The 115343-nt window shown below is 33.3% G+C and carries 123 protein-coding genes and 1 tRNA gene (2 of these 124 running past the window's edge); 60 read left to right on the forward strand and 64 right to left on the reverse strand.

Annotated features, from left to right (window positions below; translation table 11 throughout):
• A protein-coding gene (locus H6622_12190; protein ID MCB9062271.1) for a glycosyltransferase family 4 protein crosses the window boundary here: on the forward strand, nucleotides 1-787 show its 3' portion. Its footprint begins 359 nt before the window's first position; the window shows 787 of its 1146 coding nt (coding positions 360-1146); its start codon lies beyond the left edge, outside the window; the stop codon is at nucleotides 785-787.
• Here H6622_12190 and H6622_12195 read toward each other — a convergent pair.
• The 3 genes from H6622_12195 to H6622_12205 all read right to left on the reverse strand — a co-directional run bounded on the left by H6622_12195 (nucleotide 784) and on the right by H6622_12205 (nucleotide 2887).
• Entirely contained in the window at nucleotides 784-1182 is a 399-nt protein-coding gene (locus tag H6622_12195; GenBank protein MCB9062272.1) for a biopolymer transporter ExbD, read from the reverse strand. The genes H6622_12190 and H6622_12195 overlap by 4 nt on opposite strands.
• An 8-nt stretch (nucleotides 1183-1190) precedes the next feature.
• Nucleotides 1191-1715 carry a MotA/TolQ/ExbB proton channel family protein gene (locus tag H6622_12200; protein MCB9062273.1) on the reverse strand — a complete coding sequence of 175 codons (525 nt, stop codon included), beginning with the start codon at nucleotides 1713-1715 and terminating at the stop codon, nucleotides 1191-1193.
• A 122-nt stretch (nucleotides 1716-1837) separates the two neighbouring features.
• On the reverse strand, nucleotides 1838-2887 hold the full coding sequence (locus H6622_12205; protein ID MCB9062274.1) for a hypothetical protein: 1050 nt from the start codon (nucleotides 2885-2887) through the stop codon (nucleotides 1838-1840).
• Between the two features lie 287 nt (nucleotides 2888-3174).
• Between H6622_12205 and H6622_12210 the strand changes: the two genes are divergently transcribed.
• Complete coding sequence (locus H6622_12210) at nucleotides 3175-6666, forward strand: hypothetical protein (protein ID MCB9062275.1); 3492 nt, start codon at nucleotides 3175-3177, stop codon at nucleotides 6664-6666.
• Nucleotides 6667-6749: 83 nt separating this feature from the next.
• Here the strand turns inward: H6622_12210 and lipB are convergent, their stop codons facing one another.
• On the reverse strand, nucleotides 6750-7433 hold the full coding sequence (gene lipB, locus H6622_12215; GenBank protein ID MCB9062276.1) for a lipoyl(octanoyl) transferase LipB: 684 nt from the start codon (nucleotides 7431-7433) through the stop codon (nucleotides 6750-6752).
• Nucleotides 7405-8403, reverse strand: a complete 999-nt coding sequence (lipA, locus tag H6622_12220; protein MCB9062277.1) for a lipoyl synthase — start codon at nucleotides 8401-8403, stop codon at nucleotides 7405-7407. Before lipA ends, lipB begins: the two co-directional genes overlap by 29 nt.
• On the opposite strand from lipA, the gene H6622_12225 reads away from it, so the two are divergent.
• The 3 genes from H6622_12225 (at nucleotide 8342) to H6622_12235 (ending at nucleotide 12267) form a co-directional block, all read left to right on the forward strand.
• Entirely contained in the window at nucleotides 8342-8728 is a 387-nt protein-coding gene (locus H6622_12225) for a hypothetical protein (protein ID MCB9062278.1), read from the forward strand. The two genes, lipA and H6622_12225, sit on opposite strands and share 62 nt — an antisense overlap.
• Complete coding sequence (ggt, locus tag H6622_12230; GenBank protein MCB9062279.1) at nucleotides 8728-10413, forward strand: gamma-glutamyltransferase; 1686 nt, start codon at nucleotides 8728-8730, stop codon at nucleotides 10411-10413. The genes H6622_12225 and ggt overlap by 1 nt, the downstream gene beginning before the upstream one ends.
• A gap of 159 nt (nucleotides 10414-10572) precedes the next feature.
• Complete coding sequence (locus H6622_12235; GenBank protein MCB9062280.1) at nucleotides 10573-12267, forward strand: hypothetical protein; 1695 nt, start codon at nucleotides 10573-10575, stop codon at nucleotides 12265-12267.
• A gap of 25 nt (nucleotides 12268-12292) precedes the next feature.
• On the opposite strand, the gene H6622_12240 is transcribed toward H6622_12235, so the two are convergent.
• The 3 genes from H6622_12240 to H6622_12250 form a co-directional block, all read right to left on the reverse strand.
• Nucleotides 12293-13099 (reverse strand): hypothetical protein, encoded by an 807-nt coding sequence (locus H6622_12240; protein MCB9062281.1) that lies wholly within the window; start codon nucleotides 13097-13099, stop codon nucleotides 12293-12295.
• 42 nt (nucleotides 13100-13141) lie between these two features.
• Nucleotides 13142-13360 (reverse strand): hypothetical protein, encoded by a 219-nt coding sequence (locus tag H6622_12245; protein MCB9062282.1) that lies wholly within the window; start codon nucleotides 13358-13360, stop codon nucleotides 13142-13144.
• Nucleotides 13361-13470: 110 nt separating this feature from the next.
• Nucleotides 13471-14484 carry a hypothetical protein gene (locus tag H6622_12250; GenBank protein ID MCB9062283.1) on the reverse strand — a complete coding sequence of 338 codons (1014 nt, stop codon included), beginning with the start codon at nucleotides 14482-14484 and terminating at the stop codon, nucleotides 13471-13473.
• A gap of 471 nt (nucleotides 14485-14955) precedes the next feature.
• On the opposite strand from H6622_12250, the gene H6622_12255 reads away from it, so the two are divergent.
• Nucleotides 14956-15861 (forward strand): hypothetical protein, encoded by a 906-nt coding sequence (locus H6622_12255; GenBank protein MCB9062284.1) that lies wholly within the window; start codon nucleotides 14956-14958, stop codon nucleotides 15859-15861.
• Here H6622_12255 and H6622_12260 read toward each other — a convergent pair.
• From H6622_12260 to sfsA, 11 genes are all read right to left on the reverse strand, one after another.
• Complete coding sequence (locus H6622_12260) at nucleotides 15826-16773, reverse strand: ATP-binding cassette domain-containing protein (GenBank protein MCB9062285.1); 948 nt, start codon at nucleotides 16771-16773, stop codon at nucleotides 15826-15828. The two genes, H6622_12255 and H6622_12260, sit on opposite strands and share 36 nt — an antisense overlap.
• Entirely contained in the window at nucleotides 16770-17735 is a 966-nt protein-coding gene (locus tag H6622_12265) for an ABC transporter ATP-binding protein (protein MCB9062286.1), read from the reverse strand. The genes H6622_12260 and H6622_12265 overlap by 4 nt, the downstream gene beginning before the upstream one ends.
• On the reverse strand, nucleotides 17735-18619 hold the full coding sequence (locus H6622_12270; protein ID MCB9062287.1) for an ABC transporter permease subunit: 885 nt from the start codon (nucleotides 18617-18619) through the stop codon (nucleotides 17735-17737). The genes H6622_12265 and H6622_12270 overlap by 1 nt, the downstream gene beginning before the upstream one ends.
• Entirely contained in the window at nucleotides 18619-19638 is a 1020-nt protein-coding gene (locus tag H6622_12275; GenBank protein ID MCB9062288.1) for an ABC transporter permease subunit, read from the reverse strand. The genes H6622_12270 and H6622_12275 overlap by 1 nt, the downstream gene beginning before the upstream one ends.
• A complete protein-coding gene (locus H6622_12280; protein MCB9062289.1) occupies nucleotides 19638-21215 on the reverse strand; it encodes an ABC transporter substrate-binding protein in 1578 nt (525 codons plus the stop codon). The genes H6622_12275 and H6622_12280 overlap by 1 nt, the downstream gene beginning before the upstream one ends.
• Before the next feature lie 125 nt (nucleotides 21216-21340).
• Nucleotides 21341-22132, reverse strand: coding sequence for a putative DNA-binding domain-containing protein (locus H6622_12285; protein MCB9062290.1), 792 nt, complete (start codon nucleotides 22130-22132; stop codon nucleotides 21341-21343).
• A complete protein-coding gene (locus tag H6622_12290) occupies nucleotides 22129-22953 on the reverse strand; it encodes a DUF692 domain-containing protein (protein MCB9062291.1) in 825 nt (274 codons plus the stop codon). The genes H6622_12285 and H6622_12290 overlap by 4 nt, the downstream gene beginning before the upstream one ends.
• The gene (locus H6622_12295; protein ID MCB9062292.1) at nucleotides 22931-23185 is read right to left on the reverse strand and encodes a hypothetical protein; all 255 of its coding nucleotides are present in this window, start codon (nucleotides 23183-23185) and stop codon (nucleotides 22931-22933) included. The genes H6622_12290 and H6622_12295 overlap by 23 nt, the downstream gene beginning before the upstream one ends.
• Before the next feature lie 37 nt (nucleotides 23186-23222).
• Nucleotides 23223-23483, reverse strand: coding sequence for a hypothetical protein (locus H6622_12300; GenBank protein ID MCB9062293.1), 261 nt, complete (start codon nucleotides 23481-23483; stop codon nucleotides 23223-23225).
• 33 nt (nucleotides 23484-23516) lie between these two features.
• Entirely contained in the window at nucleotides 23517-24101 is a 585-nt protein-coding gene (locus tag H6622_12305; protein MCB9062294.1) for a polyisoprenoid-binding protein, read from the reverse strand.
• 120 nt (nucleotides 24102-24221) lie between these two features.
• Nucleotides 24222-24932 carry a DNA/RNA nuclease SfsA gene (gene sfsA, locus H6622_12310; GenBank protein MCB9062295.1) on the reverse strand — a complete coding sequence of 237 codons (711 nt, stop codon included), beginning with the start codon at nucleotides 24930-24932 and terminating at the stop codon, nucleotides 24222-24224.
• Nucleotides 24933-24995: 63 nt separating this feature from the next.
• On the opposite strand from sfsA, the gene pyrE reads away from it, so the two are divergent.
• From pyrE to H6622_12325, 3 genes are all read left to right on the forward strand, one after another.
• Nucleotides 24996-25631 carry an orotate phosphoribosyltransferase gene (gene pyrE / locus H6622_12315; protein ID MCB9062296.1) on the forward strand — a complete coding sequence of 212 codons (636 nt, stop codon included), beginning with the start codon at nucleotides 24996-24998 and terminating at the stop codon, nucleotides 25629-25631.
• Nucleotides 25632-25648: 17 nt separating this feature from the next.
• A complete protein-coding gene (locus H6622_12320; protein MCB9062297.1) occupies nucleotides 25649-26932 on the forward strand; it encodes a citrate synthase in 1284 nt (427 codons plus the stop codon).
• Between the two features lie 63 nt (nucleotides 26933-26995).
• Complete coding sequence (locus tag H6622_12325) at nucleotides 26996-28009, forward strand: hypothetical protein (GenBank protein MCB9062298.1); 1014 nt, start codon at nucleotides 26996-26998, stop codon at nucleotides 28007-28009.
• A gap of 82 nt (nucleotides 28010-28091) precedes the next feature.
• Here the strand turns inward: H6622_12325 and rpmE are convergent, their stop codons facing one another.
• Nucleotides 28092-28316: a 50S ribosomal protein L31 gene (rpmE, locus tag H6622_12330; protein MCB9062299.1), complete on the reverse strand. Its 225-nt coding sequence runs from the start codon at nucleotides 28314-28316 to the stop codon at nucleotides 28092-28094.
• Between the two features lie 94 nt (nucleotides 28317-28410).
• A complete protein-coding gene (locus H6622_12335; protein ID MCB9062300.1) occupies nucleotides 28411-28683 on the reverse strand; it encodes a hypothetical protein in 273 nt (90 codons plus the stop codon).
• A 105-nt stretch (nucleotides 28684-28788) separates the two neighbouring features.
• On the opposite strand from H6622_12335, the gene rpmG reads away from it, so the two are divergent.
• Complete coding sequence (gene rpmG / locus H6622_12340) at nucleotides 28789-28968, forward strand: 50S ribosomal protein L33 (GenBank protein ID MCB9062301.1); 180 nt, start codon at nucleotides 28789-28791, stop codon at nucleotides 28966-28968.
• 337 nt (nucleotides 28969-29305) lie between these two features.
• Nucleotides 29306-30754 (forward strand): HD domain-containing protein, encoded by a 1449-nt coding sequence (locus H6622_12345; protein MCB9062302.1) that lies wholly within the window; start codon nucleotides 29306-29308, stop codon nucleotides 30752-30754.
• On the opposite strand, the gene H6622_12350 is transcribed toward H6622_12345, so the two are convergent.
• Entirely contained in the window at nucleotides 30735-31769 is a 1035-nt protein-coding gene (locus H6622_12350) for a DUF4340 domain-containing protein (GenBank protein ID MCB9062303.1), read from the reverse strand. The genes H6622_12345 and H6622_12350 overlap by 20 nt on opposite strands.
• Before the next feature lie 25 nt (nucleotides 31770-31794).
• Nucleotides 31795-32502 carry a hypothetical protein gene (locus H6622_12355; protein MCB9062304.1) on the reverse strand — a complete coding sequence of 236 codons (708 nt, stop codon included), beginning with the start codon at nucleotides 32500-32502 and terminating at the stop codon, nucleotides 31795-31797.
• 213 nt (nucleotides 32503-32715) lie between these two features.
• Here H6622_12355 and H6622_12360 point away from each other — a divergent pair, with 213 nt between their 5' ends.
• Nucleotides 32716-34446 carry a S8 family serine peptidase gene (locus H6622_12360; GenBank protein ID MCB9062305.1) on the forward strand — a complete coding sequence of 577 codons (1731 nt, stop codon included), beginning with the start codon at nucleotides 32716-32718 and terminating at the stop codon, nucleotides 34444-34446.
• Between the two features lie 55 nt (nucleotides 34447-34501).
• Here H6622_12360 and rpmB read toward each other — a convergent pair whose 3' ends face one another.
• From rpmB to H6622_12375, 3 genes are all read right to left on the reverse strand, one after another.
• A complete protein-coding gene (rpmB, locus tag H6622_12365) occupies nucleotides 34502-34738 on the reverse strand; it encodes a 50S ribosomal protein L28 (GenBank protein ID MCB9062306.1) in 237 nt (78 codons plus the stop codon).
• A 112-nt stretch (nucleotides 34739-34850) separates the two neighbouring features.
• Nucleotides 34851-35852, reverse strand: coding sequence for a radical SAM protein (locus H6622_12370; protein ID MCB9062307.1), 1002 nt, complete (start codon nucleotides 35850-35852; stop codon nucleotides 34851-34853).
• Nucleotides 35853-35854: 2 nt separating this feature from the next.
• Complete coding sequence (locus H6622_12375; protein MCB9062308.1) at nucleotides 35855-36886, reverse strand: hypothetical protein; 1032 nt, start codon at nucleotides 36884-36886, stop codon at nucleotides 35855-35857.
• Nucleotides 36887-36960: 74 nt separating this feature from the next.
• On the opposite strand from H6622_12375, the gene H6622_12380 reads away from it, so the two are divergent.
• The 4 genes from H6622_12380 to H6622_12395 all read left to right on the forward strand — a co-directional run bounded on the left by H6622_12380 (nucleotide 36961) and on the right by H6622_12395 (nucleotide 40822).
• A complete protein-coding gene (locus tag H6622_12380; protein MCB9062309.1) occupies nucleotides 36961-37890 on the forward strand; it encodes an aldo/keto reductase in 930 nt (309 codons plus the stop codon).
• A complete protein-coding gene (locus H6622_12385) occupies nucleotides 37883-38710 on the forward strand; it encodes a glycosyltransferase (protein MCB9062310.1) in 828 nt (275 codons plus the stop codon). Before H6622_12380 ends, H6622_12385 begins: the two co-directional genes overlap by 8 nt.
• A 98-nt stretch (nucleotides 38711-38808) precedes the next feature.
• Entirely contained in the window at nucleotides 38809-39705 is an 897-nt protein-coding gene (locus H6622_12390) for a hypothetical protein (GenBank protein ID MCB9062311.1), read from the forward strand.
• A 214-nt stretch (nucleotides 39706-39919) separates the two neighbouring features.
• Nucleotides 39920-40822: a hypothetical protein gene (locus H6622_12395; protein ID MCB9062312.1), complete on the forward strand. Its 903-nt coding sequence runs from the start codon at nucleotides 39920-39922 to the stop codon at nucleotides 40820-40822.
• A 19-nt stretch (nucleotides 40823-40841) separates the two neighbouring features.
• Here the strand turns inward: H6622_12395 and H6622_12400 are convergent, their stop codons facing one another.
• The gene (locus H6622_12400; protein ID MCB9062313.1) at nucleotides 40842-41105 is read right to left on the reverse strand and encodes a hypothetical protein; all 264 of its coding nucleotides are present in this window, start codon (nucleotides 41103-41105) and stop codon (nucleotides 40842-40844) included.
• A gap of 42 nt (nucleotides 41106-41147) precedes the next feature.
• Between H6622_12400 and H6622_12405 the strand changes: the two genes are divergently transcribed.
• The 3 genes from H6622_12405 to H6622_12415 all read left to right on the forward strand — a co-directional run bounded on the left by H6622_12405 (nucleotide 41148) and on the right by H6622_12415 (nucleotide 43683).
• Complete coding sequence (locus H6622_12405; protein MCB9062314.1) at nucleotides 41148-42416, forward strand: ISL3 family transposase; 1269 nt, start codon at nucleotides 41148-41150, stop codon at nucleotides 42414-42416.
• A 150-nt stretch (nucleotides 42417-42566) separates the two neighbouring features.
• Entirely contained in the window at nucleotides 42567-42968 is a 402-nt protein-coding gene (locus tag H6622_12410) for a hypothetical protein (GenBank protein MCB9062315.1), read from the forward strand.
• Between the two features lie 76 nt (nucleotides 42969-43044).
• The gene (locus H6622_12415; protein MCB9062316.1) at nucleotides 43045-43683 is read left to right on the forward strand and encodes a GNAT family N-acetyltransferase; all 639 of its coding nucleotides are present in this window, start codon (nucleotides 43045-43047) and stop codon (nucleotides 43681-43683) included.
• An 11-nt stretch (nucleotides 43684-43694) separates the two neighbouring features.
• On the opposite strand, the gene H6622_12420 is transcribed toward H6622_12415, so the two are convergent.
• Complete coding sequence (locus H6622_12420; GenBank protein ID MCB9062317.1) at nucleotides 43695-45065, reverse strand: HAD-IG family 5'-nucleotidase; 1371 nt, start codon at nucleotides 45063-45065, stop codon at nucleotides 43695-43697.
• A gap of 70 nt (nucleotides 45066-45135) precedes the next feature.
• Between H6622_12420 and H6622_12425 the strand changes: the two genes are divergently transcribed.
• The 6 genes from H6622_12425 (at nucleotide 45136) to H6622_12450 (ending at nucleotide 47903) form a co-directional block, all read left to right on the forward strand.
• Nucleotides 45136-45648: a DUF2227 family putative metal-binding protein gene (locus tag H6622_12425; protein ID MCB9062318.1), complete on the forward strand. Its 513-nt coding sequence runs from the start codon at nucleotides 45136-45138 to the stop codon at nucleotides 45646-45648.
• A 77-nt stretch (nucleotides 45649-45725) separates the two neighbouring features.
• Nucleotides 45726-45801 (forward strand) — tRNA-Ala (locus H6622_12430).
• Between the two features lie 335 nt (nucleotides 45802-46136).
• Nucleotides 46137-46778 (forward strand): helix-turn-helix transcriptional regulator, encoded by a 642-nt coding sequence (locus H6622_12435; GenBank protein MCB9062319.1) that lies wholly within the window; start codon nucleotides 46137-46139, stop codon nucleotides 46776-46778.
• A gap of 24 nt (nucleotides 46779-46802) precedes the next feature.
• Entirely contained in the window at nucleotides 46803-47162 is a 360-nt protein-coding gene (locus tag H6622_12440) for a hypothetical protein (GenBank protein MCB9062320.1), read from the forward strand.
• Nucleotides 47163-47278: 116 nt separating this feature from the next.
• On the forward strand, nucleotides 47279-47605 hold the full coding sequence (locus H6622_12445; GenBank protein ID MCB9062321.1) for a type II toxin-antitoxin system RelE/ParE family toxin: 327 nt from the start codon (nucleotides 47279-47281) through the stop codon (nucleotides 47603-47605).
• The gene (locus tag H6622_12450; protein MCB9062322.1) at nucleotides 47589-47903 is read left to right on the forward strand and encodes a hypothetical protein; all 315 of its coding nucleotides are present in this window, start codon (nucleotides 47589-47591) and stop codon (nucleotides 47901-47903) included. Before H6622_12445 ends, H6622_12450 begins: the two co-directional genes overlap by 17 nt.
• Before the next feature lie 188 nt (nucleotides 47904-48091).
• Here H6622_12450 and H6622_12455 read toward each other — a convergent pair whose 3' ends face one another.
• The gene (locus H6622_12455; protein ID MCB9062323.1) at nucleotides 48092-48847 is read right to left on the reverse strand and encodes an ATP-binding protein; all 756 of its coding nucleotides are present in this window, start codon (nucleotides 48845-48847) and stop codon (nucleotides 48092-48094) included.
• Nucleotides 48844-50106 carry an IS21 family transposase gene (locus H6622_12460; protein ID MCB9062324.1) on the reverse strand — a complete coding sequence of 421 codons (1263 nt, stop codon included), beginning with the start codon at nucleotides 50104-50106 and terminating at the stop codon, nucleotides 48844-48846. Before H6622_12460 ends, H6622_12455 begins: the two co-directional genes overlap by 4 nt.
• Before the next feature lie 23 nt (nucleotides 50107-50129).
• Between H6622_12460 and H6622_12465 the strand changes: the two genes are divergently transcribed.
• The 4 genes from H6622_12465 to H6622_12480 are packed head-to-tail and all read left to right on the forward strand — an operon-like array spanning nucleotide 50130 to nucleotide 56222.
• Entirely contained in the window at nucleotides 50130-51950 is a 1821-nt protein-coding gene (locus H6622_12465) for a DUF2779 domain-containing protein (GenBank protein MCB9062325.1), read from the forward strand.
• Nucleotides 51951-51965: 15 nt separating this feature from the next.
• A complete protein-coding gene (locus H6622_12470) occupies nucleotides 51966-53198 on the forward strand; it encodes a hypothetical protein (GenBank protein ID MCB9062326.1) in 1233 nt (410 codons plus the stop codon).
• Nucleotides 53185-53892: a hypothetical protein gene (locus H6622_12475; protein MCB9062327.1), complete on the forward strand. Its 708-nt coding sequence runs from the start codon at nucleotides 53185-53187 to the stop codon at nucleotides 53890-53892. The genes H6622_12470 and H6622_12475 overlap by 14 nt, the downstream gene beginning before the upstream one ends.
• Nucleotides 53889-56222: an AAA family ATPase gene (locus H6622_12480; protein ID MCB9062328.1), complete on the forward strand. Its 2334-nt coding sequence runs from the start codon at nucleotides 53889-53891 to the stop codon at nucleotides 56220-56222. The genes H6622_12475 and H6622_12480 overlap by 4 nt, the downstream gene beginning before the upstream one ends.
• A 12-nt stretch (nucleotides 56223-56234) precedes the next feature.
• Here H6622_12480 and H6622_12485 read toward each other — a convergent pair whose 3' ends face one another.
• The gene (locus H6622_12485; GenBank protein ID MCB9062329.1) at nucleotides 56235-56570 is read right to left on the reverse strand and encodes a CGNR zinc finger domain-containing protein; all 336 of its coding nucleotides are present in this window, start codon (nucleotides 56568-56570) and stop codon (nucleotides 56235-56237) included.
• Nucleotides 56571-56819: 249 nt separating this feature from the next.
• Here H6622_12485 and H6622_12490 point away from each other — a divergent pair, with 249 nt between their 5' ends.
• Nucleotides 56820-57593: a hypothetical protein gene (locus tag H6622_12490; protein ID MCB9062330.1), complete on the forward strand. Its 774-nt coding sequence runs from the start codon at nucleotides 56820-56822 to the stop codon at nucleotides 57591-57593.
• 24 nt (nucleotides 57594-57617) lie between these two features.
• Here H6622_12490 and H6622_12495 read toward each other — a convergent pair whose 3' ends face one another.
• Nucleotides 57618-57884 carry a 2Fe-2S iron-sulfur cluster binding domain-containing protein gene (locus H6622_12495; GenBank protein ID MCB9062331.1) on the reverse strand — a complete coding sequence of 89 codons (267 nt, stop codon included), beginning with the start codon at nucleotides 57882-57884 and terminating at the stop codon, nucleotides 57618-57620.
• Nucleotides 57881-58270 (reverse strand): Rrf2 family transcriptional regulator, encoded by a 390-nt coding sequence (locus tag H6622_12500; GenBank protein MCB9062332.1) that lies wholly within the window; start codon nucleotides 58268-58270, stop codon nucleotides 57881-57883. The genes H6622_12495 and H6622_12500 overlap by 4 nt, the downstream gene beginning before the upstream one ends.
• Before the next feature lie 90 nt (nucleotides 58271-58360).
• Here H6622_12500 and H6622_12505 point away from each other — a divergent pair, with 90 nt between their 5' ends.
• Genes H6622_12505 through H6622_12515 form a run of 3 tightly spaced genes read left to right on the forward strand, consistent with a single transcriptional unit; the run spans nucleotide 58361 to nucleotide 62531 of the window.
• Entirely contained in the window at nucleotides 58361-60634 is a 2274-nt protein-coding gene (locus H6622_12505; GenBank protein ID MCB9062333.1) for a nitric-oxide reductase large subunit, read from the forward strand.
• 19 nt (nucleotides 60635-60653) lie between these two features.
• The gene (ytfE, locus tag H6622_12510; protein MCB9062334.1) at nucleotides 60654-61343 is read left to right on the forward strand and encodes an iron-sulfur cluster repair protein YtfE; all 690 of its coding nucleotides are present in this window, start codon (nucleotides 60654-60656) and stop codon (nucleotides 61341-61343) included.
• 24 nt (nucleotides 61344-61367) lie between these two features.
• Nucleotides 61368-62531 carry an NnrS family protein gene (locus tag H6622_12515; protein MCB9062335.1) on the forward strand — a complete coding sequence of 388 codons (1164 nt, stop codon included), beginning with the start codon at nucleotides 61368-61370 and terminating at the stop codon, nucleotides 62529-62531.
• 2 nt (nucleotides 62532-62533) lie between these two features.
• Here the strand turns inward: H6622_12515 and H6622_12520 are convergent, their stop codons facing one another.
• The 3 genes from H6622_12520 to H6622_12530 form a co-directional block, all read right to left on the reverse strand.
• On the reverse strand, nucleotides 62534-62845 hold the full coding sequence (locus H6622_12520; protein MCB9062336.1) for a hypothetical protein: 312 nt from the start codon (nucleotides 62843-62845) through the stop codon (nucleotides 62534-62536).
• Nucleotides 62846-62855: 10 nt separating this feature from the next.
• Nucleotides 62856-63257: a nucleoside diphosphate kinase regulator gene (gene rnk / locus H6622_12525; protein ID MCB9062337.1), complete on the reverse strand. Its 402-nt coding sequence runs from the start codon at nucleotides 63255-63257 to the stop codon at nucleotides 62856-62858.
• A 214-nt stretch (nucleotides 63258-63471) separates the two neighbouring features.
• Complete coding sequence (locus H6622_12530; GenBank protein ID MCB9062338.1) at nucleotides 63472-63885, reverse strand: cytochrome c; 414 nt, start codon at nucleotides 63883-63885, stop codon at nucleotides 63472-63474.
• A gap of 85 nt (nucleotides 63886-63970) precedes the next feature.
• Here H6622_12530 and H6622_12535 point away from each other — a divergent pair, with 85 nt between their 5' ends.
• The 4 genes from H6622_12535 to H6622_12550 are packed head-to-tail and all read left to right on the forward strand — an operon-like array spanning nucleotide 63971 to nucleotide 69815.
• Nucleotides 63971-64603, forward strand: coding sequence for a TetR/AcrR family transcriptional regulator (locus H6622_12535; GenBank protein ID MCB9062339.1), 633 nt, complete (start codon nucleotides 63971-63973; stop codon nucleotides 64601-64603).
• Complete coding sequence (locus H6622_12540; protein ID MCB9062340.1) at nucleotides 64600-69126, forward strand: efflux RND transporter permease subunit; 4527 nt, start codon at nucleotides 64600-64602, stop codon at nucleotides 69124-69126. The genes H6622_12535 and H6622_12540 overlap by 4 nt, the downstream gene beginning before the upstream one ends.
• Before the next feature lie 3 nt (nucleotides 69127-69129).
• On the forward strand, nucleotides 69130-69405 hold the full coding sequence (locus H6622_12545) for a DUF1971 domain-containing protein (GenBank protein ID MCB9062341.1): 276 nt from the start codon (nucleotides 69130-69132) through the stop codon (nucleotides 69403-69405).
• The gene (locus H6622_12550; GenBank protein ID MCB9062342.1) at nucleotides 69402-69815 is read left to right on the forward strand and encodes a hypothetical protein; all 414 of its coding nucleotides are present in this window, start codon (nucleotides 69402-69404) and stop codon (nucleotides 69813-69815) included. Before H6622_12545 ends, H6622_12550 begins: the two co-directional genes overlap by 4 nt.
• A gap of 40 nt (nucleotides 69816-69855) precedes the next feature.
• Here H6622_12550 and H6622_12555 read toward each other — a convergent pair whose 3' ends face one another.
• Nucleotides 69856-70125, reverse strand: a complete 270-nt coding sequence (locus tag H6622_12555; protein ID MCB9062343.1) for a PepSY domain-containing protein — start codon at nucleotides 70123-70125, stop codon at nucleotides 69856-69858.
• A gap of 172 nt (nucleotides 70126-70297) precedes the next feature.
• Here H6622_12555 and H6622_12560 point away from each other — a divergent pair, with 172 nt between their 5' ends.
• Both H6622_12560 and H6622_12565 read left to right on the forward strand, forming a co-directional pair.
• Complete coding sequence (locus H6622_12560) at nucleotides 70298-71065, forward strand: cytochrome b/b6 domain-containing protein (protein MCB9062344.1); 768 nt, start codon at nucleotides 70298-70300, stop codon at nucleotides 71063-71065.
• A gap of 9 nt (nucleotides 71066-71074) precedes the next feature.
• The gene (locus H6622_12565) at nucleotides 71075-71590 is read left to right on the forward strand and encodes a response regulator transcription factor (GenBank protein ID MCB9062345.1); all 516 of its coding nucleotides are present in this window, start codon (nucleotides 71075-71077) and stop codon (nucleotides 71588-71590) included.
• Between the two features lie 6 nt (nucleotides 71591-71596).
• Here H6622_12565 and H6622_12570 read toward each other — a convergent pair whose 3' ends face one another.
• From H6622_12570 to H6622_12605, 8 genes are all read right to left on the reverse strand, one after another.
• Nucleotides 71597-71761: a hypothetical protein gene (locus tag H6622_12570; GenBank protein MCB9062346.1), complete on the reverse strand. Its 165-nt coding sequence runs from the start codon at nucleotides 71759-71761 to the stop codon at nucleotides 71597-71599.
• A gap of 1 nt (nucleotide 71762) precedes the next feature.
• A complete protein-coding gene (locus H6622_12575) occupies nucleotides 71763-71999 on the reverse strand; it encodes a recombinase family protein (GenBank protein ID MCB9062347.1) in 237 nt (78 codons plus the stop codon).
• Nucleotides 72000-72117: 118 nt separating this feature from the next.
• Nucleotides 72118-72873, reverse strand: a complete 756-nt coding sequence (locus H6622_12580) for an ATP-binding protein (GenBank protein MCB9062348.1) — start codon at nucleotides 72871-72873, stop codon at nucleotides 72118-72120.
• Nucleotides 72870-73505 carry a transposase gene (locus tag H6622_12585; protein MCB9062349.1) on the reverse strand — a complete coding sequence of 212 codons (636 nt, stop codon included), beginning with the start codon at nucleotides 73503-73505 and terminating at the stop codon, nucleotides 72870-72872. The genes H6622_12580 and H6622_12585 overlap by 4 nt, the downstream gene beginning before the upstream one ends.
• 11 nt (nucleotides 73506-73516) lie before the next feature.
• Nucleotides 73517-75067, reverse strand: coding sequence for an IS66 family transposase (locus H6622_12590; protein MCB9062350.1), 1551 nt, complete (start codon nucleotides 75065-75067; stop codon nucleotides 73517-73519).
• A gap of 23 nt (nucleotides 75068-75090) precedes the next feature.
• Nucleotides 75091-75381, reverse strand: coding sequence for an IS66 family insertion sequence element accessory protein TnpB (gene tnpB / locus H6622_12595; GenBank protein MCB9062351.1), 291 nt, complete (start codon nucleotides 75379-75381; stop codon nucleotides 75091-75093).
• 55 nt (nucleotides 75382-75436) lie between these two features.
• The gene (locus H6622_12600; GenBank protein ID MCB9062352.1) at nucleotides 75437-75820 is read right to left on the reverse strand and encodes a hypothetical protein; all 384 of its coding nucleotides are present in this window, start codon (nucleotides 75818-75820) and stop codon (nucleotides 75437-75439) included.
• An 81-nt stretch (nucleotides 75821-75901) separates the two neighbouring features.
• The gene (locus H6622_12605; GenBank protein ID MCB9062353.1) at nucleotides 75902-76552 is read right to left on the reverse strand and encodes an IS21 family transposase; all 651 of its coding nucleotides are present in this window, start codon (nucleotides 76550-76552) and stop codon (nucleotides 75902-75904) included.
• Between the two features lie 301 nt (nucleotides 76553-76853).
• Between H6622_12605 and H6622_12610 the strand changes: the two genes are divergently transcribed.
• Together H6622_12610 and H6622_12615 are read left to right on the forward strand one after the other, a co-directional pair.
• Nucleotides 76854-77264, forward strand: coding sequence for a nucleotidyltransferase substrate binding protein (locus H6622_12610; protein MCB9062354.1), 411 nt, complete (start codon nucleotides 76854-76856; stop codon nucleotides 77262-77264).
• The gene (locus H6622_12615; GenBank protein MCB9062355.1) at nucleotides 77264-77575 is read left to right on the forward strand and encodes a nucleotidyltransferase domain-containing protein; all 312 of its coding nucleotides are present in this window, start codon (nucleotides 77264-77266) and stop codon (nucleotides 77573-77575) included. The genes H6622_12610 and H6622_12615 overlap by 1 nt, the downstream gene beginning before the upstream one ends.
• A gap of 134 nt (nucleotides 77576-77709) precedes the next feature.
• On the opposite strand, the gene H6622_12620 is transcribed toward H6622_12615, so the two are convergent.
• The 5 genes from H6622_12620 to H6622_12640 all read right to left on the reverse strand — a co-directional run bounded on the left by H6622_12620 (nucleotide 77710) and on the right by H6622_12640 (nucleotide 80202).
• Nucleotides 77710-78399 (reverse strand): NAD(P)-dependent oxidoreductase, encoded by a 690-nt coding sequence (locus H6622_12620; protein MCB9062356.1) that lies wholly within the window; start codon nucleotides 78397-78399, stop codon nucleotides 77710-77712.
• An 80-nt stretch (nucleotides 78400-78479) separates the two neighbouring features.
• Nucleotides 78480-78677, reverse strand: a complete 198-nt coding sequence (locus H6622_12625) for a transposase (protein ID MCB9062357.1) — start codon at nucleotides 78675-78677, stop codon at nucleotides 78480-78482.
• A 42-nt stretch (nucleotides 78678-78719) separates the two neighbouring features.
• The gene (locus H6622_12630) at nucleotides 78720-79193 is read right to left on the reverse strand and encodes a transposase (GenBank protein ID MCB9062358.1); all 474 of its coding nucleotides are present in this window, start codon (nucleotides 79191-79193) and stop codon (nucleotides 78720-78722) included.
• Nucleotides 79194-79205: 12 nt separating this feature from the next.
• Complete coding sequence (locus tag H6622_12635; GenBank protein ID MCB9062359.1) at nucleotides 79206-79670, reverse strand: hypothetical protein; 465 nt, start codon at nucleotides 79668-79670, stop codon at nucleotides 79206-79208.
• Between the two features lie 133 nt (nucleotides 79671-79803).
• Nucleotides 79804-80202, reverse strand: coding sequence for a hypothetical protein (locus H6622_12640; protein ID MCB9062360.1), 399 nt, complete (start codon nucleotides 80200-80202; stop codon nucleotides 79804-79806).
• Nucleotides 80203-80624: 422 nt separating this feature from the next.
• On the opposite strand from H6622_12640, the gene H6622_12645 reads away from it, so the two are divergent.
• On the forward strand, nucleotides 80625-81533 hold the full coding sequence (locus H6622_12645) for a phosphatase PAP2 family protein (GenBank protein MCB9062361.1): 909 nt from the start codon (nucleotides 80625-80627) through the stop codon (nucleotides 81531-81533).
• A gap of 41 nt (nucleotides 81534-81574) precedes the next feature.
• On the opposite strand, the gene H6622_12650 is transcribed toward H6622_12645, so the two are convergent.
• From H6622_12650 to H6622_12670, 5 genes are all read right to left on the reverse strand, one after another.
• A complete protein-coding gene (locus H6622_12650; GenBank protein MCB9062362.1) occupies nucleotides 81575-82003 on the reverse strand; it encodes a nuclear transport factor 2 family protein in 429 nt (142 codons plus the stop codon).
• Nucleotides 82004-82129: 126 nt separating this feature from the next.
• Nucleotides 82130-82861: an alpha/beta fold hydrolase gene (locus tag H6622_12655; GenBank protein ID MCB9062363.1), complete on the reverse strand. Its 732-nt coding sequence runs from the start codon at nucleotides 82859-82861 to the stop codon at nucleotides 82130-82132.
• Nucleotides 82862-82988: 127 nt separating this feature from the next.
• Nucleotides 82989-83723 carry an amino acid ABC transporter ATP-binding protein gene (locus H6622_12660; GenBank protein ID MCB9062364.1) on the reverse strand — a complete coding sequence of 245 codons (735 nt, stop codon included), beginning with the start codon at nucleotides 83721-83723 and terminating at the stop codon, nucleotides 82989-82991.
• Complete coding sequence (locus H6622_12665; GenBank protein MCB9062365.1) at nucleotides 83720-84679, reverse strand: ABC transporter permease subunit; 960 nt, start codon at nucleotides 84677-84679, stop codon at nucleotides 83720-83722. The genes H6622_12660 and H6622_12665 overlap by 4 nt, the downstream gene beginning before the upstream one ends.
• The gene (locus H6622_12670) at nucleotides 84679-85467 is read right to left on the reverse strand and encodes a transporter substrate-binding domain-containing protein (protein ID MCB9062366.1); all 789 of its coding nucleotides are present in this window, start codon (nucleotides 85465-85467) and stop codon (nucleotides 84679-84681) included. The genes H6622_12665 and H6622_12670 overlap by 1 nt, the downstream gene beginning before the upstream one ends.
• Before the next feature lie 204 nt (nucleotides 85468-85671).
• On the opposite strand from H6622_12670, the gene H6622_12675 reads away from it, so the two are divergent.
• The gene (locus tag H6622_12675) at nucleotides 85672-86535 is read left to right on the forward strand and encodes a transporter substrate-binding domain-containing protein (GenBank protein ID MCB9062367.1); all 864 of its coding nucleotides are present in this window, start codon (nucleotides 85672-85674) and stop codon (nucleotides 86533-86535) included.
• Here H6622_12675 and H6622_12680 read toward each other — a convergent pair.
• On the reverse strand, nucleotides 86532-86948 hold the full coding sequence (locus H6622_12680) for a response regulator (protein MCB9062368.1): 417 nt from the start codon (nucleotides 86946-86948) through the stop codon (nucleotides 86532-86534). The genes H6622_12675 and H6622_12680 overlap by 4 nt on opposite strands.
• 78 nt (nucleotides 86949-87026) lie before the next feature.
• Here H6622_12680 and H6622_12685 point away from each other — a divergent pair, with 78 nt between their 5' ends.
• The 9 genes from H6622_12685 (at nucleotide 87027) to H6622_12725 (ending at nucleotide 98541) form a co-directional block, all read left to right on the forward strand.
• Nucleotides 87027-89435, forward strand: coding sequence for a hypothetical protein (locus tag H6622_12685; protein MCB9062369.1), 2409 nt, complete (start codon nucleotides 87027-87029; stop codon nucleotides 89433-89435).
• A 113-nt stretch (nucleotides 89436-89548) separates the two neighbouring features.
• A complete protein-coding gene (locus H6622_12690; GenBank protein ID MCB9062370.1) occupies nucleotides 89549-90343 on the forward strand; it encodes a glycosyltransferase family 2 protein in 795 nt (264 codons plus the stop codon).
• On the forward strand, nucleotides 90340-90870 hold the full coding sequence (locus H6622_12695) for a dTDP-4-dehydrorhamnose 3,5-epimerase family protein (protein ID MCB9062371.1): 531 nt from the start codon (nucleotides 90340-90342) through the stop codon (nucleotides 90868-90870). Before H6622_12690 ends, H6622_12695 begins: the two co-directional genes overlap by 4 nt.
• Nucleotides 90871-90882: 12 nt before the next feature.
• Entirely contained in the window at nucleotides 90883-91770 is an 888-nt protein-coding gene (locus H6622_12700; protein MCB9062372.1) for an NAD(P)-dependent oxidoreductase, read from the forward strand.
• A complete protein-coding gene (gene rfbF, locus H6622_12705) occupies nucleotides 91767-92543 on the forward strand; it encodes a glucose-1-phosphate cytidylyltransferase (GenBank protein MCB9062373.1) in 777 nt (258 codons plus the stop codon). The genes H6622_12700 and rfbF overlap by 4 nt, the downstream gene beginning before the upstream one ends.
• On the forward strand, nucleotides 92525-93610 hold the full coding sequence (rfbG, locus tag H6622_12710; protein ID MCB9062374.1) for a CDP-glucose 4,6-dehydratase: 1086 nt from the start codon (nucleotides 92525-92527) through the stop codon (nucleotides 93608-93610). Before rfbF ends, rfbG begins: the two co-directional genes overlap by 19 nt.
• Complete coding sequence (gene rfbH / locus H6622_12715) at nucleotides 93603-94907, forward strand: lipopolysaccharide biosynthesis protein RfbH (GenBank protein ID MCB9062375.1); 1305 nt, start codon at nucleotides 93603-93605, stop codon at nucleotides 94905-94907. Before rfbG ends, rfbH begins: the two co-directional genes overlap by 8 nt.
• A 110-nt stretch (nucleotides 94908-95017) precedes the next feature.
• Nucleotides 95018-96655: a hypothetical protein gene (locus H6622_12720; GenBank protein ID MCB9062376.1), complete on the forward strand. Its 1638-nt coding sequence runs from the start codon at nucleotides 95018-95020 to the stop codon at nucleotides 96653-96655.
• An 11-nt stretch (nucleotides 96656-96666) separates the two neighbouring features.
• Nucleotides 96667-98541, forward strand: coding sequence for a hypothetical protein (locus H6622_12725; GenBank protein MCB9062377.1), 1875 nt, complete (start codon nucleotides 96667-96669; stop codon nucleotides 98539-98541).
• 21 nt (nucleotides 98542-98562) lie between these two features.
• Here the strand turns inward: H6622_12725 and H6622_12730 are convergent, their stop codons facing one another.
• The 4 genes from H6622_12730 to H6622_12745 are packed head-to-tail and all read right to left on the reverse strand — an operon-like array spanning nucleotide 98563 to nucleotide 103001.
• Nucleotides 98563-99516: a methylenetetrahydrofolate reductase gene (locus H6622_12730; GenBank protein ID MCB9062378.1), complete on the reverse strand. Its 954-nt coding sequence runs from the start codon at nucleotides 99514-99516 to the stop codon at nucleotides 98563-98565.
• A gap of 49 nt (nucleotides 99517-99565) precedes the next feature.
• Nucleotides 99566-100633 carry a glycosyltransferase family 9 protein gene (locus H6622_12735; GenBank protein ID MCB9062379.1) on the reverse strand — a complete coding sequence of 356 codons (1068 nt, stop codon included), beginning with the start codon at nucleotides 100631-100633 and terminating at the stop codon, nucleotides 99566-99568.
• Nucleotides 100617-101609 carry a UDP-glucose 4-epimerase GalE gene (gene galE / locus H6622_12740; GenBank protein MCB9062380.1) on the reverse strand — a complete coding sequence of 331 codons (993 nt, stop codon included), beginning with the start codon at nucleotides 101607-101609 and terminating at the stop codon, nucleotides 100617-100619. Before galE ends, H6622_12735 begins: the two co-directional genes overlap by 17 nt.
• Nucleotides 101610-101624: 15 nt before the next feature.
• Nucleotides 101625-103001 (reverse strand): undecaprenyl-phosphate glucose phosphotransferase, encoded by a 1377-nt coding sequence (locus H6622_12745; GenBank protein ID MCB9062381.1) that lies wholly within the window; start codon nucleotides 102999-103001, stop codon nucleotides 101625-101627.
• A 124-nt stretch (nucleotides 103002-103125) separates the two neighbouring features.
• Here H6622_12745 and gmd point away from each other — a divergent pair, with 124 nt between their 5' ends.
• Nucleotides 103126-104238, forward strand: a complete 1113-nt coding sequence (gene gmd, locus H6622_12750; protein ID MCB9062382.1) for a GDP-mannose 4,6-dehydratase — start codon at nucleotides 103126-103128, stop codon at nucleotides 104236-104238.
• Nucleotides 104231-105163: a GDP-L-fucose synthase gene (locus H6622_12755; protein ID MCB9062383.1), complete on the forward strand. Its 933-nt coding sequence runs from the start codon at nucleotides 104231-104233 to the stop codon at nucleotides 105161-105163. The genes gmd and H6622_12755 overlap by 8 nt, the downstream gene beginning before the upstream one ends.
• On the opposite strand, the gene H6622_12760 is transcribed toward H6622_12755, so the two are convergent.
• Nucleotides 105154-106218 (reverse strand): glycosyltransferase family 4 protein, encoded by a 1065-nt coding sequence (locus H6622_12760; protein MCB9062384.1) that lies wholly within the window; start codon nucleotides 106216-106218, stop codon nucleotides 105154-105156. The two genes, H6622_12755 and H6622_12760, sit on opposite strands and share 10 nt — an antisense overlap.
• A gap of 80 nt (nucleotides 106219-106298) precedes the next feature.
• On the opposite strand from H6622_12760, the gene H6622_12765 reads away from it, so the two are divergent.
• Genes H6622_12765 through H6622_12775 form a run of 3 tightly spaced genes read left to right on the forward strand, consistent with a single transcriptional unit; the run spans nucleotide 106299 to nucleotide 109257 of the window.
• The gene (locus H6622_12765) at nucleotides 106299-107459 is read left to right on the forward strand and encodes a glycosyltransferase (protein ID MCB9062385.1); all 1161 of its coding nucleotides are present in this window, start codon (nucleotides 106299-106301) and stop codon (nucleotides 107457-107459) included.
• The gene (locus H6622_12770) at nucleotides 107456-108259 is read left to right on the forward strand and encodes a glycosyltransferase (protein ID MCB9062386.1); all 804 of its coding nucleotides are present in this window, start codon (nucleotides 107456-107458) and stop codon (nucleotides 108257-108259) included. The genes H6622_12765 and H6622_12770 overlap by 4 nt, the downstream gene beginning before the upstream one ends.
• Entirely contained in the window at nucleotides 108247-109257 is a 1011-nt protein-coding gene (locus tag H6622_12775; protein MCB9062387.1) for a glycosyltransferase family 2 protein, read from the forward strand. Before H6622_12770 ends, H6622_12775 begins: the two co-directional genes overlap by 13 nt.
• On the opposite strand, the gene H6622_12780 is transcribed toward H6622_12775, so the two are convergent.
• From H6622_12780 to pseB, 3 genes are read right to left on the reverse strand one after another with little or no spacing between them, the layout of a single operon-like run.
• Nucleotides 109249-110532 carry a hypothetical protein gene (locus H6622_12780; GenBank protein MCB9062388.1) on the reverse strand — a complete coding sequence of 428 codons (1284 nt, stop codon included), beginning with the start codon at nucleotides 110530-110532 and terminating at the stop codon, nucleotides 109249-109251. The genes H6622_12775 and H6622_12780 overlap by 9 nt on opposite strands.
• Before the next feature lie 4 nt (nucleotides 110533-110536).
• Complete coding sequence (gene pseC, locus H6622_12785; protein ID MCB9062389.1) at nucleotides 110537-111679, reverse strand: UDP-4-amino-4,6-dideoxy-N-acetyl-beta-L-altrosamine transaminase; 1143 nt, start codon at nucleotides 111677-111679, stop codon at nucleotides 110537-110539.
• Nucleotides 111680-111681: 2 nt separating this feature from the next.
• Nucleotides 111682-112692 (reverse strand): UDP-N-acetylglucosamine 4,6-dehydratase (inverting), encoded by a 1011-nt coding sequence (pseB, locus tag H6622_12790; GenBank protein ID MCB9062390.1) that lies wholly within the window; start codon nucleotides 112690-112692, stop codon nucleotides 111682-111684.
• A 190-nt stretch (nucleotides 112693-112882) separates the two neighbouring features.
• On the opposite strand from pseB, the gene H6622_12795 reads away from it, so the two are divergent.
• The 3 genes in view from H6622_12795 to H6622_12805 are tightly spaced (each overlapping or abutting the next) and all read left to right on the forward strand, a layout consistent with a single transcriptional unit that may run on beyond the window.
• Nucleotides 112883-114046 carry a glycosyltransferase family 4 protein gene (locus H6622_12795; GenBank protein ID MCB9062391.1) on the forward strand — a complete coding sequence of 388 codons (1164 nt, stop codon included), beginning with the start codon at nucleotides 112883-112885 and terminating at the stop codon, nucleotides 114044-114046.
• Nucleotides 114043-114930, forward strand: coding sequence for an alpha-1,2-fucosyltransferase (locus H6622_12800; GenBank protein ID MCB9062392.1), 888 nt, complete (start codon nucleotides 114043-114045; stop codon nucleotides 114928-114930). The genes H6622_12795 and H6622_12800 overlap by 4 nt, the downstream gene beginning before the upstream one ends.
• Nucleotides 114924-115343 carry the 5' end (the start) of a glycosyltransferase gene (locus H6622_12805; GenBank protein ID MCB9062393.1) on the forward strand. It continues 621 nt past the right edge of the window, so 420 of the gene's 1041 nt are visible here — the first part of the coding sequence; it begins with the start codon at nucleotides 114924-114926; its stop codon lies off the right edge, out of view. The genes H6622_12800 and H6622_12805 overlap by 7 nt, the downstream gene beginning before the upstream one ends.

Raw genomic sequence — 115343 nt, forward strand, 5'->3', positions numbered from 1 at the left:
TTTCATGCGATTTCCTCATTTTTTTAAGACCATTGATCGAACAACCTATCTTAAAAAAATAAAATATGCTTGCAAATGTGCAGATGTTATTGTGGCAATCTGTGAGCAAACGAAAAGGGATCTCATCAATTTTCTCAATGTACCAGAAAAAAAAATTCAAGTTGTTTATCAAACGTGCTCGCCAATGTTTTATGAGAAATTGGAAAGATATATTATTCAAAATGTACTTAACAAGCACCATATCTATAAAAAATATTTTTTCTATGTGGGAAGTTTAAATGAAAGAAAAAATGTTTTAACTTTGATTGATGCCTTTCACAGAAGTGGTCTGTATGGACATTACCAACTTGTTATAGCTGGTGCGGGGAAAGAATACCAAACGAAGTGTCGAACTCGAGTAGATAAACTTCGCATGTTTGACGACGTTCTTTTTTTGGGAAATATCGAAAATAATGACCTTCCAGCACTTTATCAAGGTGCTTTAGCTTTTGTTTATCCTTCATTATTTGAAGGATTTGGAATTCCAATTATTGAAGCTCTTTTCAGTGGCACTCCTGTTATTACGAGTAAAGGTTCATGCTTTCCGGAAGCTGCTGGCCCAGACTCAATTTATATTGACACACACTCTCAAGAATCCATAGATGAGCTGGCCATGAGACTGATTGAAATTGAAAAGGACATAAGTCTAAGAGATAGAATGAGCTCTAAGGGATTAGAGTATGTTCAAAAATTTGAAATCAAAAATACAACTCAAAATATGATTGATCTTTATAAAAAGATTATTTAACGATTGTTTTCTAAGTCAGTGACAAGCTCTAAATTGGTAAGTTTATTTCTCTTTAATAAATCCAAAATTTTGACAAGTCTAAGATACTCAACTTTCTGATCAACTCGCAACTGTATGGCCTGTTTTTTATCTGTGAATGATCGAATTTCATTTTCAATTGTATCGAGGGTTAGTTTTTTACCGTTTAGTGCAACTTCATTTTGAGATAATTCAATAATGGTTGATTTTTGGGTTGATTTTCCTTCTCCTTGTTCCGTTTTGGGAAGATTGAGCAGTAGAGCAAGTTCATCTTTTTTAAAAACTGTAGAAGTCATGAAAAAGATAAGAAGTAGAAAAACTACATCGATTAAAGGTGTTATTTCAGGGGCGGCCGTTTGGCGAGAGCGTTTTTTCACTTGTCACCTCAAGACAGAATGTTGGACATCAGTTCTTTTTCAAGCTTAACTTCAAATCGATCTAGCATTCCAACAAGATAGCTGTGTCCAATAAAATTAGGAATCGCTACAATCATCCCTCCCACAGTTGTAATAAGGGCCATAGAAATTCCTTCAGCAAAATTTGAGGGATCTGAGAGTCCCGTTTGAGACATAACCTGAAAGGCCATAAGTACTCCAATGACAGTTCCAAGTAGTCCTAATAGTGGAGAGACCGCAGCAATAACTTTTAAGGTATTCAGACCTTTTTCAAGTTCAGAGATATAATAAGAGATTTCTTGTTTTGCCAACTCTATTGTTGAGTCTGAATTTGTTCCTTTTGTTGGCGTGGACTCCATATTTCCTTTAAGGCCCTTAGCTGTTTGGGCAAAGTTTTTATTTTCTCTATTAAAAGTAAGCACTTTAGCAAAAATAAGGGCCAGTCCAATAATATTCAATATCAGCAACAAGTACATGATAGGTCCTCCTTGGTTGATATAGTGAATTAATGGCATAAAACTCCTCCCTTAGATTTTAGAACTGCTATTAGTCTAAAGGATATTCTTAAACAAGGAAAGAGTACGATCAAAAAAAAGGCCTACATAACGCAGGCCACATAGGTGATGTATACCGAGTACTAATTAAGTGGAGAGTTAGGAATATATCCAGTTTGTCCACTCTCACATGAATCACATTTATCAACTATATAAAGGGACTGTTTTTCAAATTCTTTGATTACCACACCATTGCATATTCTTCTTTCTAATGTCCAAATATACTCTTGGTCAGCTTTAAGTCCTATAATTTCAAAATTAATTTTTTCTTTTGATTGATCTATTTTTTTAATTTCATCTAATTCTTCAGGTACAACTCTTCTTGATGAAATATAGTGATAGCATTTTTTTGCTTCTTTATCATCATCACTAACTGCTAGTTTTTCGATTCTAACATTTGGATCATTTTGATTAATTTCAGGATCTAACCAAAAACTGCATCTATTTTGGTCTTGTTCATAAAAATAATAAGACTCATTGAAAAATGGCATCTGATATTCTTGAAAAAAAGTAAGTAAAGAAGGTTGAAACAGTGGAGATAATTTTTTTCGTCCACCATTCCCAAGTCGACTAGTAGATATTTCATCATAGTCTTTGTTAATAGCATTCAGAGTAATTTTAGATAAAAAATTAACAGTGTCTTCTCCAAAAGAATAATCCATTTCATAATTAATATCTGAACGTTGTTTTACGTTCTTTACAGATTTTGAAGAGCGTTTAATGTTTGCTAAACATCCAAGTATATCACTATTGAAAGTAGACATATTTGTGGCAAATTGATTTAAACTGTCCATTCTTCCATTAATGTCATAAAAATTCGGATAAATTGTTGTTTGTGAAATTTTTTCTTTCATAAGATTATATTTTTTTTCATAATCGATATTTGCTTCATCATCTTTTTGGGTTTGATCTTTTAATCTGTCTAATGTTGTATTGCCTGGACGAATCTTGTTTCGATCAATCCATGAGTCTGACTCTTCATCTACAGGATTTGAAAGATAGCTATCTGGTGAGTCTGTTTTTAGATCAATGCATTCAGAAGGTGATTCATACTGTAAACAAGTTATATAGGCCGTATTATCAGCTTTTAACGAAAAGCTTAAAAGAATTAGAAAAAAATAAATAAGTTTCATGAGTTCCCCCGTTAATAAATATAGAATCTTTGTGCAAATAGTGTGCCCATAATTAGAACGACTTAAGCTATTGAATTAAATAAAAGAGGTATTTTGGATTTGTCTAAAACTTTGACAGTATATAAATCATCTAGCTGTTATCAATTAAAAAAGATCTCAAAAAAGTGGCAATTAACTCACAAATTACTGCCTTTTAAATACTAAAGAAAATTCGTCAACTACCGAAAAATAAAGAGGATTGTTATTAATATTACTAAGATATTGGTTTGAATTTTAGAATAAGAAATATGAATAATAAAAGATTGATCAAAATTCTTTTTCAAATTTTGCAAAAAATATTTTTGATTGTTCCTTTATTATTTTCAAGTTGTTTTTCAACAGGAGAACAAGAAGTTAAGAGTACACGCTCAGTGACGGAGACAAATGATACTGGACTTTCAGATTCAGAACTTCCCAGGATTGAGTTCTCAGACTCAAGTGTTGTGGAAGGAGGGAATGCAACAATTACCATAACTGCTTATGAGAATGTTCCTCCTGCAAATGTCACTATAAACTATACACTGGAAAATATCACTGCTACTGCCGGAACTGATTTTAATTCTTATAGTTCAAGTATTGTCCTTCCCGCAGGGAGTCTTTCGAAGAACTTTACCGTTTCTACTTTGAGTGATGGCCAAAAATGTTCAGAAGATAAAACATTTAGAGTTAAAATCACTTCAATTAATAATGGTAAAGTTGGTTCAAACTCAAACGCAATTGTTACTGTTACTGATGATCCTAATTCATTATTTCAACCTATTTTAAAAGTTGATTCAACTAATATAACGGAAGGCTCAAGTATAAATGCCTATATTGAAATTCCTTATGCTTGTTCTGGGTCAAGTCTATCGGTCGGGCTTAGAAGTTTTGAACTGGACAATGCAAGACTTAGAGATATTGACTTTACTTCAGGGACATTAACTATACCGGCCGGAAGCACTATTTCAAATCTCATTCCAATTACTGCAATAGCTGATTCTGTCCAAGAAAAAAATGAAAGATTTATTCTTTCTCTCATTAATGACGAGGTTGGAACTACAATTTTTACACAAGAAAATGGCATAAAAATTATGACAATTATTGATAATAATTCACCTGCAGAAAAAAGTATCATTCACACAGATGTCGTTTGGAATTCAAGTTGTGCATTGGACTCTCAGGGAAGTTTTAAATGTTTTGGAGCAGTCAGTGAGGATCTATTTGTTGATTCTTCAAATATTATTGGTGATGAACCAAGTGAAGTTCCAGCAAATCTAGATCCAATCCAATTACCTCCGGGTTATAACGTTATTGATGTTTCTTTAAGTTCAAATAGAACTTGTGCAGTATTTGATAACTGGAAAACAAAATGTTGGGGATTAAACTCAGGTGGTATTTTTGGCCTAGAGGTCGCACCTACGTCTGTTGATGACACATATATTATTGGAGATCAAGCAAATGAAATATCAAGCACTTCCTATGATGCACTTGTAGGTGCTGATTATGAACCCAAATCGATAAAATTAGGAAATAGTCATATTTGTGGCCTCTTTGTAAATAGTGTTCAATCTTGGCCAGGAACAATAATGTGTTGGGGTGATGGCCGATTTATTGGAAAAGGACTTAATACGGGTGATTTTTTAGGCACTCAGGCCGGTGAGATTTCAGGAAATGTTCCCATTAATATTCCAGTTGAATTCGTGAAATACGCAGTTGGACGCGACCATAATTGTGGGGTCGATATAGACAATGATCTCTATTGTTGGGGATCAAATTTATTTGGTCAAATGGGACACGAAATCAAAACAGAAGACGGATTTCAAAACTATTATATTGGAGATAACGGACAAACTGATAGTTTTATCACGACAGATATAAATATTGGAGCAAGAACTATTTTAGATATTGCCGCTTCTAGTTATTCTACTTGTGTCGTTCTCTCAGATAATAAAGTAAAATGTTGGGGGAGTAATGTAAGTGGTGAACTTGGACTTGAGTTAGATTCTTCAAATGGTTCTTCTAGCTATAAATTAGGTGATGATATTGGTGAAATGGGAACTTCTTTGGATGAATTAGATTTAGGGAGCTTTCTTGCAGTAAAAATTTATGGGGGCGACTATCATTTTTGTGCTGTCTCTACTACTGGAAGTGTAAAGTGTTGGGGAAAGAATGCATATGGGCAATTAGGGATTGCGACAACTGATTTAGTCGTTGGAGATCATATAGGTGATATGGGCAATTCTTTACCTTCTGTTTCTTTGCCAAGTGGAGTCGTGATTAGTTCTATGGCCCTAGGTAAAAACCATACTTGTGCATTATCAGACATCGGCAAGGTCTATTGCTGGGGAGATAATGACAACGGCCAACTTGGTTATGGTGATTACAAAATAAGAGGTACAAACAGCACTTCAATGGGAAACAATTTAACAGAATTAGATTTTGGATCAGGGAGAACTGTTTCAAAAATATTTTCAGGACATCTTGCTGATCGAACATGTGCTTTACTCGACAACGGAGATCTTAAATGTTGGGGAGATTCAGGCAAATCATCTTTCAATGCAATTGGAATTGGTTCTAAATATAATATTGGAGATGAAACTAATGAGATGGGAGTAAATTTGCAAACTATTAACTTGGGTACAGACTCTGATATGGTTGATTTTGAATTGGCCTGGGATGGAAGATCTTGTGCTCGTTTTGAAAATGATAAAATGAAATGTTGGGGAAGTAATCTTTATGGCAGTTTAGGACAGGGAATTTCAAATCAGAATAAGATAATGGGACTTATGAGCGGAGACCTTGGAGATAACCTAAACTATATCGACCTTGGGGCAACTGTCCCAATTAGTTACAAAATGGGTTGGGGCTCAGTGTGTGTTTTAGGAAATGACCTTAAAATTTATTGTTGGGGAAAAAATGATGAAGGCCAGCTTGGAATTGGATCAACAGAATATATTGGAGATAGTGCAAGTGAAATGGGAAACAATCTTAGGCCTGCTGATTTAAATCTAGAAAACGGAACATGGCCTGTTCAACTTGTGGGCGGAGAAAGATTTTTTTGTGTTCTTTTAAATACTCTACAACCACTGTGTTGGGGGAAAAATTCAAGTGGTCTAGGACGTGCTTCTGACAACACAGATGCCGTAGGTGATAGTCCAGAGGAAATTTCTCCTTCTTTACATGTTTTACCTAAACCAAGTGGGCTCAATTATATTAAACTTGCTACAGCTGCAGAAAGTATATGCGCTTTGTTTGATAACAAAACAGTGAGATGTGTAGGAAATAATCAATATGCTCAGCTTGGACATGCTTTAAGTTTAACTTATGATGATTCATCTACTTTAATAAGCTCTAGATCAGCGATTTTATTTGACTCTGCCTTTTATAGTAAAGTTGAAGATTTGATTACTGGCGCGAATAATTTTTGTGTTGTAAACAATTCAAATCAATCCCGTTGCTGGGGGTATCATGGTGAGCTATGGGGGGCCTTAGGAAACGGTGCTACAGGAGGAGTTGATTCAAAATATATTGGGGATACCGCTATTGAAATGAATACTACTTCCTATTATTTAAAACTAGGAGCGGGCGTTTACTTCACAGAAATCGCCACAGGAAAAGAACACACATGCGCCATTGTTAACACAGGTGGACTGAGATGCATCGGTTCAAACAAACGTGGTCAATTAGGTAGAGAAAATACCACACAAATTAATTCAACCACAAACCTTAATGCTGTGTCCACAAATATTAACTTTGATTAACTCACTTTGATAATGAATCAAAGTCAAAAGATTTCGTCCAAAAAATCTAATAAAATTTAAATATTAAACTCTAACCAAATTGATTAGTGATAAGATTTCTTCAAATTTAATAAACATATATCTAATTCTTTAATAAGTTTATTTTTGAAATCATCATAGTCAAAATGATGACCTATAATTTCTTCAAGTGAACACATTACATCTTTTTCAAACCCACATGGGTTAATCCCTTGAAAAGCAAGTTCATCCTCAAAGAGATTGATTGCTAGTCCATGATAACTAACCCAATGCTTGAGAGCAATTCCGATAGAAGCTATTTTTCTTGTTTGTCCATTTGTTTTTAACCATACTCCAGTGTTTTGTTCATCTCCAAAACAGTTTAATCCATATGACTCTAGTACTCTTACCATTGATTTTTCCAAGGATCTTAAAAAGAGATGAATATCATTATTTCTAAGAGTAAGATCTATAATAGGGTATATGACAATTTGGCCAGGACCGTGATAAGTCGCTTTACCTCCTCGAGATATTTCATAGAGGGCGCCATTCCACCCAACTAAATCATCCTTAGTACTCTTGCGGCCAAGTGTTACAACACTTGGATGTCTACAAACGATAAGACACTCTTGGAAAGGAGATCCTTCTTTCTTGGCCTTGATTATATCTTCGACATATTCAAGCTGAATCTCTAAGGCCTTTTGATAATCGATTAGTCCAAGATCAATAAGTTTCATCTTATTATAATGTTGGGTGATTTGTTCTTTCATTTAATCTGTTTTTTTCTATAATTCCTTTAATAAAAAATTCTCCTGCACGGTAAGAACTACGCACAAGTGGTCCACTTGCACAATAAAGAAACCCCATCTCCATGGCCTTTGTCTCTAGGTCTTTAAAAATTTCAGGACTAATGTACTCCATCACTGGAGCATGTTTAGAACTTGGTGCTAGATATTGTCCAAATGTGATGACATCACAACCTACTTGTCGCAAATCTTTCATCGTTTCTATTACTTCACTCATTGATTCACCAAGACCCAGCATAACAGAGGTCTTCGTGTATTGCTTTGGATTAAAATCTTTTGCCATTTTTAATACATTTATTGAGGTTTCATAGGAGGCCCTTCTGTCTCTAATTGGGTGAGTTAGCCTTTTGACGACCTCTATATTATGGGCAAAAACATCTGGTTTTGATTTTAAGAGATGTTCAACCAATTCTTTTCTTCCTCCAAAATCAGGAGTTAAAACTTCGATGATCATTTTAGGATTACCCATTTTTATCGTACGAATAGTTTTAGCAAAATGCTCGCTTCCAAAATCGGCCAAATCATCGCGGTCGACACTTGTGAGGACAACATAATCTAACTTCATTTTTGATATAGCATTTCCAACTTTTTGAGGTTCATCGATATCTAAAATACCCTCGGGATTTCCAGTTTTTACAGCACAAAATTTACATGCTCTAGTGCAAGTATCTCCCATTAACATAAAAGTTGCAGTCCCTCCTCCCCAACATTCTTCCATATTTGGACAATGTGCCTCTTGGCAAACAGTGGCCAAATTCAAACCTTTTAGCATATCCTTGATGTCGTTATAATTCTTACCACCAGGAGGGCGTACTTTGATCCAACTCGGTTTTCTATCAAATTGGGGGGCACTATTACGCATTTCTTTTAATGTGGTCATTTTCTTTCCTCTTAAAATCTTTTTCAAGTGTTCTTTAACATTATACACAAGCATCGTTAAGCATTACTGGCCTTTTTTACTTGTTGCGCCATCATTTCTAGCAGCACAGTCTAAGGTGATGCCTTACAAAACAAGTATTAACCAAGGATTTAGTAAGCTTCAACGTATTGATAAAATTGAAAAACAACTAGAAAGCGTCTCCGATTGGGTCACACACACAGCACCAGAGCAAAGTAAAATTAAAGAAGAAATAGAAAAAAAGTCCAAAACTCAGGAGAATTTGCTAAAAGAAGTTGAAATTCTCAAAAAGCAAAATGATATTCTAATTAAACGTTTAGAGAGAGTTGAAAAGTATATAGATATACCTGGAGATTTTTAATGAAGTTATTTTTTCTTCTCTTTTTTTTATTTTCTTCCTGTGCACATAAACAAAATTCTCCTCTTGATGAAACAGTTTCAAATCAATATATGGTCACGTCACAAGGAGTTTATACAACTGAGGCCGCTATCAAAATGTTTGAGCTAGGAGGAAACGCTTTCGATGCCTTTGCTGCAGCAAGTTTCACTATCTCCGTTGAGAGACCACAGTCAACAGGTTTAGGAGGGGGAGGTTTTTTAGTAGGGAAAACAAAAAAAGATAAGACTCCCTTTACACTTGATTTTAGGGAAAAGGCGCCTATTAAAGGAAACTCTAAAATGTTTCTTGATAAGACAGGAGCTGAAATCCAAGGTAAGTCAATAAATGGTATTTTTTCAGTCGGAGTCCCTGGACTCGTTGCTGGTGTTTTGGAAATTCATGAACAATATGGGAAGTTATCAAGACAACAAGTTTTAGGGCCGGCGATTGAGTTAGCACAAAAAGGATTTGAAGTTTACCCAGAACTAGGTAAAGCATTAGAGTACCGAAAAGATGAACTCGCCAAACATCCTTCAAGCAAAAAGATCTTTTTTAAAGATAATAGATTACTCAGTGTCGGAGATTTGCTTGTTCAAAGTGATCTTGCAAAAACCTTGAAGAGAATTTCTGATTTTGGGAAAAATGAGTTTTACCAAGGAGAGATTGCTAAAAAAATCATCGAACATAGTAAAAAAATGAATGGAATTTTAACATTTGAAGATTTCACAAATTACCAGACAGTGAAAAGAAGTCCAGTCGTTGGAAGTTTAGGAAACTATAAAATTTATTCAATGGGCCCTCCTAGTTCTGGAGGTATTCATATCATTCAAATTCTCAATATTTTGAAAAAATTTAAGTTTTCAGAAAGTGATTTTCAAAAAACGCAAACAATCCATAAAATAGCTCAGGCCATGCAGTTGGCCTTTGCTGATAGATCTCAATTTTTAGGGGATACAGATTTTGTAAAAGTACCAGTCAAAGCTTTAACTTCACAGGAATATGCAGAAGATCTCAGTGAAAAAATGACTAGTGTTGCATTAAAACAAAGTAGTGTGGCCCCTGGTAAACCTTGGCCTTATGAATCTCCTGAGACCACTCATTTCACGATTGCAGATACTGAAGGTAATGTTATTTCCTCAACCCAAACAATTAATGGTTATTTTGGATCAGGCGTTGTTGCCAAGGGGACAGGAATTGTTCTTAATAATGAAATGGATGATTTTTCTACAAGGCCCGGCGCAAGTAATTTATTTGGGGCCATTGGAGGTGATAAAAACTTAGTTGAACCTCAAAAAAGGCCCCTAAGTTCAATGTCTCCTACCATTATTTTTGATAGTGAAGGAAAATTTAAAATGGCCTTAGGCAGTCCTTCAGGCACTAGAATCTTAACTTGTGTAGCTCAAGTAATTCTTAATCATCTGGTTTTTGGAAAAAATTTATATGAGTCAGTTGAAGCAACAAGAATTCATCACCAATGGTCTCCTGATACCTTATTTGTCGAAGCTCCGTATTTTCCCGAAAAGATGATGGATGAGCTTAGGTTACTTGGTTATGACCTACAAAAAAAAGAACTTGGTTGTAGAGTTCAGGCCATTTCAGTAAATTCGAGAAATCAATTGATGGGAGTATCAGATTCAAGAGGCGAAGGGATGGCCTCAGGCCTGTAGATTTCACAAAAAGAAGCCACGCGCGTAAATAATATTCCAAGAGTTTAACTTCAAATATTTGCTCTAATTTTTTGAAATAATCTATAAATTCTACAAAACTTTAACAATCTAGTGATGTCTTAGAAACTTTGAATTATATCCTCTCTACCAGGAGGTTAAATGTTCAGAGCTTCTTTCTTCGTGTTTATTTGTGTTTTCAATGTTTTTGCTGATGATAGCGGATGGATTGAAAAATGTCAGGACTATCTACTAAAGAAGACGCGCTACATTAAGCATTCTGACTCACTCTATGAATTAATATCCAATTTGAAAATTTATCCAAAAAAAGAATCTTCTTCCCTTGAACATGAACTACAATCGGCAAAATATTACTCTCAATTTGTCTCCCAAATGGCCAATGAAACAGTATATCTCGTCACAAAACTAGATGGGATATGGACGCCAATATTTGATGGTTTTACCAAGTCAAAAAGTGAGAAACATGAAGCAAATATTTCATTTAAAACAATTGTATATAATGTGGAAAAAAAATTTTTAACATCCACAGTATTTAACATTTTACGAAATGAAAACATTGCTAGAAATAAAAATTATGAACTTAGCAATTTAAATTACACTGCTAATTACAATATAAATTCTCCTATTACAAAAATTCGTGATTATTTGAGAAAAAGGTGGATTGGCAAATATTTTAGAATGTTTGGGTTAGAAAAAATAGATGAAGATAAAGTAATTTCCTCTTTTCCTGTAAGACTCATTATCGATCTGAGCTACTCTTTAAATATAGATTTTTTAGATTTAATACAAATAAAAGCATCCGGAATATCATCATTTTTAAAAGATGATCTTGAATCAATTGTCTTTTTACTCAAACAAAAAGTTGTTGAAATCAAGAGAAATTCTGAATCAAAAGAGATTGTAAATGTTTTCGATTATAAGGATGGAGAATTTGTATTTTTAGAAACGAAACCTTTGACAGATTTATTCAAAAGCGAAAAAGCTGTCTTTGCGAGTAGAAATTTGCCAATAAGTTTTGAAACGACAAGAAACTATTTAAGTGGCTCTTTAAAAGATGATCAACCATTTGATAGAACAGTGAAGAATGAAATGCTTTTTGGTAAAAAAATTCAACGAGCGACATTGACAAAATTTCCTTATTTCTATTTTACAAATGATCTTAAATTTAAACTTTTTAGACTTTCATTCCCTGCAGCTTTGGCACAGGAGTTGTGGGGTTTTGATTTATTAAATTTGAACAATGAAATGGCCAATTTTAACGGAAACTTTGGAGTATTCTTAAGAGATAACTATGTAAAAGCAAATTATTTCTTTTCAGACATTACACTTAGCTCTACTCAGAAACAGGATGATTTTTCGATAATTTACCGTAAGCTTGCTCAGTTTTATCAATTTACCGACAAGGCCGAATTTGATAGTTATTTAGACTTATTGACTGAATTAACTTCAGAAAGTTTAAAAAAAATTAAGAAAGAAAAAAGATTTTTTTATAAATTGGATAACACTATTCATTCTCTTAGGGCGCTTGGTTTACAAGTACAGCAGCAAAATTCAAGTTTTTCGAGACCAGTTCATTTATTTTTTGATTTAGAAGATATCTCAAGTGGATATAAGTTTATCGATGAAGATCAATTTGTAAAGTTGATCAAATGGAAAGATATTTTTGTCCATTTAACCAATAAACCTCTAGTACGATCTATTAATTTTATGGCACCAGATTGGATCATAACAGTTGAAAATATATCGTCGAAAATTTTAATTCATCACTTGTCGGTGGACGATTCATTCAATCAAATTAAATTGTTTAAAAAAGAAACAACAGTGATTGAGAAATAAAATTGAAAAAAAATTAGCAGTTTTTTTATTTGATTAAATTCTTCAAACGTTCAATCAGTTTTTTCTTTTGCTTCAATCCCTTTGGAGTAAGATTGTTGTTATCAAATTCATAGATTGAAACCGTCTGTATATCTAAAGATTCTCTTCTGTGATTGAGGAAAGAAATTAGATTTTCTTTTGAGACTTGGTAGGCATCAAAGAGATCTACAACGCTAAGTTGCCGGTCTTTAATAAATGAGCTAATTCGAGAGAAATCAATACTTTTGTGTAATGTCTCTTTCCAGTATTCCATTGTTTCTACGAAAGCTAGATCTTGTATTTCACGAGCAAATTCATATCTTTTATGTGGCCCAGTTGATTCAACTTCGTAATTGAGTTCATCATAGGTGTGTCTATAAAGATATTCTGCCGCCGCGAGGACCAGTACAAATGACAGATAGTCAGAACTTACATCCATGAGGTTATAGTGAATGACAACACTTCGCCCTTTTACTCCATATGCCTGATCACAAAACTCATCAAAAATATCATTGTTTCTTTGATTCGTTTTATGGCAGTGAAACCTTGGGTGTTTCATTCCATAAGATTTAGCTAAAGTTATGGTTCTTAATCCTAAATATGATTTTCTGATGTTTGCAAGTGCAATATTTATTTTTCTTTGTGGAGCTCCATGTGTGTAAGATTCACTTACTGTTGCATGTGCTTGTAAACTGTATAGACCTAATGTAAGAACCGTACACAGTTTAAACAGAATAATTTTAATAATCATTGGATTCATCGTTTCACAGTGTAAGGGTAAGTGATGGGGAAAATCAAATATGACACTTAGCATGTTAGGAAATGTTAGAAATAGGAGGATTTGGCCCTCCTAATTTCAATAAGTTGAATTTGAAACATAGAGTCTAAATAATTTGTCCTTTGATCTTCTTATTAGACAATCACCATTATTTTTTTGTTCGATAAGGTAATCATAGAATTCGGGTAGGGTGTCAGAAACCTCTAGTAAAGATTTTCCTTCATGTTCTCCAAAGTCTATAAAAACTCTATCTTCTTCAATGATGCCTGTAATGGGACTTATTTCTTGTATTGCCATTTTCCCTCCTTAGAATGTGGCCATTTTGAATGATATATATTGAATCTAGATGATTGTGCCTTCCTTTGCCTCTATTAATTCTTTCGTAAGAATTGCGAAATGACAATGCTCTAACGAATGGAATGGAAAAAACTTTTAAAGAAAGTAACAATGAGTTTGAATTCTTGAGGATAGTGGTCTGACACTAATCTTTTTACCAGCTCTAGTGCTGCAAAAACTTTAGTTGGTTCTCTAAACGGACGTCCTGTAATCATTGCAGCTATAATGTCCATGACTGAAACAATCATTGTTTCAAAGCCTGAAACTTGATAGTTTGCTTGTTCGTCTTCAATGAAAAGAATATTTTCTTTATTAAGAAGACTGAATGTATGATGTTTTAAAATGATGTTCATAAAATTTGGTGAAAGTGGGATTCGACCTTTTAAAATTTCGACAGATCGTTCAGGATGTTCAGAAAGAATTTTTTTGTCATGTATAGATAATCCTTGTTGTTCATATTTTTCTGTAGGTATTGCAGACATTCCAATATCTTTAAAATAACTTGTCACAAATAGGGATTCAATGTCTCGCTCATTAAATACCCCAGCGTGTTTTAAACAACCAAAAACGAAAAAACTTGAAAGCATAGGTTGAGCAAAAATAAAATGGTGTTTCTGCTGGATATATGAATTATATAGAAAAGGCAAAAGATTGGAGTTTCTTTGGAGAAAGCTACCAAGGTTGCGTACACTTTGATACTGAAGCTCTAGGACTTGATCATTAGTTGGATCTCTATACAAGTATTCCATATTTATAGTGAGTAAATTGCAAACTTTTTTTGCATTTTCTTTTAATTCACCTATAGATAGTGAACGAATTGATTTTCTTAATACGTCTTGTTGATAATGAATCAGCTGATCATACTCGTTGTCATGAACAAATAGATTTAATACTCCCTTTTGAATCATTTTGTGAAAGATGTTTTTACTGAAGGATGTGTTTTTATGTATGAATACCAGAAAACGCCCATGTTCTTGAGTATAGATATCAGTTGGAGATTGGTCTAAATAGAGAAGTTCACGAATCTTTACTTTTCGTAAATTGAAATTTAAAAAATTTTGTTTTAAAAGGTCATAGGGTTCCATTGTATTATTATCTCAATAAACTAAGAAAATTCCACAGGATAGATATTTCTATCTCGTGATGTGTGAATTTGGATGAATTCACAAAACACGATAGAAAAGCATTCTAGTCAAATGATATATTTAATTTGTTGCTTTTGAGTGTATATAGCAAGGAGGAATAAATGGGCAATGTAAGAGTACTATCGGATTTATCAATAAGTCAGTTTTTACAAAAAATTGTAATTATAAACATACATATTTCAAACTACGAACACACGTTAAACTTCAAATCATTAGAATTCCAACACTTAAGTGTGCTCTGACACAAAAAGGACACAAAATTTGGCCCAAATCAATACTGTCGTAAAAAGCCAAATCATGAACCTAAATCGATAGAATATCTCTCTTTATACTATTAGTTACAAAATTGACCTTTTATCAACTGATTTAACAGATCAAAATAAGTCGATGTCCCTTTATCAAGAGGTTTGTATGGAGATTTCCAAAAACATTGATCTAGTTTCCTACCTTCAGGAAGGAAAAATAGATGAGTTTCTCATTCTCGATAAGAAATGGCCCATACACTTCCACTGGTCGAACTGGGAAAACACATGTTTGTTCCAAAGATCAAATCTACATAAAGACAAAAATAACGAAAAAAGATGCACCGATCTTTGTAAAGGATTGGAAGAGCTTAAGAATGTAGAACTATTTTTCAGATTCAAAGGGGTAACTCTAAAAAAATCTTTGTTTGATCTTTATGAAAACTTTGTTGAAGACAAGCTCAAATTATTATGGTTTTCAAGTGAGGAGAATGAAATCCAAATTTCATTTACCAATATTTCTGGGCCCTATATTTCTTTGACTTCATTACGATGGTTTGATCCTGAAATTTTTCGTAAGTTTATTTTTAGAAAAATTCTAACTCGTCAAATGGATCTAAGAAATTTCAGAATAAATAGTGAGCTTCCAGTAAATTGCTATTTTTCGGATTCTGTTGGCGATCACGAAAATGTAAAATTACATCAAATCTCTAAATCAGGACTTCTTTTTAAAATTCGTGGAAATAGTACACTTGTTAAGTTTCAAAATTCAAAAATTATTAAACTACAACTCAATCTTTCTCCTTTTATGCAGGGAGCTCAAGAAAGAATTATTTCCATATTTGTAGATAACAGCATTATGAATATTAACAGAAATACCAGAAATAATAAGATGAATTCATTTCAAGAATATTTTCTATTTATTGGATTTAAAGATTTTGATGAAAACTTTCATTTTAAAGGACTTGAATCAATTTTTGTTCCCTATTTGGAAAACCTTGAAAACAATTTTTCAGACCAATTAGAAATATTCCATAACTTAGAGGGGAAAAAAGCAGGAAACACCTCGTTCTAAAGTTTCTTGAATTGCAGGTCTTTCAGTTTTACATTTTTCTTGGCAATAGAAACACCTCGATTGAAAAAGACAACCTTGTGGCAAATTCAAAGGTGATGGTAGTTCACAGGAGTTTGTATTTGAAACACGATCAATTTCTTTTTGGTGTAGTGAAGGAACACTTTCAATAAGGAGTTTTGTATAAGGATGTTGGGGATAATTGAAAACTTGCTCAATGGGCCCATATTCAACAACACTACCTAGGTACATAACAACGACTCGATCTGAAATATGTTTTACGACAGAAAGGTCATGAGAGATAAACAGACAGCTTAGACCCATTTCTCTTTGTAATTCTAGTAATAAATTTAAAATTTGAGCTTGGATTGAAACGTCTAGTGCAGAAACTGGTTCGTCACAAATGAGTATCTTGGGTGATTTTATGATTGCTCTGGCAATTCCAATTCGTTGCCTTTGACCACCTGAAAACATATGTGGGTAATTATTTGCCTGATCGGGTCTCAAACCAACCTTTATCATTGCTTCAATGGCCTTTTGTTGTGCTTCTTTCCTGTTCACTTTTTTGATGAGTAGGGGGGAAGCTATTATTTCCCAGGCCTTTTTACGTGGATTAAGTGAATTATAGGGATCTTGAAAAATCATTTGGATATCATCTATGTGTGGTAATACTTTTCCATTTGAATAAGTATTTTCTCCATACTCAATAGTTCCTTCTGTTGGTTCATGGAGACCCATCAGAATTTTGGCCACCGTACTTTTTCCACAACCACTTTCTCCCACAATAGCTAATGTTTCATTGCTGTAAAGATTAAAACTTAAGTCATTTACCGCGATGAGTTTCAGATTTTGACCTTGAAAATGAACTGAAAACTCTTTTTTAAGATTGAAAACATTTAAAACTGAATTGTTCAAAATTCCCCCAATGGGAAAAGGCACCTTACACTTTTTGATAAGTTTGTTTCTAGTGAAATTGTTTTTTTACAATCTTCTTTCATAAATTCACATCTGTTTGCAAATTGGCAGCCAGAAGGTCTATTAGAAAGTGAGGGGACAATTCCCCTAATTGTATGAAGTTGGCTTTTAAAAGTAGGTGAACTTTCTGGAAGAGATTCTATAAGTGCTTTAGTATATGGATGCAGAGGGGTTGCCAGCAGTTCAGTCGTTTTTTGTTCTTCAACAATTTCTCCTGCGTACATTACCTGAATTCTATCGGCATATTGTGCAACTACTCCAAGATCGTGAGTGATAAGCATAATTGCCATTTTATGTGTTTTGCATAAACTTTTCAATAAATCCAAAATTTGCTTTTGGATCGTAACATCTAGTGCAGTAGTAGGTTCATCAGCAATCAGAATATCTGGGCCAGCAGCTATGTTCATTGCAATCATTACTCTTTGGGCCATCCCTCCCGAGAGTTCAAATGCATAGGAATTTAATCTTTTTTCAGGGTCAGGTATTCCTACAGAATACAATAGGTCTAATACCTTTTTTTCACGTTCAGGTTTATTTAAACCAGTATGTATTTTAAGAACTTCCTCAATCTGATACTTTACTGTAAGTACTGGGTTAAGAGAAGACATTGCATCTTGAAAAATCATTGCAATTTTCTTACCTCTAATTTTCTGGTATTTTTCTTCTGAAATTTTTAAAAGATCAGTTTCTTGATAATTCATTTTAGTGGCATTGAAATGAGCGTTTTGCGGTAACAAGTTCATAATGGCCAGATTCGTGATCGACTTTCCACTGCCAGATTCTCCAACAATTCCTAAGATTTCACCTGCATTAAGATTGAAACTAACGTCTCTAAGTGCGTGTACAGGGCCATATTTGGTGTCAAAATGTAAATTCAGTTTTTCGATTGCAAGTAAACTCATTATTTTTTTAACCTTGGATCTAATGCATCTCTGAGTCCATCGCCTAGTAAATTTAGAGACAAGACGACAAGCATGATACATATACCAGGGAGTGTAACCAACAAAGGGTTTGATTCAATAAACGCTCTAGAGTCAGATAGCATTACACCCCATTCTGGAGTTGGAGGTTGTACGCCAAGTCCCAGAAAACTTAGGGCCGCCACGTTTAAAATACCATCACTAAATGCCAGAGTTGATTGAACTACGATTGGGGCCATACAATTTGGTAAAATTTCACGAAATAAGACATAAAAGTTACTTGCACCAAAAGTATAACTTGCACTGACATATTGTTTAGATTTTTCGGCCATAACGCTTGAACGAACTATTCTTGTGATTGAAGGAAGGCCAACAAGACCAACAGCTAAAATTGCATTCAATAAACCTGGCCCGAGAATGGCAACAACAACTATGGCCAATAAAATTGAAGGTAGAGACATTAGGAGGTCCATCAAACGCATGATTAATTTATCGATTTTTCCTCCATAGAGGCCAGATATTCCACCCAAAATAACTCCAAGTACACTTGAGAAAACAACAATGAGGGCCCCAACTGCAATAGAAACTCTCGCTCCGTAAAGTATTCTAGACAATAGATCTCGTCCTAAATCATCTGTTCCAAAAACATATTTAATTTCTCCTCCTTGTTGCCAAAAGGCCGGAATTTTTGTGGCCTCAGAATTTACGGCGGCGGGGTCATGTGGAGCGAGAATGGGTGCAAACATTCCCATAAAAATAAAAAAAATGAGGAGTGCCAGGCCAAAAAGTGCGCCTTTATTTTTTTTCAGTTCTTCCCAAAATTCAACTAGAAATGGATGTTGTGAGATTAATAAGTCTTTGGACATTAACTTTTTCCTTGAACTCTCATTTTGGGATTAACTAAAACGTAGAGGAAATCTACCAAGAGATTGATGCAAATAATAAGTAGAGCTATAATGAGAATTCCCCCTTGGATGACAGGATAGTCTCGTGCAGTAATACTTGCGACAATCCATTTACCAATCCCTGGCCATGAAAAAATAGTTTCTGTTAAGATTGCTCCTGTAATTATAGAGCTAAAAAGCAGACCAATGACAGTTATGATTGGAATAAGTGCGTTTTTGAGAGCATGAATAAGTATGATTTTTCTCCAAGGAACTCCTTTTGATTTTGCCGTTCGGATATAATCTTCTCCTAGAACTTCAAGCATCGAAGATCTTGTCATTCGAGAAATGACTGCCAAGGGTATCGTACCCATTGCGATGGCCGGAAGAATGAGATGATTAACAGATGAAATGAATGTTTCCCAAGGTTCATCAGTAAACCAAGAATCGATGAGAAAAAATCCGGTGATTGATTCAATTTCATACAGGACACTTATTCTACCTGAAACTGGTGTAAGTCCTAATGTCACAGAAAAAAATAAAATCAATAAAAGCCCCCACCAAAAAATAGGCATCGAATATCCTACAAGTGAACTTCCCATGAAAAAATAATCAAGTATTGAGTTTCTTTTAACAGCACATATTATCCCAATTGGTATTCCTAAAAGACAGGCCATAAAAAGGGATAAAAAACCAAGCTCTAGAGTAGCGGGAAATCTTTCAATAAATTCTTCCAAAACAGGTCTTTTAGAAATGACTGATTCTCCAAGTTCACCTTTTAAGACATTTTTTAAAAAGATAAAATATTGACTAAAAATACTTTTATCATATCCCATTTTCTGTTTCATTTCTTGATAGATTTCAGGAGAAGCGCCTCTTTCTCCAATAAGTAGCATAACAGGATCACCTGGAACTAGACGAATGAGTCCAAATGCCATTATAGATATCCCAAACAAAAGTGGAATCAAATAAGAAAGTTTAGAAATGATAAAAGACTTCACTATTTGAGATCTACATAGGTGAAAATGTCATTGCCAAGTGGATCCATCTTATATCCATCAACTTTTGCAGACATCGCTCGAAACACTATCGAATGTGCAATAGGCGCCCATGGAGATTCTTTTGTAAATATTTTTTGAGCCTGAATATATAAATTTTTTCTTTCATCTTTTGATGTCACAATTTTTGCTTTTGCCATGAGGTCGGAGTATTTTTTGTCACACCATTGGGCCATATTACTTCCAGCATTGACTCCATTACATCCTAACAGTATATCCATAAAATTATCAGGATCACCATTGTCACCTGTCCATCCACCTTGGATCAGCCCGTGAATACCTTGTCTTGATTTAGTTAGATATGTTGGCCAGTCGTAATTGATCAGCTTTACTTTTATGCCCACTTTGGCCAGATCTGCCTGCATCATTTCGCCCATTTTTTTTCCATTTGGATTATATGGCCTAGTAACAGGTAAGATTAGTAACTCAGTTTCAAAACCATCTTTATATCCAGCTTTTGCAAGAAGTTGTTTAGCTTTTTCTGGATTATATTCAAGCTTTAAATTTTCATTGTAATAGGCCCACATTGTAGGAGGGATAGGGTTTTTTGCTTCAATTGCATGTCCAAGGTAGATTGCCTCTATATAGGATTTCGTATTAAGTGCATGATTAATTGCTCTTCGGACAAAAATATTATCTAAAGGTTTTATTTTAGAATTGATCGCTAGATAACTAATATTCAGTCCAGGAGACTCTAAAACTTTAAGTCCCTTATTTGTCTTCATTTGTGGAAGATCGTTTGGAGAAGGTTCTATTGCCAAATGACATTCTTCCGTTTTAAGTTTTTGATATCTGACGTTCGGATCAGTTGTAATAGAAAATATTAATTTTGAAATTTTTGGAACGCCGACAAAGTACTCCTCATTTGCAGTATATCTAATCATTGAATCTTTAACATATTTTTGAAAAATATAGGGCCCTGTTCCGATCGGGAAATTGTCGATATCGTTTTGTTTATTTTTGCTAATCAAATAGTGAGCATATTCATCAGATAGTATGGAAGCAAAACCCATGGCCAAGTTTGCCAGAAAAGGGGCCAAAGGTTGGGTTAAAAGAAATTGAACAGTATAGTCGTCAATTTTTTTGATCTCTTTAATTGTTTCATTCATTCCCATATCTTGAAAATAGACATACTGTCCTCCGCCAATCATATGATAGGGATGATCTTTTCTAAGTTGCCGCTCAAATGAGAAGATAACGTCATCAGCATTGAAATCACGAGTAGGTGTGAAATACTTAGTTTTGTGAAACTTCACACCTTTTCTCAATCTGAATGTATAAACTTTCTTATCTTTAGAAATTTCCCAAGATTGTGCGAGTCGTGGAATTATGTTTGTTGTTCCATATTCAAATTCAACGAGTCGATTATAAATGGTGTGAGTTGCAGCGTTATTTGAAGTGCCATCGGTTGTAATTTGAGGATTAAAAGAACTTGGACTACCTTCAGAACAATAGATAAATGACTTCGCATAGAGTTTGAAGATTAATAAGAAAGAAAAAACAAAATAAGATATCCTCATACGTACTCCTATACTTCACAGAATAGTTGGAGCACCATTTTTTCTATTTGTGTGTGAAAGGTCAAGAGTTTGTTAGGATGTAAGAGAATTTCAATGTGAGATCATGCAATTTGTGCAATATGACTTTAATTCTTTATTTTAGAAATTTTAAACAATTGATTGCTAACAATAAATTGCATGAATTCAGTTATTTCCTTCTCAGTTATTTCAATGTTTCTATTGATTAAGTCATCAAGTGCATTTGAAAGAGTACCAAGAGAAAGAATACTTTCTAGAAGTCTATATTGAGACGCACAGAGTTGTTTGACTCTTATGCCCTCTTTATTTTTGTAAAGTAGACCAAACTCAGGCCCGTGAAAGTCAAAAGGTTGGATTTGCTTGTCTTCAATATTTCTCAAATCAAAAATTTGATAGATTTTAAACTGAGATTCGTAAAGATAATGCGTCTCAACTAATTGGAATTTTATTTCAAAAGGATTTTCTAGTGTTTGAAAATTCTCTGAAGATAAACCTAAATCAGCTTTAGCGTGGAAAATAGTCAAGAAGTTTCTTTCAAAATGCGCTAGTTCAGGCAAAAATGGAAATTCCTTACTTATCGAATGATCACTTAAAAATAAAGAGAACTCTTTGCCATATCGACCTAAATCATAAGTTTGTGATGAGAAGGATGCTAAAAAGTCTTGTGCTAATTGAAAAAAAACTTCATCTCCTAATACTCTCCATACAGACTTGTAAATATCGCAAAGAGCACTTGTAAGTCTTGCGGTATAATCGTCGCGATACACTCCTAAAGCTTTGGAAGGTGTTAATCTATGTCCTATTTTTATTGCATGAAGAAGATTTTCATCTTCAATATTTTTCACAACTCTTTTTATAAAGAGTGCTTGCATATTTTCTAGTTCTTTAGGCGCTCTCATATTACAAACTCCCGGGCCTTCAGTGCTTCTATTTGAACTTCTTCAAAAGATGGAATATCTTCATCCCATTCGAGTAACGTGGGGATATTTCGATTTGCTTTTTTGAGTGTGTATTCATAAAGCTTCCAAACATCTTCATGAACTGGGCGGGAATGAGTATCAAACAGGAAGTCTCCCATATCCGTGAAACCGGCCAAATGAATTTGTCCAACTCGGTCCATATCAATCGCATCTATATAAACAAATGGATCAAATTGGTGGTTTTGAGAGTTTACATAAATATTATTAACGTCAAGTAACCATAGGCATCCAGAACGTTTCATTAGCTCCGCAATAAACTCCCATTCGGTATAGGTTGAACCTTTCCAATCAAAATAGGCAGATAAATTTTCTAGTCCTAAAGGTCGTTTCAAAAAGTCTTGAACCTTGTTAATTTTAGATACAATATAATTTAAATTTTCGTTGTTATAAGCAAAAGGAAGCAAGTTATGGGTGTTTGAATGAGCTAGTCCTGTCCAACATAAATGATCTGAGATGAAAAAGGGATTAAATATGTCATAGAGAGTTTTTAAGGACGAAAGATACTTCTCATTTAGAGCTTGTGAACTTGCAATCGACAAAGAAACTCCATGAAAGCTTAAAGGATAATCTTTTGCTATGAGTTCAAGTATATATAGTGGTCTACCAAATGAATCCATGTGGTTTTCACTTATTGCCTCGAAATAATCTATTTTTGTTTCAGGACTATTTTCTAGATAAGTGTAGTGCTCCGTACGAAGCCCTACACCAATAAATGGATTATTTTTCTTTAAAAGTTCCACCTTTCTCCTTACATTCTTTTTCAGTCATTTTTAACCAGCCTTTGCCTTTGCATTCATTATGTCCATTGCAACCATGACTTCCTTGCACTCCACAAGCACTTTGTCCTTTACAAGAATTGATTCCATGACATTGTCCTTCAGGACCTTGTGCAGTAGTTTCATTTGCATAAACTGTTGAACCAAGCATAAGTCCTGTGAAAGCGGCACCGAGTAAAATTTTTTTCTTATTCATATAATCTCCTTTTAAAGAATGAATAAATATTTTAAAACTAGCTATTAAAAGATCCACCTTGTTCTTTACATTCACCTTCAGACATTTTAAGCCAACCATTACCTTTACATTTATTTTGTCCAGCACAACCATGTCCCTTTCCTCCACATGCACCTTGTCCTTTGCATGAGTTGATTCCATGGCATTCTCCCATAGATCCAGAGTCATTTGATGTCGATGATGAGTTTGTTGCACAGCTAACCGAGCCTAAAACTAATCCAGTAAAAGCAGCACTTAATAATAACTTTTTCTTATCCATCGCTCTCTCCTTTGTGAATGGATGATTTTAAAACTATTTTTGAATTTGTAAGGCCTCTGCTCTAATTCTTAACATTGCTTCGTCGCCAATTAGAAAATCTTTGAGTCCACCACCTAAGGCCTTATTCCAGTTAAGATTGAAATCTTTTCTTATGATTTTTCCATCGGCCTTAATAATAAGAGCTGAATTACCCCAAGGATCTGTGACTGGGCCTTGAATGATAACTTTAAGAGGAACTTCTTTTTTTACGCCATGTAAATTAAGTACTCCATAAATTTGGCTTTCTTTTCCAAGAGGTACTTTTATGTCTTTTGCCGTGTATTGAGCTGATTTATATTTTTCAACATCAAAAAAATCTGAACTTCGTAAATGTTTATCTCTATCGGTCTCATTCGTATCAATACTAGAAGGGTCAATATTTACCACTAGATTTTTTAACAATTGTGTTTTCGTATCGTAATCAAATGTTCCATCAAATTTATTAAACTGTCCTGTGGTGGTTGAGTATTTCATACGAGTGATTTCAAATTCGATTTTAGTATGTGAGTGATCAATTTTATAGTTTGTTGCAAGCAGTTCACTCGATAAAATTATTCCCATTAAAATGATGAGTTTCATATCTATTCTCCCTTTTAAGTATTAGTGTCTAGGAAATTAAAATCGTTACATTATTTCATAAAAAATTAATAATACTACAGACATAGAAAAATAATTGTCAGATTTTTTCTAGGATTGTGTTTATAAATTGAAGGGTAATTTGTGTGAAATCTTAATACTTTCTTGAGAAAGCTCACATCGATAAGGCAAAATTTTGACACCGACATTATGTGCTTTTATGAGAAGCTCCCCATATTTTTGATCAATTTCATGTGCAGGTCGAAAAGAATCTACATCTTCCCTTTGAATAATGTAGAGCATAGCACACTGATATCCCCTCAATTTCAAATCAATAAGTTCTTCTAAATGCTTTTGGCCACGCTCAGAAACCGCATCGGGAAAAAGGGCCTCCCTGTTTTTACCTAGCAATGTGACATTTTTAATTTCGACAAACATTTTATCTTTGGTAGAGTTGTATTCACCATTATAGAGGACAAGGTCTATGCGGCTTTTCCCTATTTTGACTTCTGGTTTAATGTTATTGTAAGACTGAAATTCGCTTATTTGATGATTGTAAAAAGCTTCTTGGCCTAAGCGATTTGGGATTGCAGTATTAACACCTATCCAAGTATCACCGTTATGAGTCATTTCTAAGGAATATTTTAATTTTCTTTTTGGGTTATCATGATAGCTCAGTAGAGCTGGCCAGTTTTTTTCCCAGCAAGTATTCATACTTCCTGTATTTGCGGTATGCGCCGTGATAATGTCGCCATTATCCAACTCAATATCCGCTAAAAAGCGTTTATAGCGGTTTAATATCTTTCCAGTAATAATAGGTACTTCAAAATTCATGGCTAGTATTATATTCTCAGAAAAACAAAATGAAAGACACAGTATTTCCAAAGGGGGATAATAATGGACGAGCATCGAGACAGAATTGCGGAGATTTTAATTTCATTAGAATGTATTCAACTTTCTCCTTCAAAACCATTTACCTACGCCTCAGGACTTCTTGGCCCAATATATTGCGATAATAGAAAAATCCTCTCACATGTTGGGCAAAGAGGGGAAATTTTAAATGCTTTTACCAGATGTATTGTCCACAGTGGGGTTCAGTATAATGCAGTAGCGGGTGTTGCTACAGCAGGTATACCCATGGCCAGTCTTATAGCACATCAATTAGGTCTTCCATTATGTTATGTGAGAGCAAAGGCCAAAGAACATGGGAAGAAAAATCTTATTGAAGGGGATCTTGCTCAAAACAGAGATATTATAATGGTTGAGGATCTTGTTAACCAAGGTAAAAGTATAGCCGATGCAATTGATGCAGTAAAAATGCAAGGGCACAAAGTGTCTGCCGTTTTTTGTATAGTTGACTATGAAATGCAGGCAGCTCAAGAAAAACTTAGAGAGCTAGGAATCCCCTTGTATTCTTTAGTTAGTTTCAGTGATATCATTAAGTACTGTAAGAAATATGGGGCCCTCGCAATTTCAGAAATTGAACTACTGGAGTCTTGGCAGAGTAATCCTACAGAATGGACTGTAAATTAATAAAGGGGAGTGTATATATGAGTGAAACGGCAAAGTTAGAATTAAACGGACAGACTTATGAATTACCAGTGATAACTGGTACTGAAAATGAAAAGGCCCTAGATATTTCTCAGTTGAGGGCCTCGAGTGGATTGATTACGATGGACATTGGCTTTGTGAATACTGGTTCATGCCACTCAGGTGTTACTTTTTTGAATGGCGAAAAAGGAATTTTACGTTATAGAGGTTATCCAATTGAGCAACTTGCTGAGAAATCAAACTTTGCTGAAGTTTCTTATCTTCTTTACAATGGAGAACTTCCAAATAAAAATCAGCTTGAAGAGTTTAGAAATAATATTAAAAAATCGGCTGAACTTCCCCAGCAAATTGAAAACATTATTGATCAATTCCCAATTACGGCCCATCCAATGGGAGTTATTTCTGCCGCTTGTGCATCCCTTGCAGGTTTTTATCCTGAATATCTTGCACAAGAATATTTGGCTGAACAAAAACAGAAAGTTTTCGCACAATTAATGGGGCAATTGAAAGTGATTGCTTCAAGATTTTATAGGAGAGCTCAAGACCTACAAGTTGTGAAATCTGATCCGGCACTAAATTTTTCTGAAGATTTTTTAAATTTAATGTTTGGTGGTAAAGATTATGTTGTTGATAAGGAAATAGCTGAAGCACTTGATGTACTCCTTATTTTACATGCTGATCATGAACAAAACTGCTCAACTTCAACTGTAAGAGTAATTGGTTCTTCAAAAGCAAACGTTTTTGCCTCTGTTGCAGGAGGAATAGATGCTCTGTGGGGACAACTTCATGGTGGAGCGAATCAGGCAGTCCTTGAAATGCTTGAACAGATTCAAAAAGATGGAGGGGATTATAAGAAATTTTTAGATAAGGCCAAAGATAAAAATGATCCTTTTAGACTTATGGGTTTTGGCCATAGGGTTTACAAAAACTTTGATCCTCGAGCAAAAATTATTAAAAAGGCATGTGATAACGTTCTTTCAAAACTGGGTGTTAAGGATCAACTTTTAGATATTGCAAAAGGTTTAGAAGAAGAAGCGTTGAAGGATCCATATTTTGTGGAGAGAAAGCTTTATCCAAACGTTGATTTTTATTCTGGAATCATTTACAGGGCCTTAGGAATCCCCACTAATATGTTTACTGTCATGTTCGTACTTGGTCGATTACCTGGATGGATGGCCCAATGGAAAGAAATGACAGAGACTCCCGGAATGAAAATTGCTAGACCTAGACAAATCTATACAGGATATGGACAAAGAGAATTTATTAATTTAGATAATAGATAAGTTTTAATCGTTTTTTTTAAAGAGGCCTTCTTAAGAAGGCCTTTTTTATTTGGGGTAAATTTTTTGTTTGATTTTTCATTTTTTCAAAAGAATTCAATATTTGAACTATCTGAAACTGAACTTAAAAAAGCTCTTGAAGAGGTTTCAGCAAAGTTTACAAGTCAAAGAAGTGAAATAGGTGATTATACAGCAAGCTCTAAGTTAGTTTCTGCTTATAATCAATTTTATGTTCCAACTAATATCCCTAAATTTAATTTTCTAATATCTCAGATAAATGATCAAAAATATTTAGAAGAGTTTCTCTCAAAACCAGTAATTGATATTGGTAGTGGGCCAGGTACATACTTACTTGCCTGGTATGAATATTGTTGTCATCTCAAAATTGAATTTCCTGAGATGTGCGCAGTAGATACATCTCACCTTATGCTTGAACAGTTGAATAAAAATTTCAGTAAATTAAAAATTAAACCTACAACCTTTAAATATATTCCCAAAAAACATTTTTATAACGTTATTTTTGGAAATTCAATTAATGAAATGAGTAGAGAAAATGTTGAGAGTATTATTGACGAAATAACTCCACAAAATATTTTTATCGTTGAACCTGGTACTAAAGAAAGTTTTAAAAAAGTATTGGGAATACGAAATTGGTTATTGAGCAAGAATTATTCAATTGTTTATCCTTGTCCACATTCTTTAGAGTGTCCACTTTCGGTAGGGGAAAATTGGTGTCATCAAGTTTTAAAAACATCTCATGACAATCAATTAGAAAGACTTTCGCAGTTAATTAAAAAAGACCGAAGAAATATGCCTTTAATTGGGCAAATCTATTCAAAAGTTAAAGAAAAACACACTTCGTTTCAGGTAATAAGAATTCTTTTAGAAACAAAATTTTCATTTGAATTTGAAGTTTGCACTAATAGTGGGGGAATTGAGATATTTGAAGTACAAAAAAGAACTTTGTCAAAAGAGCAGATAAAATCGATACGAATGTTGAGTTGGGGAGTAAAACTTGAGTTTAAAAAGATAAAAATACTTGGAGAAAAAAGACATCGGGTCTGCTTAATTAATTTTTAGGTTTTTAAATAGTCAAACATTTACACTTAAAATAAAAAAGGCCCTCACAATGAGGGCCTTTTGTATTTTATAGAAAATTTACTTATTTTTTCTTTTTTACATTAGTGTAGTTATCACCAAATTTCTTTCTAAACTTCTCGATACGACCTTCAGTATCAACCACTTTTTGTTTTCCAGTATAAAATGGATGGCAGTTTGAACAAATATCAACTTTATCAAGTTGAGCAGTACTTCTAGTGTTGTAAGTTGCACCACAAACGCAAGTAATAACAACGTTGTGATATTCAGGATGGATTCCTTGTTTCATATTGGGGACCTCTTTGATGCTATTGCTTAATACAATAGTAGGTTGCTAAAAAGTGAACAGAATATGCCTTTTTTCTCACGTCTCGTCAAGCGTTCTAGGCCTCACAGGAGTCGCATTTTCCACCTTTCGGGGCACCTCTCGTGATAATCTCCCAATTAAGATAACGTCGGTTAATTTCTACTAACGCCTCTTGTAGATCTGAAAAACAAGTTTGATCTAATTCTTCAAAATCTTTATTAGTAAGGGTCAGGGCATATTCGATTTCAACACTTCCTCCTGGTCCTCCTGGAGAAGCTAACACTGAAATAAAAGAGTTTAGTTGCTGTGAGCTAAACATTTTTGATTGCCAATTTTCTTGTGTAATCATTTTTTCCTCTAGAAAATCAATGGCAATGATAAAAAAATAAATTGCCGTAACCGTTGTTATAAGGTAAGTTTTTGCGGTTTTCAATGATTAATTGTGGAGGATCCTATGGCAAAAGGGCCAAGAGTAGTAATTCATTTAGAGTGTCAAACATGTAGAAAAAGTGGAGTTCCTGGTGTGAGCCGTTATTCTTCAACAAAAAATAAAAAAACAATTCCTGATAGACTTGAAATGAAAAAGTACTGCAAGTTTGAAAAAAAACATACAGTTCATAAAGAAATAAAGTAGTTTTATCATCTATTTTTTGATTGAATCGCCTCAGCTTGTACTGGGGCTTTTTTGTTTTTCTTAAGTTCTTTGGTGTCTCAAAAAAAGGAACACTTAAAGAATTCAATGAGTTAGAAAAAACAAAAGAGGACAATTTAAAAAGTATGAAATATAAAATGAAAAATATGGTCTCATAATTATCTAATATTATTGGGCAAATAAATATATCCATCTCATTCTTCAGATCGTCTATCCAACATATTGAAAATTCAATCTAATCAGCTTCTGCTCTTTCTACAGTACAGGCAAAAATTGCCCGATAAGTTCATGTAATGGTTGAACTTTAAGCGAGGAATACTTGGCCCTAAAAGTACTTCTGGCCGATCATGATGAAGAGTGGTTGGCCACAGCTAAAAAATTTTTGGAGGAAAACTTCTACGAAGTAGTTGCTGTTGATAACGGCAAAAAGGCACAACTCGCTCTTTATAACGAAAAATTCTTCATTGCAATACTCAATTATGAAATTCAAAACCACTCAGGCGCGCAAGTTCTTACATTTATACGTAAAAATCATAGAGGGCAAAGAGTTCTTCTAGTTCTAGACAGAGAGGAAATGCTTGGAGAAGGTGCCAGCTCACAAGAAAACCTCGAAAAACTAGGAGTCTCTGAAGTCATTTGTCGTCCCTTTAGCATGGATCAACTCCTTCAAACAATGGAAGGACATCAATCATTGGGTGAACTAATGGCAGTTCTACCAAAACGTCAAGGTGTTTCAGAAGAAGTTGAAGTTAACACTAACGATGGTGAGTTCACAAAAATTAAAATAGATGAATTTTATTCAAGTAAGAATGTTCTTTTTGACCTTTATGTTCGTTTGAGCAGTGGTAGATACGTCAAAATTCTTCATGCTGGAGACCAGTTTGATAAAGAGAGAATCGATAAATACAAAAATGAAAAACAGGTTCAGTATTTATATTTTTCGAATAAAGATAGACGCAAATACATTCAATTTCTCAACCATATGTCTGGTAAAGTTGTTAACAATAGGGCCGTTACATCTCAAACCAAAGTCAGTCTACTCAAAAACATTTCAGAAAAGTTCTTGGAGGAAACTTTTACTGTTGGACTTAAACCACAAATCATCGAACAAGGTAAAGAAATCACTGCTAATATTTACAATATGATTGAAGGACAAGATGATCTCTACAAAGTATTAAAAAACTATCAAGATTTTGATCCTAGTGCTTTTACACACGCTTATCTTGTAACACTCTTTAGCAGCTGTATCATTAAACAGTTTGAATGGCAGTCCCGTGTTACTATCGAAACAACGGCCTTTGCTTGTATGTTTCATGATATTGGGAAAATGAAACTCAAAAAAGAACTTCTTGAAAAAAGACCTGAAGAATTAGATGCTGGTGACTTAGAAGAATATAAAAAGCATCCAGAGTATGGAGTTGAAATGCTTCATGGATTTCCAACAATTTCAAATTCAGTTAAACAAATTATTTTCCAACATCATGAGTATTATGATGGAAGCGGTTTTCCATTAGGAATTAAGCGTTCAAAGATTCTCACTCTGGCCAACATTGTTGCTGTTGCCGATGACTTTGTACATATCATTATGAAAGATGATCTTAAGCCTGTGGATGCATTAAGGAAATTACTTTCAGATAAAACGATGGTTCCGAAATATAACTCTCAGATCATTGAAAACTTTATTAAAGTATTCACTGATCCAGGGAAAATTCAAAGATTGCACGAGCTTCCTTCAAATTCAAACGTTGTTAATAAAAAAGTTTCTTAACAGGAATAGAAGAAATATTTTTTTCAGTTATAGCAAAAACCTTTAAATATTTTCTTGGTACCACGTAAATAATGGGAGAAAGATTCGATCTAACTAAAAAATGTTGTCTTTTTTCAATTTTGAGATTGCCAATTTTTTTAAATGTCGAAGATATATCATAGACAATCTCTGTTTCATCTTTCTTGAGTATGCTTACTCTATACAAAGGATGAACAAAGTTTTTATTGATATCCTCTTCACTTTCTTTATCCAATTTATCCAAAATCATACTGCTTCGAATGTTGATAAAATTATCTAAAAACTCGATAACTTTTTCTTGGCCAAGATCCTTTTTAACTCTTCCAACCCATTGGCCATCAATTTCAGATAATTGAAGACCAACTTTTTTTAGGTCATCCCCACTAAGAATCATCATTGATGAAATTTCATGTCGGTCGGCCACAAACACTCTTGTTTCAATAAAATCAGGTAAATCTAGTTTTAAAAATAAATTATCTATCTGATCTACTTGATAAATTACATTCTTTTTAGAAACAAGAACGTAAGTTGAATTTCCGATTGAATCAATTAGTCCAAATTTTAATTGGATTGGATCATTACTATCATCAAGAGAAAAACTTATTTCAAAAAGAGGTGAATCTAATGAATAATTTGAAATATTAATTTGATCCTTTTTGAGAACTTTTTTTACTTTGATCATTGAAATTTCATGCAACAACTTTCTAATGATATCTTCTCTGATTAATAGTTCTCTCGGCCTAGACATTTCCCAATTTCGATTGAGATCATTATATCTAAAAGTAAAGTTACCAAGCCGATTTTTAAGATCAATTTTTTTGACCTTTTCAAAATTTGTGTCGGCCAGAAGTAAACTTTTTCTTTCTAACAATTTTTCATTTGATGTTGGAGCTTGAAACATGTGCCCAATTGATGCCGCAAAAACGAGTGTTAGCAGAAATAGGAATAATAGCCAGCTTGAGGTTCGATATCTTTTCGAATGTAAAATATTTATCATTCGATTAATTTACTTTTAAAGACGCCTAGAGGTCAAGTTCATCTAGATCACTCAAATCTCCTGCGTTAGCAGTTTCTTCCTTAGGTGTCTCTTCAGGGATATCAGGCTCAATCGATTTTACGAACTCACGCAATAGGGTTCTTTCACCTTTTTTTAAAAAAGAGAATTTTAAATTAAGTCTATAAGGGTGTTTTGTTTCGGAGATTATTTTCGAGGACGGATTGTACGCTCGGCAGAAAATAACTTCACCATTGAGTATAAAATTCTGAGGTACCAAAAATTCCACTACAATAGATTGACCTCTTAAAAAACTTGTATCACAAAAAAAACTCATTTCTTCCATAGAAATTTCTGACAATATTAAAGAGCCACTAGAAAATTTTGAAGGCGGTAACTTTGGCCGTACTTGTTTTATGGTAACAACTTCTTCGCTATCTAGATCAACTGCTCCAGAATCCTCACTCTCTGCTTCTCCTGATTCTGCGGCCGCCAAGGCAGCGGCCATTTCATCTTCACTGTCATCTAGAGTTGAATTCTCAGTAATTTCTCCAAGGGGAGAAGTGCTTTTACCTTCATACTCATTTCTAATATGTTCAATTAAGTCCTCTTTTTGGGTGGTATCTAAACCTTCAGATCGTTGCTTATAAGTATAAGCTATTTCGTCTCTTAAACCCCAGACTCTGAGCTGAATTTTTTTGATTAATACTGGATCTCTACTACTGCTATGTATCATATAACTATTATGCTGATATTTCTGGGCCTTAAAAGGGAGGAAAAAAGGTTCGTTATCCCCCAGGCAGGATTTACCATTGGGGCCATTATTAGAATTCAGTTAGAATTTTATATATAAAACTCATAAAAGTAAGCAACTATCAGAAATTTTAACCAGATTTTCGATATAATGGTTGTTTGGGGACAAAGAACAAGCAAAGTCAAGGAGGACAATATGCTTAAATCAGTATTAACGCTTTCACTTGCGTTTAGTACGGTAAGCTTCGCAAAAACTTATCCAATGAGCGAAGAAATCGACCGTGTACCAGGTGAAATCATCATTAAATTAAAAGATGCATCTGACTATAATGCATTATCATTGAACATTCAAAATGCAACAATTGAAAGAAGTTTTAAAACGATTGCTGGAAAATTTGTGATCGTAAAAATGGAAGATTCTCTAGTACTTTCAGGTTTATCCATATTGAATGATAATGAAAATATCGAATATGCTGAACCTAATTATCTATATAAAATTGATGATCCAATTGATCCTCTCTCTCTAGATCAAATTAGTGAATCGTTATCTGAACTTACAAATCCTATTGCAGAAACTCCAAATGATCCACAATTTGGTAAATTATGGGGACTTGCAAATACTGGTGACAATGATCCAAAAGGTTTAACTGGTGTGGCCGGGGCCGACGTAAATGCCCTTGAGGCCTGGTCAATTACAAAAGGTGATAGAAGAATCAAAATCGCTATTATTGATACTGGAATTGACTACAATCATCCAGATCTTAAGAATAATATTTGGGTAAATCAGGCCGAAATAGATGGTTTACCAGGTGTCGATGACGATAACAATGGATATGTTGATGATATTCATGGTTGGGATTTTGCTAATGGTGATAATAATCCATTAGATGGCCATGGACATGGAACTCATTGTGCAGGAACAATTGGAGCTGAGCATGATAATGGTGAAGGAGTTGCCGGTGTCATGGGCGAAGTACAGATGATGCCAGTGAAATTTTTAACTGACAGTGGGTCGGGATCAACTGAAGCTGCGATTAAGTCAATTGACTACGCTACTATGATGAATGTTGATATCATGTCTAACTCTTGGGGTGGCGGAGGATTTTCTCAGGCCCTACAAGACTCAATAGAAGCAGCTTCTAAAAAAGGAATTCTTTTTGTCGCTGCGGCCGGAAACTCTACTTCAAATAATGATGTAAGACCTCACTATCCTTCAAATTATAATGTTCCAAATGTGATTGCTGTTGCAGCTCACTCTATTCAAGATAGTCTAGCTAGCTTCTCTAGCTATGGTAAAAATACAGTACATATTGCAGCTCCTGGAAAAAATATTCTCTCAACTGTTACAAATGGAAACTATGCCTCTTACTCAGGAACTTCTATGGCCACTCCGCATGTTTCCGGTGTTCTTGGTCTTTTTGTTTCTAAGTTTGGAAGACTTCCTTTTGATCAGGTAAAAGAAGTAATGCAGAAAACTTCAGTTCCTGTTGCCACATATAAGAGAAAGACAATTTCTGGAGGAAGAATTAATGCCTATAATATGTTGACAAATACTCGTCCTGTTAGAAATGAACCAAGAGAAAATGATTGGAGAGAGTTTGCTTTAGATGAGGTTTTTGAAACTCCACATCCCTATGAAAAAAATATGGATTTGAGAAAAACAATTCATATTCCAGGAGCTTCATATATAAAAGTTGTTATAGATAAATACGACTTCGAACCAAGATATGATTATCTAAATTTAATTGATAAAGATGGAGCAATCGTTGAAACAATTGTGGGAGATGGTGAAGGTGTAGTAAGTGAATACATTGAAGGTGACACTGTCATGTTACAATTCAAATCTGATCAATCTGTGATGAAGTGGGGGGCAAAGATATCCAAAGTCCTCGCACAATTTCCTGAAGATTCTGTTGCTAAAAAGTAGGACGCACGAAAAAAGGGAAGCAAGGCTTCCCTTCTCTATCTATCTTATTTTTTTACTATAAGCTTAAGGTGTCTTTATTTTTCTTTAAAAACTTAGACAATGATCCAATCTTATCAAGAGTTCTAATCGCTCTCGTAGAAAGTCTTAATTTGATTGTTTCTCCCGACACTGGATCATATACTCTTTTAGTTTGTAGATTTGGTCTTTGAGTCATTTTAGTTTTGATGTTTGAGTGAGAAACTTTATTCCCCACAAGTCTTCTTTTTCCAGTTAAATCACATCTACGTGCCATGTTAACACCTCTTATTTTCACACAATTTAATAGCATTACAGGGCGCAAATATAGCGATTTCAATTTGATATGGCAAGCAATGGAAGGCAATTAGACTTAATTTGCTTGATTTCTACTCCATGCATAAATAAATTTTGTCTTCGTTTAGACCAAAACTGATGGCCATATCTTTAATTTTATTCAAAACCCACATCCGCATAGGACGAGAGTAGCGCACTTTTCCATCAAAACTTTTATTAAAACTCTCGTAATGGATAATAGATTGAGGGTAATTTTTCTTAACTTGATAATACACATCCTGAGTAAATCGAACGACTCCCAAAGACAAATATTCAATTTTTTCCATCTCTATATGCTTTCTGATTTGAATGAGTAATTCTCTATAATCTTCTTCGAACTGATCAGTATAAATAATCGGATCGAAATGAATTCCTATCTTATGACCATTTCTAGCTAGTTTTTCAATGGCCTTTAGTCTTGCCTCTATACTTGGTACTTTTCTATCAATGGTTTTAGCTACTTTGCTTGGAGACATACTAAAACTGGTAATAATATTATTCCTCGCTCCAAGTTCTAGAAGCTTCTTTATATTTATAGACTTTGTTCTTAACTCAAGTTTGCAATCTGGAATTTTTTCAAATGTCTCATAGTAGAAATCAATTTCGTCTGTTAGATGTGAAAGTGCGAGTGAATCACTAAATTCTCCAGCATGAAACCAAGACGTTTTTCCAAAAGTGTTCAACTTTGCGAGTCGAAAAATTTCTTGCTGAATTTCTTCTTTGTTTAAAAAAACTACGATATCAGGAGAGTGAAAATAACCTTGAAGATAACAATATTCACATTCATAAATACAATTATATGCATGAATGAAATAATAATGTTTATCTCCTTTTATCCCATAGGCGTCAGGGGCCTCTTTGACAAGCTGACCTTTTTTACTTCCTAGAAAAAGATTGAGTGTATTTCTTTTATGCAAATAGGGTTTTTTTACCTTACCAAAAATCTGATTTATATCCTCTATGTATGATATTTGAGATGATTTAAAACGTTGTTGAATTTTTTCAACTAATACATGATTTTTATATTCATTTTCTATAAATATTTTTTCAAACATGATCAAATTTTTCCTTCAAAAACATGATCAAGTTCACTCCAATCAAAGTTCTTCAACCTACGAACAAGGCAGTCCAATTGTAGAGGATGTGAAATTTTTGAATGCATCTCTAGAGTTATTTTTTCTAAATTATTATTGATTCTTGTCTTCGTATATTGGTCATTAAGTGATGATAAAATGCTCTCCACTTTTTGATTAAATGTCTTTTCAAAAGGGTTTAAGAGATCTTTCAAACAACTAATAAGTTCTAAAGTTCTCTCTTTTGGTCTCTTTTCATTCTTGGACAAAGAAACGATAACTTCTTCAATTTGAGATCTATCAATTCCTTTTAACTCCAGCTTTTCTTCTAGCACATTTAATTGTTTTTCTAGAGTAAAAGTGAAATAAAATGAATTTGCAAAATGTTCATCAATAAAACAAATAATTTGATATGAATTTTCTTTGATACTATTTTCTGGGAGATAAGAATTTAGATAATATTTGAGTAACTTATCAGAATAAATAAGCGCCTGCTCTTTTACAAAATCACAAATATTTGTTTGCTTTTTAAGTGGTGAGTCACTAATAACCTTGATGGCCCGAAAATTTGTTTTAAAAAAAGAAGATGCTTTTGCAACTCCATATGATTCCCTATCTACAGCATCAGCAAAATAAGAGAGCTTCTGTGCACTTTCCTTATTCAAAATTCTTGAAGGTGAGCTTATAAGATCGAATTGAGATCTTACTTGGCCAGTTTGATAAGACTTAAATTCATTTTGAGCATAAATTGTTCTTGCTTCGATTATTTCATTTGAAGAAATTTTATGATTCAATGAACCTGCTACTCCTAAAGAAAAAACATTTGATATTTCGGGAAACTTTGCTAAACACGCACTCGTGTATATTTGTGCATTATCAATACCTTCGCCACATATTGCCAATAGCATTTTTTCTGATCTAAATATATTGGCCAGAAAATTGTCCACATGACAAAAATTGAAATGGTGTAAAAATGCGTGGGCCTCACCTCGGTGAGCAAAGATTAATAAATCCATCCACTTTTCTTACTACCGTTGTCAAATTCTGTAAACATCGATACAAATTAACCATTTTTGGCAGAGGGTATTAAATGATTGAAATTTTTAAAGACCGTAAAAATCCTTTTAGTTTTGGTGGCGCAAGTATTGCTGGAAATGGTGGAGGCTATGGTTTTGGAGATATCAACGAAGGTGATTCAATTTCACTTCTTCATTATGCATACGAAAGAGGTGTAAAGGTTTATGATACAGCACCTATATATGGATTTGGAGAATCTGAAAAACGAATTGGACAAGCTTTTAAAGATAAAAGAGAAAAAGTGTTCATCATTTCAAAGTCAGGTGTTACTTGGCATCCAAATAAACGCGTTAATATGACTAATGATCCTAATTGTGCAAAAAAAATGTTGGAACAAAGCCTAAGAGATTTACAGAGTGATTATGTAGATCTTTATATGGTCCATTGGCCTGATCAAAAAATAGATATTAGAAGAACGCTTGAATGTTTTCAGAATATGAAAGAATCTGGAAAAATTAGACATATTGGATTATGCAATACAAATCTAGAGGATTTAAAACTTGGTAGTGAGGTTTGTCAGATCGAGGTTATTCAATCTGAGTTAAATATTTTTAAGCGAGAAAATTTTGATCTATTAAATGAAACTCAGGCCTTTATGAGTTGGGGGACTTTAGAAAAAGGTATTATAACAGGAAGAGTTAATAAAAATAGAAAATTTGATAAGTCAGATTGTCGCTCATGGGCCCCTTGGTGGAAGAGCTCTCCCTTAGACAAGCAATTCAAAACCATGTCTGAAATCTTTCCTCTTCTAGAAAAATATGAACTTTCAGGACTTGACCTGGCCATTGCTTTTAACCTTTCAGATCAAAGAGTAAAATCTGTCTTGTGTGGAGTTCGAAATCAAAAACAACTAGATGAAGTTTTGATATCTCTTAAAAAAAATGTTCCTCAAACCTTAATTAATGAATGTCTATCGATAGTCGACAGGAATATGAATGCCTAGAGTTAGTGTGATCATTCCAACATTTAACAGGGCCCATGTACTTGATAGAGCAATAAACTCAGTTTTAAATCAAACTTATAAGGACTTTGAGCTTATCGTTATTGATGATGGCTCAACTGACGAAACTGATAGAGTCATTTATAATTATCAAGATAAAAGGATTTTTTATTACAAACAAGAAAATAGGGGAGTTTCAGCTGCTAGAAATCTTGGAATTCTAAAATCTAAAGGTGAGTGGATAGCTTTATTAGACTCTGATGATGAGTGGCTCCCATTTCGATTGTCTTCGCAAATTACATACATACAAGAAAATCCATCCATTCAGCTTGTTCACGGAGAAGAGATTTGGATCAGGAATGGCAAGAGAGTTAACCCGAAAAAAAAACATCAAAAATTTGGTGGAAATATATATGAGAGGTGTCTTAAACTTTGTTTTATTAGTCCATCATCCGTTCTGATTAAAAAGAGTCTATTTAATGAAATAGGTCTATTCGATGAGAACTTTGAGGTCTGTGAAGATTATGATCTATGGTTAAGAATTACATCTCAATACAATATTGGGCTTATTAAGGATCAAATTATCATAAAATATGGAGGACATGAAGATCAACTATCTCAAAAATTGAGGGCCATGGATTGGTATAGAGTTAAGTCGATGTTAAAAATGTTGCGATGTTTATCTTTAGAAGATGAAAAAAGAAATGAAACAATACGCGAACTACGAAATAAATGTCATATCCTTCAAAAAGGATATATGAAGCATGGTAATTTAATTATGAAATCAAAAATAGAGAACATTATTCAAAAGTTGAGTTTATAAGTCCTTTATTGTGAACATTATTAATTTTTCTTAAGGAAAAATATATTCCTTTTTTAGCAATCTCATTTAAGATTAAAATTTAAGAAAAGGAAAAAGTTATGTACATATTAAAAATATTTGTGATTTCACTAATATTGATCAATAGTAAATTGTTCGCTGAATCCTCAAATAGTTTTCAAGTTGCCCCAGCACCAATTCCAAGTCCAAATTTTGAAGTAGGTATGGAAGATGTTAAGTCAACTGCAAATTATATTTCAATAGAATCATCAGCTTTTGAAATGACTGGTTTTGGTTTCAATTTTAGTAGAAGAAATGTGACGAATGAAAAGGCCGCACTCGATGTTGGTGGTGGAGTTAGTATTATGAGTGGTGATTTAAAAAGTGGAACAATTAATGGGGATATTGTTGCCTTCAGTTTCAATATTCAATTAGATCTTGAATATCAAATGCTTAAAAAAGATAGATTTTCATTGATTGGCTTTTTAGGATTTAACTTCCCTATACAAATTTCCTCATCGACTATAAGCACTGGTACTTCCTTAATTGGAGATATCACAACAACAACCGTCATGTTTCAGTATGGTTTTCCAATTGGTCTACAAGCAGGTATAGATTTAGGTGATTTTACACTCGTTCCGTTTTTTGGGCTTAATTTTTACTTGGGAGGTGTTGCCTCAACAACATCAAGTGTAGGCTCGTCAACTGAAGATACGACCGTAGAATCTTATGTCTCTAAAAACTTTGGAATGGATATCCTTTATAGACCCTTGGACATTTCTTTTGGTACTCTCTTACAGGCCTCTGATCCAGGTGGTTCAGGTGGGCAAACAGACGTTTTTACCTTCCAAATATCTTGGAACAAACAGAGAAATGTAGCAAAAAAACCAGAAACTACAAATGAAATTCATAAACCAACACCTCCTCCGAAGGTTGAGGATCCCAAAGAAACTGAAGAAAACAAATCAGAAATTAAATCAGAAAATAAATCAGAATAATCCAAAAAGTATAGGATGTTGATTGATTTAGTCTCAAAGTAAGTACTTAAATTACTTGGGGCGAACAATCCTCTTTGTGGCCAAGCTCTTGGTATCATTGAACGATTACAATTTTTAAACATATTAAATTACATAATGTAAAAATTCACCTGTATATCTTTTTGAATAAATATTTGAGTTATTATTTTTTTAATCTAAAACTTGGAGATTTAAAATGAACCGAAAAATAAAAACATTATTTCTGATTGTGATTTTTGTATTTGTAGGATGTAATGATAATTCAAATATTGAGAGTAATGGAAGTTTTGAAAGTGTAAAGGTATCAACTTCTCTTACATCACAAACACAAGATGAAAGCGATAGCTTTGACAATGTAACAGACCCAACACCAATTTCTTTACCAACTAAAAAAGAAAAATCATTAATGGAAAAAATTGACTCATATTTAGGAAAATATGAACTTCAAGACAGATATATGAGTAAAGATGACCTTAATGAAATTCTTTCTGTTTCAGATCTTTCAAATGGTGAAATTTCAAATATAATTGATAAACTAAGCAATGTATATGGAGATGGAAAGTTTGGAAATTTGAAAATTGCTGGCGCTCTAACTACTTGCGGATTCAACGGCTCTTTTTTCATAGATAATGATACTTGGGATATGTCTATTTTGATTAAGGATCCAAACACCAATAAAATCATTGAAATTGAGGATATTATTACCGCACACATCTGGCAAGGAGGACTAGTAAAATTGGGATTTGGATATGAATGTACTTGGGTGTTTTTACCTGCTGAAGCAAAGCTTTCTCAACTTGTTAATGTAACCTACGGTGATGAAGATGGTGATACAGCTCTAGGTAAAATGTTTGGAACTGATGATGGAGGTAGAGGGATTGGTTTTAATCTAACTGGAATTGTAGGCATTCATATCGCATCTATTTCTGCTCAGAAAGGAAGCGGAGGTGTAGCGGGAAATTTAATAATTGTTTCTCCTAGAATCGGTCCCAAAATCTCAATAGGCCCAACTTTCCCAAAAATAGCTTTTAAAATGAAAAAAATTGGAGACGAAAACAAAGATTATACTGATAGATTTCTAGATTGGATAAACGATTAATTAATCGTAAAGTGGGATCTTAATCAAAAAAGTTGATTTTAGGGAAACCAATAATTGACTCAGCATACTCGTCAATATTTTCAGGTCTTAAGTTGTCCAGGTCCATCTCAGGTTTTAAAAACAAAAAGAATAATGCATCTTCTTCCCATTCCTTATAATCTTTATCAGGAATTTGATCCCTTATTTCTTCAAAAAAATCTGAATGTTTCAATCTTAATTTGGGCATCTCAATAGACCCTATTCTACATGGGCCTTCTTTTCTCTTATACGATTTAAACTTCATTGTTATCCTCTCTTTATACTTAATTTTTCAAAGGATTGAACTATGAGTTTACGACGTATTCACCGTTACTGCATCCCTGGTTTTGACGTGACAGACACTAAAGAGTGGTTAGATAAAGGCTTTATTGAGATATTTATCAAAGATGGACGTGAAGTTAAACAGTGTTCCAGGTGTTGTCATGAGCTTGATGCAGCCAAAGTTAGCGAGCATAAAGTCAAAGTTCGCACAATGGATATTCATGGTTTTAAGGGATACTACATCTTTAAAAGAACTAAGCATCGATGCGGTAATTGTAAAAAAATTAGAACTTCTAAAATTGACTGGATCTCTGAGGAGACTCCGCACGTAACCGAGGAATATGCTTGGTGGTTAGGACGTCTTTGTGAGATTACTCCAGTCTCTCGGGCCGCTGAGTTCACTGGCAATGATCCTATGAGTATGTGGCGGTTTGATTTTAAAAGAATGAAGCGGATGTTTCAACACTACAAGATCCCAAAGGTCAGGAGGATTTGTGTAGACGAAGTCTATGCCAGAAAGAAAAAGTATCATGCCAAAGAGTCCAGGGATAAACGCTTTTTCACGATAATCTGTGACTTGGACACTAGGAGGGTTATTTGGGTGTCTGAAAGCCGCTCTAAAGAAGCACTTAATGAGTTTTTTCATGTCATGGGAAAAGAGCGCTGTGAAGAGATTGAAGTTGTAGCGGCAGATCAGTTTGATGGATATAAACTTAGCGTGAAAGAGAACTGTCCCAACGCTATTTTTGTATGGGATCGTTTTCATATCATGCAGACGTTTCAAAACTATATTAATAGTGAGAGACAGTGGTTAAATGAGCACATGTGCAAAGGAGAACAAAAGAGACTGACTCGTGGCAAATTTAAACAGTTATTCACTAAAAAATCTGATCGAAGAACAAAAGCTGAGAACCGGCATATTCGGGAAGTCATGAGAGATAATGAATATTTTGTTTACCTAGAACTCATTAAAGAAGGTATGCACCAGATATTTGAATCTGCTTCAGCTCCGGAAGCAAGAGCAAAGTTTGAAGAGATGGGGGAATGGATAAATCAAGCAGGGATCTTCTATGAACTAAAAAAATGGTGGAAAACGTTTGATGATGGATGGGATACATTCAGAAACTACTTCAAATACCCTGTTACCTCATCACTTTCAGAAGGAATAAACAACGTCATCAAAACAATAAAGAAAAGAGCTTATGGTTATAGGAATATGCAGTATTTTAAGCTTAAAATCCTCCAAGTATGCGGATTTTTGAACTCTAAGTGGGTACCAATGAATTTTCAATAACTTCAACTTTTTTGTTAGAGAGGCCGTAAAGTGTAAAGAATTTGGACGTTTTCTCAAGCTTTGTATAACTATTATAGAAGAGTCTAATGTTAATTGAATATAATTCAAAAAACGATATATTGATTGATACCTTTATAAAGGGAGTTTTTTATGAAGAGAATATTTATAATACTAATTTCAACTTTTTTGATGTCATCATTATATGCGGACGATGGACTTATTTCATGCTTCTCTACCGACAAGGAAACATCAAAAACTTATGAACTCTTTCGTTTTAATAGCTATAGACTTAAAGATAACGGCGAGGCCCATCGAGTTTATTTAGATTCTTTTGACGGGAAAAAGTATTTCTTAGAGGTATTTCTATATGATCAATACAACAGAACCTTTGTAATGCGAGTGAATGAAGGGACTTTTGAGGATTATTCTGTGATTGAATCAGAATTTCTTAAAACAGATGATTTTAGCTATATGCAAGTGGTGCAAAATTCAACTATCTTCGGCCAAGGCAGAGACAAACTCGAAGTTTGGTGTATTGATGATTCAATCTAGAATTCTAAAAAATTACTTAAATTAAGAATTAGTTGGTATGTAATTCTAACAAAATTCAGAAATTTGTTAATATTTTATGTTAAAAGAAGATATGAATTTTTCATATCTATTAACTTTATTATTTTTGCCCTTTCTCATTCATGCAAATGAATGCCAAAAATTAATATCAATCCATAATGAGGTTAAATTTTCAAATGAAGGATTTACTTTAAATCACGATATTTACATTCGCCCAATGCAGAAAATGGTTCCGGTTTATGAGACGATTAGAGATTCAGTGTCTTTAGAAGATTTTAACTCCTATCTTGTTAGTGTCACTGATTTTGATGGCACCATTAAAGAAAAATTTAAAAAATACAAAACTGGCGTTGTATTTAAGGCAGGTGAACTCCTTGGATTTGTCATTTATTCTAAAAAATTGGATAAAGAAATTGGAGTTGTCAGCATTGCACATGTCAATTTTGGAGATACCTCCCTAGGTATTGCAATTCATCCCCATTTTAGAGGACATGGTCTTGGTAAAATAGCTTCAAAAACTCTGTTACAATTAGTTTTAAAACATATTCCTAAAGATGAAATTGCCGTAACGATTAAGGCCAGAAATAAACGATCAACACATATATGGAAAGATCTAGGTCTTGAATACATAAGTGAGTTTAAAGACTATAATAATGAATCATATTATTTCTGCACTTTTCCTCATCCAGAAAAATAAAAATGTCTCTTTTATTTGCCAAGTACCATTCTTTCATGAGGCAATATTCTTTTGTATGGCCTAAAATATGTCCTAGGAGAACAATTCATTAAATCTGAAACTTTTGCCATATAAATACAAGCATACTTCTCAACTTGCCCGGCCATTCGACTTTCTTCTTGACCCGCTCTCATTAATTCTCCCCAATACGGATTAAAAATCTTATTATATAAACTAATGTTATTTGCTATTTCACGATCAATTTCTTCAATTTGTGACAAAATTTTCTTGTAATCATTATTATCAGATTTTTCTTTATCTATCTTATAGATGTCATTTAATTTTTTTTCATGCCTACTCTTTACCTTCATGAGCTCATCGATCTTCTCTAAAAAAACCTTTGCTTGTGTCAAACAACCAACTTCTTCCTCAAGAGGATCAAGTACAAGCGCTGTACGCCAGTTTGAAGTTTTCTTAATTGTAACTACATCTCCATAAATATGATCGCCAATATAGAGAATCTCTTCACCGATTAATCCTAGGTCCTCCTCTAGTCTAATCGATGAACCTCCTTGATAAATTCCATTTTCCAATTTGTGTAAATCAACATTTGACATCAATCCAGATTCTGGTTCGATTTTTAAAAATTGTAAATTCTTTGTGAAAAAATCTGGTTTAGAGGATTTTGTTATCACTAGCTCAAATAGTTCACTCCAATGTTTATGGTCAGTTAAAAATGGATTGATCGTGAAATCTAGTAAAACTTTGCAATAGTCGTATTCCGAGTTAGTTATTACTAAAAGTTTTTTTCCGTGTCTTTTATAGGCCTCAAGAGAATCTACAAGTTGTGGTTCTTGAATTATATATTTTTTTATATCCTTCTTTACTAAGCCTTTTAAGGAACCATCCCTGTGGACTAGATCAACACATTCTCTTACATCATCGGCAATTTTGTTAAAAGATGGTAGATTAAAACCTTTAGTCTTTAGATCTATTAAATTCGAATATAAAACTCCATCTGAAATAGAAAATAAAGTATCTAAACTCATCATATCTGGATCATTTAGATCTATAACTAAACTTCGATAAAGCTCTTGTTGTTGTTTAAAACTTATACGCTCTAAACCGTGATAACACATCTTTACTTTTCCATACAAACTGAGCTTAAGTAGATTTCCATGTCGTTTATCAATCACAAGGCCAGGAATAACTTGACGATAATTAAAGACATATTCTGATAATTCTTTTGGATAGTTTTTTTTCTCAATTAACTTCTTTACTGCAAACTCATAGGCCTTCTTTTCAAACTCTTCTGAGTGATAACGAACTAACGTGTAATCCATATCAAATCCGATGACTTTTATTTTTTTCATATTCAAAGTGCGGTTTACATAAACGCTCATATTTCCTCTTTTTTTTGCGGTACAAACCAAGTTAAAATATAGCAGAGCGTTTGAAAGGGGGCAACAGAAGGTGGCAAATGGTAAAACTCATGATAAATTCTCTTTGTTTATTGGAGCAATTTGTACTGGAATTCTCCTAGGCCTTGAGAGATCAATTAATCTTGTATTGGCATTCACTGCTGGTTGGCTCTTTGCAACTCTTATTTTTTCTCCTGACACAGATGTCATGCCTAAAAAAAGAACTCATGTCCTTCGATTTATTTTATACCCATATTCTATTATGTTTAAGCATCGCGGCATTTCGCATATGATTTTTTGGGGCACATTGTCTAGAATTCTATACGGTGTTGTATTCTTTGGAGTGATGACTTTTATCTTAAATAAAATGGGATATATAGAACAATCTGCTGAAAAATATATGGCCTCTCTATGGAAATTTCTAAAAAATTTTGATTACTCAGAAGAAAAATACAAACTCATTGTTTGGCCTTATATTGGAATGCTTCTGGCCGATCTTTGTCATATCTTCCTAGATCAAATTACTGATTTTAGAAATCGCTTTTTAAGAAAAATGCGCTTTTAAGGGACTATTGTTTGTCTGAAATAAAACCTTGCTAAATGTTGATATTTTCTATAGATTGCCCGTATTCAAAAAAATGTGGGCCGGTAGCTCAGTTGGGAGAGCACAACGCTGGCAGCGTTGGGGTCGCAGGTTCGATCCCTGTTCGGTCCACCATTTTTTTAAGATTTTTAAAATTGGTCATAACTATTTGAATTAAAAACAGAATAGTTTCCAATAGTTACGTTTAACCGCTTCTTTTGATGTTACTTGAGATTACATAAAATTACTCGATTTCGCCTAGAGTTGCCTAGAGTAGTGCCTAGAGCAATTCGCAAGCGATTTTTGGAGATTTCAAATTCGCAATTTGAGTTTCAAATGCGTTTGTTTTCGAGAGTTTACTTTGTCGCATAACACTGGCAGAAACGTCGCTTTTCTAAACCAGTGAACTGCTGGCAGAGGGCCATTCTAAATCTCAAAAAGCAAAAGCTTTTAACAAAAAAGGAGAAAGAATGGAACAAACTAAAATGCCAAGAAGTAGACAGAAAATTATGCTGCCTGAAACATTCGCACTAAGGAAGATGCGCGAAATTTTAAACTTAGATCGCAAACAGGAAGCTATTCTTGTCGAAAAAAATGCCAAGCAATTAGAGAAAATAGAAAACGGTTTTGTTGAGCTAACACCTGCACTTGTTAGTCAATTTATCAAAAACTATGGATTCTCTATTGCAAACTTTGAATTACTTGTTGAAGGAAGAGTTGAGCAAGTTAAAAGAAACCTTAGTCCTAAAGCGAAAAAGGTAATTGAGAACAATAAGCTTAGAAGAAGTTACAAGAAGAATATTACCAAAGAAGTAAGGGCTCTTCAGGTTTTGCGTAAACTAAAAGGTGTAACTCAGTATCAAGCAAGTTTTCTTTGTAAATACCATAAGACTGCAATTGGACACATTGAGAATGGACGAGTTGAAATCCCAAGTTCAAGAATCCAGCACATTGTGAAGTCCTATGGCATCACAATGAAAGACTTTGAATATCACATGAAGTCAGAGCGATTTGTCACAGACATTCAGGAAGAATGTATGGAAATCATCAAAGGGCTTTCAGAAGAAAAGCTTAAAGCTGTTTACCCATTACTAACAACATTTAAAGCATAAATATCAAATTAAGGAGTTTCAAAAATGAAGAATACAGAATCATCAACAAAGAAAAATTACAACTACACTTCTATTCGAGTTAAAGAGAAAACCAAGGGCGATGTGACAAAGTTCTTGGAGAAAGTAAACAAAACTGAAGACTGCGGAAAGGTAACTTTTGATACTTTGATCGGCTACTTTTTAGAAAAGGTCGAAAAAGAGGATATCGAATCGCTTCAGTTGAAAACTGTCACTTGGTCACATGAAGAAAAGCGTCTTCGTAAACTTTGGGAAAAGAAAAAAGGCAAAGTTTCTGACAATAAGTGGAAAGAGATGCTTTACCTCGGACAACTAGGAGAATTTATATCAGTAAACTCTAGGCTTAAGGTAGCAGCAAATGTTTAAGCTTACTTGTCGTAAACCTACAGAGGGAAATGTCATTTTTCCCTCTGTTTTTAATAACTTAAGACACGACCTTGACAAACTTCTAATATTTTAGTAGTTTTAAGAAAGGAGCATGGATGGCAACGAAGAAGATAGACTACTATGTGACGGAAAATGATAAAGCACCTTTCCTTGAGTGGGTTAATAATTTGGATATGGCCAGCCAACTTAAAGTTGACCGTTTAATCCAAAGAGTCGCCCAAGGCGGTGCTAAAAAGTCGATTAAAAGTTTAAAGGATGGTGTCTTTGAAATAAAGATTCCTCACGGCCCTGGGTTAAGGGTGTACTTTGGTGAAGATGGAGACAAACTTATTCTTCTTTTAGTCGGTGGAGATAAAGGAACTCAAAGCAGAGACATTAAAAAAGCTAAAGAGTATTGGAGTAATTATGGCAAACAGAAATAAAAGCTATGACGAAGTATTAGCAGGCAAATTTGAAAACCTTGAATATGCTCAAGGCTATTTGCTTGATATTGTCGAAAGCGAAGGTCTTTCTGTTGATGAAGCCCTACGCGAAACAATTAAAGCAATGGGACTACAGAACTTTGCAAATAAGGCTGAAGTCTCTATTCAAGGAGTCTCAGATTTTGTGGCGAAAAGGCATAAATGGAGTGCTGATAAGCTCTCTAAGCTCATTGATAAAGTTTTTCATTTAAAAGTGAAACTCACTCTTGAAGCACCTGACTCAAGTGAAGTTGCATGACATAGAAAGTACATTTTTAACTAAAGTCCTTACCCATATTTGTTTTTTTATATATTGTGTCGAAATTATTTAGCTTTTGCATTTCAGCCTCCTTCATTGCCTTTGGCCAGGGTGAAAGGAGGCAAAATGCAAAAAACCGAAAATGTCAATTTTAATTGAAAATTCCCCACTACTAAGTAAAAAATATATTAATTTCTTTTTAATTGATCTTTTCTGTCCTTTAATCGATAGCTTTCACCTTTAACATTCACAACTGTACAGTGATGTAAAAGTCTATCTAAAACAGCAGATGCAATTACATTGTCTCCAAAAATACTACCCCATTCAGAAAAGCTTTTATTAGAGGTTAATATTATTGAATGCTTTTCATATCGTTTTGATATTAATTGAAAAAACAGATTTGCCCCTTGTTTATCAAATGGTAGATAGCCTACTTCATCGATAATTAGAACTTTGTACTTGGTTAATGTTTTTAGTTTCGTTGCTAAATTATTTTCAAACTGTGATCTATTAAGTGCTGTGATCAATTCGTGGCAATTCATATAGTAACAACTATATTTGTTTCTAACGGCATCCATTCCGAGAGCTATTGATAAATGAGTTTTTCCAACACCTGGTGGCCCTAGTAGTATTACGTTCTCTCCATTTTCTACAAAACGCATTGTCCTCAGTTCATTTATGGTTTTTACATCAATAGAAGGTTGATAATTAAAATCAAATTGTTCAAATGTTTTCCGATAAGGGAATCCCGCAACATTTGTTCTCATTTTAAGCGATTTTTCATCCTTGTGACATCTTTCTTCATTCACTAGATAATCTAATGCTTCTGTTATTGATGCTTGCTCTTTTACTGCTCGTTCTAGATAATTATCTAAAATTTCAGAAATTTTTGTCAGCTTTAATGCCTCTAAATTTTGATTAAGTCTTTCATAGGAAAAGTTCATTGTAATACTCCTTGATAAAAATTTAAGTCTCTTTCTTCAACATTGATATTTAAATCGACGCCAGAAACAGTATGAATCTCATTATTAGTTTTTTTGCTTTCTTTAATTTTTGGGCGATAACCAGAACCATATCGTTTTTCTGCAAGTCCATCTAAATGTTCCGGGTTAGTTATATAAATAGTTCCTAATTCGTTTATGGTATGTTCAGCAATAATTTTTTCTCGATAATAAACAATTATATTTTCTTCACTCAATTTTATTGCGACTTCTTTGTTTACGTATTGATAGGGAACTGAATATTTTTTTGAAAATAAATTAAAATGAGAATCAATAAAAACTTTTCGATAATATATTTTTGATAGATCAAAATATTTATTTTCAACTGTTATTAAGTTTTCATGCTTTAATCTATCAAATGGTTTTTCTTTTATTGTTGAATGAACCTGATTATTAACTTCATTTAACCAGTCTAAGGCCTTACTGTTGAGGTCCTTCAGTGATTTAAATGTTTCCCCATCAAAAAATGAAGTTCGAACATATTTAACAGTGTTTTCAACTTTTCCTTTGGTATTAGGTTTATAAGGGCGTGCTAAAATTGGATTAAAACCATAATAACCAGCAAACTCCATAAATCTTTTATTAAACTCTGAATCTGTGACCCTAAAAGCTCTTCTAATCACAACTGATTTTAAATTATCGTAAAGAATGTCTTTTGTATGTCCACCAAAATATTCAAAAGATTTATTATGGCCCATTAAAAAATTTTCAGTATTGTCGCCATCAAAAAAATGAATAAATTTTGTTCTCGAAAAACCTAGTACAATCACGAAACAACATAATCGAACATCTTTTTTTAAATCCTGATCATATAATTTTCCGAAGTATCCCCAATCAACTTGGGCCTGCTCTCCCGGTAAAGTTTCAAATAAGAGAACTGCTTTTGCCCGATGTTTGTCCTTAATTGTTTTTACATACTTACTAACAATTACATATTCACCGGAATATCCTTGTTGTTTGATTTCTTTGAATAGTTTTTTAGCTGTTAAATTATATTTTTGAAGTCTACCGTCAATATAGGTTTTATAGTCATCTAATTTTGAGGCTGATTTTTTTCTACTATATCCTTGTGGAGGTGTTTCACTATTTAGTAATTTTCGTACAGTCTTTCTGTCAAAATTAAGATTTCTAGATATCTCTGATATATTCAATCCATTATTTTTTAGATTTCTGATCATTCCCCAAACCTTTACACTTAACATTTATTCCTCCATGAAAATTGTTAGTGTTTACATTGTACACTGCTATGCGTGGGGAATTTTCAAATGTAATTTTTGGGGATTATTCAATTAAAATTTACATTATTTATGAACCAGCTATTAGGTTCAATAATCTTTTTGTAAGAATTGATGTTCTTGTTAAAAAAGGCAATCACTTTGACCTTATAGAGGTAAAGGCCAAGTCATTCGATTCTGAATCAGAAGATCCATTTTTGAATAAGAACGGAACGATTAAGTCTAATTGGAAGCCTTATTTGTATGACATTGCATTCCAGAGGCATGTGCTAGCGAGTGCCTTTCCTGACTCTAGTATCAGTTCTTACCTTATGATGGCAGATAAAACTGCCGTTTGCGGCACTGATGGTCTTAATCAAAAGTTTCAAATTGTAAGAGACGAATCAAATAGAAAAGGCATTAAGGTTTCTACAACACTCACGGCTGAAGATTTAAAGAATAAACTACTTGTTCAAGTCTCAGTCGAAGATGAAATTCAACTGATCTATGAAGGTAAAGACAGTAAAGAGAATGAAACTGATTTTTTTGAAAATATTGAGTTCTTGGCATCTAAATATGAGTCTGATGAAAAAATTGTCTCTGAAATAGGCTCGAAATGTTCTGGTTGTGAGTTTCAATGCTCAAAAGAGGATGAATCAAATGGTTTGAAAAATGGTTTCAAAGAATGTTGGAAAACAGCTTTGAAATGGACTGATGCTGATTTTAATGAAGCAACTGTTCTTGATATTTGGAGCTTTAGAAGAAAAGATAATCTAATCCAAGATGGCAAAATAAAGATATCTGAAATAGAAGAGGCCGATATATCTCCTTCCCCAGATAAGAAAGGCGGAATATCTGCCAGTGAAAGACAATGGCTTCAAGTTGAAAAATGTCAGAAGAAGGATGAAACACCATTTTTCGATGCTTGGGGAATGAATGAAGAATTTAAAAAATTCAAATATCCACTTCACTTTATAGACTTTGAAACAACGGCAGTCGCGATACCCTTTAATAAGGGAAGACGCCCTTATGAAGGAGTTGCTTTTCAATTCTCTCACCATATTGTTTATAAAGACGGCCGAGTTGAGCACGTTGGTCAATATTTGAATACTGAGCGTGGCCAATTTCCTAACTATGACTTTGTAAGAGAACTAAAAAGGCAATTGGAAGGAGATGAGGGAACGATTTTTAGGTATGCCCCTCATGAGAATACATATCTTAACCTAATTTATCGTCAGCTATGTGAAGATGTTAAAGATATTCCTGATAGAGAAGATTTATGTTCATTTATAAAAAGTATCACGAAGTCTGTTGGTTCAAGTTCTGAACAGTGGGAAGGTAACAGATGTATGGTTGATATGTGGGATTTAGTAAAACGCTATTATTATGATCCTTATACTAACGGTTCTAACTCGATTAAATACGTCCTACCAGCAATTTTGAATAGCTCAGACTATTTAAAGGAAAAGTACTCAAAACCTATATATGGATCATCGGATGGAATAAAGAGTCTGAATTTTGAAAATTGGAAGTGGATTGAGACTAAAGATGGAGAAATTGTTGATCCCTATAAGCGTCTTCCAAAAATGTTTCAAGATGCTTCTGACAAGAATATGAATATTCTGTCTGAGGATGACGAATTGAGAAATGGTGGTGCTGCACTAACCGCCTACGGAAAAATGCAGTTCACCGAAATAACAGACTACGAAAAAGATGAATTGACAAAGGCCCTACTCAAATATTGTGAGCTTGATACTCTTGCGATGGTTATGATTTTTGAGGGATGGAGAGAGATGCTCAGGGCTGAATTAAATGGTAAAGCAGCGGCTTAAAATGGTGGTTCCTGAATGAGAGATGCAACAGACAGTTGGTCTGGATATTTATATCAATCTATAATCGGCCTTATTGTCGCAATGGAAAATATAGTTGATTCTCAGAGCCAAAATTTAACAGTTCAAGGCGAACTTGTTTATGAAGACTTTGAAGACTTTTCCATCTATTTAAAAGATGAAAGTAATCAGCCTTTGTCATCTCGGACATATCAGGTCAAATTTAAAAAAAGTACGACACCAAGTGATTACTATCCAGTTTTTAGAGATTTGGTTAGACGAAGCGAAGAGAATCCGACCTTGGAATACTTTCTTAATATATCTAACAATATTGATTTTACTGAGGTAGATCATGAAAGAAGCAATCTCCCAGAAAACTTTTTTAGCATGGTTTATAACTATAGAAATGATCAAAGCTATCTGGGGGGAGTGGAAGCTCTTTCCTATCTCGAAGAGTTAATTAGCAATTATGCACAAAATGCAGACTTGAATTTCACAAGGAGTAAAGTTGAGAGAGCAGCATCTTTTTTAATCTCATATATTGATAAGATGATTATAAGAACTAAAGACATGAGAGCGACAAATGTTGAGTATCGAGAAGTTATTCAGATTCAAACGTTGATCGATCATATTATTAATACTCCCGACGAAATTAGCGAAGAAATTGCGGCTCAAATAATTAGAACAAGAGTTCTGAATGCATTCTATATGTTTTCTGAATCATTTGAGGATGAAGAAGTAGTCACATTAGAGCGATTTATAACATCTATATCTAAAGTGAGTGATAAGGAATTGATCTCTTTTACTAAAAAAATTGAAATACATAAAGATTTAACATCCCTTACAGAACTAATTTCAGCATTTAAAAACCCTGAAGATCTCCAAGACGTTTTGATGGAGGCTATTAAGGGTATTACCTCAGAAATTGATATTGATAAGGTTATATTTAGAAAAGACAATACTGCATATCGACCTTCGAGCATGAGGATGTCAAATAATGAGCGAACAGCTCAGCAAAATTTGAGAATGCAATATATTCCTCTAATAAAGCGCAATATGTCTCTCTATGATGTTGAGGGGTATTTTCAGACAAAAAAAATTATAATTAGTGGCAATACTGTGCCAAACATTTGGGAGTATATCATTACCGCTTCTCACAGCGAAAAAAAGGAAAATAAAATTAATGAGCCTGAGTTAAAAACACTTATCTCTATTACAGAAGCGATTGAGGAAATAAATGACGATGATTAATTATATAGCAAAAATTATGGACGAGTTATTATTCAAAAAAGAGGTTCTTTCTTTTGATTTTAATGGGCAATCGATACCTATAATATTATTCACAAAAGACAAAAAAGCATTTCTTACGATTGGGATAGGTGAAGATAATGCATCTGTTATAACCGAATTTACTGATGTGTTTCAAGGAGCCTTGTTCGAGTGGGCATTGAGTGAATTTTCAAACTTTTCTGATGAAATGACAAAAAATGCATATTTAATACTTCTTGTTGAGGATATTCTCGCAAAGGATTATGAAAAAAAGGTATTTATAAACATAGAAGAGGATGCTTTCTTTTTTAAGAAATATATACTCTCTTTCTCTCAAGGAGAATTAAATTTACTTAAAGTTAAAACATCGGATGAAAATATTGTTGATTCCCTTGGGAGCTTAGCAGTTGATCAGTCTATCTTTGAAAGGTTTTCTCAAAAGGATAAAGAAATGGAAGGCTATGAGCGGTTGCTTTATCAATTGTTTATAAAGGTTCCAGTTATTTCCCTCCCAACAAAGGCACAAGAAATTGAAAGCTTAGAAAAAGCAATTTCGCAAAATATTGAGGAACTTAATGTTGATCAGGTTCACAAAGTGATATTAGAAAACCTTGATGATATACCTGACTCGAAAATTGATCTAAAAATGTTTAAGCAAATAGTTGGTAAATTATGAGCAAGTTTAGAATTGAAAGAATTGGGATAGACAATTTTAAGATATTTTCAAAGTATTTTGAGCAATCATTTAATGGCAATGACCTGATCGTATTTGATGGGCCAAATGGCTTTGGTAAAACATCTGTTTTTGATGCAGTTGAATTAGCGTTAACTGGAATCATTAGAAGGCTAGATATCTATGATGATGCTGTAAAAAATAAAATGAAGGCACATAGCTTTCCATTTATAAATAGCGAGTCTCGTGACTTTTTTATAAAAATTGAGTTGGTTTCGGATAGTGGAAGGTTGATCATTTGTCGGTATTTAAAGAAAGAGCAGATCGGACAGAAAGATAAGGGTAAGATTAAATGGGAAAGAATATGTTTGGGGAAACTTAATTCTTGGGATGATAGCTACGAAAATGCAACTGATCTAAATCAGAAACAACTTGAAGGCCTTCTTGGCATCAGAGAATTAGACCGTATTTTTAATGTCTTTTTCTATGTCCAACAGGAAGAGAATACATTTTTTCTGAAACGTTCTGAAAACGATAGGAAAGAATATTTAAATATTCTTTTTGATGTAGAGAAAGAGTCAAAGTTATTGGAGAAAATAAAAAAACTTTTAAAATTTCAGAAAGATTATGTGAGTGAAATAGAGGTAAACATTAAAAAAGCAGAAGAGAAGAAGGTTACTGCTGATGCAAATACTAAGATTGAAAATCTACCATATGAAAAACTGTTTGTGGATGATGAGCATGAGTGGGATAAAGAAAGTCCTGACTTTGCTAAAATAACATATAAAAATGTAGTTGAAGGAATAGGAAATATTCAAAAGTTGAGACAATCATCCTCCGAATTTAAAAAGCAAAAAGAGGCGTTGAAAATTAGAAGCTACCTAAGTAGTCCTAACTTTATAAAAAATTATGCATTAAGAGAAAAATATGAAGATAAGTTAGATGAAATCGAAGCTCATATAAATGAAGGTAAGCAAATTGGTACTGTCTTAAAAACTATTAAACAAAATAAGCATTTGGAAGTTAATTTTTGGAACGATCAAAAGTCTTTTCTTGAAGGAATAACCTCATTAGATATTCAGGTAATAGTTGATCAAATTAAAGTGTACGTGGATCAAAAAGGGAATCACGATAAGCTAGAATCTACTCGAACTGAGATAAATCGCTACCGTAAAAGTTTGTCTGAAAAATATAAGGAATATATAAAGGAATCTCAAGATAAAAAAGACATGGAATGTCCTCTTTGTGGAAATGAGTGGACCGATTTCCAAGGATTAATGAATGGTATTGATTCTGCTGAGAAGAGATTCATGTCAAACAATCAAGCTTCTTTGAAGAGCATTTTGGATAACATCTCGAAATATGTTAATCAGGTTGAGCTGGAATTACAAAAAAAGGTGGATACTATTTTTTATCCAGAAGATGAAATACTAACTTCTATAAGAACATCAGAGAGGTCAAAAACAAACTTTGCAGAGCTTAATGCATTTTTAAAAAGTAATAAAATTAAAATTCTTTCTTTGGACAAGTTAAAGTCAATAAAAGACCTCAAAGAACTTTCAAAATCAGCAACGGAATTTCAAACCGAACTAGAGCAGGAGATAGAGTCATTAATGGTTATCGAAGATGATTTATACACAAAGTTTGAAACGATATTCGTTAAATATTTTGAGCAGTCTTTAGAAAAATTAGAGAAGATGGAAAGCACAAAAATGGGTGATAAACTCAAGTATATTGCAGTCAAATATTTAGAGTATTCAAATTCTAAAAATACAGAAATAGACAAGGAGATTCTCAAATTAAATAATGATAAGACTACAGTTGTTGAAAAAGTTAAGAATATTAAAAAAATTCAAAGTGTATATGAGTCTAAAATTAAAGAGCATATTTCAAAGATCATCAGTGATATTTCAATCCCGTTTTATATAAATAGTGGCCGAATTTTACAGGAGTTTCATGGAGGAAGTGGAATTTTTGTACGCATGGGGAGTGGTAAGTCTGATGGAGTGAAATTCTATAGTGATATTGACCTAGAAAATGATCCTTTATATTCACTAAGCTCTGGGCAAATATCTTCACTTGTTTTGGCTTTTTGCCTGACACTTAATGATGTTTATCGTGAACATTATATGGGGATGTTATTGATTGATGACCCTATCCAAACAATGGATGAAATCAATACTATTACATTTATTGATTTGATCCGAAATAATTTTAGTGATCGACAATTTATAATTTCGACTCATGAAGATAACTTTTCTTCTTTGGTTCGATATAAGTTTGCACAAAATGATGCGAAAGTTTCTGTTGTTAGGATGAAGGAAGCGATTTAGTTGTATTAAAATTTATATTTTATTCTTCTTTCTCATTTTTTTGACTCTGCTTCTTGAACCACAGGTTTTAGAGCACCATTTTACATTAGAACGACCGATGAAAAATTTATGACATTCAGGGCTTTGGCATCGTTTAAGACCTTCGAGCCATCCAAGAGAGGCCATGCTTGAGAAAAGATAACACGCAAAAATTCCGGGGTCTGGATGATGTTTTAAGTGAGCAACGTAAGTCGTAATTAGTTTTTTGTCTTTTCTACCTATAAAGCATTGGTGTCTTACTGGTGCGAGAAACTTATTCAATTCATCAATAAGCTGATTAGTTGGGCCATTTTTCTCGTACTCACTCATAAGGTTATACATAGATTTAGAAAGAGCAACTTTGCTTTTTGGGCCTTCATCTCCCTCTTCAAGATAGCAATTAGCCCCATCAATCAAAAAATCGACTGATTCTCTGTCATATCTTTGTGGTTCTTTTCCGTCTTTAATGACGAGAACACAGTCATGTAACGCTTTTTCCATGAATTTCCTATCTTGAACGTGTAACGGGTTTTGTGTTTATATACCGTTACATTGTTTTTTGCAAATAAAAGGAGAAATATGAAATTTGCACTAGTTAAAGGAGTTAAAGAGTCCCCAAAACCAAAGATGGAGGCATCTTGTGCATTTTGCGGTGCAAAGGTTATATCTAAGTGTGGTGATATTAAACTTTGGCATTGGGCACATTATTTTAAACGTGTTTGTGACGTTTGGTGGGAAAATGAAACAGAATGGCATCGAAACTGGAAAGGTAAATTTCCAGTAAATTGGCAGGAAGTTATTCACTATGCAGAAGATGGGGAAAAGCATATAGCCGATGTTAAAACTAGGCACGACTGTATTCTTGAATTTCAACATTCATTTATTACTAACGAAGAAAGATTTTCTCGCGACAATTTTTATAAAAATTTAGTTTGGATAGTTGATGGGCTTCGGCGAAAACGAGATAAGGATCAGTTCTTTAAGGCTCTTAAGGATGGTGTTCAAGTTATTGCTAGTCCTGTTTTGATTAAAGTGTATTCAGATGAGAGTAGATTGGTACAAGAATGGAAAGATAGTAATGTACCAGTCTTTTTTGACTTTGGAGAAGCTGAGAGAATCTGGTGGTTGATGCCATTTAAAGAAGATGGGTGGTCTTACGTTGTTCCATTCTCAAGAGAAAATTTTATAGATTTTCATCTTGGAAAACTAAACACTGACTTCATAACATTTCTGAATAAATGCGTACAAGACTACAGATCACTTTTCCTTCAATTGGAAAGGAATAGACAAAGGCAACAAATCGTTATGATACCTCGCAGGTATCCAGCCCGTAGAAGATCAAGACGGCTTTAAACTTAAATTTTTTAATAGTAATTTTTAGATATATTTATCGTTACACTGAATACTATTATTCGCTTTAGCTACACAAGACTTGAATAGGCTTCTCTTTAACATTTTTTCACTTAAGTTATACTGAGATGACTCATTTACTTCTCCATTGTCCAGTTGGAGCAAGCAAAAATTACATCTTCCAGAGAGACAAGATGATGGAATGTAGAAACCACTTTCTTCTAAAGCTTCAAGTACTGTTTGTTCACTATTTCTATATGGGACAATTTGGTTGTTAAATTTAAAAATACTCACACAAGGTCTTTGATTTTGTGCTTTTTTAATTCTAATAGAAAGGCATTTGTTGCTTTATTAAGCATACCTTTAAGTTTGCACTTTGGATTTAAAGTACACGTATTTTTTTCGGGATTAAAGCACTCGACAATATCAAAATCTTCAACTTGAGAAACAAGTTCTCCTATTGATTTGTGTTCATAATCTTTATTGAATTCAATTCCACCTTTTGGGCCAAGAGTTGAGATAACATATCCTAGCTCAGACAGTTTATTTACTGCAACGCTCAAATGGTTTTTCGAAATATTATAACTATCTGCAATATCTTGAATTCTTACTTTTCCTTCATTCATTTGAAGGTAAATTAATACTCTAATGCAATAGTCTGTTTTTGTTTTCAATCGCATAAATTATTTATGCCATTCATATTTTATATTTACAATGATATATTTTATATATATTAATATATATAAAATATATTATATCTGTGAGGTTGTATGAAAAAGTATTGGTGGACACTAGTATTTGTTCTTGTCGGAACATTTACAATATTAGGTTTTTTTGGAAGTGAGGTATATAAAAAGGCACCTCCTTTGTACGAGAACATAAATTCAAGCTCTCAGGGGGTTATCTATACCAAAGACGATATTTTGGATGGTCAAGAAGTTTGGCAATCCATTGGTGGCCAACAGATTGGCTCTATTTGGGGGCATGGAGCTTATCAAGCTCCAGACTGGACAGCGGACTGGTTACATAGAGAACTAGTAAATTACCAAACAATTTATAGTCAAAATAAGCTTGGAAAAAGCTTTAATGATCTCTCAAAACAAGAAAAAATGTTGGTTAAAGCTTCGATGTTAGAAGACTACCGAGAGTCAAAAGTTGAAAATGATAAAGTTATAATCTCAGATATTAGATATCAAGCATATTTAAAGACAAAAGAGTATTACTTAAGTTTATTTAGCAATAGTCCTGAATTGAGAGAAACAAGAAAGGCCTATGCAATCCATGAGGAAGTTTTGCCTTCTGCCGAGAGAAGAGAAAAAATGATGGCCTTCTTTCATTGGTCAACTTGGGTAGCTTCAGCGAATAGGCCGGGGGAAAATCATACTTACACAAATAATTGGCCTCATGAACCGCTAATAAACAATGTGCCGACAAGTGAAAATATTTTTTGGTCAATAATTTCAGTAATTCTACTCTTAACTTCTATAGGTTTTTTAGTTTGGTATTATGCATTTAAAAAAGAAGAGGATGATGTAAACTCTGAACTTCCAAGTAGTGACCCACTTAAGAACTTTAAACTTACACCTTCAATGAAGTCCCTTTGGAAGTATTGGGGTGTTGTGGTTGTTCTTTTCATTCTTCAAATAGGACTAGGAGGGATTCTTGCTCATTACACTGTTGAAGGGCAGGACTTTTATGGTTTTCCATTATCAAAGTTCTTACCATATACATTAGCGAGAACTTGGCATATTCAAATTGCGTTATTTTGGATTGCTACATCTTTTCTTGCAGCAGGTCTATTTATCGCCCCAATAATTAATGGTGGGAAAGATCCAAAGTATCAACGATTTGGTGTAAACTTTCTTTTTGGTGCATTACTTGTAGTTGTTTTTGGTTCTCTAACAGGGGAAGCACTCGCCATTCACCAGTTATTAGATTTTGATCTAAGTTTTTGGTTTGGTCATCAAGGCTACGAGTACGTTGACTTAGGAAGAGTATGGCAAATATTACTTTTAGTGGGATTAGGTGTTTGGCTAACATTAATGTTAAGATGTATTGCTCCTGCTCTTAAAATTGCTAAAGATAACAAGCAATTACTTCTTTTATTTTCAGCTTCAACTATTGCAATTGGACTCTTTTATGGAGGAGGTCTTTTTTATGGAGCAAGGACTCACATAAGTATTATGGAGTTTTGGCGATGGTGGGTTGTCCATCTTTGGGTTGAGGGCTTCTTTGAAGTTTTCGCAACAGTAGCATTAGCATTTATATTTGTTACACTTGGTTTAATTAAGCCTAGGTCTGCGACTAAAGCATCTTTACTTTCGACATCGATATTTTTAGTTGGAGGGATTCCGGGTACATTTCATCACTTGTATTTTAGTGGGACACCAATTTCAATTAGTGCTATTGGTGCATGCTTTTCTGCTCTTGAAGTTGTTCCTCTAGTTCTAATTGGCTTTGAGGCATTTCATACTTTTAAAGTTCAAAAACTTACGAGTTGGACAAAAAACTATAAATGGCCAATTACTTTTTTTGTGGGAGTCGCTTTTTGGAACTTAGTAGGTGCTGGAATATTTGGATTTTTAATTAATCCTCCGATTGCTCTTTATTACTTGCAAGGATTAAATACAACTGCTGTTCATGCGCATGGAGCGACATTTGGAGTGTATGGCCTTCTCTCTCTTGGATTAGTTCTATTTATTGTGCAAACAACATTCCAAGAACGTAAGTGGAATGACAAGATAATGGGATATGGTTTTTGGGGAATGAATATTGGTTTAGGACTAATGATTATTTTAAGTCTCCTTCCAATCGGCTTGATTCAGTTTGATGCGTCTCTTGAAGTTGGTCTATGGTACGCAAGAGGTAGCGAAGTAATGCAGTCAGATCTGATACAGAATCTAAGATGGTTAAGAGTTATAGGTGATGTGATTTTTGCTCTTGGCGCAGTTTTTTATGCTTTGGCCATATTAGATAAAACCGGTCTATATAAATTAAAGTCAGGCGAACCGGCATTTGAAGGTGATTTGGTGATTGAAAATTAAAAGAAAAAAGGAGAACCTTATGAGCTTAGGAAGAAATAACTCTTTAGGTGAATGGGCTGCGGTCTATTCGGGGGCGAGCAAAGTCTTTATAAAAAATAAATTAGATTTTTGTTGCGGCGGAAAGATAAAATTAGAAGATGCCTGTAGAGAAAACGATATTGATGTTGATGAGTTAATTTCAGATATCAGAAATAGCTCAAAGGATAGTGATAGCCTTTTGTGGGATAAAATGCCTCTTGGAACTCTTGTAGATGAAATTTTAGAAAAGTTTCATAAAAAGCACAGAGAGGACTTAGAGTATTTGATTCCTCTTGCTAAAAAAGTTGAGTCGGTACACTCTGATAAACCAGAGTGTCCAACTGGACTTTCAGATTTTTTAATGAAATTGCAATTTGAGCTTGAATCTCATATGCAAAAAGAAGAAAAAATACTTTTTCCTATGATAAAATCAGGTCAAGGTTCAATGGCGCAAGGGCCGATTTCTGTAATGACCCATGAACATGTAAGTCATGGAGAGAATCTGCTTGAATTACGAAAATTGGCACACAACTTTGAGATTCCTGATGATGCATGTGGAAGTTGGAATGCACTATACCAAGGAGCGCAAACTTTAGAGCGTGAACTAATGGAACATATTGGAACTGAAAATAATATCTTATTTCCTAAAGCTTTAAGTAAAGTTGATGGTTGTTGTGGAAGCTGTAGTTAAGTAAAGGGTAAAAGGAACACTACTTTGATAAAAAATAATCCAATACTATCTATAAGTTTCAGGCCATTTTTTATCCTTGCAGCATTAATTGCGATTATTAATCCAAGCATTTGGATTCTTAGTTACTTAGGTAGAATGTCAATTCCGTTCGCAGTTGTTGATCCACTTTTTTGGCATGGGCATGAAATGATTTTTGGCTTTACAGGAGCTTTGATTGCAGGATTTATTTTAACTGCTAGTGCTAATTGGACTAATTCTACTCCATATCAAGGAAATAGCCTTTTATTGTTGATCACGGTCTGGTTAGTGGAAAGACTTTCATATTTTGTTTTCAACAGTGAACATTTTCAGCTTTTGGCAATGAATTTATTTTTCCCTATTTTAACTTTAATGCTATTTAAAAAATTGAGGAATTTTCCAAAACAGAGAAATATTTTTATACCAATAATACTTGGGATAACTGTAGCTAAGGTTCTCCATAGTTGGGGTCATCTTTATTCTGTAGACTATCTTGAAGATTTAGGTAGGGAAATCGCAATTGGCCTAATTCGATTTATCATTCTTTTGATCGCTGGCAGAGTTATTCCATTTTTTACTAGAAAGAAGATTGAGGGAATAGACATAAATCTTCCGAATTGGATTAATCCTTTAAGTTTAATTCCTATAGCATTAATTGTTATTCCTTGGCCTGAAGCTGTGCCAAGATTCGTACTTGGAGCAATATTAACTTTAGCACTTATAGCTAATGTTTTGAGACAGGCTTTGTGGAAACCTTGGGTAACTTTCAAAGTTCCTATTCTTTATGTGTTACACATAGGAATAGCACTAATAAATATTGAGTTATTGATGGAGTTAATAGGTTTATTTAATGACCAAGTTCATTATACACAAGCGGCACTACATCTTCTAATGGCAGGAGGATTAGGAGTTGTGGGGATTGGGATTATGACAAGAGTTAGTTTGGGGCATACTGGTAGGATAATTAAAGCAGACTTCTGGACTTGTTTATCATATTTAGCAATAGTTGTGGGTAGCTTAATAAGAGTATTTGTTCCTATTTTCTTCCCTGATATTTACGTAAGAAGTTTACATTTTGCTAGTGGACTTTGGACGCTTGGTTTTGGGATATTTATAATTAAGTACTTTAAAATACTAACGACTCAAAGACCTGACGGCAAGCCATACTAAGACTATATTTTCTCCCAAGATATTAAATAAAATGTTGATTTAGGAAGTTTATCAAAAAACTTCTTTTGGTATTGTACTTTAATGAACTCACCAGACAAGCTACTTAGTTCTTTTTTGTTTGGAATATTTTTATTTATAAAATGGTACTCTTTTCCTGAAACATCTAGATTAATAGTGGTTGAGTCACTTGAATCGAGAAGTTGTCCATAGACCCAACCAATTTCGACTACTTGTTTATCAAGATAGAAATATATACTACCGCTCGATATAGCGATTAGTAATGCCAATATTATAGCTTTAAACTTAATAGACATTTATAACCTCTTAGAGGTGCCAATCCTCTGCTGCCTCTGGCTGATAAAGTATCTCTACAACCTTTAGAGACTTTGTTTTGCCATTAGGAAACTTCCAGTTTATTTTTTGATTTTTCTTTAAACCAATTAGAGCAGAACCCAAAGGAGCAAAAATTGAAATCTTGGCTTCATTTGTATTAGCATCTTGTGGATATACAATAGTAATAATTGAATCTTTATTAGTTTTTAAATCTAAAAACTTAACTTTTGAATTCATAGTTACAAGATCGTTAGGGACTTCATGATCTGAAATTATAGAAGCTCGATCTAACTCGATCTCTAAATCTTCAAAATTGTGATTTGTATTACTTCCCATTAAATTTGTAAGTCTTAAATAGTCTTTTTCTGTTATTAAAATTCTATCAGTTTCCACTGATTACCTCCATTTTTAAATAATTATTTATGTGAGTTTAGGTTAAAAGCAGCTATTTAACCACTTGAACAAGTGAAGCTGTATTTCGGTGTAGAATGTGTTTTAAGATTATAAAACTCATCTCTTTATATTAGCATATTTAAGTTTAAAATTGAATAAATTTTATGTGACCTAATATATTGTATTACCTTGTGTAATTCATATTTAGAGCTTTCTACTCAGCTAATGCTTTTGAAATTTCACTCCTAAACTGAGTATGGCAGGCAACACAGTTGTTCATAATTACTTTGTGCTTCTTAAGAATATTGTCCATATCTCTTTTCTTGGCGAATTCGACAATTTCCATTGCTGAATCATGAACCTTAGAATCAAAAGCTTTAAACTTGGGCATTCTAATATTGAGAGTTTTTATAACTGTAGGAAGTTGAGTTTTTGGCTTTGGGTGATTGGCCACTTTAAATGCTGCTTTTTCGATGACTTTGAAGTCTTCATAAAAAATGCCTCGATTTAGTTTATCCATAAAATCTCCAAGGCCCTGCATAACACTTTTAAGAGTGGGAGCCTTGTCAGCAGAAAATGCTGAAAAAGTCAGTAATATCAGTAATATGGGTAAAGTGGCACGTTTCATATCAACTCCAGTTTTTATCATTGAATTAGTTACTATACATGTGTATAATTATACAAGTGTATAGTAAAGTCAATGAGGAAAATAGATGTCTAGAAAATCTACCCATACTGATAAAAAACTTTTTGACCAAGGACGTAAGCTCTTAATTAAAAAGGGAGCGTCTAATTTTAGTGTTCGTGAAGTTTGTGATAAGGCCGGGGTTAACCTTGGGATGTTTAACTACCATTTTGGTAGTAAAGATAAGTTTATTAAAAAAATTCTAATGGATATATATGAAAGCTTCTTATCAGACTTTGAGCTAGTTGAAGCTGACTCAAAGCTTAGCACCCTAGAGCTTCAATTAACATTAATGGCCAAGTTTGCTCGGGATAACAGGCACCTTATTCTAGTTTTGCTCAATGATATTTTAAATGGCGAAAAAGCCGTACAAAAGTTCGCTAAATCCAAAATGAGAAAGCATTTTATGATTTTGGCAAAAACATTAAGGTCTTGTCAGAAATCTGGTGAAATCATTGATGCTCCTATTCCCTTAATTCTAACGCAGATTGCAGGAAGTATTGGTCTTTCCAATTTAATTCCTGAAGTTTTAGGCCAATTGGGAGTAAACAAAGTCTTCGATGTAGGACTAAAAGCAATAACCAAAAAACTTACGACAGACGAGGCCATAGAGCAAAGAGTGAAGATTGTGATTCAAGGAATCAAGAAGGTGGATAAATGAAAAATATAACTCTTTATTTTATAAAAAGACCAATATTGGTGAACTTTATCTTGGCACTCAATTTTATTATTGGTGGATACTTTATATACAAAGTTCCTAAAGAAGCCTTTCCTGGGGTTTCAATGAACCAAATTGTTATTGTGACTAAATACCCCGGAGCATCGGCTAAAGACGTTGAATTGAATGTCACAGCTAAGTTAGAAGAAAAGATAGCTGAAATTGGAAATATCAAAGAGTATCGTTCAAGTTCCATCGAAAGTGTATCGAGGGTAACAATATTTGCAGACGATAATCTCAATGAGCTTCAATTTAAAGACCTTTTGTCAGACGTCCAAACTGAAGTAGACAAAATTGATGACTTTCCTTCAGATATTGAGGGACAACCCATTATTACAAGTGTCACAACAGAAGATCGCCCAATAATGGAGATAGCCTTTGCTGGAGATTATAACCACTTAAAAAATACCTTACACGAAATTGAAAATGATCTTCGTAAAGTATCAGGTGTCTCAAATGTTACTTTGGTTGGACTGCCCGATGAAGAAATTCATATTGAAGTAGATGCGCAGAAGGCCCAAGAAAAAGAAATTGATCTCAATTCAATATATTTTGCAATCAATACTAGAAATCAAGTAGGAACTGGTGGAACATTGGAATCTTTTTTGTCTCAAAAAAAGATTGTTTCTTTCAATAAATACGAAAAAGCAGAAGATGTTTTAAATACTGTAATTAGAATGTCTCCCGACGGGCAAGGTGTTTATTTAAGTGATGTTGCTGAAATCAACTATAGACCAAAAGATGAAAAACTCATTGTTCGTAACAATGGAAATCGCGGAGCTTCAATATTAGTGGCCATCAGAAGCGGCGTAGATCAATTAAAAGTCTCTGATAAAATTAAAGAGTTTTTACAAAATAAAGAACTCCCCGATGGAGTATCTTATAAGCTAAATAATGATGTTTCTGATAATGCTAGAAGTAAATTTTCACTTCTTAAAAATAATGGCTTGATAGGGTTTACTCTAGTTTTAATACTACTTTTTTACTTTCTTGGTGGAAAGCCAGCCTTTTGGACTGCTTTTGGAATTCCTTTCACGGTCTTTGGAAGCATGATTATGTTTGTTCCTATGGGAATGACTCTAAACTCAGTTTCAATGGGGGCATTTGTAATCGTTCTTGGGATGATTGTTGATGATGCTATGGTGATAAGTGAAAGATTTGATGTAAATATCGAAGATGGGCAATCCCCAGAGGAAGCGGCCAGTAATGCTGTTGGAAGGCTTTGGCGACCAGTTTTAGCAGCTTCACTAACGACCATTACAGCATTCATGCCTCTTTTGTCTCTTGGTGGGCTTCCGGGGAAGTTCATATGGCAAATGCCAACGGTTGTTATGATGGCCCTATTTGTTTCCTTAATAGATTGCTATTTATTACTCCCTGCTCACTTAGCACACGGAGCTAGTAAACGAGGACAATACCAAAAAAGCAAGGTTGTTATAATCTGGGAAAATCTCTATGAAAAAATGCTTCGCAGGCTCATTGATTTTCGTTACTTTGTGATGCTTGGCTTTCTTTTAATACTTGGCTTTAGCGTATTTATCGGAGCTACCAAAGTTAGAAAAGACTCATTTCCTCAAGAGGCCTCAGAAGGGTTTACAATAAAAGCGACCCTTAAAAAAGGATATGCACCTGAAAAAGTTGAAGAAATAATCAGCGGATTAGAAAAGAGTATCCAAAATCTAAAAAAGAGCGAACTTGTAGGCTACACCACTAGAATTGGTACACACAGTTTGAGTTCTCTCACAAACTTGGGAACCGAAGAGAATTTAGTCGCCTTTATGGTTTATTTAACACCATATAGTGAACGAAATAGAACGGCTCAAGATATTGTAGATGAGCTTCGAGATAGTCATTATAGATTGTACTCTGAAAAAGGATATGATTTAGAATTTGATTTGATGAGGATTGGCCCCCCACTTGGTGAGCCATTTGAAATTATTGTTTCTTCTAATAATAATGAAAATCGCGCAAGCTCTTCTTCAAAAGTTGCAAACTTTCTAAAGACAATTGAGGGGCTTTCAGATGTGAAAGACGATCAAATAGAAGGAAAAGACGAAATTAACCTCAGGCTTAATTATAAAAAAGTTGCCCAAGCAGGTTTAACACCAGCCGACATAATTAGAACTTTAAGAATTGCTTTTGATGGCCAAGTTGTTACAGATTATTCGTCAATTAATAATACTTATGATTTTCGATTAAGGTTGAATAAAAAATCGAGGGGTGATTTTGATTTTGTTTCTAACCTTCCAATAGCAAATAAACGTGGTCAGCTTATAAAGCTAAATACAATGATTGAGTATGAGCAAAGACCATCCTTTGCAGAAATAAAGCACTTTAATGGTCAGCGTTCAACATCTATTACAGGAAACATTAATACTCAGAAAATTACAGCAGTTGAAATGCTTGGGCAATTCAATGAAAAATTTGTTAAGGATAAAAACGTAAAATACACAATAAGTGGTCGACCAGTAGAAGAAGAAAAAATCTTCTCAGGACTAAAAATTGCAGCGTTACTTGCGATTGTTGGAATCTATTTTATCTTGAGCTTGATGTTTGATTCTTATGCAAAACCCTTTTTGATTTTGACTGTAATCCCTTTTGGAGTCGTTGGAATATTTTTATCCTTTTTTGCTCATGGTTTACCAATTTCAATGTTTGCAGGAATCGGGCTAATTGGACTTTCAGGGATTGTGGTTAATGATTCAATTGTTCTCGTAGACCACATAAGTCAACTTCTCAAAGAAAATGGTAAGTTCTCCAAGGAGATTCTTATTCAAGGAGCCAAAGAACGGCTTCGTCCAATTTCTCTGACTACAGTAAGCACAATTCTCGCGGTGGCCCCAACGGGCTACGCTATTGGAGGCTATGATCCTCTGTTGTCTCCACTATCATTGGCCATATTGTATGGGCTTTTATTTGGAACAACAGTCGTTCTTATTTTTATGCCAAATATGTATGTTATTGGTAATGATTTAGGGAACTTTATGAAAAAATTTAAAGGTAACAAAAAGGCAGCACATTTATCAGTTTTATTAATTCCTTTATTAATCGGCTTACATACGCAAGATGTTAAAGCTGAAGAAAAGATAAATATCAAAAGGATTGTAAAGCTTGTCGAAAATACTAATGAATTTAAAATTCAAAATGAGTCTGTGAATCAGTCTGAATTTGGCATTGATGCTGTTGATGGAATGCTTGATTCAAAACTAAAATCAAAACTTTTCAAATACTCCTCGGTGAACTATCCCAACCCACCGATCTCTCTTGATTCTGAAAGAGAGGGATACGGGCTTAGCATTGATTATGAAAAAATGACTTCATTTGGTGTTAAGCTTGGCTTGGGGGTTGGATTTGAGGATAAGGAGCTTGGGACTGTACCGACAAATAATCAATTTAGTCTTGATGCTATGGATAGTGTATATAAGGCCACTCTTGCAGTTCCACTTTGGCGAAATTTTGGCAGTGAGGAATATCACTTAAACAAAAATGCTGCCGTTTTTAAAAAGGAAACTCAAAATCTTCAAAGTAAGTCTTTAAAAGACAAGCTAATTATAGAGGCCGTAAAGTATTATTGGTCTATTGTTAAGTTAGAAGAAGAGCGCATTATTGCTCAGAACTCACTTGCTAGGTTTAAAGAACTACATAAGTTAAACGTAACTAAAAGAAAATCAGGGATTATTAGTAAAGCTGAGTTCTTGACCTCTGAGGTTGAAATTACAAGCCGTGAGAAAATTTTAAAAGATTTAGAGTCTAGGATAAGAACGGAAAAATTAAGCCTAGAAAGTGTTTTAGAATTAGAGTCTTCTGTTCTAATCGTAAATGATAAAATGAAAGCATCAAGTTCACTTCTAAACAGCAACCAAAATTCTGCACTTAATTTAGTAGAATCAGGCCTTACATTTAAACAAATGCAAAACAATAGTGAATTTTTTAATGAGTTAGTTTCAGTTGAAAATGAAAAAGCTAAATCAAATATTGATTTCTTTGTGTCTTTAAAGAGCTTTGGACGTGGTGATGACCTCAGCAACTCAATTAGTGAAAACACTCAAGATAAGTATGAGGTGTTTGCTGGTATTACTTGGGACTTTGACTTAGGAACCAAGAAAAACGATTCTGCTAAAGCGACAGCGATGAGTCGTAAAAGGCAAGCCGACTACAGGAGAGATAAAACAAAGCTTCAGCTTGTAAAGGGAGTTAAGACTTTAAAAGAAAAAGTAATGTCAAACAAAGAACAGATCGTATTCCTTGAAAAAATGAAAAAGCAGCAGTTTAGTATTTTGAAAGCCGAAAAGAAAAGGTTTAGAAACGGAAGGATTACTACTTTAGATTATGTGAAGCTACAAGAGGCTTTTGATCGAAGTTCATTACAAGTTATAGCACTAAACTATTTGAATGAAATAACAGCTCTTAATTTATATTTTACTGTTGGAAAAACAGATGAATATTTAAAAACCTATATGGAGTAAAACATGAAGAAACTACCTGAAAATGTAAGCGTATATAAACGCACCCCTGATTTTAATGAAGAAACTGTCCCTGCTGGGTTGCTAAAGGCCCATACAACAAAAGAAGGCACATGGGGAAAAATTTGTGTCTCCAAAGGGAAATTAATATATACAATAGAGAAAGAACCACAAGAGACTATTGAGCTAACGCCCGAAAAATTCGGAGTTGTTGAGCCTCAAGTTCCTCATCATGTAAAACCCTTGGGTGACGTTGAGTTTCATGTGGAGTTTTTAAAGTGAATCATAAACGAGAAAAAATCATTGCCTTAATTTTTGGCTTACTGGCAATAGGATTCGGAGCCATGACGATAAAGTCTGGGGGTTTTGCTCTTTTTGGTGGCATAGAGGGAAAAGAATTTGCTGGTAAATATGTCCCATTTGTACTTTGGTTTAATTTTATTGCAGGGTTTTTCTATGTAATATCTGGAATTGGTATCACCTTAAGAACCAAGTGGGCCTTAAAAATATCCTTTGCTTTAGCAATCTTAACATCGTTAGTATTTATTGCTTTTGGTGTTCATACTTTCTTAGGAAATCCCTATGAAATGAGAACAGTTGGTGCAATGACTGTGCGCACTGTATTTTGGGTAATGATTTCTGTATTTTTAGTAAAAATATCACACAAAAGAAATAGTGGAATCCCACTGTAGTCAATCCTAGGGTAAGAAGATACTTACCCTAGGAAAATTTTCAATCATCAATTTCCGATTTGATGATCTCGGCTGTTACAGGGCTAAAGTAAACTTCAACTTTTTGCCCTTGTGGATTTCTGCCATAAATTTCATAACAAGTACCGGGCTGTTTAAATTTTCGGATTTTATAGCCTTTTTTAACCATTTTTGCTTTAAAATCTGATTCGCTCATCCATTTACTTTTTGGTTCAGAAGTACAGTTTTTTTTGGCATAAACTTGAGTGGTTAAGGTTAACATTGCAGCGATTAAAATTACTTTTGCTTTCATTTTTTTCTCCGATTGTTTGGTTTTTTCATCATGTATCCACTATGGAGCAATTTCAGATATTTTATAATGGGCAAATGACCTAATGACTTGAAATTTAGGACTTTAAGTCATCCGCCCCATGTATTTTTCATGGAAATATTCGATATTGGGATTAGGTCAAAAGGAGATTTCTATGGAAAATTCAAAAGCTTATGATTTGCCTGTCAGAATATTTCACTGGGCGTTTGCACTACTATTTGTGATGTCATTTTCGATCGCTAAACTAATTGATGATGACTCAGCGCTCTGCTCCTACCACATGTTATCAGGGATTCTAATGGTATCCATCGTGATACTAAGGATTGTCTGGGGATTGGTGGGGTCAAAAAATTCAAGATTCAGCTCTTTTAAGTTGAGACCTTCGGAGTTGATTGCTTATATGAAATCAGTGGTCTCGAATAAGTCTCAAAGATATTTAGGGCACAATCCAGCATCAAGTTATGCAGCCATTCTCATGATGATTTTTACTTTGGGGATTGGTTTTTCCGGCTTGATGATGAGCTTAAGAATTAATAAGCATTTTTTTGAGGAAATTCATGAATTACTTGCGAATGGCTTTTTAGTTGTAGTTCTTTTTCATATAGCAGGTGTTCTTTTACATCAATTTAAACACAATGATGGGATGATCTTTAGTATGCTTAACGGGAAAAAAGCTAAAATAGATGATGAAAGTGAGATAAAATCAAATCACCCTTTAGTGGCAATTGTTTTTGTCATATTTTTAATTGGGATGGGAAGTTACATATTAAAAAGCTTTGATGGAAATACGGGAAAGCTGAATGCCTTTGGGGCCCAACTTCAATTAGGTGAGAATGAGCACGATGAACACAAGGATGAGAGAGAGAGTTTTGTAAATGAAGAACATGACGATGACGATGATAATGAGGAAGATGACGACTAGGAAAGTTAAATGAATAAAAAAGAAAGACTTATAATTTCTGGTATTTTACTACTTATCAGTTTAATGACGACATTTGACCTTCTGACTGATCTTAAGGAAGGGGTTGTTTGGTGGCATGTTGCTATTGAGGGAAGTGTCGCTGTAATAGCATTAATTGGTGTTTATTTTCTAATTAAGGGAACATTTACATTAAGAAAATCACTAAAAAAGGAAAGAGAGTTATCGGCTATGCTCACTGAAGAAAACTCTCACTGGAAAGAAAGCTCAAAAAAGTTTCTAGACGGCTTGAGTAAGTCAATTGATACTCAGCTGGAAAAATGGCAACTTACTAAATCTGAAAAAGAAGTGGCATTTTTATTAATTAAAGGTTTTAGCTTAAAAGAGATTGCTGAGTATAGGTCAACAGCAGAAAAAACTACACGGGCACAGGCGACTTCAATTTATGCAAAATCAGGAGTATCTGGACGCTCTCAATTATCAGCATTTTTCCTTGAAGACTTGCTGATTCCACAATCCGAAATTTAGGGGTAGTTATTTCTTCGTCATCCTTTTAGTAAAGCTCTCTAACGTAGGAAGTCCCATATGAACTTTAATGATGGTTTCCTTCTTTATCACCCTAGTTGAAATGTTCAAAACAGTAGTACCTGAAATCACGGTAAATATAATCGCAAGAAATATCTCAATTAACGCACGCATGCTAGTCCTCCCTTCTCTTAAGCTCTCGCTTAACAATGTCTTTTACTGTCGACGGATACCATGACCCACCGAGTTTAGTTGGTATGTTTTTATCGTTTAAGTATTCAGAGATTCGCTTGAATGAATAACCTTTCTCTCGAAGGGAAATCATTTTTTCAATTACCTTTTGTTCTCCTTTATGAACTACACGCGTAGTCCCAATAAGCTTTTCACCGAAGCGAAGAGTAGGTGCTTTCACTTCTTCTTTTTTGAATCCAAGGGCACGAGTTGCATCACTTATTGAAGAGTGTCAATTTTAATTGAAAATTCCCCATTTATTTCATTTGAAAATTCCCCACTACTAAGTAAAAAATATATTAATTTCTTTTTAATTGATCTTTTCTGTCCTTTAATCGATAGCTTTCACCTTTAACATTCACAACTGTACAGTGATGTAAAAGTCTATCTAAAACAGCAGATGCAATTACATTGTCTCCAAAAATACTACCCCATTCAGAAAAGCTTTTATTAGAGGTTAATATTATTGAATGCTTTTCATATCGTTTTGATATTAATTGAAAAAACAGATTTGCCCCTTGTTTATCAAATGGTAGATAGCCTACTTCATCGATAATTAGAACTTTGTACTTGGTTAATGTTTTTAGTTTCGTTGCTAAATTATTTTCAAACTGTGATCTATTAAGTGCTGTGATCAATTCGTGGCAATTCATATAGTAACAACTATATTTGTTTCTAACGGCATCCATTCCGAGAGCTATTGATAAATGAGTTTTTCCAACACCTGGTGGCCCTAGTAGTATTACGTTCTCTCCATTTTCTACAAAACGCATTGTCCTCAGTTCATTTATGGTTTTTACATCAATAGAAGGTTGATAATTAAAATCAAATTGTTCAAATGTTTTCCGATAAGGGAATCCCGCAACATTTGTTCTCATTTTAAGCGATTTTTCATCCTTGTGACATCTTTCTTCATTCACTAGATAATCTAATGCTTCTGTTATTGATGCTTGCTCTTTTACTGCTCGTTCTAGATAATTATCTAAAATTTCAGAAATTTTTGTCAGCTTTAATGCCTCTAAATTTTGATTAAGTCTTTCATAGGAAAAGTTCATTGTAATACTCCTTGATAAAAATTTAAGTCTCTTTCTTCAACATTGATATTTAAATCGACGCCAGAAACAGTATGAATCTCATTATTAGTTTTTTTGCTTTCTTTAATTTTTGGGCGATAACCAGAACCATATCGTTTTTCTGCAAGTCCATCTAAATGTTCCGGGTTAGTTATATAAATAGTTCCTAATTCGTTTATGGTATGTTCAGCAATAATTTTTTCTCGATAATAAACAATTATATTTTCTTCACTCAATTTTATTGCGACTTCTTTGTTTACGTATTGATAGGGAACTGAATATTTTTTTGAAAATAAATTAAAATGAGAATCAATAAAAACTTTTCGATAATATATTTTTGATAGATCAAAATATTTATTTTCAACTGTTATTAAGTTTTCATGCTTTAATCTATCAAATGGTTTTTCTTTTATTGTTGAATGAACCTGATTATTAACTTCATTTAACCAGTCTAAGGCCTTACTGTTGAGGTCCTTCAGTGATTTAAATGTTTCCTCATCAAAAAATGAAGTTCGAACATATTTAACAGTGTTTTCAACTTTTCCTTTGGTATTAGGTTTATAAGGGCGTGCTAAAATTGGATTAAAACCATAATAAACGTAAGTCGTCGACACTACCCGTTGGTTTAGGCAATTTTTTCTGATTGTTGGTTTTTGTATTCGGCCGGAGTAAGAATGGATTGATTTTGGTGGATAGCAAAAACTATTTCTTTAAAATATTCTCTCGGATTCACTTTATTCAATTTACAGGATTCAACTAAAGAAAAAAGAATTGAGTTCGTCTTTGCCCCTCTTTTTGAATGAGTTCCATACCAGGTTTTTCTCCCTATCACAGGTGATCTTAATAGTCTCTCTTGTGAGTTATTATCAATCGGCACCTCTTGATAATTTGTAAACCTCGTTAATTCATCAAAGTTTTTAATTAAATAATCCATCGCTTTAACTAATGAACTTTTTTTAGAATAACTATTCATCGTTCTTAAGGACTTTGCTTCCATTGCCTTAAAATAAATTCTCTGCCAGCTACGCCTGCTTTTAAAATCTTTATTTTTTTCCAAACCATAAATCTTCTCATAGCACCTAAGAAAAAAATCACTCTCATTCTCATAGGACTTCTCTGATTCCTTGAACTTGCGCCTTGCATGGGCATTGCAGTAAATAATTTGGATTTTCTTATCCCTGTTTTCATTTGCCACCCGTACTGCTTTCCTATAACCACTAAACACATCACTCACTAAAAATTCGCAATCCGACTCTTTTAATAATTCTGAGGCAACTTCTCCTGATCTCGTATCCCTTGCTTCAAAATAAGCTGATCTATCCGTCGAAAAACCCCACAGGTACCAATGACTCTTCTTATCTCCCTCTAGCATCCTATGCGGGGTCTCATCTGCATGCAAAACTTTAGATTTTAAAATCTCAAGTTTAATACTTTTATAAACATCTTCTAAATAATCTGCCAGACTATGCGTCGACTGAATCAGCGAGTTTGCAGGTAACCCTGCCACCCCTTGTCTCTCTGCAATTGCCGCATATCTCTCCACTGGAATCAGGTCACAGTACTTACTTAATGCCACATCAATCGTCATTTCATCACTGTAGCTGGATCCTGATTTAACTCTAGGAATCGCTGGAGCTGTCACAAGTGCTCCCTGGCAACTTGAACATCTGTACTTATGCCTCTTCTGCTTCACCACGTAATAGCGCTTCGGAATTACCGTCAGATACTCACTATCCTCTGTCAAACCAGAATCTTGCATTACACTTTGGCAGCACGGACAGTTGGGCAACTCATCCAATTCCACATCTTTCACCATCACATCAATATTTGGATACCTCTCACTAGGAAGTAAAACCCGCTTCCTTGGTGGTTTTTTATCTTTATTATTAGCTCTTGGTTTATCTGACTTCTCTGAACTCTTTCCAAAAAGCCTATGTTTAATATTGATTGTTTGCTCTTCCAATAAAAAACTTTTTTGTTCAGCTGAAGTTATTTTATTATGAAGTTTTTCAATATATTTTTGTAGTTGATGATTTAGATTCTGCTCGCTTTTATGGAGCTGAATCAACTCATCTTTTGTTAAAAGATCATATTTATCATTAGGAATAGGTTCAAAAAGATACTGTTGATTCATTCCTATACTATTAAGTTTAAAATACAATTTGTATAGGCCCATGGCCCAATAAAATGAACTTTATTTTAAATTTCTTTAGGACTGTCGATAAAACGCTTATTTAGGTCTGCACCCTCAAAAAATAAATTAAACTCCGCCTGTGTTAATTTTATTTTTCCAGGATGATAAGGGTTAATTTTGCAAAATAAACTTCTCTCTAGACGCTTTGAGACAATAACAAAACCTGTGCCATCATAATACAAGCATTTGCAACTTGTACGTCTTCTGTTGATAAAAACAAACAAGTGTCCACTCATAGGATCTTCATCTAGCAGATTCTTTACTTTGCTAAACAATGAATCGTAGGACGCCCTCATATCAGTTGACTCCTTAGAGATAAATATCTTTGTCCTACGATTCATTGCAATCAATTCAAGCTGCCTTTTTTAAAAAATCTAATAATAAATCAGCGTCACTAAACCTGATTATTTTTGAGTTGTCCCACACAAGTTCAATCCCATGAACTTTCCCTGCCACAGACAAAACAGAATTTTTTTCAGACTCTACCTCAACAATAACTTCACTAAAGTCCAGTCCATCAAAGAAACCTTCTCTTTTTAGTTGTTTTGCTTTTCCCATTAGCTTTGCCATTTTTCTTTGGTCCACTCCAAGTGCTTTATAAAATCCATAGGCCGCACCTGTCCATTGTTCCCATGCAAAGAGAATCTCTCCAAGAAGTTCATCTGGCAGGTTTGTGATTTTCCCCTTGGGAGTTCTGTAAGAACTAATTTTTTTACTCAAAATTGTTAAATCCATTATTAAAACCTCCTGTTTTATGGATAGTTCTAATATCTCAGGAAAAATCAAATTGAAAAGACGGGGAACTTTGACGATTTACTAATAAACAGCAAACTCCATAAATCTTTTATTAAACTCTGAATCTGTGACCCTAAAAGCTCTTCTAATCACAACTGATTTTAAATTATCGTAAAGAATGTCTTTTGTATGTCCACCAAAATATTCAAAAGATTTATTATGGCCCATTAAAAAATTTTCAGTATTGTCGCCATCAAAAAAATGAATAAATTTTGTTCTCGAAAAACCTAGTACAATCACGAAACAACATAATCGAACATCTTTTTTTAAATCCTGATCATATAATTTTCCGAAGTATCCCCAATCAACTTGGGCCTGCTCTCCCGGTAAAGTTTCAAATAAGAGAACTGCTTTTGCCCGATGTTTGTCCTTAATTGTTTTTACATACTTACTAACAATTACATATTCACCGGAATATCCTTGTTGTTTGATTTCTTTGAATAGTTTTTTAGCTGTTAAATTATATTTTTGAAGTCTACCGTCAATATAGGTTTTATAGTCATCTAATTTTGAGGCTGATTTTTTTCTACTATATCCTTGTGGAGGTGTTTCACTATTTAGTAATTTTCGTACAGTCTTTCTGTCAAAATTAAGATTTCTAGATATCTCTGATATATTCAATCCATTATTTTTTAGATTTCTGATCATTCCCCAAACCTTTACACTTAACATTTATTCCTCCATGAAAATTGTTAGTGTTTACATTGTACACTGCTATGCGTGGGGAATTTTCAAATGTAATTTTTGGGGATTATTCAATTAAAATTTACAAGAGCGAGGCCAGCCTGTTAATTTTGAAATTTCATAGCTAGAAAGGTCTTTTTCTAAGTACAGTTTCCGCAAAAGTTCCGAATTTTGAATGGGTTTGTTGAAGAAATGAGTAATGATAACAGGCACATAATTCGCGTAGTCACAGAGTTCGTCTAGCATTGTCGAACGTCCACCATTTTTCTATTTCAAATTGAGACAATTCATGAATAATAATGACGTTAGATGGATCCAACGACTAGAAAACTTAGAAAAGGCTTTTCAGGAGTTTCAAGAGGCCGTTGATCTTGCAAAAAGTAGGCAATTAACTAAGTTAGAAAAGCAAGGGCTCATACAAGCTTTTGAATATACTCATGAACTCTCTTGGAACGTCCTAAAAGATTTTTTTATTGATCAAGGAAATAATACAATTGCTGGTTCCAAAGATGCAACAAGAGAGGCCTTTAAGGTAGGCATCATAAAAGATGGCCAAATTTGGATGGACATGATTAAAAGTAGAAATCTCACTTCTCATTCTTATAATCAAGAAACTGCAGAAACTATTGTTTCAAATATTATGACAAAATATTATTCTCAATTTAAAGACCTCATTTCTGAACTGAACTCGAGAAAATAATGTCAAGTCATAACACTGGTTTAACAGATGATATCATTGAGAATATTAAAAATATCATCTTGAATAATTCTAAGGTAGAAAAAATCATACTCTACGGTTCTCGCGCCAAGGGAAACTTTCGTTCTGGATCGGATATTGATATCTGTTTAAAAGGTAAAGAACTCACAACGAACGATATCTTAAGTATTGAAGATAAATTAGATGATTTAAACCTACCTTATACATTTGATCTTTCAATTTTTCATTTGATTGATAATTCAAGTTTAAAAGACCATATTTCGAGAGTTGGAATTAATCTTTCTGACCTTTAAGTGTTTTACATTTCATTTAAATAGCTTTTAAACTCTTACGTAAAAAAATGCGGGAGCTCACCGAAAGAGACAATGGAGACAGTGCGCCGTTGATTAGCGAGAGGAGGACCTTTATCATAAAGGAACGATCTTGATCATTGTGTTGAGTTAATATATTCTTCTATCTCTGAGTTAATTCCATCTTCGAAAGACAGCGGTGCAAAACCAAAATCTTTGCTCGCCTCTTCATATGAAAAGGCCTTATCTTCATTCATTCTCATAACTTGCTCTACTGAAAAAATCGCTTTTTTAGGGAGTAAAAAATTATATATTTTCGCACCTAAAATACATAAAGATATTGGAAAGTGTATAAAAACAGTTCTTCTGTTTAGCTTGCGAGAGACAGTTTTAAGTAAATCAATATAAGGGAGAGGCTCCTTGCCTGAAAGGTCATACTGTTTGTTAATTGTTTTTTCTTTATTTATTAAAACCTTAATATAAGCATCGCCTGGGCCCATTGCGACAACAGGTTGCATCAAGTTCTCACCTGTTCCAAATACGGGGAAAAATTTAAATTTGTATAAGAAGTTTACTGGCCTCCAAATGTTCTTATCTGAACTACTTCCATAAATCATAGTTGGTCTAAGAATTGTCAAATTTTTATAAGATTCAATGAGGGCGTCTTCAATTCTGATATATTCAGCAGAGGCAGATTTAAACACTGAAAACCTTCCTGTCGTATGGACCAATATAAACCAAGCGACACCCATTTTTTCACCAGTTTTAACTAGGTTTTCTGAATAGTTAATTTCAGCTATATGAATGACCGTCTTAATCCCTTGCATAGATTTTTCTATAGTCTCATTGTTTTATCTTTAACACAGTGAGAATCACCCTGAGAATGGACTAAATTTTGGGTTTAAGGTCATCTCATCTCATCTATTAAAAACGAAGACATTCTCATCATACTGTTTGCGATTGTCCCAATTGACCCGTAAACTCTGTTCGCATTTAGTTTCTTACAGGGAAAGTGTTTAAAGTCCAATCCATACTTTTGCTCCTTAATAAAGTTTTCACAGTTCGCCCTCTTACGATAAAATTGAATAACTTTCTTAGCCTTCAATTAATGCTGAAATAGATTTGTTCAAATCGCATAATACTTATATCAATCAAGCGTATCTTCAATTTCAGAAGTGTTTACCTTTGATGCCCGAATAAAAACAACCCTTAAAAAATTTAATCTACCTGCCAGATCTTTGTTCGGATAAATTGCATTAGATAGTTCACATTGATCGCAGTCAAAAAAATTAGGATTAGTCTTTTTCCTCTTCATCGTATTTTGATTGAGTCTCAGAATATGTTTATAAACATTTTCTTTCATGGCCAGTGTGAATTTAGCATTCTGATTAATACAAGTATTCATGACTCCTATGTTGCAATAAGCAGAATCTCCTCTAAGGAATTTGTTCATATTTTTTTCAACTTGTTTGAAAATATTCCTAATCATAGTACCGGCGCCGTTCGCTGAATACGTCCCACCCGGACGCAATTGAAAACAATAACTAAAACCATATTGATCATAAGCATTTATGGAGTTTAATCCCCAAGTATTTATATAATCATATTCGAGTCCTTCCATCTTAAGACCTCTTTAAATATGAGGAGTACTGTCAATCGAGAGTTCAAATTTATTATCATATTTAAGAGAACGTCTTTGATTTAAAGAAACTGAGATTAACAATTGCTCCAGTTCTTCAATGCTTTGGATATTAAATAATCTTAAAAACTCACCGGCAGTGGTAGAAGCAATACCATTATTTGTGACATTGCAAAATAAAGAGTCTAACCTTAACCAATCAAGATCATCCAGGCAGTCAGCACCACAAATAAAAGAAAATAAGAGAGTTTTATATTTTTTGATTTGAGGTTTAGTGAGCAGAGATGACAAGTGTGACTCAATATTTAGTAAATTATACATTTGGTCATAAATTTTTATGCCTCCAAATGAAGAAAAGTCTTTATGAATTGATTCAAGAGATACAAATTTATTGCCCATGGGAAGCTCTTTTTTGTTTGTTGTTTTTTTTATTTTTCGCGAACTGATCTTAATAAACATGAAGTGCTTTTTCATTCAGCACGGCCATTAATGCAAGGCCGTAACTTCAAAGATAAAATTTAAATTTGGGTGAATTGTGAAAAACAATGAACTGGTCCATTGGGACAAACTTTAAGTGATATTTGGTGAAATTCTATGAGGATTTAGGATCTAGCTTCTTGACAAAATTCTCTATTATTTTTTTTGCTTGTTCATATTCATCTAAAAATTTGATCATCTTTTCAGGGCTATTTTTAATCTCATCATTGTTTTGGTCTCGTAAAATAAGAATAAATTTCAAGATAGGAGTATTTTCAAATACACTTAAATTACCGTTGACAGACTCGCTTTTTACTTGAATATCGATAGAAAAATGGTTTGATTTATAATCCCAAGTACCACTAGCAACCGGTGAATTTAATTCTGGATTCATAATAATGTCTGGCCCAAATTCTTGTTTAAATTTTCTGCAAATGTCTATAAAACTATTTAATAGACCTTCATGTTCTTCAACATTATAAGAAAATTCAATTCGCCCTTCCCTTAATGACATTTTTATCACCTTATATTTTACTTAAACATGTTTAAAACAAATGGAACAAATCTCTTATCGAATTGGACAGCTAATCAGTTTTGTATGTGATTATTTTATCTAATTTCATTGATACTGCAATATTTGTTTTTTAATTTATTTCATGGCCAAAAATGTAATCCAGTTAAATTTAAATTAATAAGTCACTTTTCATCAACACACTTCTATGAGACACTTAAAAAACTTGCATATTATTGATGTTTGCAAATGTAAATTTTAAATTATTTTATTCATGATATTCTTGGTATATCAGGGGTTAGGCATAATTTTTGACAGGCCGTTTGATATCCAAATAAATATCGTGAAAATTTATAGTGATTTTCTTCTTTCTAAACAGAGAGGATATAAAGAATTTTTTGATAAAGATTATGAGGGTCATAAAATTGAAGTCTATTTTTATTTTTCTTATTTTATACACTCGGATTGTCTATGGTGCATTCGAAGAAAGACCTAGGCCCTTTCAGTTTATTACAGATGTTCCTAGTACTCTGAAATCAGCATGGGATCTCTCGTTCAATACCAAAAAAGAAACTCTTTACGCTTGGGGTGGAATATTTTTATCAACTGGTCTTCTCATTTATTACGATGAAGAAATATTATCTGAATTCCAACGCTTCGGAAGAAAAATTGGTATTGGAAATGGAGACGGAACGACAAGTTTTCTTAAAGTTGGCTCAATCAATATATTTCGTGGGCCAACTGACGTTGGTTCAACCCTTTACTATTTAGGAGATGGTTGGACACATGCTTTTATTGGTCTAGGTTTTGTCTTAACTGGTCTTGCAAAAGATTCAAACAGGACTTTGACAACAGGAAGTCAAATTTTTAATGGTATGATTTCGAGTACAATTGTGAATCAAATTGCCAAAAGAAGTTTTGGTCGAGAAAGTCCTTACAGAAAGTCAGCTAAAAGAGGTCGATGGAGGCCATTTCCTTCTTTTTCCACCTATAATAATAATATTTCAAAATACGATGCTATGCCAACTGGTCATCTCATGACTGCCACAATGACTTTTACTATTATTGATGAAAATTATCCAGAACAGCGGTATTGGCTAAGACCTTTTGCCCTGACATGGATGGCGCTATTAGGCTATCAGATGGTTAATAACGGAGTCCATTGGATAAGTGATTATCCCCTAGGTATCATGATGGGATACGTTTTTGGTAAGGCCGCGGCAAAATCGGGCCAAACTGAAGTTTCACAAAATGGAAAATGGAATTTTCTTCCAATATATGAAGTCAGTCCAAATGAACATGTTTATGGAGTTGCCGGGCTTTTTTCTTTCTAAAGAAAAAACACCAATTTTATTTTTTTCACTCAAATACACTTCTAAAATACACTCTTTCTTTGCAAAATAGTATTTTGGTCGTGAATAAGATACCACTTGCCTTCATAATGTCTAAAAATTAAGGTTATATATATATCGATGTCAAAGTTCTCACCTGTTTCATCTCTATTTTTATAATTTGAAATCATTGTAGAAAAACCCAATTCACCAGAAGTGTGATAATCTTTAATTTCAGAAGTAAATTCACCAGTATTTCCAAAAAACCATTTCTTTTGAGAATCTTTGAAATCCTCAATAGTTTTATACTCCCTTCCATCTGGCAATATTGCATAAATTCCAAGCTCATCATGGAGATAACTTTCAAATTTCAGATAATTTTTATCTAAGACTGCCGTTAAAAAATCAGATATAACCATCTTAAATTTTTCATTCGAATTTTTAAAATATTTTTGATTTTTATACATATCCATTTCACTCCTTTTGTATATATCCACAGAACAAGTAAGCCTAGAAAATCAATGAACTCAAAAATAGCGTTCAAATTCAAAAATTTAAAAGATTGTGCTTTTTTATTCAAGATAGATCAACTAATTCTATTATACAAATTTCTTTGAAATTAGATCATTTAAAATTAGATTAACAACTTTATCTCTATTTTCTTTAAGAGAATGATCTGTTTTAATCTCTTTATAGAAACAATTTTGATGAAGCAAATTTACTAAATCTAGTGTTGTTTGTTCTGGAACTTCATTATCATTGATAGCTTGATAAATATAAATAGGTATATCTGAAAGAATTTCATTTGCAAACTTTCTTGGACTAAAAAACAATCCTATATCAATTAATTCATCAATATACTCAGCTTTTGTTTTTTTCTCAAAAAGGTAAGGAACTTCTAAAACAACTAAATCAAAAAGTGATTCGATCTCAGGTCTTGATCCAATGAGGTTAAAAGGTGAAAATAGAGCTAAGCCAGCAATATTTGTTGTGAGTTTATGAGCTAAGTTTAGGGCCACTAAACCTCCCCAACTATGGCCAAAAAGATAAATTTGTTCATATCCTTTTTCTGTCAGCGATTCACAATACTTCAAGGAATCCTCAATCGAACCAGTAAAAGAGAATATGCCTTCACTTTTGCCTAGACCTTTATAATGTAAAAGATAAGTATCCAATTTAAAGGTCTGAGCAAAATTTTCTGCGATATCAATGTTTTTTTCTATTTTAGGATCAACTGGAGAGATCGAAGATTCTGCGGGAAATCCATGCAAAAATAATATTGCTTTTTTTGTCTGTGAATCAACATCGTTTTGAAATTTTTGAATATACATTTTTTATACCTATGAAATTTAGTGCTAAGTAACATAGGATAGTTTGTTTTGATAGAATAAATCTAAATTACATCATCTTTTTTACAATCATTGTGGGCCTATCAGGACCAACCTTTTTAAATACATATTATAGAATTTGTGAAAGAAAACTTTTTAATCGCTCACTTTTTGGTGAAGCAAAAATTTCTTGTGGACAACCTTGTTCAATTATTTTTCCATGGTCCATGAAGATGACTCTATCGGCAACTTCTTTTGCAAATCCCATCTCATGAGTTACTACAAGCATCGTCATTCCTTCTTTGGCCAGAAGTTTCATGATATCTAAGACTTCTCCCACCATTTCAGGATCTAAAGCACTTGTAGGTTCGTCAAAGAGCATAAATTCGGGGTTCATGGCCAGAGATCTTGCAATCGCGGCCCTTTGCTGTTGGCCTCCTGAAAGTTGTTGAGGATACTTTTCAGCTTGGTTTGCAATTCCTACTTTATCCAATAATTGTTTTGCTTTTAGTTCTATCTCTGCTTTGTTTTCTTTTTTTACGATCTGTGGAGCTAGAGTAATATTGTGTAAAATAGTCTTATGCGGAAATAAATTGAAAGACTGAAAAACCATTCCAATGTTTTCTCTTATTTTATCAATATTTGTTTTTTGGCCAAATACATCTACTCCATCTATAAAAATGTGTCCTGAATCAATATCTTCAAGTCTATTTATAGATCTAAGTAAAGTACTTTTTCCAGAACCTGAAGGTCCAATAATTACGACCACTTCACCTTTTTTGATTGTTAAATCAACATTATCAACTGCGGTTATTTTTCCATTGTTATAAGTTTTTATTACATTTGTAACTTCAATTGCATTCATGTTCTATATCCTGCAGACATCTTAAATTCTAATTTTTTTACTAGCAAAGAAAGTACAAAAGTAAGGATAAAATAAAGGCAAGCTACAGTGATCCAAGTTTCAAAAACCATAAATGAAGAAGATACTATTTCACGGCCGGCCTTTGTTAAATCTGTAAGGGCCATTACTGAAACAAGGGATGAGTCTTTTATTAAACTTATAACTGTTCCGGCCAGAGCTGGTAAAGTTATTTTAAAAACTTGTGGCAGAATGACATGAATCATAGCTTGTGTTTTTGTCATACCTAGAGATCTTGCTGCTTCCATCTGTCCAAAATGAATTGAATCAATACCTGAACGAATAATTTCTCCAGTATAAGCACCAGCAAAAACACCTAGAGCAATAAAACCGCAGACAAATCTATCATCAATTCCAATAACCGTGCCAATGACGAAATATATAATAAAGAGTTGGACTAGTAGGGGAGTACCTCTAATTACCTCGACGTAAAAAGTTGAAGGCCATTTGAAAATAGGGTTTCGACTTGTTCTGGCCAGACCAGTCATTATACCTAGAATTAAGGCAAGAATGCTGGCACAAAGTGAGATTTTGACAGTCACCCAGAGTCCTTTGAGCAAAATACCAATTCTCCATTCATAAGTTTGAAAAAGTGTATCCCCTTCGTAGACTTCTTCTCCATCTTGTACAAGTAAATCAGCATTTTTAAATGAATATGTTTGTATTTGTTGATTATCATTTTGAATAATGAGCTTATTATTTTTTTTATCTAATTGGATTTTTCCGTCAATTGGGGATTCAACTTTGATGTTTTGATGATTTAAAAAATACTGAGGAATGAGTTGCCAATTCCATTTATAGTCGAAATCTACTGTTATTTTATAGGTGGTAAGTAAAAAGGCAATTGTAAAAAAAAGAAGTATAATATACCATTTACTCTGATGTGAATTTATGATCATTATTTAATCCTTTTTTCCCATTCATAGCTTTCAAACCATCGTTTGTAATACTTATCGTAGGTTCCATCATTTTTAATTTGCCTCAACCAATTGTTTAGCCAATTCAAAAAATCAGGATCAGACCTTCTAAAAGCAAAAGCTAGAGGTTCATAAGTAAAAGGTTTAGATAAAAAGATTGCTTTACCATTTGCTTTTGTTTCAAAGAAGGTTTTATTTTGAAAAAGATCATATACAAAAGCATCAACTCTTCCATTCAAAACTTCTAGTGCTCCTTCTTGAGAAGTTTGATATGATTTATACTGCGCCAAAGGCAATAATCTTTTTACTGCATTTTCTCCAGTCGTTCCAAGTTTACTAGCAATAGTATATTTTTTATTATTTAGTTGTTCGTAGCTTGTAATTTTTCCTTCGTGTTTTTTGTTAAGAAGGATTGTTTGTCCAATAACAATATAAGGATCAGAAAAAGAAAGTTTTAAGTTTCTTTGCGGTGTAATAGTCATTCCTGCAATAATGATGTCATATTTTTTTGTAAGAAGTCCTGGAATGATACCATCCCATTCAGTGTTTATAATTTCAAGTTTAACTCCCATGGCCTTGGCCATTTGTCTGGCAATATCGACATCGAAACCAATAATCTGACCTTTTTTGTCAAGCATCTCAAAAGGCATGTAACCAGCTTCTAATCCTACTTTAAGAGCTCCCGTTTTTAGAATGTTTGAAATAGTATCTTCGGCAATTAGTGGTTTGCAGAGGAGAACAAGTATTAATAAAAAAGATATTAACTTCAGATAATTCTCCTTGATAAAATTCTATTTTTGTTAAGAAAAGGTTAACATACAATTTGAGTAACAGCTTGACGCAAAATGTTGACTGATAACAAAAGCACAAATCTTAGATATTTAAAGAAACTCTAAAATTGAATTTTATAAATATAGTCACATGAAAAATCTCAATTTAGAATAACATTACAAATTTAAGATGGAGCTTTAAAATTGAAAAATATTTTTCTTGTTTTGTTATTTTTAAATTCCCAATTTGCTTTTTCAACAGATATCGTTATACATCCCCCTAAAATATCAAAGAATGATAATCGTAGTTTGTATTTTATAGATATGCTTGAGCTTGCTTTAGATAAAACAAAGTTTAAATATGGTGATTATAAATTGCAGGCCTCCGAGAAAGTAATGTACCAAGGAGATGCCTTGAATGCTCTTGCAAAAGGTAAATATTACGATATCGCTTGGTCGATGACTTCACAAAAAAGAGAAGATGATTTACATCCTATTAGAATACCACTTCTTAAGGGGTTGTTGGGATATAGGGTATTTATTATCCATAAAAATGCTCAAAAAAAATTTTTTAAAATTAAGACCATTGAAGAAATAAAAAAACTAAAAACAGTTCAAGGTAGTGATTGGCCTGATTATGATATACTCAAATCTGCTGGTTTCAATATTGTGGGCACAACAGACTATGAACATATGTTTGAAATGGTTAACAATGGAGAGATTGATTATTTTCCAAGAGGTCTTAATGAACCTTGGGAAGAGTTAGCGGCCAGACCTCAGTTAAAAAATTTGATAGTTGATTCAAAAAATGTATTAGTTTATCCGACTGCAATATATTTTTTTGTGAATAAGAACAATAAATATCTCGCAAGAAGAATTCAAGAAGGTCTAGATATTGCAATCAGTGATGGAAGTTTTCATGAAAAATTTTTTAAACACCCTGTGACCAAAAATATGTTTAAGAATTCATCTTTACATAAAAGAAATTCCTTTAATATTCAAAATCCAGTTTTACCAAAGTTGACACCTGAAGATAAAAAATATTGGTTTTATTTGAAAAAACGCTAAATATCTTGATGCTGTTTGATTATATTCTTAAGTTTTTTAATAAATTCATTGCTTGAAAAAGGTTTTAACAAATAGTTTGTCACTCCAGAATTCAAAGCATCAAGTACTTTTTCCTGTTGATTCACAGAAGTAATCATTAAAAATGGTGTATTGATATAGTCGGCTTCTTTTCGAATCCATTTTACAAATTCCAGGCCTGTTCCTTTGGGCATTTCCCAATCACACAAAATGATATCAATTGCTTTGCCACCAGATATTTTTTGATTTTCAAGTATAATTTTTGCAAATTCAACATCATCTGATTCAAAAAAAGGTCCATTGAATCCGTTTTTTCTAAGAACTTCTTTAAGAATAATTCTCATCCTTTGATCATCATCAAGTATAAGAAATGTTAAATTTGCTGAGATCTTCATGAGATTTCCTTAATAAAAAACAAGTATTTATCCGATATTCTTCTAATATTTAATACTAACTTAATTTTATACTGAATTATGTCTATAAGAAAATTAAATTTAATATTTTCAGTAATAATTGTTCTTTCAATAATTGTTTTTATCTATGTGTTTGCTCGAAATATTTTTACAAAAGAATTTAAAGAACTTGATAAGATTGAAATGAGAAATACTATTAAGTCTGTAGAAAAAACTATTTTTTCAAAAGTTGATTCATACAAAAGAATATTAGATGGTGAGTCTCAGTGGGACGAATTACATAGTCAGGCAAATTATTTAGATCAACCTTTCTTTAAAAATGTTTATACTCATCAAAATTTAAAAGAATACCAAATGGATGGGCTTATAGGTCTAAATAAAAACGGAAAAACTTTCGGAATCCAGCTAAATTTTGAAGAATTCAAAAGTGATCAAGAGAAAAAAATTATTGAACTAATTGAAAATGAAAAACTGATTCAAGTTTTTCAATTGAAAAATGGTGAAAAATTAGAAAAATTCTCTACGTTCATTGAAATAGGTGGTAACCCATATTTGGTTGTTGGAAGAGGTATAGACAAAACAAAACCTAATTTTAATTATAATGGTTTAATCATCTGTATTCGAAACCTTAAAAAACTTTTAAATGAAGAGATTTCTGCTCAAATGGGGTTAGATATTTCAGCTTTAGGGCTGAACGATAAAGAGGTTGATAATCTAGGTGCTTCCCATGTCATCACGAATTCTTCTACTTCTTCATTGTCTGAAGGCATTGAGTTCATTAGTAATGATCGAATTGCTGGATATTTTCTTGTTACAGATCATAATCTTAAAACTATTTCAATATTAAAAATTTCAAAGCTAAGAGTTTTTAATTTAAAGGGGCAAGAAATATTTGATAAAATAGTTTATGGTGTTTTATTTATATTTCTTTTTTTTACGACTATCAGATTATATTTCCTCGACACAATGGTCATTTCAAGGATTAGTAAATTAGCTAAAAATGTAATTCGTATTGGAGAAGATGATGAATCATTAAATTATAGATTGAGTTGTCATAAAAATGATGAGATTGGAAAACTATGTCTGAAAATAAATCAGATGCTAGATCTTATTCAAGAAAGACATAATTCATTAAAGATTGTGTTAAACAATATAGGACAGGGATTGCTTTCTTTTGATAGAAAAGGAAATATAAAAGATCATTATTCAGAGGCCGTGAGAATGATGTTTCAAACTGAGGTTACACATACAAGTTTAGCAAAAATTCTAGGAGAGAAAAAAGAATATGTAGATAAATTTGTTTCAGGACTTTTTAATGGGCCTTTAACATTTGAAGAAATGAGAGAGCTTTGCCCCAAAGAAAAAGAAATCAATGGTAAAATTCTAGGTTTTGAGTATAAAAAAATTGTGAACAAATATAACGAGTTTGTTGAAGTATTAATGCTTATAAGCGATATAACGAGTAAAAAGGAATTGGAAAAATTTGAAGAAGAAGTCAAACAAAACACAGATTCTCTAGTTGCTTCACTTTCTAGTATAGATTCTTTTTTGGATGTACAAGATAGAGTTATAAGGATGGAGCAAAATCTCAAAAATGTAGACAAATATAAAATAGATATTCACGATTTAAAAAGTAAGTTTGCTTTTTTAAAGATGTATGAACTTGCAGATTTATGTACTAATATTGAAGATATATTACATAGAGGCGACAGTTACAATTCAATCGAACATTTTCAATTAATTAAGAAAAAAATAGATATGTTTTATATGAAAAATGAAGAAATTCTTGGGCCATTAATTAAAGAGTCAAATTCAGTTGTGATACCAAATGAGAAATTTCTTCAGATAAAGCAAATGGTCAAAAAAAGTTTAGGTCAGACAAAATTTGAGGAGATTGAAACTTATTTTCTCAAGGAAAATTTAAGTGATCATTTGAGATGGTTAAATCGAAATGTCATTTCGCTATCAAGTTCTTTAAATAAAAAAGTAAATCCAATTACTTGGCAAGGAAATGTTTATATTGATCCTTCGAATTACGAAAGTATATTTCTAAAACTTGGTCACATTATCAATAATATGCTTGATCATGGAATTGAATCTCCAGAAGAGAGAAAAATTGCAAATAAAAATGAATTTGGAACAGTTAAAATCTCTATCAAGGAAAACGATGATTTTATCCTCTTGGAGTTAAGTGATGATGGACGCGGAATTGATAAGGAAAAATTAACTGAAATTGCGAACTCACGAGAATATAAATATAATTCTGATTTAGAACTCTATAATATCATTTTTGACGAAGGAATATCCACAAATAGTCAAGAAAATAGTATCTCAGGAGCAGGTCTAGGCCTCTATGATTTAAAAACTGAAATTTTAAAAAAAGGTGGGCAAATTTCCGTAGAATCAGAAACAGGTTTGGGGACAAAATTTACTATTCAAATACCAAAAAAGCTTAAGCAGGTCGCCTAACGACTATGCGCGTTCGTTTGTGAAACCTTTACATCATTTAGGTAATGCTGTAGATTCTGTTAGAATTATTTATTTATGCTTACTCATTCTGAATAACACTTACTTGGATTTTTATGAAAAAGTTAGCGATTTTTATTCCCGCCTATAATGCGGCCAAAACAATTCCTACAGTAATAGATCGAATTCCCCAAGAAATAAAAAATAAAGTACAAGAAATATTCATTGTCGATAATGCAAGTGATGATAATACTTATTTGACTGTCATAGGTTATAGACATGAAATCGGACTGAATAATCTTAAAATTATCCGAAATGAAAAAAATATCGGCTACGGTGGATCTCAAAAACTGGCCTACAAATACGCTATCGAACAAGGTTATGATATTGTAGTCATGCTTCATGGAGATGCCCAATATGCTCCTGAGTATCTGCCAGATATTATCAAACCGCTAGAAGAAGATAAGGCCGATCTCGTTTTTGGTTCACGAATGACAGGTGATCCCAAAAAGGGAGGAATGCCACTTTGGAAACGTTTCGCAAATAGACTCATCACTTGGTTTGAAAATACTGTTTTAGAAACAAATCTCTCTGAATTTCACTCAGGTTACCGTGGTTATAGCTGCAAGGCTCTTAAGGATATTCCATTTGATTTATGTGCTGATGATTATCATTTTGATACTGATATTCTTGTCCAATATACAATCGCAAACAAAAGAATCGACGAAACCACAATTCCAACACACTATGGTAAAGAATCTCAAAGTCCTTCTATGTACCAATTGATCGTCTATGTCTTTGGTATTGTCAGTTCAATGAGCGAATATTGGATGCACAAAAAGGGCATTAAAATCGTCGAAAAATATAATTTTGGAAGATTTTCTCGTTCTCAGAAACAAAAGTCTGTATGAACATAGAAAAAACTAAAATAGAAGGATGTTTCATCCTTACGCCTACTATTTTTGAAGATTCCCGAGGAAAGTTTGTTAAAAATTTTAATTGTAAAGTATTTAAAGATTATAATCTCGATACAGACTTCAAAGAATCCTATTATTCAATTTCAAAAAAGTTTGTTGCCAGAGGGATGCACTTTCAAATTCCCCCACATGATCATTGTAAATTAGTCTACGTCTCAACGGGAAAAATTAAAGACTTTATTTTGGACTTAAGGAAAAATTCTAAGACTTTTGGTGAAGTCATTGAAATTGAACTATCGAGTAAGAATTGTAGACAAGTCTATCTCTCTAAGGGCCTGGCCCATGGCTTTATCTCTATAGAAGATTCAACAACTGTACATTATATGCAAACTACAATTTATTCTCAAGAGTCAGATAAGGGGATCCATTTGTCACATGTTGTTAAAGACATTCACAATTATACTCTTTCACAGAGAGATTTAACGCATCCAACATTCACAGAATTTAATTCACCCTTTTAATAAGGAGATAAAGTGAAAATTCTTATTACTGGTACAAATGGATTTATTGGAAGAAATATACTTAAGCAGTTGAAAAATAAATACCACTTTGTTTGCCTACACCGAAACACTTCTCAAGTTCATTCTATTCATGAAGGGGTAGAGGTGGTTAAATATAATGGAAACTATGATGACCTTCTTTTACAACTTGATAATATAAAAATTGAAGGCATCTTACATCTTGCTTCCTATTTCGTTAAGGATCACAACAAAAATGAACTCGATGTTTTATTAGAAAGCAATATTGCATATGGTTTGAAGCTTCTTGAGTTCGCCAAAGAAACAAATGTTAAATGGTTTCTCAATACGAGTACCTTTTGGACCCATTTTGAAAATCATCTCTACAACCCAGTGAATTTATATGCTGCCACTAAGCAGGCCTTTATAGATCTGGCCCATTTTTATTGCGAAACTTCAAGCCTAAAATTTAACTCCCTGGAATTATCTGATACCTTTGGGCCAGGTGATGAAAGAAATAAAATCGTAAATCTCCTCATTGATATGTCGCAAAGTGGAAGAGCACTCAAAGTATCTCCAGGTGCTCAAGAAATTGATATTTCATACATCGACGATGTGGTGAGTGGTTTTGATTCTATGATTGAACTATTGAGTTCAAATTGTACTGGCAATATGGATGCGTTCTCCCTTTACTCAATGAATAAAATGAGTTTAAAAGAACTCGTCGAAAAGTTTGAAAGTGTTCTTGGCCGTCAGCTGAATATTGAATTTGGAGCAACTGACTATAGGCCTAGAGAAGTCATGAAAACTTGGAATGGTGGTAAAGAAATACCAGGTTTTCATCCAGAGTTTTCATTTGAAAAAGGTATTGAACAATGCCTTAAAGATAAGGGGATTATATGAAAGCAGTGATTTTAGCAGGAGGGTTGGGAACAAGAATTAGTGAAGAGACTCATTTAAAACCCAAACCGATGATTGAAATCGGTCAAAGACCTATTCTTTGGCATATAATGAAAACTTATTCTCATCATGGAATAAATGATTTTATTGTATGTTGCGGTTACAAGGGTGATGTTATCAAAGAATACTTCGCTAATTACTATCTTTATGAAAGAGACATTACGATAAACCTAGATACAAACGAACACAACGTTCACAATAATTATGCTGAACCTTGGAAAGTAACCCTAGTTGACACCGGACATGACACAATGACTGGTGGGCGTTTAAAAAGAGTAAAAGAATACTTGGATGAAAAAGAGCCTTTTTGTCTTACATACGGAGATGGAGTTTCAGATGTTAATATCTCTGAACTCGTAAAGTATCACAATACTCATAAAAAACTAGGTACTATCACGGCAATTCGACCTCCAGAAAGATATGGCGTATTAGATTTCGGGGAAAATAACCAAGTAAAATCCTTCAAGGAAAAACCAGAAAATGAAAACTTCTATATTAACGGTGGTTTCTTTGTCCTCTCCCCTAAAGTTTTAGACTATGTCGATGGCGATCATATTTCATTTGAACGAGAACCATTAACGAAATTAGCAAATGAAGGTGAATTACAGGCCTATAAACATGATGGTTTTTGGCAATGTATGGATACATTAAGAGATAAAACACTTTTAGAAAAACTTTGGCATGACAAAACTGCTCCTTGGAAAGTTTGGCCATGAAAAAAATATTCAAAGGTCGAAATGTTCTTGTTACTGGACATACGGGTTTTAAAGGAGCTTGGCTCTCTCTTTGGTTGAACAAATTAAATGCTAATGTAACAGGAATTTCTCTGCCACCAGAAAACATTCGCGGTAACTTATATCAGTCACTTGAATTAAATAAAATAATTGATTCTAGATATTGTGATATTGGTGATTATTCAAAACTCAAAGAAATTATTATTGAGACCCGTCCAGAAATTGTATTTCATTTGGCCGCCCAACCCATCGTTCTTTCTTCATATGAAGACCCTATTAATAATTATAGATCAAACGTTATGGGTACTTTAAATTTACTTGAGAGCTTACGCTACTGTGATTCCGTGAAAACAATTTTGGCCGTGACAACTGATAAATGTTACCAAAATAATGAATGGGTTTGGCCGTATCGAGAAGATGATAAACTAGGTGGAATTGATCCTTACTCAGCTTCAAAAGCAATGACTGAAATCCTCGTTAATTCACACAAGCAATCATTTTTTGAAGACAAAGGAATAGGGGTTGCTACGGCCCGCGCTGGAAACGTCATTGGTGGCGGTGACTTTGCAAAATATAGAATTATTCCAGATATTGTTGAGAGCATTGAAAAAAACCAACAAACCATAATCAGAAATCCTTATGCCATAAGACCATGGCAACATGTTTTTGATGCCCTCAATGGCTATCTCACACTTTGTTCAAAATTAGATCAAGATCCAAAACAATTCTCAAAGGCCTACAATTTTGGGCCCGATAATTGTGAAAAGAAGTTTAACGTACAGTACATAACCGAACTTTTTATTAATAAAATGAAGAGAGGAAGTTTTAAAATTGTTTCTTCTGAGTTTAAACATCACGAGGCCAAAATATTAAGACTTGATTCTTCAAGGGCCAAGGAAGAACTCAACTGGTCGCCAAAGTGGAGCACAGAGAAAGCGATCGAAGAAACTGCCAACTGGTTTCAAGCATATCTTATAGATCCAAAAGCAAACTGTTTAAAATTAAGCCAAGATCATCTAGACAAATTTACGGAGAACTTAATTGAATAATTTAAGACAAAAAATACTAGATTTAGTTAAAGAATTTCATAATGAAAAACAAAATGCTTCATTCGTGCCAGGCAAGTCACCTATTCCTGTCTCTGGAAAAGTATACAATGAGACTGATCTTTGTCATCTTGTTGATGCGTCTTTAGATTTTTGGCTAACAACAGGTCGATATAATGATTCTTTTGAAAAGAAAATGAGAGAATATTTTGGTGTTAGAGCAGCTTATACAGTTAACTCTGGTTCATCGGCCAATCTTGTGGCCACATCAGCTTTAACTTCTCATCTACTTGAAGATAGGGCCCTAAAACCTGGTGATGAAATTATAACTGTTGCAGCAGGTTTCCCGACCACTGTGAATCCTATCATCCAAATTGGTTGCATTCCTGTTTTTGTAGACGTTGATATTCCTACTTATAATGTTAATGTATCAGAGCTTGAAAATGCTATAACAAATAAAACAAAGGCCATAATTTTGGCCCATACACTGGGCAATCCTTTTAATTTATCGGCCATCACAAAACTTGCTAAAAAGTATAACCTTTGGATTATGGAAGATTGTTGTGATGCTTTAGGTTCAACATATGAAGGAAAGAAGGTTGGAACTTTTGGTGACGTTTCTACATTAAGTTTTTACCCGGCCCATCATATGACAATGGGAGAAGGTGGACTAGTTTTCACAGATGATCCGAAACTTAAAAAAGCTGCCCTGGCCATAAGAGATTGGGGAAGAGACTGTTGGTGTGCTCCTGGTGAAGATAATTCATGTAAAAAAAGATTTGACTGGAAACTCGGAGAACTTCCTCAAGGTTATGACCACAAATATACATATTCACATCTTGGGTATAATTTAAAGATAACAGACATGCAGGCCGCAGTTGGTGTCGCTCAATTTGAACACTTGCCAGGTTTTATTGAAAAACGAAAAGATAATTTCAAGTTTTTAAAAGAATCCCTCTTGCAGTTTGAAGATTATTTTATTTTACCAGAAGCAACTCCTCAGAGTGAACCATCTTGGTTTGGATTTCCAATATCATTAAGAGAAGGGGTTAAGTTTTCAAGAGAAGATTTACTCATCTATTTAAATAGCCATAAAGTGGCAACACGTCTTCTTTTTGCCGGAAACATTGTAAAACAACCTTATATGCAAAAACAGAATTTTGAAATTCGTTCTGAGCTTAAAAATACAGATTATATAATGAACAATACATTTTGGATTGGAGTGTTTCCTGGACTAGATGCAAAAATGCTTGAATATGTTGTTTCTATATTTGATAAATTCTTACAAAGTAAAAAGTAAATTTATTTCATCTTTCTTGAGGAGTCGTTATAAAAACAAAAATATTTTTTATACTCTTAGCAATTTGTTTTTTATTTGGACACCTTCCTTATGTACTAGGTGGAGGGTTTTTGGCAGATGATTGGCATGTTGCAGAGTTGCCTTATTTGCCTAGTCTCATTGATTATGTCTTAGGTACGTTACAAAGTACTTTTGGAAATCGCCCAGTTGATCCATTCTATTATTTGATTTCAACAATACTTTTTAAAGATTCTCAAGTAATGTGGATTTTTAAGAATATATTCATGTTTTTTATTATTGCTTTCAATCTCTATACTGTACTGAAAGATATTGTTTCTAAAGAACTTCAGACACTTTTATTTGTAATGTTTCTCTTCCCAGCAATGGGGACGGCCGTTTATTTTTCTCCTGGTCTTCAATCTTTAACTACTTTTGCGGCCATGATTTGGAGTTTTTCCTTAATTTTCCAAAAAAAATATCATATGACTGGCCTAAAAAAATATCTCTTTATTTCTTTAGGCCTATATATTCTCTCTCTTCTTACTTATGAAATCCCTCTCACTCTTTTGCCTATTAATCTATGCTTGCCTTTTTTAATTTTTGGTTTAAAAGAAAAAAATGCTCGTATCCAATTTATCCAATTGTTAGTCTCTTTCTTCTTAATCGGAATATTTATACTCGTATTTCAAAAAGGGATTGCCCCTATGTATGCAGTCAATATTCCCGAGAAAGTGAGAATAACTTCAATCTCGGGACTGCTTATAAGCTTTGTACGAGCATTGTTTCATTATTCAGCTTTGATTTTGTTAGACTTACCACATGCTCTGATTGGTTCTCTTGTCTATGTTTTAATCTTTGTAAAACTTTTTATTATTTTGCCGGTAATAGGTCTCATTGGACTAAGTTATTATTTTGGAAAAAAAGGTGGAGATATTTTTGAAAATATTAAACAGTCCAAAAATAATCAAAAAGATTTATTATATATAACTTTGATTTTTGTTTTCTTTATGTTTGGTTTAAACGCAGTACTTCACACTCCCGTAGGTTCCGTCCCAACCCTTAAGGCCTATTCAAATAGGGCCGTCATTGGCATGTCTTTTACTATTCCATTTTTGATATATCTATTAAGCAGTCTTATTCCGAATCTGAAAAGAAGAACAATATTTATGTCTTTCATGACTTGTTTGTATATTTTCACTTTCCTCGTTCAAAGAGATAATTATATTCATTCATATGCAATCACTGAAAAAATTCAAAACGATATCCAAGAAAAAATAAAAAATCTAAAAGACTCAAATCCTCAGGTTAATTTAGATGAACTTTGCTTTCTTGCCGACGTTCCTCTCTATGCTCCTAATAATTTACTTAAAGAAATTACTTTTAATATCGATACCTATGATTTGCAAAGGTCTCTGGCATATCGTTTTGGGACAAAAGTTAAAGTGAGTACAATTAATATTGAGAGAGTCAAATACGGAGATGTAACATTCTCTAATGATAATCAAAATTATATTCATCAAGGGCTAAAATGCGAAAGTAACAAAACGTATATTTACACATATCTCCTTCCTGATGGTTTATCAAAAATGAATAAGATCGAGAGTTTTGAGGCCATAAAAGAGCTTGTCTCTTCTCCAAAAAATAATCCATTCTACACATCAAGTTTTCTTCAGGGATATCTAGATTTAAAAACAAAACTGAGAAACTTTGTAAGAAATACTCTGGGCGAATATGGATTAAAGAGTTAAGGGGTGGTCATATGGAAATATTATATGTTTTCTCTATTATTGGATTTACTCTAAAAGCCCGAAATTATTTTAGTACAAATAATCAAAATTTTATTCCACTCTTTGTCATATCTTCGATAGCATATATTTCCTATTTTCTTTACTTTTTTTCGGCCGGTAAATATTTTGTTATACTAGCTCAATTCACTGGTTTGATTCTACTTTTCCTTGAGTTATTTAAAATATACAAAAAACAACAAAGCTTGACAGAAACTTTCAATCCAGCAATGGGATTTCTTATAACGGGCTCCCTTGTTGCTTACGCCCAAACATTTGGTGGATATGTCTATGGACATGATCAATATATTATCACCAATATGGTTAAGTATTTATCTATAATGAATCGTTACTGGGACTTCAATAACCGTCTAGATGAATCAGTATCCTCTCTTTACGCTCCAGGAATTGCCCTCATTCAAGTCTTTTTTCAAGGTTTTAAATTTAAAGATTCTAGTGCTTCTTACGCTATTTACACTTTTTTGTTACTTTGTTTTTATCCAATTTTTGATCTAGTGTTTCCCAAATATCAAAATTTAAAAGACTGGAAAAAATTAATCTTCTTCTTTATGAGTATGCTCTTTATAGTCGCTGCATTTGGCGAAGGCATGACGAATTTAAGAGTCGATACTATTACGGCATGCCTCTTTGGAATAATGCTTTTTTATATTTATACAAAAGACATAACCATTCAAAATAGTCTTGTTCTTGGCATAGTGCTAAGTTTGGGCGCACTTATCAAAGGGACAGCTCTTGCTTTTGGTGCAGGTGGAATGATTATTTGGACAATAAAGCTCTTTTTCAAAAGAAAAACAGAATGGAAAAAATTGATTAAGGCCCCTATGCTTTCTTTTTTGTGTTTATTTCTTTGCACAGTTAGTTGGATTATTTATAAAAAAAATGCAGATTTAGACAAGTTTAAAAATTCTCCCTCTACAGAATCATTAATTTCACGCTTTTTAAAAATGGATGAATCTAGAGAATTTGTCTTAAAACATTTTAAAAATGAAGTTTTTGAAACTAATCTAAACCGTGAGGTTGATCCGGGTAACGGATTTATCATGACCAAATTTTCGTTATCAAAATATTCTTCCTCATTTGGAGGAACGGTTTATTGGACAATTTTATTCGCGCTGATTGCTTTCTTGTTATCATTAAAAAACAAAGAGAAATTTAACCGTTTCTTCTACATCTCAACTTTTTTAATAGGTCCATTCTTGTACCTTGGTTTACTTATTATATTTTGGACAACTGTTTGTAAAAATCACAATTTTGCTATAGATGCTCTCTTTTGCTACTCTCGTTATGTTAGAACTTTTTATGGAGCACTTGCTATACTTGTTCTAGGACTCTATTTTTTAGAACATAAAAAACTCGCAAAAGTGACCCAATATACTCTACCCATAATATTAGTTTTTCACTGGATTTTTTCATTTCCTTCAATCGGCACATCAATTAAACCTGTAAAAAAACTTGCTCAAAACTCTAATCTAGAAGTACGAAAAAAAATCGAACAGGATATTGCGTACCCTGATTTAATTAATAGTAAAAAACAACTCGATATATTTTTCACTTTTTCACCCATCGGCACTGGCGTTAATGCTGAAGAACAAGTGATGGCCATCTATTCTCTTATTCCACATAGAACTCATTTCATGGATATTAATACCTATAGTACAAAAAAAGAATTTTCAAGTGAGGAAGATGCGTTAGAATATTTAAAGAAATTTGATTATTTATTACTGAGAAACGTTGAACAGCTCTTTCAAAAAAGATTTAAAAACATTTTTAATACTGATTCAAAAGTACTCTATAAATTTGATGGCCAAAAATTTATTGGGTTAAGATAATTTTTTTAAAAAACTGAAAGTTTAACTCGTTTTTCTTAATCTATCTACAACTTGCTGAATGACATCTATATTGTTCATGACATAAAAATGAACACCAGGTGCACCTTTTTCCATCAATTCAAAGGCCTGATTGTATGCCCAATTCACACCAATCTCTTTGATATGCTCAGGATTATCATTCATTTCATTTACAAGTTCATCCGGTAAGTCACAGTAAAAAAACTTTGGTATACTTGTCAGTTGTCTTGGCTTATCGATAATTTTTAATCCAGGAATAATAGGAACATTTATACCAGCATCTCTACAAAGCTCGAGAAAATTAAAATAATGTTTATTTTCAAAAAACATCTGCGTCATCACATAGTCAGCTCCAAAATCAACTTTCTTTTTTAAAAACTGAATATCTTTGTGTAAATTTGGGGACTCAAAATGCTTTTCGGGATAACCTGCTACTCCTACTCCAAAATCTAAGGGCCTTGGTGTGTTAACCTCTTCTTGATAAATTCCTTGTCTAATTTGTGAAATTTGATCAACGAGATCCCCTGCGTATCTATTCTCTGTTCGGTCTTTATTTTTTTCCTTCTGATAATTTGTCTCATCCCCCCTGAGGGCCAAAACATTATGAACTCCTAGGTAATTGAGCTCAATGAGTGCATCTTCAGTTTCTTCTCTAGTGAAACCTCTGCATAAGAGATGCGCGACTGTATCTATTTTAAACCTGTTTTGAATTATTCCACAAATTCCAACTGTACCGGGTCTTTTTTTGTGAATAACTCTTCGAATTCCTCCATCTGGATTTCTCACGTAAATCGCCTCCGCTGCATGAGACGTAACATCTATCCAAGGGGGATTATATTCTGCGATGGCCTTCACAATATTGGTAATATCTTGAATACTTTTTCCACGCCCAGGAGGAACGATTTCAAAAGTTATAAAAGGGTTTTTTGCCTTCTCAATATGCTCAATGACTTTCATTTAATTTCCTTGTTGTCCGCTGCCTAGAATAAGGGAAATGAAACAATATTTAAATCATTTTCTCGAGAACTTTTATTAACATATTCTCATCAATATATTCCATACAATCCTTACGATGACCTTGATATTCATTTCCTAAATTTAAAAATCCACAACCTCTTATAGAAGAATTAATATTGTAAGAATTAATTCCAATCGCTCCCCAACGTTCAGAGTTAGTTGGGCCATTTAATGAAATAGTCTTAGTTCCAAGTGCCCAACTAAGGTGCATGATTCCCGTATTAACGCTAACTGTAAAATGTGCCTCTTTTATAAGTCCAGCTGTTTTACACAGCTTTTCTCCTGCATAATTTTTTGCAAATAATTTATATCTCTTCAAAAAATCATCATTTTTAACTTTTTCAGCTGGGGAACCAGTTAGATAAATGACAAATCCATGAGAGTTAACAAATTCACCAATTTTTGCCCATTTTTCTATTGGCCATTCTCTAAGCTGACCATTTTCTCCACCGGCCCACAAATGAAACACACAATATTTGCAATCCAGATAATGTGGGACAATATTTGTTAAATGTGGCAAGTGATGTACTTGTACATCTAAACATTCTGATATGAGATTACGGTAATTATCTAGTTCATGTATCTTGGGATTATGCAAACTAAATGCATCATAAGCATAATGTCTATACTGACTTAGGGTTTTAAAACCAATGACAAACTCTGAATTAGAAAAGTATGAGTAGATTGAATTAATTCTTGGCCAGGAACCTAAATCAATAAAAACATTGAAGTGGTAGTTTTTTAAAACTTTATAAGCTTTTAAAGGTGATTTAACAGGAAGATACACGCAATCGACATTTCTTGGAATGAGCTCTCTCATGAGGTAGTTACTTTCACCCAGAAAGAGCGTTAGTTTTGCATGAGGGTATTTTATCTTTAAGTCTTCGAGAATGGCACAAACGAGAATAGTGTCACCAATCGCAGCTTCCTTGAGTACACCAATTTGATATATCTCTGCTGGTTTTTTCTTTTTATCATGTATCAGACCAAGTAAAAAGAGTATCAAACTTCCCAAATAAAGATCTATTTTTTTTGAAAGTTTACTTGTTCTGCTCATTAATCTTTTTTTCCCAATCTACTGCAGTTTTTAGAATAATGTTTAAGTCATTATATTTTGGAGTCCAGCCAAAAGTTTTTTTAATTTTTTCACTCTTTGCAATTAAGCACGGTGGATCTCCTTCTCTTCTTTTATCTATAAGAATATTGAGTCCACTTCCATACATTTCTTTCATTTTGTCAGTTACTTCTTTAACGGTATGACCTTGTCCATAACCACAATTGAATACATCTGATTGACCTCCATTATTTAAATATGTGAGTGCATCAAGGTGGGCCTGTGCAAGATCTAAAACATGAATATAATCTCTTATACATGTTCCATCTCTGGTTTCATAATCATCGCCAAAAATAAACATTTTATCACGTTTACCTACAATAAGTTCTGCCACTGTTTTAATTAAATGTGTCGTTATAGGAGTGCATTGACCTAGTTGATTGTCTATATCTGCACCAGCAACATTAAAATATCTAAGGGCCACGTAATTGAAAGCATGATTTGCTCTTGAAATATCTTCTAATGCCCATTCTGTCATAAGTTTACTTCTTCCATAGGGATTTATCGGATCTAGGGGAGTTGATTCATCAACTTCAGCGACTTCAGGTATTCCATAGACAGCTGCTGTACTTGAAAAAATAAAGTTCTTAACATCATTTTCTACACAAGTTTTAATCAGCTCAAAAGATTTTATAGTGTTATTTTGATAATATTTAATAGGGTTAGTTACACTCTCTGGTACAATAATACTCCCTGCAAAATGAAGGACAGATTTTATATTATTTTTTTTAATTATCTCACTCACAAGTTTGTTGTCGCAAATATCACCAACAATGAGTTTACCAGAAAGTACAGATTCTTTTCTTCCGGTTGAAAGATTATCTAATATAACTATTTCATAATTTTGTTTATTTAGAAGTTTAATGACATGAGAACCGATATAACCGGCCCCACCCGTTACGAGTATTTTATCACTCATTTTGCCTACTCCCTTTTAGTATGCATTTTTATTAAAGAGACCTTTCCACAAAGTAAGAAAAATAATTTTTATATCAAACCAGAAAGACCAATTTCGTATATAGTAAAGATCACAAGCAATTCGTTGTTTGAGGCATGTATCTCCTCTCCATCCATTGACTTGGGCCCAACCTGTAAGCCCTGCTTTCATTTTATGTCTTAACATATAGGCCGGAATTTCATCTTTGAATTTTTCTACAAAAAATGGACGCTCAGGCCTTGGCCCTACAAGACTCATTTCCCCTTTAATTACATTAAGGAGTTGAGGGAGCTCATCTAATGAACTTTTTCTTAAAAAATTTCCAAAAACAGTCTTACGTGGATTATCCTTATTACTCCATTCATTTTTGTCCTCATTATCAACAGCAATTCTCATCGTTCTAAACTTTAGCATGAAAAAATTTTGCCCATCTAATCCTATTCTTTCTTGCTTATAGAGAATTGGCCCAGGGGATGTTAATTTAATAACAATAGAAATAATGAATAAAAATGGTGATAATAAAATCAGCCCACAACTACATGCTGTAATATCAAAAATTCTCTTTAGATATCTTCCAACATCACTTATATTCGGCCGGTTGAGATTAAGAATTGGCACACCAGCAAAATCATCTATTTTATTGCCGACAAATGAAAAAGGAAGATCAGGTAATATTTGAATTGGGATCAGATCATTGTGGTATTTTTGCAAAAAAGTTTGAGTGTAAATTGAATTCTGATGACTATAACTTAAAATCAAGGAATCTGGAGAAAAACGTTCTTTTATTTGACTGAAATCATTTCCTAGATCCTTAATATCTTTTTGTCCTTCTGCCTTTCCATGTGAATCTAACCAACCAATTATTTTAATACCACAATCTTTATAAGAACGTATTGCTTTTATATACTCTTCTATTTGACTTCCATCTCCAATTAATAAGTAATGGCGGAGGTTCCTGCCATTTTTTCTAAGATGACGTAGATAGTTTCTCACAACAATTCTTACAAATGTAAGTGTGAATGTAGATAAAAGAGCATATGTCAGGATAAATATCCTTGATACCTTTGTCTCGGCGAAAAAATACAAGACAATAATAAAGAATATATGTGCATATAAATTTGCAAAAAATACTGCCGTAATCTCTGCCCCACGTCGAGTAAAACGTTGAGATTTATAAAGTCCAAATTTTTGAAAAGAAAAAACAGTAATCAAACCAATGAGGAAGGAGAGTTTTGCAAAAAGAATTAACAAACCCTGTTGCCCTTGAAAAAAATCAAAACGTATAAAATACGCCAAAAACCACATTAAAATTACAACTGTAAAATCCAAACATTGCTGAATGAGGGATAGATATTTATCTAATTTTCTGAGCATCTTTTTGTCCTAGGGGGTTTTTTATCATTGACAACATTTTAAGACAAGTTTGGGTGGAGAGTGAAGTGACAAATGATTAGTCTAGGGTTAAAATCGCTTTGCTTATTGAGATCCAGGAGAAGATATGAAACGTGCGTTAATTACAGGCATTACAGGGCAAGACGGTGCCTACTTAGCAGAACTATTACTTAGCAAAAATTACGAGGTGCATGGAATTAAAAGACGCTCTTCATTATTTAATACAGACCGAATAGACCATATCTATCAAGACTTACACGAAAATGATGTCAAACTCAAATTGCACTATGGGGACCTTACTGATTCTACGAATATCATAAGAATTATTAAAGAAGTTCAACCAGATGAAATTTATAACTTGGGTGCAATGAGTCACGTACGAGTAAGCTTTGATACTCCCGAATATACGGCCAATGTCGATGCACTTGGCACTTTACGCATACTAGAGGCCGTTAGACTACTTGGACTTGAAAAAAAATGTAGAGTTTACCAGGCCTCTACTTCAGAACTCTATGGCCTTGTCCAAGAAACTCCCCAAAAAGAAACCACCCCCTTCTATCCCAGATCACCTTATGCAGTAGCTAAACTTTATGGATATTGGATTACCAAAAATTATAGAGAAGCATATGGGATGTACGCTTGTAATGGGATTCTTTTTAACCATGAATCACCTATAAGAGGTGAAACTTTCGTGACGAGAAAAATTACAAGAGCAGTATCAAGAATAGGTCTAGGACTTCAAAAGCAAATGTTTCTTGGGAATTTAGATGCAAAAAGAGACTGGGGACACGCAAAAGATTATGTAGAGGCCATGTATCTTATGTTACAACAAGATGAGGCTGAAGATTTTGTTATTGCAACTGGAGTGACAACGACTGTTAGAGATTTTGTCGTTAAAGCTTTCTCACATATTGGAGTTGAACTTGAATTTTCAGGAGTGGGCGTTAATGAAATTGCAAAAGTTTTAAAATGCAATAATCCTGAATATAAAATTGAAATTGGCCAAGAAGTTGTAAAAATTGACGAACGGTATTTTAGACCAACCGAAGTTGAGCTACTACTAGGAGATCCAACTAAAGCATTTGAAAAATTACGATGGAGACCAAAACATAATTTAGACACTTTAGTTGAAGATATGATGATATCTGATCTTGAACTCTTCAAGAAAGATCAGTATTTGAAGGCCGGCGGGCATAAGGTAATGGAATATCATGAATAAAACAGATCGTATTCTTGTTTTGGGGCCTAAAGGCCTGGTTGGATCAGCAATTGTAAGAGAACTTAAACGCTTATCCTATAAAGATATACTTACCCCCGACAGAACGACCTTAGATCTAACTCAGCAAAAGGAAGTACTAAGTTATTTTGAAACCTACAAACCTCATTATGTTTTTTTAGCGGCCGCCAAAGTTGGTGGTATTATGGCCAACAATATTTATAGGGCCGATTTTATTCACCAAAACTTGATGATTCAAAACAATGTTTTTGAAGCTGCTCATATAAATAAAGTTAAAAGATTACTCTTTTTAGGGTCTTCTTGTATTTATCCCAAAGAATGTCCCCAACCAATGAAAGAAGAGTCACTACTTACAGGCCCTCTAGAACCAACAAATGAACCCTATGCTATTGCAAAAATTGCTGGTCTTAAAACGGCCGAAAGTTTTCGAAGACAATATGGGGACCAGTTTTATAGTGTGATGCCAACAAACCTTTACGGGGTTAATGATAACTATGATCTCGAAAACTCACATGTTATTCCTGGATTAATTGCCCGTTTTTTTAAAGCTAAGTCAGATGGTGATAAAACTTTTAAAGTCTGGGGTAGTGGAATGCCAAAAAGGGAGTTTCTCTATGTTGATGATATGGCCCGCGCGTGTGTCTATGTGATGAACTATACAAATGAACTACCAGATTTAATCAATATTGGAACAGGTGAAGATATTTCAATTAAAGATTTGGCCATCATGCTAAAAGATAAAGTTGGATTTGAAGGTGAACTACTCTTTGATACAAGTAAACCAGATGGAACGATGAAAAAGCTTTTGGACATATCAAAAATAAAATCTTTGGGTTGGGCGCCTGAAGTTTCTCTTGATGAGGGACTTAATTTGGCCGTCAATTTTTATAGAGAAAATTATTTATAGAGCTTTATTGTATATTCCACCATTTTTTTGAGAGAATATTCGTCTTCAATTAATTTTCTTCCATTTGACGATAATTTTTGTAAGATATCTTCGGAATTGATGAGATTAGTTAGTTTGTTTTTAAATTCATCGTATTGATCAAGATTAAAAAGTTCTACCGATGAATTCTTCGCAAATTGAGTGTGTCCTGTCACATTTGATAATAAACATGGACGTCTCATGGCCATGGCCTCAAGCACTGAAAGTGGCAGTCCTTCCCATCTCGCAAAACTAATATAAATAGTTAAAGAATTTAAAAAGGCCGTTGGTTCCATGACGCCTAAAAGCTTGATTGAATCATTTAAATTTTTTAGTGAAATTTTTTCTTCAAGTTTAATTCTTAGCTCTCCATCTCCAGCTAATAGAAATTCAAAACGTGTATGTGGATAATCGTGCTTATATTGCCCGATATAATCGATAAGAATATCTAATCCCTTTTGAAAATTAAATCTGGCCAAAGTTCCCAACACTAAACGTTCGCGATTAATCTTGTATTCAGTATTATATTCAGCAACATCAATCCCATTTCTAATCACAACGACACTTTTTTTATCACACATATTTGCGCGAAGTGCCTCTTTATGTTCATCATCTGAAACACAAATAAATTTGTCAGTTAAACTTTTCAAAAAGATATCTAAAAAATGTTTCATTAAACCAATAAGATTATTTTCTTGATGAATCCCATGAAATGTATGAATAACATTAATCCCTAAAAACTTACAAGGCCTAGAATAAACTCCAGCGCCTCTTCCATGGGAATGAACTGTTGAAATATTGTATTGCTTACACAATTTTAAAATCTTAATTAGATACTTCAATCTGAATGTACGATGCTCCAACTCTATATGTTGAAATGAAAGTTTTTTAAGCTCTTCTCCAAATGGTGGATCTAGTGGTGAAGCAGAAAATATACGAATATGAGGAGCATCTTTTTTAATGCTTTGTGCAAGTTGGAGAAGATGTTTAGGGCCACCACCCATATCCGAGCGTAGTGTTAACATTAAAACATTCATAGAATTTACTTTATTACGGCCAGGCTTATTGATAAATAATATACTACAAAATATTAAAGATTTTTTTTCTGAGGATTATATTGGATATTGATGTCTTGCTTTTTAATTATTCTAAAAATACCGGAGGAGCTGGCATAGCGACTGAACGACTGTATGACGCACTTTGCAAAAAGAAGATCCAGGCCAGACTCATCAATGCTCATAAGAGAAAACATTTATCAACTTTTTTTGATAAAATACCCAATAAAATATTTCAAAAAAAACCTGGGGCACTATGGTCCAATGGACTGTTTTCTAGCATTAATATTAAGGGCCATATTAAAAGTGAAAAACAGATCATCCATCTCAATTGGATTAACAACGGTCTGATTTCTATCGATCAAGTCAGTAAAATAAAAAATCCGATCATTTGGACTCTACATGATTTATGGCCAGTAACAGGTGGTTGTCACGTAGTAGGTGAGTGTCGCCAATTTGAATCATCTTGTGAAAATTGTCCACTTTTTAATCAACATTTTATAGAAATCGCAAAGTATTTGTTTAAAAAGAAGCAACGAATCTTTGGACTCCCTAATATCACTTTAACTGTGCCAAGTCAGTGGATGCTTGAAATGGTTAAAAAATCTGCATTGGGTCATAATTCACAAATTGAGATTATCCCCAATGGGATTGATCCTCATATGTTTAAAAGAATAAAGAATAAAGATATTCTTAGTAAATATAATATTTCTGAAAGTAAAATGACCCTTCTATTTGGTGCTAATGATTTATTGTTAGATAAAAATAAAGGTGTTGACCTACTCGATGAGGCCCTTAAGATTTTGAATGTTTTTGATATTGAGCTTGTGTTACTCGGAGCAGATAATCCTGGGCAGTATTTTAAGAATATAAATACAGTGTGTATTCCGAAGCTAGAAAAGTATGAAGATTTGATTGCTCTTTATTCTAGTGTGAGTCTAGTTTGTGTACCTTCAAGAGTTGAATCATTTGGACTTATGGCCCTAGAATCTCTTCAGTGTGAAACTCCAGTTGTAGCTTTTGACTTTTCTGGAACCAAAGACATTATCAATCATAAAGTGAATGGATATTTGGCCAGATCTTTTGATACTGAAGATTTCGCTTTAGGTATTTCTTATATAATTGAAAATATAAAAAAATTAGATATGGAAACTAAAAATGAGAATTTTTATATAGATAATGTGGCCAATAAATTTATTAAATTATACGAGTCTCTTTTATGATAGTATCAATAATAACCCTTAGCTTTAATTCAGAAAATACAATTGTAAAAACAATAGAATCTATATTGAAACAAGATTACCTAGATATCGAGCATGTGTTCATTGATAATTGTTCTTCAGATAATACAATTAATTTGATTCACAATATGTATGAATCAACAAATAGAAAGTACAAACTAATCTCTGAAAAAGATAAAGGCATATCAGATGGTTTTAATAAGGGTATTTTAAATTCAACTGGTGAAGTTATCGTTTTTTTAAATTCCGATGATTCCTATATCGGAAATGATGTCATATCAAGAGTAATGGAAATTTTTGAAGGTAATTCTGTCGATTTTGTTCATGGAGATATGATCTTTGAAGATAAATATTTTGGAACAAATATTAGAAAACCACTTTTATGTTCATTGGAATATGCTCTTCCCTATAATCACCCAACATTTTTTGTACGAAGAAGAGTTTATGATGAAATAGGACTATTTGATTTGAAGTACAAATTTACTATGGACTACGATTTGATCTGTAGGATGTATAAAACTCCAGATCAACCCAAGTTTAAAGGTGTTTATTTAAAAGGTGAACCATTAGTAAAAATGATGGCCGGCGGAGTATCTTGGAAATATGAACTAAGATCAATTATTGAAGTCGAAGAAATCTTAGAAAAATACGCTTTTCTAACTCCTAAGGCCAAAGCATTTCAGAGACAAAGAAAATTCAGAATAAGATTAAAATCTTACCTTGCAAGATTTGGACTCAGCTCTTTTGTCAAAATGTGGAGACGTTTAAAATGGGATCACTAGTTTACGATATTACTTTTGCTATAACCACCTATAATCGACCTGAAATGCTCAAAGAATGTGTCCAATCTATTCTTGATCAAACTGAGGCAAATTTTAAAATTATTATAGGAAATGACTATATATCAGTACCAATCAATTCTGAAGACATTGGATCGACTGACCAGAGAATAAAAATAATTAATTATAAAAACAACCTCGGTGAAATAGGTAATATGCGTGAAATGCTCAACCTTGCAGATACAAAATATTTTTCATACATTGCCGACGATGATCTACTTCATCCAAACTTTCTTAAGGCCGTAAATGATGCCATTAACGAATATTCTCATCCTGATTATATTTTCCCTCTGATAGAAACATTTATTGACAAAAAACCAATTCCTCATGAAATATACCAATTAAAGCAGGTAGACAAATCTGAATATCTTTCAAATTTTTTAAATAGAAACTGGTACACTCAAGGTTGCATCGGAGTTTATAATACTGAGAAACTCAGAGAAATTGATGGAATGGAAAAAGTAGGGAAAAAAGTATCCCTAGGATCGGATACATTATTAGGAGTAAAAGCTTCTTTACTTGATAAATTAGTTTTTATTTCAACTCCCATGTATTTTTTTAGATATCATGATCAATCTTTGTCGACTTCAAACAATGATGTTAAAACTCTTTACGATTCACAAATTGATGTCATCACAAAATCTCTTATCGTATTAAATAATGACTTCTTTTCAACACAAAAAAATAAGTACATTTACTCTTTTTTAAAATGGCAAATTCTCGATTATTATACAACATACACTCGGCAAAAGAAATTTAATGGGTTTGGTATTTGTTCTTATTTTTTTAATATTTTTAAATTCAGTAAAGACTTGAATTTATTTTATAAAGTTAAATTATTAAAACAAATGTTTATCTTAGCAATAAAAACATCGATCAAAAGTTTAAAGTGTGTACTGGAGAATTTTTTTAAAAAATCAACCCAGATGAAGTCAACTTAGATTTTCATATCTGAGAAGTTTGTCTTTCTTAATCCAATTCTGACATCGAATATAGTAAAGAAATAAACTAATTATGGTCGCAAAACTAAAATAAATGATATCAATCTTGAGATAGCTTACAATACTGTTTAATATAAGATTTAAAACAAGTATCTCCCCCTGAAATCTCAATAGGTGTTTGGTTTGATTTTTTCCGAGCATATAGTCGATATTAATAATATTACTACAAAATAAAAAACTAATAGATATTAATGAAAGATACAGAGCCCAATCGTCATGAAACTTTTTGATAATATATTTTGTCATAATCGGGAAAAATATAATTAACATTATTACAAGTGGTATCAAAAGTAGATAAACTCTTTTTTTTGCCGCTTTAAAATAATCAGATGCCTCTGAATGATTGTTCTGCGCAATCAAATTCCAGAGAATCTGTACTTTTGGCGCCATATAACTCGTAATGAGAAGGTTAACTGCAAGAGTAATTGTCGTAAAAAAACCATAAACGGCCAGTTGCTCAATTTCATAAAACTTTGAAATAAACAACCTATCAAGACTTAAAAAGAAACTATCCATTGCCGCAAGTAAATAGGCCGGAAAACCAACCTTATAGGCCAGACGGATATGTCTAATGAATTCGGGAGTCGGAAAAAAAGTTGTTTTATGATGAATGAAAATTGTAAACGGGAGCACAAGAATATTCAACACAAGTGGGGCAAGGATAAAGTATTCAAAATTTTGGTAATTGAATAAGATAAAAAGACGCAATAAGGGAATAAATGTTTCGCGCAAAAAGCGAAGCAAATTCAATTTATAAAACTCCATATGCGTTGTAAGATGGACATATTTATTTTCTATAAATCGATCTAGTATTAAACTTAAATAAAAGAAAATAATTGTTCTGGTGCTAACTCCAAAATCAAAAAAAAACAGAGAAATCCCTGCTAAAGTATGCAATATAACCGACAAAAAATTGATATCATTAAAAAAATGAATGGATTCATTTTTATTTTGAATACGCTGCGTTGGATATTCAAGTATTAAACCTTGAAAAAGCCCCAATTGGGCCAGCGGAATATAACTGGATATCAGCATTATATAAGTGAATAAACCGTATTGAGTGTTGGAGAACACTCTTACTGCATAGAGACCAACAATAAAACCCAAACCTTTAGTCATTAAAGTCAAAGTTATATTTTGAAGTCCCACATTTATTAAAAGTTCTCTTGGATTTTCTTTAAAATAAGAAAACTTTTCTTTGAAAGTTTTAAACATACTATTAATTTGTAAAAAATTCCCTAATTCTATCAATTACAAAGCTTAATTCATTATCACTTAAGCTGTGGTACATGGGAAGACTTAAACACTCTTTATAGTAACTTTCTGCAATTGGAAGACTAATTTCTTTTATACCCCTGTAATAAGGTTGGGTATGGATGGGAATATAATGAACTTGAGAATAGATATGATGTTCTCGAAGAAAATTGTATAATTCATCTCTACGCTTCGTTCGTAGAATAAACAAATGATAAGCGTTCTCCTGGCCCTCTATCTCTTTTTGAAAAGTGAGATCTCCGACATCTTTAAGACTTTCTCTATATATTTTAGCAATTTTTTTACGCGTTTTTAAATTTTGATCAATTCTTCTCATCTGAGAAAACGCCAGCCCTGCATTGATATCAGAGATTCGGTAGTTATAACCCAACTCTTGCATTTCATAGGCCCATGGATGAAGTTCTTTTCCTACAAAAAAGTTTTTATCATAAACTATGCCATGTGTTCTCAATCTTAAAAGATGTTTGTAAATTGATTCATCTCTACAAGTTATAATTCCACCCTCTCCCGCGGCGATATGCTTTACCGGATGCAAACTAAATACTGCCAGATCACTGTGAGAACAGCTTCCTGAGTGAAACCATTTATGTTCACTTTGATAGCGAGCTCCAATCGCATGACACGAATCTTCGATAATTTTAAAGTGATATTTGTTGGCCAAAAAAGAGAGCTCACTTAAATTATGGGCCAGTCCTCCTAAGTCAACGGGAAGAACAGCGGAAATATTAGTTGTTTTGAGCTTATCTTCTAATCTATTGAAATCCATAAGGTAAGTTTCAGGATCAATATCACAGAAATCAACATCTGCACCACAATAACGAGCACAATTGGCCGTGGCCACAAATGATATAGGAGTTGTGATAACGGTATCATTTTTTGAAAGATGAATTGATAAGGCCGCTAAATGTAGGGCCGCAGTACCATTACAAACGGCAACAGCATAGGGAGCGTTTGTTAGTTTTTTAAATGAATTTTCAAGTTTTTCAATCTCAGGTCCCTGTGTGAGCCACTTGTTTCTCAAGATATCACTTAAATACTCAATATCTTCTTGTTCAATTTTGTGCTTTCCGTAAGGTATGATATCCATAATTACACTGTAAAGTTAGGATCTAGTTGAGTTTTGATTAAATTTCGAATCTGCTCAACGTTTAACCAATGATCGTTATCGCCAGAATTATAACTGAATCCGTCCTTAACTTTTTTGCCTTTGAAATGATCAGTATATTCATCTAAATTCCAAATATGAGTAGATGGAGTGATTACGTAATATTTTTCAAATTCAAGTGTGGATAAAGAATCCATAGGTGTAATCATTTCTTCATGAATTTTTTCACCTGGGCGTATACCAATATAAGAAATTTTTGCATTTGGATTCACTGCTTTCGCAACATCAAGAATTCTGTATGAAGGAATCTTGGGTACAAATATCTCTCCACCCCAAGCATTTTTGATAGCACTAATGACAAGTTTCACGCCTTCTTCAAGAGTTATATTAAATCTAGTCATTCTTTCATCAGTAATTGTTAGCTCATTTAAATGTGCTCTACCTAAAAAATAAGGAACGACTGAACCTCTAGAACCAAAAACATTTCCATAACGAACTACAGAGAATTTTAAATTTCTTTTTCCTTTCATATTATTTGCTGCAACAAATAATTTATCACTACATAGTTTTGTGGCCCCATACAAATTAATCGGAGCTGCAGCTTTATCAGTGGAGAGCGCCACTACTTTTTTCACACCCATTTCTAATGCAGATTCAATTACATTTTCAGCTCCAAAAATGTTTGTTTTGATACATTCCATTGGATTGTACTCGGCCGCAGGAACTTGTTTAAGGGCAGCTGCGTGGACGATAATATCTATATCTTCACAAGCTCTTTTTAATCTGTCTCTATCTCTCACATCCCCGATAAAATATCTTAGATTTGGAAATTCAGCTTGCGGAAACTCTTGAGACATTTCAAACTGCTTAAGTTCATCTCTCGAAAAAATGACAAGTCGTTCTATTTCAGGATATTCTCTCAAAATTATTTCAATAAACTTTTTACCAAATGATCCCGTCCCGCCTGTGACAAGTATACTTTTGCCATTTAACATTTATCCTCCACTGTCCTATAATTGTGCCGCATCTTAACAAGTTTTTCATTTAATACCAAGTTTTACTGTACAGGTTTAAACATTGAGTGAACATGATCTGGCCCAAAAATATTAAAAACCCAATGCGTTAAGGCATAGTCACGCCTAGATGATTTATGATAGAAATAAATCTTAAATATATTGGATCAAAATGAAGATATTACACGCTGTTCAATTCTATCACCCTGCAGTAGGAGGAATGGAAGAAGTTGTTAAACAACTCTCTGAAAGTATGTCTAAACTTGGACATGATGTCACTGTTCTTACGAGCACAAATAGTTCACGTCATTTCACTGAACTAAATGGTGTAAGGATAGTAGATTTTGAAATTTCCGGAAACCTGGCAAAAGGTATGCACGGAGATCTAGAAAATTGTCAGAAATTTCTAAGAGAAAATCAATTTGATATTATTACTTGCTTTGCGGCACAACAATGGGCCACCGACATATTTTTTTATAAAGACCTTTTGAAAGAACTTAAGAGTAAAAAAGTTTTCGTGCCCACTGGCTTTTCAGGATTATTTGATCCTTTGTATTACAACTATTTTGAAAATATGAAAGAATGGTTTCTCTGGTTTGATAAAAATGTTTTTTTATCAAATGACTATAGGGATATTAATTTTGCTCGTAAAAACAACGTGACTAATGAAATAATCATTCCAAACGGTGCTTCAAAGGCAGAATTTAATCGAAAGTGGGTTCCAAAAAATAATGATGTTTTCAAAATTTTACATGTTGGAAATCACACTGGCCAAAAAGGTCACACCGAACTTATTCAACTCTACAGCAGATCTAAAATTGACAAAAGTGAACTACTTATAGTGGGAAGGCATAATTGGAAAGGAAGATGTTTTTTGAAATGCAAACTTAAAGTTTTCTTTTGGAATATAGTTTTTAAACTCAATCGATCTCAGAAAAAGATACTGATGAAAGAATTAAGTAGAAAACAAACAATTGAAGAATTTTATAGGGCCAATTTATTTTTATTTCCTTCAAATATCGAGTGTTCTCCAATTGTACTCTTCGAAGCAATGGCCTCCTGCACTCCATTTCTAAGCAGTGCAGCTGGTAACGCTCAAGAAATCATTGAGTGGACAGAGGCTGGGGTTTTGCTTCCTACTATCAAAAAAGATAAGAGAGTGATTATCGAAGAAAAAGAGTCGCAAAAGGTTTTTGAAGAGCTTTGCTTAGATAAACAAAAATTGAAAACACTGGCAAAAAATGGATACGATGCGTGGACTAGTAAATTCACATGGGAAGCTATTTCTCAAAGATATATAGATATGTATGAAACGCTTTTGGAGAACAAGTCATGATTTTTGTAAGATTTTATGGCGGACTTGGAAATCAGATGTTTCAATACGCAACGGGCAAAGCACTCGCCAAAAAAAGAGGACAAAAACTTTTCTTTGATCTTAGAGAATTTGATTCGGCCAATGCTAAAAATACAAAACGATTGTATGAGCTTAATCGTGCTTGTTTAGAAGAAAATATTGCAACCCAAGAAGAGTTTGAAGAATTGCCTCTTTTGAAATTTTCAATTCTCTATCCCTATTTGCGAAAACTAATAAAGTTAGGAATAATAAATTTAGAACAATTTGTTGTTGAAAAAGATTTTTATTATCAAGAGAATATTTTCAAAGAGAGAGATTCAATCTTAATTGATGGATACTGGCAATCACCAAAATATTTTTCTCATTTACAAAAAGAATTAAATGAAGATTTTACTCCTAAAATAATAAATAGCTTAAATAAACAACTACTTTTTGAAATTCAAAATTCACTTTCAGTTGCCGTTCATATTAGAAGAGGAGATTATGTTACTAATCCCCATGCCGCCACTTTTCATGGCGTATTGCCAATTGAGTATTACAAAAATGCACTTGCTGAAATTAAAAAAAAATATAAAAATGTAAAATACTTTGTCTTCTCTGACGATTTAAAATGGGTCGAAGAAAATATTGAATTTAATGATCAAACTGTTTTCGTCGACATTAATGGAATCGATCATGCCCTTTGTGATATCTACCTCATGTCCCATTGTAAGCATCATGTTATTGCAAATAGTTCTTTTAGCTGGTGGGGAGCTTGGCTGAATATGAACCCTGATAAAGAAGTTTATTATCCATATCGATGGTTTATAGGAGAGCGTGAAACTAAGGATCTCATACCCATGAACTGGAGGGAAATCAAATGGTAGAACTCTCAGTACTTCTTCCCGTTTATAACGCTCAAGATTTTATTTCACAAGCAATTGAGAGTATTTTAAAACAAACATTTGAAAATTTTGAACTTGTAATCATTGATGATGGATCAACTGATAATACAGCAAAAATAATTTCAAATTTTGTTGATAAAAGAATTCGTTATTTTAAAAACGAAAACAATTTAAAATTGATAGAAACCTTAAACAAAGGAATTTCACTTTGTGTAGGAAAATATCTGGCCAGAATGGATGCGGACGATATTTGCCACCCTCAGAGGTTTGAACTTCAAATAGCACATCTTAAAAATAATCCAGAAACTGCTGTTGTCGGGAGTAATATTATTTTTATAGACAGACACAATAGAATAATTGGTAGAGGAATAAAAGCACCTGAAACTCATCATGCT

This window comes from Halobacteriovoraceae bacterium, assembly GCA_020635115.1.
In the GTDB taxonomy this organism is placed as follows: domain Bacteria; phylum Bdellovibrionota; class Bacteriovoracia; order Bacteriovoracales; family Bacteriovoracaceae; genus JACKAK01.

Coding starts and splice junctions, on each gene's coding strand:
- H6622_12635 (MCB9062359.1), bottom strand. CDS start 79,670: ATGTTTATTAAGATCAGTTCGCGAAAAATAAAAAAAACAACAAACAAA.
- sfsA (MCB9062295.1), bottom strand. CDS start 24,932: ATGAATTTTGAAGTACCTATTATTACTGGAAAGATATTAAACCGCTAT.
- lipB (MCB9062276.1), bottom strand. CDS start 7,433: ATGAAAGAACAAATCACCCAACATTATAATAAGATGAAACTTATTGAT.
- H6622_12590 (MCB9062350.1), bottom strand. CDS start 75,067: ATGGGCCTATACAAATTGTATTTTAAACTTAATAGTATAGGAATGAAT.
- H6622_12630 (MCB9062358.1), bottom strand. CDS start 79,193: ATGGAAGGACTCGAATATGATTATATAAATACTTGGGGATTAAACTCC.
- H6622_12435 (MCB9062319.1), top strand. CDS start 46,137: ATGGAACAAACTAAAATGCCAAGAAGTAGACAGAAAATTATGCTGCCT.
- H6622_12505 (MCB9062333.1), top strand. CDS start 58,361: ATGAAAAAGTATTGGTGGACACTAGTATTTGTTCTTGTCGGAACATTT.
- H6622_12770 (MCB9062386.1), top strand. CDS start 107,456: ATGATAGTATCAATAATAACCCTTAGCTTTAATTCAGAAAATACAATT.
- H6622_12780 (MCB9062388.1), bottom strand. CDS start 110,532: ATGTTTAAAACTTTCAAAGAAAAGTTTTCTTATTTTAAAGAAAATCCA.
- H6622_12490 (MCB9062330.1), top strand. CDS start 56,820: ATGAAATTTGCACTAGTTAAAGGAGTTAAAGAGTCCCCAAAACCAAAG.
- H6622_12270 (MCB9062287.1), bottom strand. CDS start 18,619: ATGTCCAAAGACTTATTAATCTCACAACATCCATTTCTAGTTGAATTT.
- H6622_12800 (MCB9062392.1), top strand. CDS start 114,043: ATGATTTTTGTAAGATTTTATGGCGGACTTGGAAATCAGATGTTTCAA.
- H6622_12255 (MCB9062284.1), top strand. CDS start 14,956: ATGGAGATTTCCAAAAACATTGATCTAGTTTCCTACCTTCAGGAAGGA.
- H6622_12235 (MCB9062280.1), top strand. CDS start 10,573: ATGTTCAGAGCTTCTTTCTTCGTGTTTATTTGTGTTTTCAATGTTTTT.
- H6622_12695 (MCB9062371.1), top strand. CDS start 90,340: ATGAACATAGAAAAAACTAAAATAGAAGGATGTTTCATCCTTACGCCT.
- H6622_12445 (MCB9062321.1), top strand. CDS start 47,279: ATGGCAACGAAGAAGATAGACTACTATGTGACGGAAAATGATAAAGCA.
- H6622_12555 (MCB9062343.1), bottom strand. CDS start 70,125: ATGAAAGCAAAAGTAATTTTAATCGCTGCAATGTTAACCTTAACCACT.
- H6622_12530 (MCB9062338.1), bottom strand. CDS start 63,885: ATGAAACGTGCCACTTTACCCATATTACTGATATTACTGACTTTTTCA.
- H6622_12500 (MCB9062332.1), bottom strand. CDS start 58,270: ATGCGATTGAAAACAAAAACAGACTATTGCATTAGAGTATTAATTTAC.
- H6622_12545 (MCB9062341.1), top strand. CDS start 69,130: ATGAAGAAACTACCTGAAAATGTAAGCGTATATAAACGCACCCCTGAT.
- H6622_12350 (MCB9062303.1), bottom strand. CDS start 31,769: ATGATAAATATTTTACATTCGAAAAGATATCGAACCTCAAGCTGGCTA.
- H6622_12390 (MCB9062311.1), top strand. CDS start 38,809: ATGTACATATTAAAAATATTTGTGATTTCACTAATATTGATCAATAGT.
- H6622_12680 (MCB9062368.1), bottom strand. CDS start 86,948: ATGAAGATCTCAGCAAATTTAACATTTCTTATACTTGATGATGATCAA.
- H6622_12535 (MCB9062339.1), top strand. CDS start 63,971: ATGTCTAGAAAATCTACCCATACTGATAAAAAACTTTTTGACCAAGGA.
- rpmE (MCB9062299.1), bottom strand. CDS start 28,316: ATGAAACAAGGAATCCATCCTGAATATCACAACGTTGTTATTACTTGC.
- H6622_12580 (MCB9062348.1), bottom strand. CDS start 72,873: ATGAACTTTTCCTATGAAAGACTTAATCAAAATTTAGAGGCATTAAAG.
- ggt (MCB9062279.1), top strand. CDS start 8,728: ATGAAGTTATTTTTTCTTCTCTTTTTTTTATTTTCTTCCTGTGCACAT.
- H6622_12335 (MCB9062300.1), bottom strand. CDS start 28,683: ATGATTACACAAGAAAATTGGCAATCAAAAATGTTTAGCTCACAGCAA.
- H6622_12650 (MCB9062362.1), bottom strand. CDS start 82,003: ATGGATATGTATAAAAATCAAAAATATTTTAAAAATTCGAATGAAAAA.
- H6622_12450 (MCB9062322.1), top strand. CDS start 47,589: ATGGCAAACAGAAATAAAAGCTATGACGAAGTATTAGCAGGCAAATTT.
- H6622_12725 (MCB9062377.1), top strand. CDS start 96,667: ATGGAAATATTATATGTTTTCTCTATTATTGGATTTACTCTAAAAGCC.
- H6622_12600 (MCB9062352.1), bottom strand. CDS start 75,820: ATGGATTTAACAATTTTGAGTAAAAAAATTAGTTCTTACAGAACTCCC.
- H6622_12480 (MCB9062328.1), top strand. CDS start 53,889: ATGAGCAAGTTTAGAATTGAAAGAATTGGGATAGACAATTTTAAGATA.
- H6622_12570 (MCB9062346.1), bottom strand. CDS start 71,761: ATGCGTGCGTTAATTGAGATATTTCTTGCGATTATATTTACCGTGATT.
- H6622_12460 (MCB9062324.1), bottom strand. CDS start 50,106: ATGTTAAGTGTAAAGGTTTGGGGAATGATCAGAAATCTAAAAAATAAT.
- H6622_12470 (MCB9062326.1), top strand. CDS start 51,966: ATGAGAGATGCAACAGACAGTTGGTCTGGATATTTATATCAATCTATA.
- H6622_12300 (MCB9062293.1), bottom strand. CDS start 23,483: ATGGATAAGAAAAAGTTATTATTAAGTGCTGCTTTTACTGGATTAGTT.
- H6622_12485 (MCB9062329.1), bottom strand. CDS start 56,570: ATGAGTGAGTACGAGAAAAATGGCCCAACTAATCAGCTTATTGATGAA.
- H6622_12370 (MCB9062307.1), bottom strand. CDS start 35,852: ATGTTTGAAAAAATATTTATAGAAAATGAATATAAAAATCATGTATTA.
- H6622_12295 (MCB9062292.1), bottom strand. CDS start 23,185: ATGAATAAGAAAAAAATTTTACTCGGTGCCGCTTTCACAGGACTTATG.
- H6622_12285 (MCB9062290.1), bottom strand. CDS start 22,132: ATGAGAGCGCCTAAAGAACTAGAAAATATGCAAGCACTCTTTATAAAA.
- H6622_12620 (MCB9062356.1), bottom strand. CDS start 78,399: ATGCAAGGGATTAAGACGGTCATTCATATAGCTGAAATTAACTATTCA.
- rpmG (MCB9062301.1), top strand. CDS start 28,789: ATGGCAAAAGGGCCAAGAGTAGTAATTCATTTAGAGTGTCAAACATGT.
- H6622_12380 (MCB9062309.1), top strand. CDS start 36,961: ATGATTGAAATTTTTAAAGACCGTAAAAATCCTTTTAGTTTTGGTGGC.
- H6622_12640 (MCB9062360.1), bottom strand. CDS start 80,202: ATGTCATTAAGGGAAGGGCGAATTGAATTTTCTTATAATGTTGAAGAA.
- H6622_12375 (MCB9062308.1), bottom strand. CDS start 36,886: ATGGATTTATTAATCTTTGCTCACCGAGGTGAGGCCCACGCATTTTTA.
- H6622_12540 (MCB9062340.1), top strand. CDS start 64,600: ATGAAAAATATAACTCTTTATTTTATAAAAAGACCAATATTGGTGAAC.
- H6622_12245 (MCB9062282.1), bottom strand. CDS start 13,360: ATGGCAATACAAGAAATAAGTCCCATTACAGGCATCATTGAAGAAGAT.
- H6622_12475 (MCB9062327.1), top strand. CDS start 53,185: ATGACGATGATTAATTATATAGCAAAAATTATGGACGAGTTATTATTC.
- H6622_12795 (MCB9062391.1), top strand. CDS start 112,883: ATGAAGATATTACACGCTGTTCAATTCTATCACCCTGCAGTAGGAGGA.
- H6622_12280 (MCB9062289.1), bottom strand. CDS start 21,215: ATGAGGATATCTTATTTTGTTTTTTCTTTCTTATTAATCTTCAAACTC.
- H6622_12605 (MCB9062353.1), bottom strand. CDS start 76,552: ATGTTAAGTGTAAAGGTTTGGGGAATGATCAGAAATCTAAAAAATAAT.
- H6622_12565 (MCB9062345.1), top strand. CDS start 71,075: ATGAATAAAAAAGAAAGACTTATAATTTCTGGTATTTTACTACTTATC.
- H6622_12735 (MCB9062379.1), bottom strand. CDS start 100,633: ATGAGCAGAACAAGTAAACTTTCAAAAAAAATAGATCTTTATTTGGGA.
- H6622_12615 (MCB9062355.1), top strand. CDS start 77,264: ATGTCAAGTCATAACACTGGTTTAACAGATGATATCATTGAGAATATT.
- H6622_12250 (MCB9062283.1), bottom strand. CDS start 14,484: ATGGAACCCTATGACCTTTTAAAACAAAATTTTTTAAATTTCAATTTA.
- lipA (MCB9062277.1), bottom strand. CDS start 8,403: ATGCTTGTGTATAATGTTAAAGAACACTTGAAAAAGATTTTAAGAGGA.
- galE (MCB9062380.1), bottom strand. CDS start 101,609: ATGAGTGATAAAATACTCGTAACGGGTGGGGCCGGTTATATCGGTTCT.
- H6622_12665 (MCB9062365.1), bottom strand. CDS start 84,679: ATGATCATAAATTCACATCAGAGTAAATGGTATATTATACTTCTTTTT.
- H6622_12660 (MCB9062364.1), bottom strand. CDS start 83,723: ATGAATGCAATTGAAGTTACAAATGTAATAAAAACTTATAACAATGGA.
- pseB (MCB9062390.1), bottom strand. CDS start 112,692: ATGTTAAATGGCAAAAGTATACTTGTCACAGGCGGGACGGGATCATTT.
- pyrE (MCB9062296.1), top strand. CDS start 24,996: ATGGACGAGCATCGAGACAGAATTGCGGAGATTTTAATTTCATTAGAA.
- H6622_12610 (MCB9062354.1), top strand. CDS start 76,854: ATGAATAATAATGACGTTAGATGGATCCAACGACTAGAAAACTTAGAA.
- H6622_12360 (MCB9062305.1), top strand. CDS start 32,716: ATGCTTAAATCAGTATTAACGCTTTCACTTGCGTTTAGTACGGTAAGC.
- H6622_12410 (MCB9062315.1), top strand. CDS start 42,567: ATGAAGAGAATATTTATAATACTAATTTCAACTTTTTTGATGTCATCA.
- H6622_12655 (MCB9062363.1), bottom strand. CDS start 82,861: ATGTATATTCAAAAATTTCAAAACGATGTTGATTCACAGACAAAAAAA.
- H6622_12400 (MCB9062313.1), bottom strand. CDS start 41,105: ATGAAGTTTAAATCGTATAAGAGAAAAGAAGGCCCATGTAGAATAGGG.
- H6622_12385 (MCB9062310.1), top strand. CDS start 37,883: ATGCCTAGAGTTAGTGTGATCATTCCAACATTTAACAGGGCCCATGTA.
- H6622_12685 (MCB9062369.1), top strand. CDS start 87,027: ATGTCTATAAGAAAATTAAATTTAATATTTTCAGTAATAATTGTTCTT.
- H6622_12405 (MCB9062314.1), top strand. CDS start 41,148: ATGAGTTTACGACGTATTCACCGTTACTGCATCCCTGGTTTTGACGTG.
- H6622_12420 (MCB9062317.1), bottom strand. CDS start 45,065: ATGAGCGTTTATGTAAACCGCACTTTGAATATGAAAAAAATAAAAGTC.
- H6622_12240 (MCB9062281.1), bottom strand. CDS start 13,099: ATGCTAAGTGTCATATTTGATTTTCCCCATCACTTACCCTTACACTGT.
- H6622_12415 (MCB9062316.1), top strand. CDS start 43,045: ATGTTAAAAGAAGATATGAATTTTTCATATCTATTAACTTTATTATTT.
- H6622_12560 (MCB9062344.1), top strand. CDS start 70,298: ATGGAAAATTCAAAAGCTTATGATTTGCCTGTCAGAATATTTCACTGG.
- H6622_12755 (MCB9062383.1), top strand. CDS start 104,231: ATGAATAAAACAGATCGTATTCTTGTTTTGGGGCCTAAAGGCCTGGTT.
- pseC (MCB9062389.1), bottom strand. CDS start 111,679: ATGGATATCATACCTTACGGAAAGCACAAAATTGAACAAGAAGATATT.
- H6622_12440 (MCB9062320.1), top strand. CDS start 46,803: ATGAAGAATACAGAATCATCAACAAAGAAAAATTACAACTACACTTCT.
- gmd (MCB9062382.1), top strand. CDS start 103,126: ATGAAACGTGCGTTAATTACAGGCATTACAGGGCAAGACGGTGCCTAC.
- H6622_12305 (MCB9062294.1), bottom strand. CDS start 24,101: ATGAAACTCATCATTTTAATGGGAATAATTTTATCGAGTGAACTGCTT.
- H6622_12730 (MCB9062378.1), bottom strand. CDS start 99,516: ATGAAAGTCATTGAGCATATTGAGAAGGCAAAAAACCCTTTTATAACT.
- H6622_12320 (MCB9062297.1), top strand. CDS start 25,649: ATGAGTGAAACGGCAAAGTTAGAATTAAACGGACAGACTTATGAATTA.
- tnpB (MCB9062351.1), bottom strand. CDS start 75,381: ATGAGGGCGTCCTACGATTCATTGTTTAGCAAAGTAAAGAATCTGCTA.
- H6622_12775 (MCB9062387.1), top strand. CDS start 108,247: ATGGGATCACTAGTTTACGATATTACTTTTGCTATAACCACCTATAAT.
- H6622_12690 (MCB9062370.1), top strand. CDS start 89,549: ATGAAAAAGTTAGCGATTTTTATTCCCGCCTATAATGCGGCCAAAACA.
- H6622_12200 (MCB9062273.1), bottom strand. CDS start 1,715: ATGCCATTAATTCACTATATCAACCAAGGAGGACCTATCATGTACTTG.
- H6622_12745 (MCB9062381.1), bottom strand. CDS start 103,001: ATGCTCAGAAAATTAGATAAATATCTATCCCTCATTCAGCAATGTTTG.
- H6622_12265 (MCB9062286.1), bottom strand. CDS start 17,735: ATGAGTTTACTTGCAATCGAAAAACTGAATTTACATTTTGACACCAAA.
- rpmB (MCB9062306.1), bottom strand. CDS start 34,738: ATGGCACGTAGATGTGATTTAACTGGAAAAAGAAGACTTGTGGGGAAT.
- H6622_12355 (MCB9062304.1), bottom strand. CDS start 32,502: ATGATACATAGCAGTAGTAGAGATCCAGTATTAATCAAAAAAATTCAG.
- H6622_12205 (MCB9062274.1), bottom strand. CDS start 2,887: ATGAAACTTATTTATTTTTTTCTAATTCTTTTAAGCTTTTCGTTAAAA.
- rfbF (MCB9062373.1), top strand. CDS start 91,767: ATGAAAGCAGTGATTTTAGCAGGAGGGTTGGGAACAAGAATTAGTGAA.
- H6622_12760 (MCB9062384.1), bottom strand. CDS start 106,218: ATGAATGTTTTAATGTTAACACTACGCTCGGATATGGGTGGTGGCCCT.
- ytfE (MCB9062334.1), top strand. CDS start 60,654: ATGAGCTTAGGAAGAAATAACTCTTTAGGTGAATGGGCTGCGGTCTAT.
- H6622_12395 (MCB9062312.1), top strand. CDS start 39,920: ATGAACCGAAAAATAAAAACATTATTTCTGATTGTGATTTTTGTATTT.
- H6622_12520 (MCB9062336.1), bottom strand. CDS start 62,845: ATGTCTATTAAGTTTAAAGCTATAATATTGGCATTACTAATCGCTATA.
- H6622_12210 (MCB9062275.1), top strand. CDS start 3,175: ATGAATAATAAAAGATTGATCAAAATTCTTTTTCAAATTTTGCAAAAA.
- H6622_12455 (MCB9062323.1), bottom strand. CDS start 48,847: ATGAACTTTTCCTATGAAAGACTTAATCAAAATTTAGAGGCATTAAAG.